Origin of the sequence: Streptomyces sp. NPDC021020, assembly GCF_044333285.1 — a bacterium.
Taxonomy (GTDB): domain Bacteria; phylum Actinomycetota; class Actinomycetes; order Streptomycetales; family Streptomycetaceae; genus Actinacidiphila.
The window spans coordinates 616,290-731,632 of record NZ_JBIRQQ010000005.1; the positions used below are offsets into that span (position 1 = coordinate 616,290).

93 protein-coding genes and 4 pseudogenes (1 of these 97 only partly in view) are annotated in these 115,343 nt (G+C 71.5%); 45 read left to right on the forward strand and 52 right to left on the reverse strand.

Annotated features, from left to right (window positions below):
* Window positions 1–510 precede the first annotated feature (510 nt).
* Window positions 511–1,704, forward strand: coding sequence for an ROK family protein (locus tag ACH4SL_RS18030; RefSeq protein WP_398446675.1), 1,194 nt, complete (start codon window positions 511–513; stop codon window positions 1,702–1,704).
* Here the strand turns inward: ACH4SL_RS18030 and ACH4SL_RS18035 are convergent.
* The gene (locus ACH4SL_RS18035; protein ID WP_398446677.1) at window positions 1,649–2,920 is read right to left on the reverse strand and encodes an Ig-like domain-containing protein; all 1,272 of its coding nucleotides are present in this window, start codon (window positions 2,918–2,920) and stop codon (window positions 1,649–1,651) included. The genes ACH4SL_RS18030 and ACH4SL_RS18035 overlap by 56 nt on opposite strands.
* 419 nt (window positions 2,921–3,339) lie before the next feature.
* Between ACH4SL_RS18035 and ACH4SL_RS18040 the strand changes: the two genes are divergently transcribed.
* Window positions 3,340–3,618: a hypothetical protein gene (locus ACH4SL_RS18040; protein ID WP_398446439.1), complete on the forward strand. Its 279-nt coding sequence runs from the start codon at window positions 3,340–3,342 to the stop codon at window positions 3,616–3,618.
* Between the two features lie 16 nt (window positions 3,619–3,634).
* Here the strand turns inward: ACH4SL_RS18040 and hutH are convergent, their stop codons facing one another.
* Complete coding sequence (gene hutH, locus ACH4SL_RS18045; protein ID WP_398446441.1) at window positions 3,635–5,185, reverse strand: histidine ammonia-lyase; 1,551 nt, start codon at window positions 5,183–5,185, stop codon at window positions 3,635–3,637.
* Window positions 5,186–5,278: 93 nt separating this feature from the next.
* Window positions 5,279–6,259: a phosphatase PAP2 family protein gene (locus tag ACH4SL_RS18050; protein WP_398446443.1), complete on the reverse strand. Its 981-nt coding sequence runs from the start codon at window positions 6,257–6,259 to the stop codon at window positions 5,279–5,281.
* A 416-nt stretch (window positions 6,260–6,675) separates the two neighbouring features.
* On the opposite strand from ACH4SL_RS18050, the gene ACH4SL_RS18055 reads away from it, so the two are divergent.
* From ACH4SL_RS18055 to ACH4SL_RS18065, 3 genes are all read left to right on the forward strand, one after another.
* Entirely contained in the window at window positions 6,676–8,712 is a 2,037-nt protein-coding gene (locus ACH4SL_RS18055) for a glycosyl hydrolase family 28-related protein (RefSeq protein WP_398446445.1), read from the forward strand.
* A gap of 266 nt (window positions 8,713–8,978) precedes the next feature.
* Entirely contained in the window at window positions 8,979–11,579 is a 2,601-nt protein-coding gene (locus ACH4SL_RS18060; RefSeq protein ID WP_398446447.1) for a YfhO family protein, read from the forward strand.
* Complete coding sequence (locus ACH4SL_RS18065; protein ID WP_398446449.1) at window positions 11,576–12,739, forward strand: cystathionine gamma-synthase; 1,164 nt, start codon at window positions 11,576–11,578, stop codon at window positions 12,737–12,739. Before ACH4SL_RS18060 ends, ACH4SL_RS18065 begins: the two co-directional genes overlap by 4 nt.
* A 3-nt stretch (window positions 12,740–12,742) precedes the next feature.
* On the opposite strand, the gene ACH4SL_RS18070 is transcribed toward ACH4SL_RS18065, so the two are convergent.
* The 3 genes from ACH4SL_RS18070 to ACH4SL_RS18080 all read right to left on the reverse strand — a co-directional run bounded on the left by ACH4SL_RS18070 (window position 12,743) and on the right by ACH4SL_RS18080 (window position 14,299).
* On the reverse strand, window positions 12,743–13,069 hold the full coding sequence (locus ACH4SL_RS18070) for a hypothetical protein (RefSeq protein WP_398446451.1): 327 nt from the start codon (window positions 13,067–13,069) through the stop codon (window positions 12,743–12,745).
* A complete protein-coding gene (locus ACH4SL_RS18075; RefSeq protein ID WP_398446453.1) occupies window positions 13,066–13,617 on the reverse strand; it encodes a sigma factor-like helix-turn-helix DNA-binding protein in 552 nt (183 codons plus the stop codon). Before ACH4SL_RS18075 ends, ACH4SL_RS18070 begins: the two co-directional genes overlap by 4 nt.
* A 157-nt stretch (window positions 13,618–13,774) precedes the next feature.
* A complete protein-coding gene (locus tag ACH4SL_RS18080; RefSeq protein ID WP_398446455.1) occupies window positions 13,775–14,299 on the reverse strand; it encodes a MarR family winged helix-turn-helix transcriptional regulator in 525 nt (174 codons plus the stop codon).
* Between the two features lie 283 nt (window positions 14,300–14,582).
* Here ACH4SL_RS18080 and ilvA point away from each other — a divergent pair, with 283 nt between their 5' ends.
* From ilvA to ACH4SL_RS18095, 3 genes are all read left to right on the forward strand, one after another.
* Complete coding sequence (gene ilvA / locus ACH4SL_RS18085; protein ID WP_398446457.1) at window positions 14,583–15,812, forward strand: threonine ammonia-lyase; 1,230 nt, start codon at window positions 14,583–14,585, stop codon at window positions 15,810–15,812.
* A 245-nt stretch (window positions 15,813–16,057) separates the two neighbouring features.
* Window positions 16,058–17,092: an ATP-binding cassette domain-containing protein gene (locus tag ACH4SL_RS18090; RefSeq protein ID WP_398446459.1), complete on the forward strand. Its 1,035-nt coding sequence runs from the start codon at window positions 16,058–16,060 to the stop codon at window positions 17,090–17,092.
* Window positions 17,093–17,115: 23 nt separating this feature from the next.
* Entirely contained in the window at window positions 17,116–17,943 is an 828-nt protein-coding gene (locus tag ACH4SL_RS18095) for an ABC transporter permease (protein WP_398446679.1), read from the forward strand.
* A 74-nt stretch (window positions 17,944–18,017) separates the two neighbouring features.
* On the opposite strand, the gene greA is transcribed toward ACH4SL_RS18095, so the two are convergent.
* Window positions 18,018–18,515 (reverse strand): transcription elongation factor GreA, encoded by a 498-nt coding sequence (gene greA / locus ACH4SL_RS18100; RefSeq protein WP_398446461.1) that lies wholly within the window; start codon window positions 18,513–18,515, stop codon window positions 18,018–18,020.
* A 202-nt stretch (window positions 18,516–18,717) separates the two neighbouring features.
* Window positions 18,718–19,152: a DUF4307 domain-containing protein gene (locus ACH4SL_RS18105; RefSeq protein ID WP_398446463.1), complete on the reverse strand. Its 435-nt coding sequence runs from the start codon at window positions 19,150–19,152 to the stop codon at window positions 18,718–18,720.
* 124 nt (window positions 19,153–19,276) lie between these two features.
* Here ACH4SL_RS18105 and mca point away from each other — a divergent pair, with 124 nt between their 5' ends.
* Together mca and ACH4SL_RS18115 are read left to right on the forward strand one after the other, a co-directional pair.
* On the forward strand, window positions 19,277–20,149 hold the full coding sequence (gene mca / locus ACH4SL_RS18110) for a mycothiol conjugate amidase Mca (protein WP_398446466.1): 873 nt from the start codon (window positions 19,277–19,279) through the stop codon (window positions 20,147–20,149).
* 15 nt (window positions 20,150–20,164) lie between these two features.
* The gene (locus ACH4SL_RS18115) at window positions 20,165–20,407 is read left to right on the forward strand and encodes a hypothetical protein (RefSeq protein WP_398446468.1); all 243 of its coding nucleotides are present in this window, start codon (window positions 20,165–20,167) and stop codon (window positions 20,405–20,407) included.
* A 233-nt stretch (window positions 20,408–20,640) separates the two neighbouring features.
* Here the strand turns inward: ACH4SL_RS18115 and ACH4SL_RS18120 are convergent, their stop codons facing one another.
* The 4 genes and pseudogenes from ACH4SL_RS18120 to ACH4SL_RS18135 form a co-directional block, all read right to left on the reverse strand.
* Window positions 20,641–23,979: a tetratricopeptide repeat protein gene (locus ACH4SL_RS18120; RefSeq protein WP_398446470.1), complete on the reverse strand. Its 3,339-nt coding sequence runs from the start codon at window positions 23,977–23,979 to the stop codon at window positions 20,641–20,643.
* Window positions 23,980–24,537: 558 nt separating this feature from the next.
* Window positions 24,538–25,824, reverse strand: a complete 1,287-nt coding sequence (locus tag ACH4SL_RS18125) for an RNA polymerase sigma factor (RefSeq protein ID WP_398446472.1) — start codon at window positions 25,822–25,824, stop codon at window positions 24,538–24,540.
* Between the two features lie 59 nt (window positions 25,825–25,883).
* Window positions 25,884–26,231: a YciI family protein gene (locus ACH4SL_RS18130; RefSeq protein WP_398446681.1), complete on the reverse strand. Its 348-nt coding sequence runs from the start codon at window positions 26,229–26,231 to the stop codon at window positions 25,884–25,886.
* A 140-nt stretch (window positions 26,232–26,371) separates the two neighbouring features.
* Window positions 26,372–26,641: pseudogene (locus ACH4SL_RS18135) on the reverse strand (Uma2 family endonuclease); the annotation flags it as partial.
* 214 nt (window positions 26,642–26,855) lie between these two features.
* Here ACH4SL_RS18135 and ACH4SL_RS18140 point away from each other — a divergent pair.
* The 6 genes and pseudogenes from ACH4SL_RS18140 (at window position 26,856) to ACH4SL_RS18165 (ending at window position 33,060) form a co-directional block, all read left to right on the forward strand.
* Window positions 26,856–27,401: a Uma2 family endonuclease gene (locus ACH4SL_RS18140; protein ID WP_398446474.1), complete on the forward strand. Its 546-nt coding sequence runs from the start codon at window positions 26,856–26,858 to the stop codon at window positions 27,399–27,401.
* Window positions 27,402–27,662: 261 nt separating this feature from the next.
* Entirely contained in the window at window positions 27,663–28,937 is a 1,275-nt protein-coding gene (locus tag ACH4SL_RS18145) for a DUF3696 domain-containing protein (RefSeq protein ID WP_398446476.1), read from the forward strand.
* Complete coding sequence (locus tag ACH4SL_RS18150; RefSeq protein ID WP_398446478.1) at window positions 28,927–29,952, forward strand: hypothetical protein; 1,026 nt, start codon at window positions 28,927–28,929, stop codon at window positions 29,950–29,952. The genes ACH4SL_RS18145 and ACH4SL_RS18150 overlap by 11 nt, the downstream gene beginning before the upstream one ends.
* Before the next feature lie 2 nt (window positions 29,953–29,954).
* Window positions 29,955–31,628: a DUF262 domain-containing protein gene (locus ACH4SL_RS18155; RefSeq protein WP_398446480.1), complete on the forward strand. Its 1,674-nt coding sequence runs from the start codon at window positions 29,955–29,957 to the stop codon at window positions 31,626–31,628.
* Window positions 31,629–31,850: 222 nt separating this feature from the next.
* Window positions 31,851–32,005, forward strand: a pseudogene (locus ACH4SL_RS18160) (DUF255 domain-containing protein); the annotation flags it as partial.
* A gap of 287 nt (window positions 32,006–32,292) precedes the next feature.
* Window positions 32,293–33,060 (forward strand): transposase, encoded by a 768-nt coding sequence (locus tag ACH4SL_RS18165; RefSeq protein WP_398446482.1) that lies wholly within the window; start codon window positions 32,293–32,295, stop codon window positions 33,058–33,060.
* Here ACH4SL_RS18165 and ACH4SL_RS18170 read toward each other — a convergent pair.
* The 3 genes and pseudogenes from ACH4SL_RS18170 to ACH4SL_RS18180 all read right to left on the reverse strand — a co-directional run bounded on the left by ACH4SL_RS18170 (window position 33,050) and on the right by ACH4SL_RS18180 (window position 37,742).
* Window positions 33,050–33,331: a hypothetical protein gene (locus ACH4SL_RS18170; protein WP_398446484.1), complete on the reverse strand. Its 282-nt coding sequence runs from the start codon at window positions 33,329–33,331 to the stop codon at window positions 33,050–33,052. The two genes, ACH4SL_RS18165 and ACH4SL_RS18170, sit on opposite strands and share 11 nt — an antisense overlap.
* 1,349 nt (window positions 33,332–34,680) lie before the next feature.
* Entirely contained in the window at window positions 34,681–36,462 is a 1,782-nt protein-coding gene (locus ACH4SL_RS18175) for a hypothetical protein (RefSeq protein ID WP_398446486.1), read from the reverse strand.
* A 703-nt stretch (window positions 36,463–37,165) separates the two neighbouring features.
* Window positions 37,166–37,742: pseudogene (locus tag ACH4SL_RS18180) on the reverse strand (Uma2 family endonuclease).
* A 121-nt stretch (window positions 37,743–37,863) separates the two neighbouring features.
* Between ACH4SL_RS18180 and ACH4SL_RS18185 the strand changes: the two are divergent.
* Window positions 37,864–39,894 (forward strand): thioredoxin domain-containing protein, encoded by a 2,031-nt coding sequence (locus ACH4SL_RS18185; protein WP_398446488.1) that lies wholly within the window; start codon window positions 37,864–37,866, stop codon window positions 39,892–39,894.
* 45 nt (window positions 39,895–39,939) lie between these two features.
* Here ACH4SL_RS18185 and ACH4SL_RS18190 read toward each other — a convergent pair whose 3' ends face one another.
* The 4 genes from ACH4SL_RS18190 to ACH4SL_RS18205 all read right to left on the reverse strand — a co-directional run bounded on the left by ACH4SL_RS18190 (window position 39,940) and on the right by ACH4SL_RS18205 (window position 44,030).
* Window positions 39,940–40,605: a zinc ribbon domain-containing protein gene (locus tag ACH4SL_RS18190; protein ID WP_398446490.1), complete on the reverse strand. Its 666-nt coding sequence runs from the start codon at window positions 40,603–40,605 to the stop codon at window positions 39,940–39,942.
* Between the two features lie 216 nt (window positions 40,606–40,821).
* Complete coding sequence (locus ACH4SL_RS18195; RefSeq protein WP_398446492.1) at window positions 40,822–41,466, reverse strand: TetR/AcrR family transcriptional regulator; 645 nt, start codon at window positions 41,464–41,466, stop codon at window positions 40,822–40,824.
* A gap of 4 nt (window positions 41,467–41,470) precedes the next feature.
* A complete protein-coding gene (locus ACH4SL_RS18200; RefSeq protein ID WP_398446494.1) occupies window positions 41,471–43,165 on the reverse strand; it encodes an MFS transporter in 1,695 nt (564 codons plus the stop codon).
* Window positions 43,166–43,331: 166 nt separating this feature from the next.
* Window positions 43,332–44,030: a hemolysin III family protein gene (locus ACH4SL_RS18205; protein WP_398446496.1), complete on the reverse strand. Its 699-nt coding sequence runs from the start codon at window positions 44,028–44,030 to the stop codon at window positions 43,332–43,334.
* 282 nt (window positions 44,031–44,312) lie between these two features.
* Here ACH4SL_RS18205 and ACH4SL_RS18210 point away from each other — a divergent pair, with 282 nt between their 5' ends.
* Entirely contained in the window at window positions 44,313–46,163 is a 1,851-nt protein-coding gene (locus ACH4SL_RS18210) for a phosphoenolpyruvate carboxykinase (GTP) (protein WP_398446683.1), read from the forward strand.
* Between the two features lie 167 nt (window positions 46,164–46,330).
* Here ACH4SL_RS18210 and ACH4SL_RS18215 read toward each other — a convergent pair whose 3' ends face one another.
* The 3 genes from ACH4SL_RS18215 to ACH4SL_RS18225 form a co-directional block, all read right to left on the reverse strand.
* On the reverse strand, window positions 46,331–47,542 hold the full coding sequence (locus ACH4SL_RS18215; protein ID WP_398446498.1) for a pyridoxal phosphate-dependent aminotransferase: 1,212 nt from the start codon (window positions 47,540–47,542) through the stop codon (window positions 46,331–46,333).
* Between the two features lie 21 nt (window positions 47,543–47,563).
* On the reverse strand, window positions 47,564–49,183 hold the full coding sequence (locus ACH4SL_RS18220; protein ID WP_398446500.1) for an amidohydrolase family protein: 1,620 nt from the start codon (window positions 49,181–49,183) through the stop codon (window positions 47,564–47,566).
* A gap of 388 nt (window positions 49,184–49,571) precedes the next feature.
* Window positions 49,572–50,858 carry an alanine racemase gene (locus tag ACH4SL_RS18225; RefSeq protein WP_398446502.1) on the reverse strand — a complete coding sequence of 429 codons (1,287 nt, stop codon included), beginning with the start codon at window positions 50,856–50,858 and terminating at the stop codon, window positions 49,572–49,574.
* Window positions 50,859–50,889: 31 nt separating this feature from the next.
* On the opposite strand from ACH4SL_RS18225, the gene ACH4SL_RS18230 reads away from it, so the two are divergent.
* The 3 genes from ACH4SL_RS18230 to ACH4SL_RS18240 are packed head-to-tail and all read left to right on the forward strand — an operon-like array spanning window position 50,890 to window position 53,230.
* The gene (locus ACH4SL_RS18230; protein WP_398446504.1) at window positions 50,890–52,029 is read left to right on the forward strand and encodes a sugar kinase; all 1,140 of its coding nucleotides are present in this window, start codon (window positions 50,890–50,892) and stop codon (window positions 52,027–52,029) included.
* A complete protein-coding gene (locus tag ACH4SL_RS18235) occupies window positions 52,026–52,808 on the forward strand; it encodes an IclR family transcriptional regulator (protein WP_398446506.1) in 783 nt (260 codons plus the stop codon). The genes ACH4SL_RS18230 and ACH4SL_RS18235 overlap by 4 nt, the downstream gene beginning before the upstream one ends.
* Window positions 52,808–53,230, forward strand: a complete 423-nt coding sequence (locus ACH4SL_RS18240) for a RidA family protein (protein ID WP_398446508.1) — start codon at window positions 52,808–52,810, stop codon at window positions 53,228–53,230. The genes ACH4SL_RS18235 and ACH4SL_RS18240 overlap by 1 nt, the downstream gene beginning before the upstream one ends.
* A gap of 54 nt (window positions 53,231–53,284) precedes the next feature.
* Here the strand turns inward: ACH4SL_RS18240 and ACH4SL_RS18245 are convergent, their stop codons facing one another.
* The gene (locus tag ACH4SL_RS18245; protein ID WP_398446510.1) at window positions 53,285–54,847 is read right to left on the reverse strand and encodes a chitinase; all 1,563 of its coding nucleotides are present in this window, start codon (window positions 54,845–54,847) and stop codon (window positions 53,285–53,287) included.
* Between the two features lie 244 nt (window positions 54,848–55,091).
* Here ACH4SL_RS18245 and ACH4SL_RS18250 point away from each other — a divergent pair, with 244 nt between their 5' ends.
* The 11 genes from ACH4SL_RS18250 (at window position 55,092) to ACH4SL_RS18300 (ending at window position 64,756) form a co-directional block, all read left to right on the forward strand.
* Window positions 55,092–55,940, forward strand: a complete 849-nt coding sequence (locus tag ACH4SL_RS18250; protein ID WP_398446512.1) for a hypothetical protein — start codon at window positions 55,092–55,094, stop codon at window positions 55,938–55,940.
* A gap of 12 nt (window positions 55,941–55,952) precedes the next feature.
* Window positions 55,953–56,684, forward strand: coding sequence for a Flp pilus assembly protein CpaB (gene cpaB, locus ACH4SL_RS18255; protein ID WP_398446514.1), 732 nt, complete (start codon window positions 55,953–55,955; stop codon window positions 56,682–56,684).
* Window positions 56,681–58,303 (forward strand): CpaE family protein, encoded by a 1,623-nt coding sequence (locus tag ACH4SL_RS18260; protein ID WP_398446516.1) that lies wholly within the window; start codon window positions 56,681–56,683, stop codon window positions 58,301–58,303. The genes cpaB and ACH4SL_RS18260 overlap by 4 nt, the downstream gene beginning before the upstream one ends.
* Before the next feature lie 230 nt (window positions 58,304–58,533).
* Window positions 58,534–58,950, forward strand: coding sequence for a TadE/TadG family type IV pilus assembly protein (locus ACH4SL_RS18265; RefSeq protein ID WP_398446518.1), 417 nt, complete (start codon window positions 58,534–58,536; stop codon window positions 58,948–58,950).
* Window positions 58,947–60,281: a CpaF family protein gene (locus tag ACH4SL_RS18270; RefSeq protein ID WP_398446520.1), complete on the forward strand. Its 1,335-nt coding sequence runs from the start codon at window positions 58,947–58,949 to the stop codon at window positions 60,279–60,281. The genes ACH4SL_RS18265 and ACH4SL_RS18270 overlap by 4 nt, the downstream gene beginning before the upstream one ends.
* Complete coding sequence (locus ACH4SL_RS18275) at window positions 60,278–61,375, forward strand: type II secretion system F family protein (RefSeq protein ID WP_398446522.1); 1,098 nt, start codon at window positions 60,278–60,280, stop codon at window positions 61,373–61,375. The genes ACH4SL_RS18270 and ACH4SL_RS18275 overlap by 4 nt, the downstream gene beginning before the upstream one ends.
* The gene (locus ACH4SL_RS18280; protein WP_398446524.1) at window positions 61,372–62,292 is read left to right on the forward strand and encodes a DUF5936 domain-containing protein; all 921 of its coding nucleotides are present in this window, start codon (window positions 61,372–61,374) and stop codon (window positions 62,290–62,292) included. Before ACH4SL_RS18275 ends, ACH4SL_RS18280 begins: the two co-directional genes overlap by 4 nt.
* A 318-nt stretch (window positions 62,293–62,610) precedes the next feature.
* A complete protein-coding gene (locus ACH4SL_RS18285) occupies window positions 62,611–62,862 on the forward strand; it encodes a hypothetical protein (protein ID WP_398446526.1) in 252 nt (83 codons plus the stop codon).
* A 26-nt stretch (window positions 62,863–62,888) separates the two neighbouring features.
* A complete protein-coding gene (locus ACH4SL_RS18290; protein ID WP_398446528.1) occupies window positions 62,889–63,449 on the forward strand; it encodes a pilus assembly protein TadG-related protein in 561 nt (186 codons plus the stop codon).
* 30 nt (window positions 63,450–63,479) lie between these two features.
* Complete coding sequence (locus tag ACH4SL_RS18295) at window positions 63,480–64,067, forward strand: hypothetical protein (RefSeq protein WP_398446530.1); 588 nt, start codon at window positions 63,480–63,482, stop codon at window positions 64,065–64,067.
* A gap of 5 nt (window positions 64,068–64,072) precedes the next feature.
* On the forward strand, window positions 64,073–64,756 hold the full coding sequence (locus ACH4SL_RS18300; protein WP_398446532.1) for an OmpA family protein: 684 nt from the start codon (window positions 64,073–64,075) through the stop codon (window positions 64,754–64,756).
* Window positions 64,757–64,899: 143 nt separating this feature from the next.
* Here the strand turns inward: ACH4SL_RS18300 and ACH4SL_RS18305 are convergent, their stop codons facing one another.
* Window positions 64,900–65,658, reverse strand: a complete 759-nt coding sequence (locus tag ACH4SL_RS18305) for a GNAT family N-acetyltransferase (protein ID WP_398446534.1) — start codon at window positions 65,656–65,658, stop codon at window positions 64,900–64,902.
* Between the two features lie 70 nt (window positions 65,659–65,728).
* Entirely contained in the window at window positions 65,729–66,139 is a 411-nt protein-coding gene (locus ACH4SL_RS18310) for a DUF192 domain-containing protein (RefSeq protein WP_398446536.1), read from the reverse strand.
* Window positions 66,140–66,242: 103 nt separating this feature from the next.
* Between ACH4SL_RS18310 and ACH4SL_RS18315 the strand changes: the two genes are divergently transcribed.
* Window positions 66,243–66,971: a prepilin peptidase gene (locus ACH4SL_RS18315; RefSeq protein WP_398446538.1), complete on the forward strand. Its 729-nt coding sequence runs from the start codon at window positions 66,243–66,245 to the stop codon at window positions 66,969–66,971.
* Between the two features lie 80 nt (window positions 66,972–67,051).
* Here the strand turns inward: ACH4SL_RS18315 and mgrA are convergent, their stop codons facing one another.
* Window positions 67,052–68,080 (reverse strand): L-glyceraldehyde 3-phosphate reductase, encoded by a 1,029-nt coding sequence (gene mgrA / locus ACH4SL_RS18320; RefSeq protein WP_398446540.1) that lies wholly within the window; start codon window positions 68,078–68,080, stop codon window positions 67,052–67,054.
* 163 nt (window positions 68,081–68,243) lie between these two features.
* On the opposite strand from mgrA, the gene ACH4SL_RS18325 reads away from it, so the two are divergent.
* The 4 genes from ACH4SL_RS18325 to ACH4SL_RS18340 all read left to right on the forward strand — a co-directional run bounded on the left by ACH4SL_RS18325 (window position 68,244) and on the right by ACH4SL_RS18340 (window position 73,293).
* Window positions 68,244–69,005: an isoprenyl transferase gene (locus tag ACH4SL_RS18325; protein WP_398446542.1), complete on the forward strand. Its 762-nt coding sequence runs from the start codon at window positions 68,244–68,246 to the stop codon at window positions 69,003–69,005.
* 258 nt (window positions 69,006–69,263) lie between these two features.
* Window positions 69,264–70,583, forward strand: a complete 1,320-nt coding sequence (locus ACH4SL_RS18330; RefSeq protein ID WP_398446544.1) for a PhoH family protein — start codon at window positions 69,264–69,266, stop codon at window positions 70,581–70,583.
* 433 nt (window positions 70,584–71,016) lie between these two features.
* Complete coding sequence (locus tag ACH4SL_RS18335) at window positions 71,017–71,712, forward strand: transglycosylase SLT domain-containing protein (protein ID WP_398446546.1); 696 nt, start codon at window positions 71,017–71,019, stop codon at window positions 71,710–71,712.
* Window positions 71,713–71,877: 165 nt separating this feature from the next.
* The gene (locus ACH4SL_RS18340; protein ID WP_398446548.1) at window positions 71,878–73,293 is read left to right on the forward strand and encodes an AI-2E family transporter; all 1,416 of its coding nucleotides are present in this window, start codon (window positions 71,878–71,880) and stop codon (window positions 73,291–73,293) included.
* Window positions 73,294–73,333: 40 nt separating this feature from the next.
* Here the strand turns inward: ACH4SL_RS18340 and ACH4SL_RS18345 are convergent, their stop codons facing one another.
* The 12 genes and pseudogenes from ACH4SL_RS18345 to ACH4SL_RS18400 form a co-directional block, all read right to left on the reverse strand.
* Entirely contained in the window at window positions 73,334–75,793 is a 2,460-nt protein-coding gene (locus tag ACH4SL_RS18345; protein WP_398446551.1) for an FtsX-like permease family protein, read from the reverse strand.
* Complete coding sequence (locus ACH4SL_RS18350) at window positions 75,790–76,509, reverse strand: ABC transporter ATP-binding protein (protein ID WP_398446553.1); 720 nt, start codon at window positions 76,507–76,509, stop codon at window positions 75,790–75,792. The genes ACH4SL_RS18345 and ACH4SL_RS18350 overlap by 4 nt, the downstream gene beginning before the upstream one ends.
* Window positions 76,506–77,030 (reverse strand): PadR family transcriptional regulator, encoded by a 525-nt coding sequence (locus ACH4SL_RS18355; protein WP_398446556.1) that lies wholly within the window; start codon window positions 77,028–77,030, stop codon window positions 76,506–76,508. The genes ACH4SL_RS18350 and ACH4SL_RS18355 overlap by 4 nt, the downstream gene beginning before the upstream one ends.
* Window positions 77,031–77,108: 78 nt before the next feature.
* Window positions 77,109–77,432, reverse strand: a complete 324-nt coding sequence (locus ACH4SL_RS18360) for a hypothetical protein (RefSeq protein ID WP_398446558.1) — start codon at window positions 77,430–77,432, stop codon at window positions 77,109–77,111.
* A 13-nt stretch (window positions 77,433–77,445) separates the two neighbouring features.
* Window positions 77,446–78,420 carry an SPFH domain-containing protein gene (locus ACH4SL_RS18365; protein ID WP_398446560.1) on the reverse strand — a complete coding sequence of 325 codons (975 nt, stop codon included), beginning with the start codon at window positions 78,418–78,420 and terminating at the stop codon, window positions 77,446–77,448.
* 172 nt (window positions 78,421–78,592) lie between these two features.
* Window positions 78,593–80,044 carry a catalase gene (locus tag ACH4SL_RS18370; protein WP_398446562.1) on the reverse strand — a complete coding sequence of 484 codons (1,452 nt, stop codon included), beginning with the start codon at window positions 80,042–80,044 and terminating at the stop codon, window positions 78,593–78,595.
* 87 nt (window positions 80,045–80,131) lie between these two features.
* Window positions 80,132–82,231, reverse strand: a complete 2,100-nt coding sequence (locus ACH4SL_RS18375) for a SpoIIE family protein phosphatase (protein WP_398446564.1) — start codon at window positions 82,229–82,231, stop codon at window positions 80,132–80,134.
* Window positions 82,232–82,342: 111 nt separating this feature from the next.
* The gene (locus ACH4SL_RS18380) at window positions 82,343–83,062 is read right to left on the reverse strand and encodes a class I SAM-dependent DNA methyltransferase (RefSeq protein WP_398446685.1); all 720 of its coding nucleotides are present in this window, start codon (window positions 83,060–83,062) and stop codon (window positions 82,343–82,345) included.
* Window positions 83,063–83,571: 509 nt separating this feature from the next.
* Window positions 83,572–84,255: pseudogene (locus ACH4SL_RS18385) on the reverse strand (DUF402 domain-containing protein); the annotation flags it as partial.
* Between the two features lie 23 nt (window positions 84,256–84,278).
* Window positions 84,279–85,688 carry a class II fumarate hydratase gene (locus ACH4SL_RS18390; protein WP_398446566.1) on the reverse strand — a complete coding sequence of 470 codons (1,410 nt, stop codon included), beginning with the start codon at window positions 85,686–85,688 and terminating at the stop codon, window positions 84,279–84,281.
* A 154-nt stretch (window positions 85,689–85,842) separates the two neighbouring features.
* Window positions 85,843–86,736 carry a YhjD/YihY/BrkB family envelope integrity protein gene (locus ACH4SL_RS18395; protein WP_398446568.1) on the reverse strand — a complete coding sequence of 298 codons (894 nt, stop codon included), beginning with the start codon at window positions 86,734–86,736 and terminating at the stop codon, window positions 85,843–85,845.
* A gap of 138 nt (window positions 86,737–86,874) precedes the next feature.
* Window positions 86,875–88,530: a fumarate hydratase gene (locus tag ACH4SL_RS18400; RefSeq protein WP_398446570.1), complete on the reverse strand. Its 1,656-nt coding sequence runs from the start codon at window positions 88,528–88,530 to the stop codon at window positions 86,875–86,877.
* 261 nt (window positions 88,531–88,791) lie between these two features.
* Between ACH4SL_RS18400 and ACH4SL_RS18405 the strand changes: the two genes are divergently transcribed.
* Complete coding sequence (locus ACH4SL_RS18405) at window positions 88,792–89,502, forward strand: DUF1707 domain-containing protein (protein WP_398446688.1); 711 nt, start codon at window positions 88,792–88,794, stop codon at window positions 89,500–89,502.
* Between the two features lie 274 nt (window positions 89,503–89,776).
* The gene (locus tag ACH4SL_RS18410) at window positions 89,777–90,130 is read left to right on the forward strand and encodes a WhiB family transcriptional regulator (RefSeq protein WP_031520390.1); all 354 of its coding nucleotides are present in this window, start codon (window positions 89,777–89,779) and stop codon (window positions 90,128–90,130) included.
* Between the two features lie 139 nt (window positions 90,131–90,269).
* Here ACH4SL_RS18410 and glpX read toward each other — a convergent pair whose 3' ends face one another.
* Complete coding sequence (glpX, locus tag ACH4SL_RS18415) at window positions 90,270–91,310, reverse strand: class II fructose-bisphosphatase (RefSeq protein WP_398446573.1); 1,041 nt, start codon at window positions 91,308–91,310, stop codon at window positions 90,270–90,272.
* A 196-nt stretch (window positions 91,311–91,506) separates the two neighbouring features.
* Between glpX and ACH4SL_RS18420 the strand changes: the two genes are divergently transcribed.
* Window positions 91,507–92,058, forward strand: a complete 552-nt coding sequence (locus tag ACH4SL_RS18420) for a DUF4245 domain-containing protein (RefSeq protein WP_398446575.1) — start codon at window positions 91,507–91,509, stop codon at window positions 92,056–92,058.
* 90 nt (window positions 92,059–92,148) lie between these two features.
* Here ACH4SL_RS18420 and ACH4SL_RS18425 read toward each other — a convergent pair whose 3' ends face one another.
* The 3 genes from ACH4SL_RS18425 to xseA form a co-directional block, all read right to left on the reverse strand.
* Window positions 92,149–92,742 carry a malonic semialdehyde reductase gene (locus tag ACH4SL_RS18425; protein ID WP_398446577.1) on the reverse strand — a complete coding sequence of 198 codons (594 nt, stop codon included), beginning with the start codon at window positions 92,740–92,742 and terminating at the stop codon, window positions 92,149–92,151.
* A 162-nt stretch (window positions 92,743–92,904) separates the two neighbouring features.
* Window positions 92,905–93,168 (reverse strand): exodeoxyribonuclease VII small subunit, encoded by a 264-nt coding sequence (locus ACH4SL_RS18430; RefSeq protein WP_398446579.1) that lies wholly within the window; start codon window positions 93,166–93,168, stop codon window positions 92,905–92,907.
* A gap of 71 nt (window positions 93,169–93,239) precedes the next feature.
* A complete protein-coding gene (xseA, locus tag ACH4SL_RS18435; protein WP_398446581.1) occupies window positions 93,240–94,454 on the reverse strand; it encodes an exodeoxyribonuclease VII large subunit in 1,215 nt (404 codons plus the stop codon).
* Between the two features lie 216 nt (window positions 94,455–94,670).
* Between xseA and ACH4SL_RS18440 the strand changes: the two genes are divergently transcribed.
* Window positions 94,671–95,651 (forward strand): 4-hydroxy-3-methylbut-2-enyl diphosphate reductase, encoded by a 981-nt coding sequence (locus ACH4SL_RS18440; RefSeq protein WP_398446583.1) that lies wholly within the window; start codon window positions 94,671–94,673, stop codon window positions 95,649–95,651.
* Window positions 95,652–95,759: 108 nt separating this feature from the next.
* Window positions 95,760–96,503 (forward strand): polyphosphate--glucose phosphotransferase, encoded by a 744-nt coding sequence (gene ppgK, locus ACH4SL_RS18445; protein ID WP_398446585.1) that lies wholly within the window; start codon window positions 95,760–95,762, stop codon window positions 96,501–96,503.
* Here ppgK and ACH4SL_RS18450 read toward each other — a convergent pair.
* Window positions 96,424–97,035 (reverse strand): DUF6542 domain-containing protein, encoded by a 612-nt coding sequence (locus ACH4SL_RS18450; protein WP_398446587.1) that lies wholly within the window; start codon window positions 97,033–97,035, stop codon window positions 96,424–96,426. The genes ppgK and ACH4SL_RS18450 overlap by 80 nt on opposite strands.
* Window positions 97,036–97,219: 184 nt before the next feature.
* Here ACH4SL_RS18450 and ychF point away from each other — a divergent pair, with 184 nt between their 5' ends.
* Window positions 97,220–98,308 carry a redox-regulated ATPase YchF gene (gene ychF, locus ACH4SL_RS18455; RefSeq protein WP_398446589.1) on the forward strand — a complete coding sequence of 363 codons (1,089 nt, stop codon included), beginning with the start codon at window positions 97,220–97,222 and terminating at the stop codon, window positions 98,306–98,308.
* An 84-nt stretch (window positions 98,309–98,392) separates the two neighbouring features.
* Here ychF and ACH4SL_RS18460 read toward each other — a convergent pair whose 3' ends face one another.
* The 7 genes from ACH4SL_RS18460 to ACH4SL_RS18490 form a co-directional block, all read right to left on the reverse strand.
* Window positions 98,393–99,250, reverse strand: coding sequence for a formylglycine-generating enzyme family protein (locus ACH4SL_RS18460; RefSeq protein ID WP_398446591.1), 858 nt, complete (start codon window positions 99,248–99,250; stop codon window positions 98,393–98,395).
* Window positions 99,251–99,327: 77 nt separating this feature from the next.
* Window positions 99,328–100,119, reverse strand: coding sequence for an aminotransferase class IV family protein (locus ACH4SL_RS18465; protein ID WP_398446593.1), 792 nt, complete (start codon window positions 100,117–100,119; stop codon window positions 99,328–99,330).
* 458 nt (window positions 100,120–100,577) lie between these two features.
* Window positions 100,578–101,342 (reverse strand): DUF4365 domain-containing protein, encoded by a 765-nt coding sequence (locus ACH4SL_RS18470; protein ID WP_398446596.1) that lies wholly within the window; start codon window positions 101,340–101,342, stop codon window positions 100,578–100,580.
* Window positions 101,343–101,526: 184 nt separating this feature from the next.
* Entirely contained in the window at window positions 101,527–102,276 is a 750-nt protein-coding gene (locus ACH4SL_RS18475; RefSeq protein WP_398446598.1) for a transposase family protein, read from the reverse strand.
* 230 nt (window positions 102,277–102,506) lie between these two features.
* Entirely contained in the window at window positions 102,507–103,172 is a 666-nt protein-coding gene (locus ACH4SL_RS18480; RefSeq protein ID WP_398446600.1) for a hypothetical protein, read from the reverse strand.
* Window positions 103,173–103,207: 35 nt separating this feature from the next.
* Window positions 103,208–104,140, reverse strand: coding sequence for a hypothetical protein (locus ACH4SL_RS18485; protein WP_398446602.1), 933 nt, complete (start codon window positions 104,138–104,140; stop codon window positions 103,208–103,210).
* Complete coding sequence (locus ACH4SL_RS18490; RefSeq protein WP_398446604.1) at window positions 104,137–105,891, reverse strand: hypothetical protein; 1,755 nt, start codon at window positions 105,889–105,891, stop codon at window positions 104,137–104,139. The genes ACH4SL_RS18485 and ACH4SL_RS18490 overlap by 4 nt, the downstream gene beginning before the upstream one ends.
* A gap of 85 nt (window positions 105,892–105,976) precedes the next feature.
* Between ACH4SL_RS18490 and ACH4SL_RS18495 the strand changes: the two genes are divergently transcribed.
* Complete coding sequence (locus ACH4SL_RS18495) at window positions 105,977–106,699, forward strand: NUDIX hydrolase (RefSeq protein ID WP_398446606.1); 723 nt, start codon at window positions 105,977–105,979, stop codon at window positions 106,697–106,699.
* On the opposite strand, the gene ACH4SL_RS18500 is transcribed toward ACH4SL_RS18495, so the two are convergent.
* Window positions 106,670–107,203, reverse strand: a complete 534-nt coding sequence (locus ACH4SL_RS18500) for a CPCC family cysteine-rich protein (protein WP_398446608.1) — start codon at window positions 107,201–107,203, stop codon at window positions 106,670–106,672. The genes ACH4SL_RS18495 and ACH4SL_RS18500 overlap by 30 nt on opposite strands.
* A 170-nt stretch (window positions 107,204–107,373) precedes the next feature.
* Window positions 107,374–112,128: a LamG-like jellyroll fold domain-containing protein gene (locus ACH4SL_RS18505; protein ID WP_398446610.1), complete on the reverse strand. Its 4,755-nt coding sequence runs from the start codon at window positions 112,126–112,128 to the stop codon at window positions 107,374–107,376.
* Between the two features lie 684 nt (window positions 112,129–112,812).
* Here ACH4SL_RS18505 and ACH4SL_RS18510 point away from each other — a divergent pair.
* On the forward strand, window positions 112,813–115,343 hold the 5' portion of the coding sequence (locus tag ACH4SL_RS18510; RefSeq protein WP_398446612.1) for an RHS repeat-associated core domain-containing protein. 3,913 nt of this gene lie beyond the right edge of the window; 2,531 of the gene's 6,444 nt are visible here — the first part of the coding sequence; it begins with the start codon at window positions 112,813–112,815; its stop codon lies off the right edge, out of view.

Below are 115,343 nucleotides of genomic sequence, written 5' to 3' on the forward strand. Positions count from 1 at the left end.
CCGATCTTCCGCCGGTGGGTGGTTGCGCGCGCAGTTCCCCGCGCCCCTGGGTGATTGCCGCCTGGCGTGGCATGGTGCCTTTCCCCCGGTGGGGGCTGAGCGCGCAGTTCCCCGCGCCCCTGCGGGGCGCTTGCCCGGCGTGGCAGCGAACCCGTCGGGGGCTCGCTTCTGCCGCGCAGGGCACACACCAGGGGCGCGGGGAACTGCGCGACAAGCCACGTACCGGCCGTAAGGTCCCGGGGGGAGAGCAAGGGGCAGCCCGGAGGGCTGAGGGTCGGCCCCGAAGGGGCTTGCGTCTGCCGCGCAGGGCACAAATCAGGGGCGCGGGGAACTGCGCGCGCAACCCTCCGCCGGGGGAAGATCCCGTCACAAGGGAAGGGGCAGCCCGGAGGGCTGGAGGGGAGACGGAAAGAGCACGGGTCCGCTCGGGCCCGTGCGTAGAGCTGAGGACCTCCGGAGGAGACCGTGGGGAAAGGGACCGGCGCGCAGGCTGGGCTGCGGCGGCGGAACATGGCGCTGGTCATGCGGGCGCTCGCCGCGGGCGAGAACGTGACGAGGGCCGCGGTCGCCGCGGAGGTCGGGCTGACGCGGGCCACCGTGTCGACGCTCGTCGACGAGCTGCTGGCCGCCGGGCTCCTCGAAGAGCAGGGCGCGCAGCGGCCGGGCACGGTCGGCCGCCCCGGCACCGTGCTGGCGCTCACCGAGACGGGCCCCGCGGGCATCGGCGCGGAGATCGGCGTGGACCACCTCGCCGCGTGCGCGGTGGACCTGCGCGGCCGGGTGCGGGCCCGCGCGGAGCGGCCCGCGGCCAACCGGGGCCGCCCCGCCGAGGCCGTGCTCGGGGAACTGGCCGAGCTGACCGGCGAGGTGATCCGTAAGAGCACGGAGGCCGGGCTGACGGCCGTACGGACGACCGTCGCCGTACCGGGGCTCATCGGGCCCGACCACCGCACCGTCCTGCGGGCGCCCAACCTCGGGTGGGAGGACGTACCGCTGGACGCGGCCTTCCCCGAGACGTCCACCGCCGTGGAGAACGAGGCCAACCTCGGCGCCCTCGCCGAGCTGTGGCTCGGCGGCCACGACGGCGGCCTCGCGGACTTCGTGCACGTCTCCGCCGAGATCGGCATCGGTGCCGCCCTGGTCGTGGAGGGCCGGCTCTTCCGCGGGGCGCGCGGCTTCGCGGGCGAGCTGGGGCACATGCCGGTGCGCCCGGAGGGGCCTCCGTGCTCGTGCGGGGCGACGGGCTGCCTGGAGACGTACGCGGGCGAGGAGGCGCTGCTGCGCGCCGCGGGGGTGACCGCGGGCCGCGGCCCGGCGCTGAAGGCCGCGGCAGTCGCGGGCGACCCGGCGGCGCTGCGGGCGCTGGAAGAGGCGGGCGCCGCCCTGGGCATAGCCCTGAGCGGCGCGGTGAATCTGCTGGACCCGCAGGCCGTGGTGGTCGGCGGCCCGCTCGCGGACCTCGCGCCCTGGCTGCTGCCGGGGGTGCGGCGCGAGCTGGCCGCGCGCGTCACGGACCGCCGGTGGCGGGCGCAGGACGTGGTGATCTCCCGCCTCGGCCGCGACGGCGTACTGCGCGGGGCCGCCTACAGCTCGGTGCGTACCGTGCTGGACGACCCCGCGACGTGGATCCGTACGGAGACGGAGCGGGCTACTTCAGAGCCGAGCCCGCCACCCACTGGCTCCATGTCATGTTCCAGCCGTTGAGACCGTTGCTGGGCTGGATGACCTTGTCCGGCGAGTTGACGACCGTCACGACGTCGCCGACCAGCGAGTTGTCGTAGAACCAGGCGGCGTTCGTGGTGGGGTCGCCGCCGCCCTTGACGTCCTCGATGCCGATGCAGCCGTGGCTGGTGTTGACGTTGCCGAAGACGGACGGGTCGCCCCAGTAGTTGCCGTGGATGAACGTCCCGGAGTCGCTGAGCCGCATGGCGTGCGGCACGTCCGGGATGTCGTACTCGCCCTTGCCGTCGTCGTCGGTGAAGCCGACGGTCGCCCCGTTCATCCGGGTCGTCTCGTGCTTCTCCTCGATGACCATCTGGCCGTCGTAGGTGGTGTGGTCCTCGCTGCCGGCCGAGATCGGGATGGTGCGGACGACCTGGCCGTCGCGCACGACGGTCATCATGTGCGTCTGGGTGTCGACGGTGGAGACCTGCGAGCGGCCGATGTCGAAGCCGATCGTCTTGTGCTGCGTGCCGTGGACGCCGGGGGCGCCCTCGACGCCCTTCCAGTTCATCGTCACGGTCACGTGCGTGCCGGCGACCCAGTAGTTCTGCGGGCGCAGGTCCAGCCGCTTGCTGTTGAACCAGTGGCCGACCACGGTCTGGTGGCTCGTGGAACCCACGGTGACGGCGCGCTGCACGCCGGCCTGGTCGGCCTTGGATATCGCGTGGTCGAAGTTGATCGACACCGGCATGCCGACGCCGACGGTCGAGCCGTCCTCGGGCGTGAAGTAGCCGGTGAAGGTCGACGGCTTCGCGGCGGCGGTCGCGAAGGTCGCGGTCGCCGCGGTGGGCGTGCCCTGTGCGTCGCTCGCGGCGGCGGAGACGGTGTACTGGGTGCTGTGCGCGAGCGAGCCGCTCTGCGTCCACGTCTTCTTGTCCGCGGACAGCTTGCCGGCCACCGCCTTGCCCCCGGACTTGGCCTTCATCGTGACCTTGCTCAGGGTGCCGCCGCTGACGGTCACCTTCACCGCGCCGCCGCCGACCTTCGCGCCGGTCGAGCCGTTCTTCGGGGTGATGGTGATCTTCGCGGCCGAGGCGTGCTTGGCCGCCGCCGCGTCCTCGGTGGCCTGGCTCGTCGCCGAGGGGGAGGACGACGGGGTCGGGGCGGACGACGTCGCCGACGCCGAGGGGGAGGCCTTCCCGTCCGCGTGGCTCCCGCCGCCGCTGTTGCACGCGGTGAGGGCGACGGCGCCGCCCATCAGCACGGCGACCGCCGCCAGGGTGCGGCGGGTGGTGATCTTGCGGTGCTTGGCAGGGGCCTCGGTCGGGGCGGATCCGTTCTCGGGCGGCGTCACGCAGCTCTCCAATGCGGCAGTAGTCCCCCGCGGCCGGTGGGGCCTGCGGGCTTCTTCCGACCATGGAAACAGCCACGCCGGGGCAAATCACCCTTTCTTTCCGATATTGTGTTCCATCCCACGCCCGCGGTGACGGTGTGTGCTGATACGTACACGGAGCGCCTGCGGCACGGCGGTGGCGGGTGTAGGCCGACGGGGCGGGGCCCCGGGGGTGTGCCGGGGGGCGGCTTCCCAAGGGGTGGCGGAGGTCACTACGATCGGTGGCCACGGTCACGTCGTCGCAACCCCTGGGGGTTCCCATGGCCTCGCCCCGCCCTTATGTGGTGGCAGCCGCCGGCGCCGTCCTTGCCGCGCTGTACTTCGTCCCCACCGCGAGCGCCAGCACCGAGCACGCCGCCTCCGCCGCCCGTCCGGCCGCGCACGCGGGCGCCGCCGATGTGCAGAAGGCGGACGACGGCGACCTCGCCGACACCGGCGCCTTCAACACCAAGCCGTATCTGATCGGCGGCGCCGTCTTCCTGGTCGTCGGGGCGGGCCTGCTCGTCGAGTCGACCCGCCGCGCCCGCCAGGCCGAGGAGTCGGAGCCCGACACCACGCCCTGACGGCCTTCCCCCGCGGCTACGCCAGCGGGCCCGTGACCTGCTCGGCCGCGCTCACCAGGGCGCCGGACCGTACGAACACGTACGCCGCCTCCAGGTCGGGGGCGAGGAAGCGGTCCCGGCCCGGGCCCGCCACCCCGGCCTCGCGCGCCGCCGCCAGCACCGCCGCCGTCGCGGGGGCGGGGGAGCCGCCGCCGAACGTCCTGATCTCCAGCGCCCGGGTCGCCGCGACCAGCTCCACCGCCAGGACCCGCGCGAGCGCGTCCACCGCCGTGCGCAGCTTGCGCGCCGCCGACCAGCCCATCGAGACGTGGTCCTCCTGCATCGCCGAGGACGGGATCGAATCCACCGACGCGGGCACCGCGAGCCGCTTCAGCTCGCTGACCAGCGCGGCCTGCGTGTACTGCGCGATCATCAGCCCCGAGTCCACGCCCGGGTCGTCCGCCAGGAAGGGCGGCAGGCCGTGCGAGCGGTTCTTGTCCAGCAGCCGGTCGGTGCGCCGCTCCGCGATCGAGGCGAGGTCGGCGGCGGCGATCGCGAGGAAGTCCAGGACGTAGCCGACGGGGGCGCCGTGGAAGTTCCCGTTCGACTCGATCCGGCCGTCCTCGGTGATGACCGGGTTGTCGACGGCCGCGGCCAGCTCGCGGTCCGCGACCGTACGGGCGTGCGCGAGGGTGTCCCGGCCCGCGCCCGCGACCTGCGGGGCACAGCGCACGGAGTACGCGTCCTGCACGCGCGGGGCGTCGTCCTGGTGGTGCCCCGTCAGGCCCGAGCCCGCCAGGACCTTCCGCATGTTCGCCGCGCTCGCGCCCTGGCCCGGGTGCGGGCGGATCGCGTGCAGGTCGGGCGCGAGCACCTTCTCCGTACCGAGCAGGGCTTCGAGGGTCAGGGCCGCGGTGACGTCCGCGGAGGTGAAGAGGCGGGCGAGGTCGTCGCAGGCCATGACCAGCATGCCGAGCATGCCGTCCGTGCCGTTGATGAGGGCCAGGCCCTCCTTCTCGCGCAGCTCGACCGGGTCGATGCCGTGCGCCGCCAGCAGCTCGCCCGCCGGGCGGACCTCGCCGTCCGGGCCCTCCGCCTCGCCCTCGCCCATCAGCACCTGGGCGCAGTGCGCGAGCGGCGCGAGGTCGCCGGAGCAGCCGAGACTGCCGTACTCGTGGACGACGGGGGTGATGCCCGCGTTCAGCAGCGCGGCCATCGTCTGCGCGACCACCGGCCGCACACCGGTGCGGCCCGACGCGAGCGTCTTGAGCCGCAGGAACATCAGCGCGCGGACGACCTCCCGCTCGACCCGCGGGCCCATCCCCGCGGCGTGCGACCGCACCAGCGAACGCTGGAGCTGCGCGCGCAGCTCGGGGCTGATGTGGCGGACGGCGAGGGCGCCGAAGCCGGTGGACACGCCGTACACCGGCTCCGGCTTCGCCGCGAGCGCGTCCACGACGCGGCGGGCCGCGGCCATCGCCTCGACGGCGCTCTCCGCGAGGCGGACCTGTGCGTTGCCGCGTGCGACGGCCAGCACGTCTTCGGGGCTTGCCCCGGCGGGGCCGATGAGCACGGTGTGCATATTCATATTCATGCACCCTAGGCACTGAATCCCGCTCTGTCACGGGAGGGCTCAGCGCTGCCGCGCCGGGCAACCCCAGGGGCGCGGGGAACTGCGCGCTCAGCCATCCACCGGCCGGTGGTCCGGATCGGACCGAACTGCCCCTTCGGGCCGGTGACTACCCGCGCCCCGGTGGGGGCTGGGCGCGCAGTTCCCCGCGCCCCTAAAAACGCTCACCGCCCTGCGCAGCAGAAGACGCTCGCCCCGCGGCGCAGCCGCACCCTGGCGGGGTGCCGCCCCCCTGCGCAAGGGCCAGGTCCAGTCGCGGAGGGGGCGCGGGGAGGAGGGTTCGGGCATCGGGCCCGGGATGAGGGCGAGGGCCAGGGCCAGGAGGAGCGCCCCGACGGCGCAGTCGAGCCAGTAGTGGTTGGCCGTGCCAACCACGACAAGCATGGTCAGCAGCGGATGCAGCAGCCACAGCCAGCGCCAGCGGGAGCGGTGGGAGGCGATGAGGCCGACCGCGATCGCCAGGGCCCAGCCGACGTGGAGCGAGGGCATCGCGGCGAACTGGTTCGCCATCGAGTGCGTCTCGGGCTTGCCGTAGACCGCGGGGCCGTACACCGCCGCGGTGTCGATCATGCCGTCGCCGGGCAGCAGGCGCGGCGGCGCGAGCGGGAAGAGCAGATGCCCCAGCAGGGCCAGCATCGTCTGGATGACGATCGCCCGGCGGATCCACAGGTAGTGCGCCCGCCGGCGCACGAACATGTAGCCCAAAAAGAGGAGCATCGCCGGGAAGTGCACCGTGGCGTAGAGGTAGTTGGCGATGTGCACGAGCGATTCGCTGTGCAGCAGCAGTTGCTGCACGGAGCGCTCGCTCGGCAGGTGCACCGCGCGCTCGAACGACCACACGTGGTCGGCGTGGTGGAAGGCCTCCTCGGTGTGGCCGTTGGCGACCTTCCGCCCGTACTTGTAGACGGCCTGGACGGCGACGAGCAGCGCCAGCTCCGGCAGGAGCCGGGGGAGCCGGTCCGGGAGCGGGATGCGGGGTGGTCGGTGGAGGAGCCTCCGGCTGCCGTACGCCGCCGATGTCGCGCTCCCCATACCCATTTCTCAGCCCCTGTCGTCCGCCGCTGCTGACTCCGGTGCCGTACCGTCCCCGTCGCCTGCCCCGCAGAGCCGACGCCAGTCCGACTGCTCCGGACATCCTCGCAAAGCGGTGGCGAAATGTCCGTGAGGTTAATCCCACACCAATCCGGCTCAACCCTCTCGGGTCGCCCGCGTCCGGGCGCCGCCCCTCCCGTACGGCGACCCCCACCCGTCCCACCCGCCGCCGCAACGCTCCGAGCGCAGGCCGCAAGAATCGCGCAATCTCGTGAAGTTGTTCGGCACAGACGCGAAATACCGCGCGCACGCACCTTGTGCGGTCGGTCCGGAGCGTCCTAAATTCACCCTCACCGCCGCCGCCCGCGCGGGGCGGGGACCCCCACGTGAGCTGTCCCGAGAGAATCGAGCTGTCGATGGCGAGATGGTCAACAGGCCCGCGGCGAAGAGCCGTTGTGACGGTCGCGGCGGTCACCGCGACCGCCGCGGCGTTCGGCGTGCTGGGCGCCGGAGCGGCGGCCGCCAAGGCGCCGGCCAAGGCCCAGGGCAAGGCCGTGGTCACCCGGGCGGCGCTGGACCCGGCGCTGACCGCCGGGCGCGGCGCGAGCGTCGGCTTCGCCGAGCAGGAGGCCGAGAACGCGGTCACGAACGGCACCGTCATCGGCCCGGGCCGGGACGCGTACACGCTGCCCGCGGAGGCGTCGGGCCGCAGCGCGGTGACGCTCCAGCCGGGGCAGTACGTCGAGTTCACGCTGCCGAGCGCGGCCAACGCGATCAACGTGCGCTACAGCATCCCGGACGCCCCCAAGGGCGGCGGGCTCACCTCGCCGCTGAAGGTCGGCGTCGGCGGCACGACGAAGACGATGACGCTGACCTCGCAGTACGCCTGGCTCTACAACCTCTACCCGTTCTCGAACGACCCGGCCGCCGACATCCTGCACCCGGACTACTGGGTCACCGAGTGCTCCTGCGTCCCGCAGGACACCACCCCGGCGCCGGTCTTCGCCAAGCCCTACCGGCCCAACCACTTCTACGACGAGCAGCGGCTGCTGCTGGGCCGTACGTACAAGGCCGGCGAGAAGGTGCGCCTGTCCGTGCCCGCGGGCGCGGCGGCCACCACCGTCGACCTGCTGGACTCGCAGCTCGTCGCGGCGCCCAAGATCGACCTGATCGCCGCCAACGTGCTGCTCTTCGGCGCCGACCCGACCGGGCGGCGGGATTCGGCGGGCGCGATCGAGAAGGCCGTCGCCTTCGCCCAGAAGGCCCACCTCAAGGTCTACATCCCGCCGGGCACCTACCAGGTCAGCCGGCACATCGTCGTCGACCACGTCACGATCGAGGGCGCGGGCAGCTGGTACACGATCCTCAAGGGCCACCAGGTGGACCTCGCCACGCCCGCCCCCGACGGATCCGTGCACACCGGGGTCGGCTTCTACGGCAAGGACGCGGCGCAGGGCGGCAGTTCGGACGTCCACCTGTCCGGCTTCGCGATCGAGGGCGACGTCCGCGAGCGCATCGACACCGACCAGGTCAACGGCATCGGCGGCGCGCTCAGCAACTCCACGATCGACGGCCTCTACATCCAGCACACCAAGGTCGGCATGTGGTTCGACGGGCCGATGAGCAATCTCAAGATCACGAACAACGTGATCGTCGACCAGATCGCCGACGGCATCAACTTCCACACCGGCGTGACGCGTTCGGTCATCTCGAACAACTTCCTGCGCAACACCGGTGACGACGCGCTCGCGCTGTGGTCGGACAAGGTCGAGGACGCCAACAACACCATCGACCACAACACCGTGCAGACCCCCGTCCTCGCCAACGGCATCGCCCTGTACGGCGGTACGGACAACACCGTCTCGGCGAACCTGATCGCGGACCCCATCCGCGAGGGCAGCGCGATCCAGGTCGGCTCCCGCTTCGGCGCCGAGCCCTTCACCGGCAGCCTGAAGATCGCCGACAACACCACCGTGCGCGCGGGCACGTACGAGCTGAACTGGAACATCGGGCTCGGCGCGATCTGGTTCTACGCGCTGGAGAAGAACATCGACGCCGACATCCAGGTGACCGGCGACCACTTCCTCGACAGCACCTACAACGCGATCATGCTGGTCGCCGACTTCCCGGTGAAGGACCTCTACTCGATCACCAACGTCCACTTCAAGGACATCCAGGTCGACGGCACCGGCACCTCCGTGCTCAGTGCCCGGTCCGCGGGCGGCGCGACCTTCCAGAACGTCGACGCCCGCAACGTCGGGGCCGTGGGCATCAACAACTGCGGCTCGTTCAACTTCACCCCGGCCGGCTCCGAATTCACCGTGACCGACCTCGGCGGCAACGACGGCGGCGGCACCACCGGCCCGTGGCTCGCCCCGTGGGAGCTGCCCAACACCATCACCTGCAACGACCGCCCGGACGTCGTGGCCCCGCCGGCGCCGTCCGCGTGGTGACGCACCCGCTCCCGTAACGCACACCGGCCGCCGGCCGCCCGGGTCCCTGACACCCGGGCGGCCGGCGGTCGCGCGTACCCCGGCGTTCCGGGCGACTTCCGGCGTTCACCCGGCCGCGCCCTCGGGTTCGCCTCGCGGTCGGGGCGGTGTCGCCGGGCCGGTGTGGGATGGCTGGTCGCACCCTCGCGCGGCTCGTCGCACCCTCGCGGCGACAGGACCCGCGGGCCGGACGCACCAGGCGCAGCGCACCACAACCCGGAGGACCCGTGTCCGCAGCCGAGGCCGTATCGGCCCAGGAGAATCCCGCAGGCCCGGCAGTCCGCCCGCCGCAGGCCCCACGCGGGCGGCTGCGCGCGTGGGCCCGGGGCAGCACCGCGCTGCGCGCGGGCGCCGGGGCCGCGGTGCTGGCCTGCGTGCTCTTCTGCCTCGGCGGCGCGCTCGCCGGCAGCTACCCGCTCGGCTCGCACACCCGCAACGTCGTCGACCTCGGCAACCAGTACCTGCCCTACCACGTGTACTGGCGCAAGGTGCTGACCGGCGGAGCCGACGGCGACCTCTTCGTCAACTGGAACTCAGGCTTCGGCACGAACTTCCTCGGCGACATCGGCACCTACCTGAGCAGCCCCTTCGACCTCATGGTGGTGCTCTTCCCGGCCGACCGCCCGGAGCTGGCGCTCTACGTCATCACCGTCGCCAAGGTCACCGCGGCCGGGGCCGCGATGGCGGTGCTGCTGCTGCGGCTGCGCCGCGGGCCCTGGCCGCTCGCCGCACTGCTGGGGGCCGCGTACGCGCTGTCCGGGTGGACGCTCGACAACGGCGCGGTCGTCCCGATGTGGCTCGACGGGCTGTTCGCCTTCCCGATGCTGTGCCTGGTCGGCGAGTGGGCGCGCACCGCCCGCCGCCCGGTGATCGCCCCGCTCGTCGTGGCGCTCGCCTGGATCTCGAACTTCTACACCGCCTACATGGCCACCCTCGGCGCGGCGATCGTGCTGCTGGTGCGCCTCTTCACCGCCGAGGGCAGCGAGACCGCCCGCAAGCGCCTCGTCACGCTGCTGCACGCGGCCCGCGGCATGCTCATCGGCGTGGGGCTCGCCGCCCCGCTGGTGCTGGTGATCTACAAGGCAACCAAGGTCGCCGACCCCACCCCGAAGGTGACCTTCGCGCCCGCCGCCTGGGCCGACATCGCCGCCCGCTTCCTGCCCGCGACCACCAGCACCGCGACCCCCGCCCTCTACATCGGCACCCCCGCGCTCGTCCTCGCGCTGACCCTGCCCTTCAACCGGGCCGTCGCCGTACGCGTACGGGCCTGGTGGTCGGCTGCCGCGGTGCTCGTCACGCTGTCGCTCAACTGGGAGCCCACGCATCTGGTCTGGCACGCCGGGGCCTCGCCCAACGGGGTGCCCTACCGGCAGACCTTCGTGCTGTGCGGGCTGCTGCTGATCGCCGGGTGGCTGTCGGCCGCCGACGGGCTGCCCGCGCTGCCCGCGCTGCTGGGCGGTACCGCCCTGGTGCTGCTGATCGCGTTCGCCGGGCACGGCCGGCAGGCCGACGACCGCTGGACCTACCGCCTCTTCGCGCTCGCCCTGGTCCTGGGCCTGGCCGCCGCCGCGGCGCTGCTGCTCCGGCAGCGGTACGGGTGGGGTGCGCGGGCGCTGCCGGCCGCTGCCGCGGTGCTGCTGCTGCTCGCGCAGGGCGGGGAATCCGCGGTGTCCGCGGGCCGCGTCGTCAAGGACCAGCTGAAGGAGGTGTCCTGGACGCCGCGGCTCGGCCCGGCCCAGCAGGACATGGCCGCCGCGGTCGCCGCCAAGGACGACTGGCCGCGCTCGCGCACCGACCCCGGCGACGTGCCCGGCGGCAACGACGAGCTGGTGGTCGGCGGCCAGGGCGCGGAGTATTACAGCAGCCTCACCTCCGACATCACCTCCTGGACGCTGTCCGAACTGGGCTTCGGCTACTACGCCAAGGGCCGCCACCCGGTGACGCTCGACAACCCCGTCACCGACGCGATCTTCTCCATCGGCACCCGTATGCACTCCACCCCCACCGCGAAGCCCAGCAGCACCGCACTGCCGCGCGCCACCACGACGTCCACCACCACCCCCGTCCCGCCGCTGGTCACCGTCCGGCCGGACCTCGACCTCGCCCGTACGGCCCCGCGGTGGACCGGCTCCGCCTTCAGCAACCAGGAGCTGCTGCTCGGCGCCACCGTCTACGACCAGCCGCACGTCACCCGTACGGACACCGGCACCGGCAAGGCGCTGCTCACCGCGACCTGCGCGCCCGGCTCCGCGGTCTACTTCTGGGCCCCGCAGTACAAGGGCACCGCGGCGCTCGGCGGCGCCGCGCCGGTCGGCGTGGACGGCCACCTGCCCGCCGTACGCGCCCCGATGGTGCCCGTCGGAAATGTCCCCGCCTCCGGCCGCGCCGAGGTCGCGCTGAGCTTCTTCGGCCATCTGCGGCTCCCGGAGCAGCCCCTCGGCTGCCTGGACCGCGGCCGCCTCACCGCCGCCGTGCAGCACCTGACGGCCACCGGCGCGACCGCCGTGCACATCGACGGCCACCACTTCTCGGCCACCCTCCCCGCGGGCAGCACCGGCACCGCGCTGGTCGCCGTACCTCGCATCGAGGGCTGGAGCTGCTCGGCCGGCGGCGCCCCGGCCAAGCCCGCGCGCAAATACCTCGGCCTCGTCGCGGTGCCGCTGGACGGCAAGGCCACCACGCTGGCCTGCGACTTCACCCCGCCCGGCCTCAAGCTCGGCGGCGCGGCGGGCGGCGCGGCACTCGTCGCGCTCATCGCGACAGGCATGTGGTACCGGCGGGTGAACCGCCGTGGCGGGGCGGCCGGGGCACTACCCTCGGCGGCATGAGCGATCAGCACACCGATCAGCACGGCGGCCAGTTCGAGACCCTCGCCATCCACGCCGGGCAGCCCGCGGACGCGGCCACCGGCGCCGTCGTCACCCCCATCTACCAGGTGTCGACGTACAAGCAGGACGGCGTCGGGGGCCTGCGCGGCGGCTACGAGTACAGCCGGTCGGCGAACCCGACCAGGACCGCGCTCGAAGCCAACCTCGCGGCCCTCGAAGGCGGCCGCCGCGGCCTCGCCTTCGCCTCCGGTCTCGCGGCCGAGGACTGCCTGCTGCGTACGGTCCTCTCGCCCGGCGACCACGTCGTGATCCCCAACGACGCCTACGGCGGCACCTTCCGGCTCTTCTCCCGGGTCGTGGAGCGCTGGGGCGTGTCCTGGTCGGTCGCCGACACCTCCGACGTCCAGGCGGTACGCGCTGCGCTGCGCCCGGAGACCAAGGTCATCTGGGTCGAGACGCCGTCCAACCCGCTGCTGGGCATCTCCGACATCGCCGCGCTCGCCGGGGTCGCCCGGCAGGCGGGCGTGCGGCTGGTGGTCGACAACACCTTCGCGAGCCCGTACCTGCAGCAGCCGCTGGCGCTCGGCGCGGACGTCGTCGTGCACTCCACGACCAAGTACATGGGCGGCCACTCCGACGTCGTCGGCGGCGCCCTGGTCACCTCCGACGCCACGCTCGGCGACGAACTCGCCTACCACCAGAACGCGATGGGCGCGGTGGCCGGGCCCTTCGACGCCTGGCTCGTCATGCGCGGCATCAAGACGCTCGCGGTGCGCATGGACCGGCACAGCGCCAACGCCACCCGGGTCGCCGAACTGCTGACGGCCCATCCGAAGGTCACCCACGTCCTCTACCCGGGCCTGCCCGAGCACCCGGGCCACGAGACCGCGGCCAAGCAGATGCGGGCCTTCGGCGGCATGGTGTCCTTCCGCGTCGCGGGCGGCGAGGAGGCGGCGGTCGAGGTGTGCAACCGGGCGAAGCTCTTCACGCTCGGCGAGTCGCTGGGCGGTGTCGAGTCGCTCATCGAGCACCCGGGCCGGATGACGCACGCCTCGGCGGCGGGCTCCGCGCTCGAAGTGCCCGCGGACCTGGTACGGCTGTCGGTCGGCATCGAGTCCGCCGACGACCTGCTGGCCGACCTCACGCAGGCGCTGGGCTGAAGTTCAGAGCGAGTGGGGTAGTTGGGGCAGGCGGGGTAACAGCGGCGGTGGGAGCCGCGCCGTGACCGCCTGCCCCCACCAGGTGCCGTCGCCGGTGCCGCCGCCCCCGCTGCCCGCGTCGTCCGGCCAGTACAGGACCGCGAGCACGATCCCGGCCACCACCGCGGCCGCCAGCAGCACCCACAGCACGCGGGCCAGCACCCGGCGGCGGCGGACCGTACGCCGTCCCCGCGCGGTCGCGTGGGCGACCAGGCCCGCGGGCACGATCGGGTGCGGGGTGTCGAGCAGCCTGCGCACCTCGTCGTCGCGCCGGTTGCGCGCCGGGCTCACCGGGCCGCTCCGTGGACCTCGCGGCGCGGGCGCGCACCGCCCGGGGGGCTGTCCGGGGGGCCGTTCCCGGAGCTGCCCGGGCCGCCGCCCGCGCGGGCCTCGGCGACGCTGGCGGGCGGCGGGCCCGGCGGGCGGCTGCGCAGGGTGGCGGCGGCGCGGGCGCAGATCGCCCGGACACGGTCGGTGGGCAGCTCCAGCTGCGCGGCCGTCTGCTCCTCGGCGACGCCCTCGAAGTAGCGCATCGTGACGACCATCCGCTCCTGCGGGGTCAGCCGCTCCAGCACCCCGCCGCGCGGCCTGCGCCAGAACGGGCGGGACGCGAAGCGCCGCACCAGCTCGGCCCGTGCCTGGTCGTAGGGATCCTCGGAGCGCATCCGCAGCCAGTCCGCGTAGGTGCGGGCCAAGGTCGCGCCGAGCAGCCGCTCGGCCTGCCCGCGGTCGCCGGTGAGCAGGGTCGCGGTGTGCAGCAGCCGTCCTGCCGCCCCGGCGGTGAACGCCGCGAATTCGGCGTCCCGTCGGGTCTCCGCAGCCGCCCGGCGCTTGCCCACGCGGCCATGGGACGGCAACCGGGTGTTCCGGGTCAAGACCTTTGCCTGTCCCCCTTGCGCCGGATGCGACCGGACGCGCGCCCGGCTCGCACCCGGCGCCCGGCCACGCCCGTCCGGCCTCACGGGCCCCGCGAATCCCGCACGCGGCCCGCCCGGCTCACGCCCCGGCGGCCCCGCTCGCCGCGCCCTGCTCCGCCGGCTCGTCGTCACCGCGGGTGAGCCCGGCGTGCCAGTCGGCGAGCCCGGCGTTGAAGCGGATGAGCAGCGCGGTGAACAGCTCCCGTTCCTGGTCCGTCCAGCCCTCGGTGACCTGGGCCATCAGCCGGCGGCGCGAGTCGCGTACGTCGTCCAGCCGGGCGCGGCCGCGCGGGGAGACGGCGAGCACCACGGCCCGCCCGTCGTCGGGGTGCGACGTGCGCTTGACCAGGCCGGTGTCGACCAGCGGGGCCACCTGCCGGGTCACCGTCGAGGAGTCGATGCCCATGGACTCCGCGAGCGCCTTGACACCCATCGGGCCCTCCCGGTCGAGCCGGTTGAGCAGCAGATAGGCGGCGCGGTCCATGGAGTTGCGGGCCTTGCCTACGCCGCCGAGCCGGGTCTGCTCGGCGCGGCGCGCGAAGAGGGCCACCTGGTGCTGGAGGCGCTCCAGGAGTTCGGTCGAGGTCTCCGTCGGTTTGGACATGACCTTGAAGCTCGCGTTCTGTCGATTCAACAAGAGGGAGGGGATGGTGCGCGGTGGTGCGGAGGTGGTGCCGGGGTGGTGCGGGGTGGTTGTGGCGGATAAGAGGCTCGGAGGGGCGGGAAGTTGGGAAGAAGAGTACGCGGCCGGACCGCCCCAGTTACCCCGCACGCACAAACCGCAACCGGGTCCTGACCCTGCCGTGCGGCCCGCGGCGCACCCCTGCCCCCGGGCGTGTCCCCCCACCCTGCGCGCTGCGCACCGGCCCTGCTGCGAGACTGGTCGTATGGAACGACCGGTTTCCGCCGCGCCCCACCCGATCACCCTCGACGACGTGCGTGGCGCCCACAAGATGCTCTCCGGCGTGGCCCGGATGACCGCGCTGGAAAGCAGCCGGCATCTGTCGTCCGTCATCGGCTCGCCCGTCCACCTCAAGTGCGAGAACCTCCAGCGCACCGGCTCCTTCAAGATCCGCGGCGCGTACGTGCGGATCGCCGGGCTGCGCCCCGAGGAGCGCGCGGCCGGCGTGGTCGCGGCCAGCGCCGGCAACCACGCGCAGGGCGTCGCGCTCGCCGCCTCGCTGCTCGGGGTGCGCTCGACGGTCTTCATGCCGGTCGGCGCCCCGCTGCCGAAGGTCGCCGCGACCCGCGACTACGGCGCCGAGGTGCGGCTGCACGGCACGGTCGTCGACGAGACGCTGCGGGCCGCGATCCGCTACGCCGAGGAGACCGGCGCGGTCTTCATCCACCCCTTCGACCACCCGGACATCATCGCCGGGCAGGGCACGGTGGGCCTGGAGATCCTGGAGCAGTGCCCCGAGGTGCGCACGATCGTGGTGGGCATCGGCGGCGGCGGCCTCGCGGCGGGTGTCGCGGTCGCGGTCAAGGCGCTGCGGCCGGACGTGCGGATCGTCGGCGTGCAGGCGGCGGGCGCCGCGGCGTACCCGCCCTCGCTCCAGGCGGGCCGCCCGGTCGCGCTCGGCCAGGTCGCCACGATGGCCGACGGCATCATGGTCGGCCGTCCGGGCGACGTACCGTTCGCGCTGATCAGGGAGCTGGTCGACGACGTCGTCACGGTGTCGGAGGACGAGCTGTCGTCGGCGCTGCTGCTGTGCCTGGAACGCGCCAAGCTGGTCGTCGAGCCCGCCGGGGCGAGCCCGGTCGCGGCGCTGCTGGCCGCGCCGGACGCGTACGAGGGCCCGGTCGTCGCGGTGCTGTCGGGCGGCAACGTCGACCCGCTGCTGCTCCAGCGCATCCTGCGGCACGGCATGTCGGCGGCGGGCCGCTACCTGTCGCTGCGGCTGCGGCTGACCGACCGTCCGGGGGCGCTCGCAACGCTTCTGGGGGTGTTGTCAGTGGTGGACGCTAACGTGCTCGACGTCAGTCATGTGCGGACCGACCCGCGGCTCGGGCTCACCGAGGCGGAGGTCGAACTGCACCTGGAGACCAAGGGTCCCGAGCACTGCGCCGCGGTCGGCGCGGCGCTGGAGGACGCCGGGTACGTGGTGATCGCCTGACCCCGCGACGGTCCGTCGGCGGACGTGTACGTGCCAGGGTTGACGCGATATATCGCGTCTGACATTCTCGCGGTGTATCGCGAAAATGCCGCCCCGGTCGTCCGCGGGCGGCACCGGTGCGTCCGATACCTCCGGTCGCCCCGGGGTCGATGAGTTTCGGCCGGCCGACCGGTCGTACAGACGTACGCACCGAACAGACGCACCAAGCACACGCACCAAGCACACGCCAGTGACGGGAGCGAAAAATGCCGGGCGCCATCCATGCCGAGGGTCTGGTCAAGACCTTCGGTGATGTCAGGGCACTGGGGGGAGTGGATCTTGACGTGCCGGAAGGCACGGTCCTCGGTTTGCTCGGGCCCAACGGGGCGGGGAAGACCACCGCCGTCCGCGTCCTGACCACCCTTCTGCAGCCGGACAGCGGCACCGCGACCGTTGCCGGTATCGACGTGGTCAAGCACCCCAACGAGGTCCGCCGCCACATCGGCCTGTCGGGCCAGTTCGCCGCGGTCGACGAATTCCTCACCGGCCGGGAGAACCTCCAGATGGTCGGCGAGCTCTACCAGCTCTCCGCCAAGGCCGCCCGGCGGCGGGCCGACGAGCTGCTGGAGCGCTTCAACCTCGCCGACGCCGCCAACCGCATCTCCAAGACCTACTCCGGCGGTATGCGCCGCCGGCTGGACCTGGCCGCCGCCCTCGTGGTCAGCCCGCCGGTGATGTTCATGGACGAGCCGAGCACCGGCCTCGACCCGCGCAACCGCCAGCAGTTGTGGGAGGTCATGGAGGACCTGGTCGCGGGCGGCACCACCATGCTGCTCACCACGCAGTACCTGGAGGAGGCCGACCACCTGGCCCACGACATCTGCGTCATCGACCACGGCAAGGTCATCGCCCGCGGCACCTCCGACCAGCTCAAGGCGCAGACCGGCGGCGAGCGCGTCGAGGTCGTCGTGCACGACCGCGAGCGCATCGAGGACGCCGCCCGGGCCCTGCGCCAGCACGGCAAGGGCGACGCCAAGATCGAGCAGCACACCCGCAAGATCACCGTCCCGATCACCGGCGGCGCCAAGCTGCTCGCCGAGGTCATCCGCGACCTGGACGCGCAGGGCATCGAGATCGACGACATCGGCCTGCGCCGCCCGACCCTCGACGACGTCTTCATCTCGCTGACCGGCCACGCCGCCGAGGCGCCCGAGAACGGCGAGGACGGCGAGGACGGGGAGTCCGGGAACGGCTCCGAGGGCGGCGCCTCCGGCAGCACCGTGAAGGAGGGCGCCAAGTGAGCGCCGCGACCGAGACCCCCCAGATGACCCTCGCGCCCCGCCCGCGCGGCGGCATCGTGCAGTCCGCGCACGATTCGCTCGTGGTGGCCAAGCGCAACCTGCTGCGGATGATGCGCATCCCCGAGGTCGTGATCTTCGGCCTCGTCCAGCCGATCATGTTCGTGGTGCTGTTCAGCTACGTCTTCGGCGGCTCCGTCGCCGTCGGCGGCTCCCTCAGCCCCACCGGCTACCGCAACTTCCTCATGGCCGGCATCTTCGCGCAGACCGTCACCTTCGCCACCGCGGGCGCCGGCGCCGGTATCGCCGACGACATGAGCAAGGGCCTCATCGACCGCTTCCGCTCGCTGCCGATGTCCCGCGGCGCGGTCCTCACCGGCCGCACCCTCGCGGACTCGGTGCAGACCGCGCTCACCGTGGTCGTCCTCGCGTGCGTCGGCCTGCTGGTCGGCTGGCGCATCCACAACGGGGTGGGGCGGATGTTCGGCGCCTTCGCGCTGCTGCTGCTCCTGGGCTACGCGTTCTCCTGGATCGGCGCGCTCATCGGCCTGTCCGTGCGCAGCCCGGAGGCGGCCACCTCCGGCGGCCTGATCTGGCTCTTCCCGGTCACCTTCGTGTCCAACGCCTTCGTGGACTCCTCGCAGATGCCCGGCTGGCTGCAGCCGGTCGCCGACTGGAATCCGTTCAGCGCGACCGTCCAGGCCTGCCGCGTGCTCTTCGGCAACCCGGGCGTGAGCCAGTCCGGCGCCTGGCCGATGGAGCACCCGGTGTGGGCGTCGCTGATCTGGTCGGTGGTCATCATCGCGGTCTTCCGCACCTGGGCGGTCCACAAGTACCGCTCCGCGACCGCGTAACGCCCCACGGACACGCTCCACGGACATGCGAAAGCCCCCGGCGGCCCGGCCGCCGGGGGCTCTTGCGTGCTCCGTCAGCCCTGGTAGGGCTTGACCTCCAGGACCTTCACCGACGCCGACTTCCCGTTCGGCAGCTCGTACGTGGCGTCCTCGCCCGCCCGCTTGCCCGCCACGCCCCGGCCCAGCGGCGACTGCGGCGAATACGTCTCCAGGTCGCTGGAGATGCCCTCGCGCGAGCCCAGCAGGAAGGTCAGGGTGTCGTCGGGGTCGCCGTCGAAGGCGATCGTGACCACCATGCCCGGGGAGACGACACCGTCGTCCGCCGGGGCCTCGCCGACCTTGGCCGTCTCCAGGATCTGGTTGAGCTGCCGGATGCGCAGCTCCAGCTTGCCCTGGTCCTCGCGCGCCGCGTGGTAACCGGCGTTCTCCTTGAGATCGCCTTCCTGGCGGGCTTCCTCGATCTTGGCGACGATCTCGGCGCGCGCCGGACCAGACAGATGGGCCAGCTCGGCCTTGAGCTGGTCGTACGCCGCCTGAGTCAGCCAGGTGACGTTGTCGCTGGTCTGGGTCACAGAGTGCTCCTCGTCGGTACAGTCGTGAAGAATTGCATTGCCACCGGTAGCCGGGACGAAACCACGAGCCTAACAATTACCGGCGACGGACGGGAGCGGATAAGTCCGCAGAACACGTCAGAAAGACGTCAGCCGGGCGGCCCCCGTCCAGGGCCCTCCGGCGGGGGGCGGCAGGCCCTGGCTCAGCTGCCCTCAGGTGCCCTCAGCTGCCGGAAGGGCTGTTGCAGCCGAGCAGCTCGCCGGTCTCGCCGCGGCCGGTGGTACGTACCGTGACCACGGTGTCCACGTCCTTGGTGTGCTGGTCGACGCGGACGTCCTTGCGGCCGACCTCGTTGTGGTCGGCGTCCACCGAGCGCAGCGTGCACACGGTGACGGCGTCCTTGCCCTTGTGGACCTCCAGGTGGATCTGCACCTCCTGGTCGGACACCGCCTCGAAGGCCACCACCTGCGCGCTGACCTTGTCGCCCGACAGCGTGTCGTAGCCGTACCAGCCGACACCGGCCGCGACGAGCACACCCGCCACGATCGCGGCGATCCGCAGCTTGCGGTCGGCCCGCGCGTCCGCGCCGGGGCCGTAGCGTCCCGCGGGCGGGGTCGGGGTCGGGGTACCGGTCGTACCGGCCTGTACAGCCGTCATGATCGTCACTCCCGTTCACCGGTCCGCGGAATTATTTGTTTCCCCGCTCGGTCACTATAGGAGGCGTGCCCTCTCCGCCGACCGAGGGGGTTCAACGGATCACCGGACTTTGAGGACAGCAGCCTTGACTGAGCAGCTTCGACTGATGGCCGTACACGCTCACCCCGACGACGAGTCGAGCAAGGGTGCCGCCACGATGGCCAAGTACGTGTCCGAAGGGGTGGACGTGCTGGTGGCCACCTGCACCGGGGGCGAGCGCGGCTCGGTGCTCAATCCCAAGCTCCAGGGCGACCCCTACATCGAGGAGCACATCCACGAGGTGCGGGCCCGCGAGATGGACCTGGCCCGCGAGATCCTCGGCGTCCAGCAGGCCTGGCTCGGCTTCGTCGACTCCGGCCTGCCCGAGGGCGACCCGCTGCCGCCGCTGCCCGAGGGCTGCTTCGGCCTCATGGACGTCGACGAGGCGGCCGGCGCGCTGGTGAAGCTGATCCGCGAATTCCGCCCGCACGTCATCACCACGTACGACGAGAACGGCGGCTACCCGCACCCCGACCACATCATGACCCACAAGATCACCATGGTCGCGTTCGACGCCGCCGGGGACCCCGAGCGCTACCCCGAGGCAGGGGAGCCCTGGACGCCGCTCAAGCTCTACTACAACCAGGGCTTCAACAAGCCCCGCACCCTCGCCCTGCACGAGGCCCTGGAGGCGCGCGGGCTGGAATCCCCCTACGGCGAGTGGCTCAAGCGCTGGGAGGAGTTCGCCCGCCCCGAGCGCAACATCTCCACCCACGTGCCGTGCGCGGAGTTCTTCGACATCCGCGACAAGGCGCTGCTCGCGCACGCCACCCAGATCGACCCCGACGGCGGCTGGTTCCGCGTCCCGATGGACCTCCAGCAGGAGGTCTGGCCCTACGAGGACTACGAGCTCGCGAAGTCCCGCGTGGACGTCTCCCTCCCCGAGGACGACCTCTTTGCGGGAGTCCGGAAGGCCTAGGCGACAATGGGAGGCGTGATTGCATCCCAGGCCTCCCACGCCGTCTCCGGCCACCCCCTGGTCCACCTCGCCGAGGTGAACCAGGACAAGGTGACGCCGGGGCTCCTCGGATTCGTGATCTTCGCTGCGATTGCCGCGGGGTTGTGGTTCCTCATGAAGAACATGGGCAAGCAGATGAAGAAGATCGACTTCGAGGAGCAAGCGCCTCCGGCGGTTGACCGCACGAAGACCCCGGCCCCCAGGACCCCCGGGTCCTGACCCCCGTCGGGGGGTGCCCTTGCGCAGGGCGGTGAGCCAGGGGCGCGGGGAACTGCGCGCTCAGCCATCCACCGGCCGGTGGTCCGGTACGCACCGTACTGCCCCTTCGGGCCGGTGACGACGTGCACCACGGTGGTGGGCTGGTCGCGCAGTTCCCCGCGCCCCTAAAAACGCTCGCCCGGCGCGGCAGGGGAGCGCCCCTGAAAGCGTGCCCAGCGCGGCATGTGTGACGGCTACGCCGGGATGGCCATGATCATGCGGGCCGCGCGGCCGGGGGTCATGGTGAGGCGCCACGCCTCCCAGGGGTCCCCGGGCGCGACGGACCCGCGTTCCAGCAGGAGCGCGTACGTCGCGACGTAGCCGTCCAGGTCCAGGTCCCGCCCCTGGTACGCCTCGCGCGCAGCGAGCCCGCGCAGATCGGCCAGCGCCTGCCGCGTACCCTCCGGGGAGAGCAGCGGGAGGACGGTCGCGCGCAGGAACACCGCCCAGTCCTGCCCGCGCCGGTCGCCGAGCGAGGCGAAGAGCCCCTGCGCCTCCTCCAGCAGGGTCAGCGCCTCGACGAGCCGCTCGTTGCCCGCGTCGATGACCGCCAGCTCCACGCAGCACCAGGCCTCGCCGTGCTCGACGCCGATCCGGCGGAAATCCTGCCGGGCGTCCTGGAGGAGCTGCCGTGCGAAGCCGCTGTTGCGCAGGTTCCCGGTACGGGCGGCGCGCTGGTCGCGGGTGACGCGGGCGGAGTTGTGCCGGGCGCACGCCAGCCCGTACACGTCCCGCATCCGGGAGAACATCGTCCGCGAGCGCTCCAGGGTGCGCAGCGCCGCGTCCGTTTTGCCGTTCTCCTCCAGCGCCAGGCCCAGGTAGTACAGCGACCAGGCCTCGCCGCGGGCGTCCTCGCTCGCCCGGTGCCGCTGGACCGCCGCGTCGAGGTCGGCGGACGCCTCGCGCGCCTCGCCGCGCAGCAGCCGGGCGCGGGCCAGCTGGGTCGTCGTCCAGGCGGTGCCGCGCGGGTCGCGGGCCTGCGCGTACGCCTGCCCCGCGGCGCGCAGCTCGCGCTCGCCCCGGTCCAGGTGGCCCAGCAGCAGGTAGACCTGCCCGAGCTGGAGGTGCGCCCACGCCTGGCCCTGCACGCTCTCGTTGGCGCGGTGCAGCTCCAGCGACTCGTGCAGCAGCTCCAGGGCGCCCGCGAGCTGCCCCATGTCGCGCAGCACCGCGGCCAGCGCGTGCATCGTCCAGGCCCGGTCCTCCTCCAGCTCCGGGGTCTGCTGGATCGCCAGCGCCTCGCGCAGCTTCACCTCGGCCTCGCGCAGGTTGCCCTGGTGGTGCAGGGTGATGCCGAGGCTGTCCAGCGCGCGGGCGGCGCCCGCCGGGTGCTGTGCCTCGAAGTACAGGTCCACCACCGTGGTCAGCGTCGACTTGGCGCGGTCCAGCTCGCCGAGCTGCCGGGCCGCGATCCCCGTACGCCACTGCACCGAGCGCACCAGCACCGAGCGGTCCTCGTCCTGGCCGTCGCGCGACGTCCTGGCCTGCTGCGCCTGCGCCAGCTCGCTGATCTCGCCCAGCCGGTAGAGGTCGCCGCGCAGCAGGCAGTAGTCGCACAGCGCCCCCAGCAGCGACTGCACGGCCGCCCGGTCCACGCCCTCGGTCTCGCGCAGCGCCGCCGTGATGAAGCTGGACTCCTCGTCCAGCCAGCGCAGCGCCGGTTCCAGCGACGCGAAGCCGTGCTGCCCGAAGCGCCCGGCCCGGGTCGAGGTCTTGCCCTCCACCAGCCGCACCACCGTGTTGGCCAGATCGGCGTACGAGATGATCAGCCGCTCGTGCGCGGCCGCCCGCTCCGCCGGGTCCTCCTCGTCCAGCAGCCGCGCCAGCGCGAAGGCCCGCACCAGGTCGTGCGGGCGGTAGCGGTTGCCGCGCACATGGTCCACCAGCCCGGCCGCCGCCAGCTCGGCGAGCCGCCGGCCCGCCTCCTGGTCGTCGGTGGCCAGCAGCGCGGCCGCCGCCGCGGCGCCGAAGCTGGAACGGCCGGCCAGCGCGAGCCGCCGCAGGAGGCGGCGGTTGGGCTCGGGCTGGTCGTGGTAGCGCAGCGCCAGTATCCGGTCCACCGCGGGCTGCGGGCCGAACATCTCGATGTCGGCGGCGAGCCGGTCGTAGCCCCGGTGGTCGGCGAGCGCGGCGCCCGCGATCCGCAGCGCCAGCGGCAGGCCCGCGCACAGCGCGCCGATCCGCTCGGCCTGCGCGGCGCCCGGCGCCTCCAGCCCCGCGGTCTCGGCCAGCCGGCTCAGCAGCGCGTGCGTGCCCGCGGGCGGCAGCGGCCCCACCACCCGGTGGTGGACCCGCGCCTCCGGCAGGTCCAGCGCCAGCGGCTCGCGCGCGGTCACCAGCACCAGGCTCTCCGAACGCTCCGGCACCAGCGCCTGGACCTGCGCGGCGTCGGTGGCGTCGTCCAGCACGATCACGACCGGCACGCCGGTCAGATGCTGCTGGTACGTCTCGGTCAGCCGCCGCAGGTGCTGCTGGTTGTCCTGCCGGTCCTGGCGGTCCTGCTTGTCCCGGAAGAGCAGCTGCTCGCGCGGCGCGCCCAGCCGGTTGAGCAGGTGCAGCAGCGCGTCGCGCGTCGGCAGGGCGGTACGCGACTCGTCCGCGCCCCGCAGGTCCACGACGCACGCGCCGCGGAACTGGTCCTTCAACTGCCGCGCCGCGCGCACCGCCAGCGACGTACGGCCGCTCCCCGGGTCGCCGTGCAGCACCACGACGGTGGGCTGCACCGCGACCTGGGCGCGGGCGTGCTGGACGGCGCGCGTGATGAACGCGAGGTCCTCCTCGCGCCCCGCGAACGGCCCCTCCACGACGGGAAGCTGCCCGAACGACTGGTCCAGCACGGCCCGGGTGCGGGCCGCCGCACTGCGGTCCGTGCCGGTGCCGCCGGGGCGGCGCCCCTTGGGCAGGTCGGCGGCGGTGCGCACGAGCTGGACGAGGGGGGTGGCTTTCTTCGCGGCGGGGGGTGCGGGGGGCTGCTCCGCGGGGGCGGGGGCCTTTGCCTTCGGCGCCGCTTCCGCTTCCACCTCCGCCTCCGCCTCCGCTTCGAGGAAGGGGCGGACGCCGCGGCGCTCCAGGGCCGCGAGCCACAGCAGCCGCAGCTGCTCCGCGCCGCCGGGCGCGGTGCGCTCGTCGGCGCTCGCCGCGCGCCGGGCCGCCCGGCCGCGGGCCGCCGCCGTGCCGAGCGCCGCGACGCCCGCGGCCCCGACCGCCGCGCCCGTCGCCAGGGCGGCGCCCACGGAGAGGCCCTGCCCGACGTCCACGCCGAACGCGGTCAGCGCGGCCACGCCGGTGGCCACGCCCCCCGCCGTCCGCCCGCCCGCGCCTCCCGCGCCGCGCGGCGCCGGGACCGCGGCCAACGCCCGCTGGTAGGCGCCGTACTCACCCGCCGCGGCGGCCGCGATCTCCTCGATCCGCTCCCGCGCAGCGCGCACCCGCGGCGCGGTGTCCGCGGCGCCCAGCTCCGCCGCCACCCGCGCCAGCAGCCGCTCGGCCGCGGCCCGATCCGTCTCCCGCAGCGCGATACGTGACTCCGGCACAGCATCCTCCCCCGGATGGTTGGTCGAATCCGTTTCGTGCCCGCGCACGGTACGCGTCAAGCGCGCGGCCGGGCCCCTAGTTCGTCCCAAGTCTGTTACGCGGTAACGCCCCGGGGTGCAGGGTTCGGTTTGTTGCGCGACCTGGCCGCCGGTGGGGGCTGGTCGCGCAGTTCCTCGCGCCCCTTCGCGGCGGCCCGGTGGGTGGGGTCGGGTGCCGGCACGGGGCACCTCCTCGGAATGCGCGTCTGGCCTCATGCCGTAGGTGGCGGGTCCTGCGTGCGCATTCCTGCGGGGGCACCCCGCACCGTCCCCCTCCCGGCGTCTCGTCGGCGGCTGCCTGCCGGTGGGGTGAATGTCCGAAGGACTGCTGCTCGCCCCCGACGGCGTGCAACCCCCACAGGGGGACCGCAACTTTTGCTCCTACCTGCACGGGTGGTGGGGGTGGGGAACACCCCGCGCCGCCAGGCGCGGGAAACCCCCGCGGCGGGAAAGCCGCCGACGTAGGCCAAGGGGCGCGGGGCCTGCCCCGAGAAGCCCCTGCGGCGAGCCGAGAGCCCCCTACCTCTCCCCGGAGGGAAGCGCGGCGGCCCGCCGCAGCAAGAGGGCCCGCTCGGCGGAGTTACGAGTAAGAGCAGCAGCCCTCACAAATTCGGCGCGGGCAGCGCCCACGCGGCCGAGCCGCGCGAGAAGATCCCCCCGCACACTCGGAAGCAGGTGGTAACCGTCCAGCGCCCCGCCGGAGGCGACCTCATCGGCGATGGAAAGCCCCGCGGCGGGCCCTTCCGCCATGCCGACCGCGACCGCCCGGTTGAGCTCGACGACGGGCGAGGGCGCGACAGCGCCCAGCGCGCGGTAGAGGTCGGCGATGCGGACCCAGTCCGTGTCCTCGGCCCTGACCGCCTGGGCGTGGCACGCGGCGATGGCGGCCTGGAGCGCGTACGGCCCGGGCGCGGCACCGCGGGCGCGGGCGGCGGCGTCGGCGCGGGCGAGCGCGGCGAAGCCGCGGTGGATCAGGAGCCGGTCCCACCGCCTGCGGTCCTGGTCGAGGAGGGTGACGGGTGTGCCGTCGGGCGCGGTGCGGGCGGCGGACCGGGAGGCCTGCACCTCCAGGAGCGCGGCGAGGGCGTGGACCTCGGGCTCGGCGGGGAGCAGCCCCTGGAGTACGCGGGCCAGCCGCAGCGCGTCCTCGCAGAGCGCGGGGCGCATCCAGTCGTCCCCGGCGGTCGCGGAGTAGCCCTCGTTGAAGATGAGGTAGACGACCTCCAGCACGGACGCGAGCCGCTCCGCGAGCTCGGCCCCGTACGGCACCTCGAAGGGCACCCGCTCCTTGGCGAGGGTGCGCTTGGCGCGGACGATGCGCTGGGCGACGGTGGCCTCGGGGACGAGGAAGGCGCGGGCGATCTCGTCGGTGGTGAGCCCGCCGAGCAGCCGCAGGGTGAGGGCGAGGCGGGCCTCGCGGGAGAGGACGGGGTGGCAGGCGACGAAGACGAGCCGCAGCAGGTCGTCCTCGATGGGCTCGTCGGCGGGCTGCTCGAAGACGGCCGCGCCCTGGGCGGTCTCCAGCTCGTGGCCGAGCAGCCGCAGCTTGCGGGCGAAGGTCTCGTTGCGGCGGACGAGGTCGATGCCGCGGCGCTTGGCGGTGGTCATGAGCCAGGCGCCGGGGTTGCGCGGTACGCCCTCGTGCGGCCACTGCTCCAGGGCGGCGACCAGCGCGTCCTGCGCGAGTTCCTCGGCGACGCCTATGTCGTGGACGAGCCGGGTGAGCCCGGCGACCAGCCGCGGCGACTCGATGCGCCAGACGGCCTCGACCGCGCGCCGCGCTTGCTGGTCCCCGGCTGCCGTCATGACCCCCCATGACAGCAGCCGCGGGGCGCCGGCGCAAAGCCGACGCCCCGCGCAGGCCGTTACTCGGGCTCCTCCACGAGCCGCACCTCGGCCTCGATCTCCCACTCCTCGCCGTGGACGGCGAGGAAGCGCGAGGCCCACGAGGTGGCCTCCTCCAGCGACTTGGCCTGGATGATCGCGTACCCCCCGATGACCTCCTTGGCCTCGCTGAACGGCCCGTCCAACACCGTCTGCTTCCCCTTGACCTGCCGAATCACCGACCCCGGCTCACTGGCCCGCAGCCCCCCGGTATCCAGCATGACCCCCGCCTTGGCCATGTCCTCCAGCAGCTTCCCCATCTCCTCCATCAACTCCGCACTGGGCCCCTCACTGGGCGCCTTGGCGGGGTCGAGCCGCAGCAACATCATGTAACGCACGGTGTTCTCCCTGAGTCCGCCGGCCTTCCGGCCGGGAGGCCGCTCTCCCGCGCCCTCACCCCTGCGTCGAACGACCGCCGCCCGATTCGACACGGCGGCAGAATCTTTTCGGGGCCGTGCGTCGACCCAGGTCAGCCCAGGTTCGTGAGATCGATGTCCACGGCGAAGGGAACGGTCGCCTTCACCGCTCCGGTGAAGACCTCGCCCTCCCGGTAGGCGCCGCTCGCCTGGTCCAGCAGGTAGGTGTACACGAGCGGCACCGCGCCCGCGGACTGCTCGATCCGCCAGTAGAAGGGGACGCCCGCGCGGGCGTACTGCTGGAGCTTGACCACCCGGTCGGTGGTCTCCGAGCCGGGGGAGACGACCTCGACCAGCAGCAGCACGTGCTCCGGCCGGGTCGGCGCCCCGGCGGAGGAGGACTGCGCGCTCGGCGGAGTCGCGGATCAGGGCGGCAGACCTGGCGAATGCGGTGCGGGCAGCGGATATGCCGATGCCTGGAGTCCACACCGCGCTGCCACTGCCCAAAAACACGACGCCGCCAGTCGTCACTCTCGTTGCAGACGCAGTACGGGATCGTGGCCCCTTATCCTGGGAGACGACAGGAAGGAACCGTTGATGAGCGTCGACGCGGTCATGCACACCGAGTTCCCCGCTGGGCACGTGGTCTTCTTCGGTACGGAGGGGAAGGTGGTCATGACTCCGCAGAGCTTTGAGCACTCCAGCACGATCAAGTCGATGCAGATCGACTCGCTCTCGCTCGGCCGGCATGCGAAGACCGCCTCCGACGTGTACCTGGACTTCCCGGCTGACGAGAACTCGGCCCCGGACTTCGCGATCCTGCGGGAGGACGCTCAGCGGCAGGGCAAGCGCTACGGCTTCGAGGACGTGCTGCTGATCGCCGAGGTGGTGTCGGTTTCCTCCGCCCGCAAGGACTACGACGACTGCACTGCGAAGTACGGCCGCTACGGCATCCCAGTCTACGTGGTGGTGGACCCGTACGCCGCGGAGGTCGTCGTCCACACCCGGCCGACCGGCTCCGGCTACATCGCAGCGCACACGCACAAGTACGGCTCGGGCAAGCTGCCCATCGAGCTGGCCGACGGGCGGACCTACACCCTCGACCTGGACGAGCTGCCCCGGCCCGAGGCGGACGCCCGCTGATCGCACCGGCCGGTTCACGAGGGTATGCCGAACCGTCTCGTGGACGCGATCTCGCTCGCACGCGCGTGGCCGTGAGCGAGGTGTGTTCGCTGCTGGAGTGGCACGGCCACATCGTGCAGGAGATCGACGGCGCGAACGACCACTGAGCCGTTGGGTATCTCCGGGATGTGAAGACTCGGGCACAGAGCTTCCACCGTCTGAGAGTATTGCCGGAGCGGTGTGCACCGAGGTCGCGCGGCCTCGCCAGACAGGATTGACTGAATGGGAGCCCAGGTGTCGTTGGAATGGTTCTCGCTGGAGAACTACCGCTGCTTCAAAGAGCGGCAGCAGGTGGAGCTCGGAAAAATCACCGTGGTGCTGGGACAGAATAACTCCGGTAAGAGCGCGGTAGTGCGAGCGCTCCCGCTCCTGTCCACCGGTATCCGCGGCGATTCCCCGTCTCCTCTGGACTTGGACGCCCTCCACGGCTTCACTCCCTCGTTCACCGATCTGATCCATGGCTCGTCGCCCCATGGGCGCATTCACATAGGGGCATCGTTCGGCATCGACAGCGGAACAGTTCTCAGCGCTACCGCCGAAGTCCAGAACATCGCCAACCAGGGAATTCAGCTGGTTTCCTCGTTGGAGATCTCCTCCGGCTCGGAGACCACGAACCTCACCTGGATCCCCAGTAGCGATGCTTATTCTTCAGAGAAGCGAGAGTATCTCGTCGACGGGCGGGAGGAAAGCGTTGGGTTTCGCGGCCTGCTGCCCGATTCGACGGACTGGGCGGATTCTGTCGGCGGCGTTCACGGAGTCACCAGGAGGATTCGAAAAGAGTTTGACGAGATCCGGTACCTGGGTCCGTTCAGGAAGAGTCCAGAGCGTTTCTTCCGATCGCCGGCCAGAGCGTCGGGAAGTGTCGGCTATCGGGGCGAGCGGGCGCTGGGCATGCTCGCCACGGACGAGATGCACGGGCGTGGTCGGATCGGTCGTGAGTTCAATGCCCTGCTGGCAAAAATCCTGCCCGGGTGGCGCCTCGAAGTGACCGATGTCGGCTCGGGAATGTACGTCCCCAAGCTGCGTTCCCTGCGCGACACCGATCTGGTTGTCCACATCGATGACGTGGGCACCGGAGTGGTCCAGTTCCTCCCGATCGTGGTCCAGCGCGCCATGGACCGGGTGGAGCCGCCCGCGAAACCCGTGATCGAAATTGTGGAGGAGCCCGAGCTCCACCTCCATCCGTCGGCGCACGCCGCGATCGCCGATCTCTACGTCGACGCCGTGCGCCAGTCGCAAGTGCGATTCCTGGTGGAAACACATAGTGAGAACTTCCTCCTCAGGCTACGCCGGCGGATTGCGGAGCGGAAACTGACGCCGGAGGACGTGAAGATCTACTTCGTTGAGCAGGCCGAGGGATCCGCTTCCTTGCGAAAGATCGAAGTAGACACCCTGGGCAACCTCGACTACTGGCCGAGAGGAGTCTTCTCGGAGGACTTCGATGAAGTTCGCGCCATCGCGGACGCGCAGGCTGAACGGACCGACGATGCGCGTTGAGATTCCGGTCGATCTGTTGAAGGATCACCAGGGTGACGAGAACGCGGAGCTCATACTGAAGCTGATCGCGTTCTTCCGGGAGGCACGACACGAGTGGGTGATTTCCCCGCGTGATGTGGACGCCGTCCATGCCTTCTTCCTGCGGCACGTCCCGACTTTGGCTCAGATCTACCTGCTGCTCGCACAGAAGGCGAGCATGGCCCAGGCATGGGCTCCGCATGGCGGTACTGCGGGCATGGTCAGAGTGGCTGGCGAGACGCTGGCGGATGACATCCGCGACCTGGAGCGGCCGGCCGTGCTGGTGGTGGAGAACGCGATCTACGACTGGCAGATGATCGAGGCGCTCGCACGCCTGATGGGCTGCCAGGAGGTCGTCGACGCCAAGGAGGGCAGTCGCCTCGGCGTTTTCAACGGAGGCGGCAAGGACGGCGCGACCTGGCACGCCGTCGACCAGGCTGCGAAGTTCTCCAGGACCAAGCGCGTGGTCCTGATCATCGACAGCGACAGCTTCCACCCGGCTGACCGGACCGGTAACCATGAGAAGGCCGATGCTGCGGCCCGCAAAGGCGTTCATTCCCACGTCCTTAGCTTCCGGGAGATGGAGAATTACATTCCCAACCGGGTTCTCGCGCGACAGCCAAAGAAAGCCGTCGGGATGTCTTCTATGGCCAAGCGCCTGGAGTCCCTCAAAACACTCTCATCCGACCAGCGCGCCCACTTCGACATGAAGCATGGATTCAAGGGTAAGTCGCAGAAGAGCGCTGACCGAAAAGGGCGCCACTCCGGGCAGGCGGGGACGACTTACTTCGTCCCACTGCGCCACGGTGGTCTGTATGACGGAGTGGCGGAGCAGGATCTCATCGCCCTCCAGGAGGGCTTCGGCACGGATTTGCCGGGCCTGTTTCTGCAAGAGGTGATGCGCGGCGGAATATCGGGTCGGGACCTGGATGCGCTGGGTTCCGGTGTGACACAGGAACTGCGATCAATGTTCGAAAAGATTCGAGGCGTGATCTAAGCATGGGAGACATTGAGATGGTCAAGGATATCTCAGTGGTGCCGGAGGTCCACTTCTTGGAGGAGGTGCTGGAGCGGATTTCCCGGGGCGAGCTGCGGGTGCCGAAGTTCCAGCGCCCATTCCTGTGGCGCCCCGACCAGATGCTGCAGCTCTTCGACAGTATGGAGCGCGGCTATCCGATGGGAAGCCTGCTCATCTGGGAGACCACCATGCCGCTCGCGAGCCTCGACGTTATTGGTGGGCGCAGCATCCCGCCGGCGCCGGAGGGAGCGAAAGTCGCCTATGTGCTAGATGGACATCAGCGGCTCTCGACGCTCTTCGGGGTCCTCCACCGCTCGGCCGACGCCCCGCAGTCAGCGCAGCAAGAGGACTGGATGTGGTGGGTCTACCGGCCGCTCGGCCGGTCGGACCACGATGGCGTGCGCTACCGCCACTGGAAGAGCGGCGAGGCGACGCCCGGAAATTTCCTCCCCATGAGATCCGTGCTTGGGACCCTGGACTTTCTCGAATACGCGCGAAAGCTGTCCGATGTCTCAGACTCCCGGGAAGAGGCGGACAGCCTCACCAACGAGAGCGAGCGCATCGCGAAGCGGGTGAAGAACTACAAGGTCTCCGTGGTGAAAATGGAGGGTGGCACTCTCCGGCAGGCTATTGAGGTCTTCTCCAGGATCAACAGCAGCGGCCAGAAGATGCGCCCTGACCAGATGGTCTCCGCCCTGACCTACGAAGTCACCGGGCCGGAGACGCTCAGCGACAAGATGGAGGAAATTAAGGAGCGTGTCGCTGCCTCGGGATTCGGGGAGATCCCGATCATGACGATCTTCCAGACGGTCCTCGCGCTCTCCGGTGAGGAGGATGTGCAGCGGGACACCTCCTGGGAGACGATGGCCCGCAAGGTGCAGGACCAGCTCACTACCGCAGTGGAGGACGCCGACCGGATCCTGCAGGAGGTAGTCGAGTTTCTTCGGGACGAGGTCCGGGTTCCGCTGGCCCGCCTGGTTCCCTACAACATTCAGATCATGCTGCTCGCTGTCTTCTTCCACTTCTCCGGAAACGCGGACGCAGAGCAGCGGGACAAACTCCGGAACTGGTTCTGGACCACGTCGCTGGCGGGCACATTCGCCGGGGCCACCACCACTCAGGTCCGTAATTCCATCCAGCAGATGAAGGCATTTGCTCAGGGAAAGAGCGGGCTCAGCTTCTCAGGCGAGCGGGCTCGCGCCTTTCCCGCGCGCTTCGACCTGCGCAGCGCACGGGTGCGTGCCTACCTCCTCTGGGACCTGCAGACGTTCCCGGAGCGGAAGAACCTCGATGGCAGTATCGCCAACGTGCTGGAACAGTTGGCGACGGCACACACCGAGACCTACCGGCACATCATCACCCAGAGCGGGGTACCAGGGGCGTCCAGTCCCGCCAACCGGATCGTCATGACGACGCCGCCCGGTGTGTCGATCAGGCAGGCGCTTATCAGGCTCGCGGAGGAAGGACGGACCGACATCCTGGACTCACACGGAGTCAGTCTCGCATCCATCGAGCATCTCAAGGTCGACGACTACACCAGCTTCATCATTACGCACCAGCGTGAGGTGGCTGCGCGGGAGAGGCAGTTTATCGAGAGCCTGGGAATCGAGTCGGCTGACAAGGAGGTTGGGGAAGCCGATATCGACACCGAGTGACGAGCGCCGAGTCCAGGTGCGTACAGCCTCGAGGGCATGATATGGCTTGCTGCTATGGATTCGCCGACCACGCACGATGTCGTTGCGCACCGTGTCTCCACTATGGCTCTAGGAATCCGATCCTCATGCCGGGCAACGGCGTAGTGGGTCCCCATCGGTTGAGCGAGTGGCTGCATGCGGGTTCAGCCGTCGGGGGTGGGTCTCTGTGAGAGGCTGAGGCACATGAACTGGTTGGCTGGTGTGACCTCGCCCTACCTGTTGCAGCATGCCGACAACTCGGTGGACTGGTGGCCGTGGGGGGCGGAGGTGTTCGGGGAGGCGCGGCGGCGGGGGTGCCGGTGCTGCTGAGTGTGGGGTATTCGGCGTGTCACTGGTGCCAGTGCACTTGTTGAACTCCGTGGAGAAGTGGACGAGCGTCAGGGCGATCCTGGAGCCGGACGACCGGGGCAATCCCACCTCGCGACAGGTCGGCATGAGAGGACCTGCCCGCCCGTCAACCTCATTTATTTCTGAGTAGGGAGTGGTGGGCATGGAACCGTGATCGCAGGTTCACCGAGATTAGCCGCACAAGCCTCTTCGTACCGGGGGTGGTCTCGCCTGGACACGCTGTTCGTACCTAAAGGTTGTCCCGTAACTGCCGCCTCGCATCCGCGTTGGTCATGGCATGGATGGGGTGATCTCGGCGAGCGATCCGATGTGGATCGAGCTGTTCTCGGGGTTGAGCGAGTCGCAGTTCCGCAAACTGGTTGCGCTGGTCCGACGTCGTGGCGGTGACGTCCAGCGCGGGCGGCCTTGGCGGCTCTGCTTGGCGGACCGGGTGCTGCTGGTCGCCACCTACTGGCGGACCAACCTGACGTTGCGGCAGGTCGCGCCACTGTTCGGGATCTCGAAGTCCGCTGCGGACCGGGTGCTGGACCACCTCGCACCACTGCTAGCGATCTCGCCCGCCCGCCGGCCGCGGCAGGACACCGTACTGATCGTGGACGGCACCCTGGTCCCCACCCGCGACCGGACGATCGCGGCCTCCAGCAAGAACTACCGGTACTCGACCAATCAGCAGGTGGTGATCGACGCCAACAGCCGGCTGGTCGTCGCCGTCGGACTGCCTCTGCCGGGCAACCGCAACGACTGCCGGGCCTTCACCGAGTCCGGTGTCGACCGCGCCTGCCGGGACGCGCCGGTCCTGGCGGACGGTGGCTACCAGGGGACCGGCGCCCTGATTCCGCACCGGCGGCGTCGCGGACAGGAGCACCTCACGCCCGAGCAGGAAGCCGACAACGCTGTCCACTGCAGGGCCCGGGCCCGGGTCGAGCACGTCTTCTCACGAATGAAGAACTGGAAAATCCTGCGCGACTGCCGCCTGCGCGGAGCCGGCGTGCACCACGCGATGCTGGGCGTCGCACGGCTCCACAACCTTGCGCTCAGCGGATGAGCTGGTCCCGCCGCACCGTGAACTCCTCAAGGCCGTCGGGCGTCGTGACGCCATGCACTGAGGTGGAGACGGTGACAAACTCGTCATCCCCCGCCAGGCCGTCGCCCTCGGCGACCGCGCAGGCAACGGTGACCTCCACCGGATACGACGTGTCCGGGCCGAGCTCGCCCATCGCCGCGAAGATCGGGGCCTTGTCGAACAGCGACCGGCGCCGTCCCGCCGCATCCGTGAACTGAACCTCGACCACCCCGGGCCACGGCTCATCGTCCACCCAGCGGACCGCCTCACATCGCAACTCAAGCACGAACGCCCCCACACCCGAACAAGGTCATCAACGAGCGCCAGTATGCCGCGAGACACCGGGCCCTGGTTACGGGACAACCTTTAGGAGTGCTAGTGCGTTGTTGCTCGATCTAGCCTGGCCCCGCAGGGTAAAAGGGTGGGAGTAAGGTGCCGAAGGTGCCTGAAGAGTCGGCGCGTTGGGCGCATAGCCGTGAATGCTGGTTTGGGAACGCCAAGAGGTCAGCCGCTGGGCTGACATGGCGGACAGAACGAGTACGGCGAACCCATGATCAGCTGGCAGCGCGGCAGCACATTGGCTCATGGGGTGCTTCAAATCCACAGAGTGGTGGCACCGACCGGTCGAGCAGAGGATCTTTCCTGACACTGAGGTTCCTTGGCGCTGCTACATCTGACGTTGCGCCTGTCACTTCAATTTCTCATCAATGTAGTTGAGCGGAAGGGGAGCGCAGGGGCGATCGCGTCGAACTGCGCGTGGGGTGGCTGCCCACGTCGGCAACTGCTTGGGCAAAGGCACGGAAGGTCAAGACCCGCTCGGGGGCGCCAAGGCCGCGCAGTGCGCACAAGAACCCGACCAGAAGGGTCAGGGGGTAGATGGCGCGCTGGAGGGTGAGTGCACCAGCACAGATCGCAGTGGACAGAAGCGCCACGGTCACGGTGAGAATCCTTTCAGAGCGACGGCGCACCACCAGGTGCGCTGACCTCATACAAGGCTGCGCGGTAGCCGAACTCCGAGGCACCTTGCGTGCCAAGGCGCGCGAAGTGCCTGGTCGGGCCGATAGTGTCCGGACTTCCGGTCCGGATCGTCGACCGGGAGTTACCTTCACGCCTCGCGTCCATATCTGAGTCGAAGGAAGAGCAGCGGCTGCTCGAAGGGATCGGCTCTCCTCTCGAAGCGAGGCGGGCGGCCGCCCTTGCCGCCGCGCCGGAGCCGGTCGCGGATCTGGTCAGCCCGCTCAAGAACATGTGCGGGATGCCTTGGTCCCGTAGCCAGGTCCGGATGGCTCTGGAAGGTGTAGCCCTTGGCACTTCAGCTGCGTCCAAGGGCGCCTCTCGCCTCGGTTGCCGCGGTGAACTGAACCGCATGAAGTCGTGTGTGTTCTGGCCCGTGACGCCGAGGAAGGTCAACGGCCCAGCGCACCGGAAGCCAGGTACCTGGCGGTCGATCCCCCGGAAAGCGGCCGAGCGCTAGGCCGTGGAGATCCTCTTTCTATTCCCGGCGGCATGCTGGTGAGCGTCTACGAGGGTCGAGCTCACGGACGCCAGTCAGTCGGCATCGATAAAGATCAGCACGTGGTGACGCGATTTGGCGAGATAGCATCAATGTGTGAATCCTCGGGATGGATCGCGAGGTGACGCGTTCCCGAACTCCTCGAACCATCCTTCTGGCCGCAGGTCTCCAATGCCCATACGTCGGTTGAGCGGGTTGTCGGGGTGCTCTAGTCCTTGCAGCATCGGGTCGTAGAGAAAAAGCACATCGTGGTCCTGGAAAAGCAGATCTGAACAAACATCCCAGTCGTAGTCGCCCTGCTGTTCGGGGAGTCCTTGTGTGAACTCAGCCACCAGATCTGGTTCATCGCATGTCATTGCCGACGCGCTCGCTAGGGCAAAGTGGAGCGCCAGTTCCTCCGCTGCGCAGCGTGGATGGGGAGAGCGGCCGAGAGTGATGTCCTCGTTTAGATCATCCAGAGCTCTTAGCACTCTGCGCCGCCAATGCCATGACTGGTTCCATGTGGAGGCCGGCAAGAGTGCAAAGAAGATCCCGAAGCTGTTCGGGGAGATCGGCTGGTCACCCAGCTCGGTCAACTCGTCGTGAGCCATATCGGCGAGGATCTCCAGGTTGCAGCTGAGGATGCGTGATGTGCGGGCCGTCATCTGCCACGGCTTTTCGTCCTCCTCATCCCATTCGACGTTCGGGTCCCAGGTTTCCGAACCCAGCTCGTTTCCCATTTCGGGCCGGTAGATTCCTGGTTCATTGAAAAATGCGACTGCAACTGCATCTCCGCCTTCTGCAGCGCGAACGTACCACTCATGAGCTTCGTCGTCTTGCTTATGCCGCTGGGCGATCACACCGCGGAGTCGCATGGCAAGAGCATCTCCCTGGCCGGCGGCCCTCTCGTAGCAGGCCGCTGCTTCGTCCCATCGCCCTTCAATTTCGTGGAGGGCGCCAAGGGTGCGGGCCTGCAACGGGGTTCCTGTCTCAGATACGCTCCGGTACCACGAAGGCCAGGTGTGTTCCGGACGTCTTTCGCGCTGCACGAACCCAAGGTCGTGCATTGCGACGTGGTTACCCCGGGCCGCCAGCGGGGAAAAGCAGCGCTCGGCGAGCACCAGACGACCGAAGCGGAAAGCAGACCGTCCAACAGGTAGCAGCTCGCTACCGCCATCCGCATGCGTGACCGCAGCTTCCCAAACCTCGTCGGGGATGGCCGTCGCTTCGACAGCACGGGAAATGGCGTCGACGAGGTAGTCGAATGGCCGCCAAGCCCCGGCAGCTTCCGTGGCAACCAGCATTCCTGCCACACCGAACTGGATCTGGGTTGCCCACACTAGAGCCTGCTCCGGGCTCTCAGCTTGGAGGCGTGAGGCATCCCCGGCACTGAGATAGCACGCGGACAGTTCCAGCAGGGTCTCGGCGGGCAAAGGGGTGGAGATGCCTGCCCGTGCAAGATCAATCGCTGCCTGAACCAAGGCAGCACCACGGGGATGACCTTTCGGCTGGCGTCGAGTCGTCAGGAATTCCTCGAGCAGCTTCGGTCCGGCTGCGAGGTATTCCGCGATGCCGTGAACGCCGTGGTGGTGGGATGCGTCAGCCAGGCGGCTGTCCGAGTTTGGGTGTGCCAGGTGCGCGTGGAGCCTACCCATTTCTGTATTGGACCACTGCCGGTCCAGTACGAGGGGCTCGATGAGGTTCAGGATCCGGGATCCAAGGCGGCGCACGGATGCTACGCCAGCGTCCACGCCACGCAACGCGCGCTCACTGTAATTGCCGTACACCTCAGAACGCATGGTGGCCACGACCACAACCCGTTGCTCTAGAAGCGCAGACAACATGCCTTGATCGAGGCTGCCGGGAAGGAGGAAGCGGTCGAGGTCGTCCAACCAGAGCACCCACCCCCGTCGGCCGGGCCTTGGTAGGGACACATGCGCTAGCACGGGGCTCAGGTCGCTGGCTGCAGGCGGGGCGATGATCCAGTGTTCGGGCAGTTCGCGTCGTACAGCCTCGAAGGCGCACCGCGATTTTCCGGCTGTGGACTCGCCGACCAACAAGACGAGGCCTCCGGTTTCCCTGGCTTCCACCAGTTGAGCCGAGACCGCGCTGTCCGCGTCCCGTGGCACATAGGCTGGTAGTGGAGTAGCGCCCTCGAGGCGACTTGTTCGGTGTACGCCCAGTTCCAGAGGATCGGACTCAACCACAGGGCGGATCGGGATCCGGCCTGCGCCGACTGTGATCTGGCGCGATTCCTCCAGCGCCGGACTGGGAGTCTTTGCTCGCGCCGCGCGCAGTAGGCGATCCCAAACTGCCGGGTCGGCCAGTGCGACAGGGAGGGCGATGTTGCGCTGCCGAGCCAAGCTGTCGACCGCCCGGAGAAACTCTCGGAAGAGCTTATTGGTTGGTGTGTGCTTCCCGCTTCGCCAATCGCTGATGCGCTGCACGGACAGGGAACTTCGCCCCAGGCGGTTCCTGCTCGCAGAGCAGATGGCGGCTGGCTTAGGGGAGCCAGCAGCAGCGAAAAGAGCCTCCAGGCGCTCCCGGAATTTACGCTTTCCCTTGTGTTCCGTCACGGGGAATCTTCCGGCGCTGTCAGACGGCGCCCAGGTCGACAGTGACGGGGAACGGAGCGGCAGTCTTGATCGCGCCGGTGAACATTTCGCCGTCCCGGTAGGCCTTGGTGGCGGGGTCGAGGATGTACGTATAGATACGTATAGACGAGCGGCACCGCGCCTGCGGACTGCTCGATCCGCCAGTAGAAGGGGACGCCCGCGCGGGCGTACTGCTGGAGCTTGACCAGCCGGTCGGTGGTCTCCTCGCTGGGGGAGACGACCTCGACCAGCAGCAGCACGTGCTCCGGCCGGGGCGGGGTGACGTCGATGGTGTTGGCCCGGTGGACGACGACGTCGGGGCGCCGGTTGATCAGCGGGACGTCCTGGAGGCGGACGTCGAAGTCGGTGTCCGCGTTCCACTCGGCGCCGCCCGCCGCGTCGAGGGCGTTGGCGAGGATACGGGCGAGGCGGTTGTGCCACTTGGACGCGCTCGGGTCCACGACGACGATTCCATCCACGACCTCGATACCGGCGCACTGCTCGGGCGACCAGGAGCCGTACTGCTCGGCGGTCACCAGCTCGTGCATCCATGCCGGCGTGGTCATCTCCGCGCTCACGGCGTACCTCCTCCGTCGCCGAGCGGGCACCATGCTCTCCGGATCAGCGTACGGGACATGGGGTTGCAACACCGGGCAGCAAGGGCGGCGCCCCGGGCGGGGCCCGTGAGAGGGTGGCCGCGTGAATCGACTCGGGGACGCCACATCGCCCTATCTGTTGCAGCATGCCGACAACCCGGTGGACTGGTGGCCGTGGGGGGCGGAGGCGTTTGGGGAGGCGCGGCGGCGGGGGGTGCCGGTGCTGCTGAGTGTGGGGTACAGCGCGTGTCACTGGTGTCATGTGATGGCGCACGAGTCGTTCGAGGACGAGGCGACCGCGGCGTATCTCAACGAGCACTTCGTGTCCGTCAAGGTCGACCGGGAGGAGCGGCCGGATGTCGACGCGGTGTACATGGAGGCGGTGCAGGCGGCCACCGGGCAGGGGGGGTGGCCGATGACGGTGTTTCTGACGGCGGAGGGGGAGCCGTTCTACTTCGGGACGTACTTTCCGCCGAGGGCGCGGCAGGGGATGCCGGCGTTCATGGAGGTGCTGCGCGGGGTGGTGGCCGCGTGGCGGGACCGGCGGGAGGAGGTCGCGGACGTGGCGGGACGGATCGTGCGGGACCTCGCCGACCGGGGGGCGGTGTACGAGGCGCGCGCGCTGCCCGGTGAGAAGGAGATGGGGGCCGCGCTGCTGGGGCTGACGCGGGAGTACGACGCGCGGCGGGGCGGGTTCGGCGGGGCGCCGAAATTCCCGCCGTCCATGGCGCTGGAGTTCCTGCTGCGGCACCACGCGCGCACCGGCGCGGAGGGCGCGCTCCAGATGGCGCGGGACACGTGCGAGGCGATGGCCCGCGGCGGCATCTACGACCAGCTCGGTGGCGGCTTCGCGCGCTACAGCGTGGACCGGGAGTGGGTTGTGCCCCATTTTGAGAAGATGCTGTACGACAACGCGCTGCTGGCGCGGGTCTACGCGCATCTGTGGCGGGCCACCGGCTCGGACCTCGCCCGGCGCGTCGCGCTGGAGACCGCGGACTTCATCGTCGGCGAACTCGCCACCGACGAGGGCGGCTTCGCCTCCGCGCTGGACGCCGACAGCGACGACGGCAGCGGGCGGCACACCGAAGGCGCCTACTACGTCTGGACGCCCGAGCAGCTCGCGGCCGAACTGGGCGAGGCGGACGGGAAGTTCGCCGCCGACTACTTCGGGGTCACCGACGAGGGCACCTTCGAGGAGGGCGCCTCCGTGCTGCAACTCCCGCAGGGCGGCGGGGTGGTGGACGCCGCCCGGGTCGCCTCCGTACGCGAGCGGCTGCTCGGCGCGCGGGCCCGGCGGGCGCGGCCGGGGCGGGACGACAAGGTGGTCGCCGCCTGGAACGGGCTGGCCATCGCCGCGCTCGCCGAGACGGGCGCCTACTTCGACCGCACCGACCTCGTGCAGGCGGCGGTGGACGCGGCCGACCTGCTGGTGCGCGTCCACATGGACGGCCGCGGCCGCCTCACCCGCACCTCGCGGGACGGCGTCGCGGGCGCCAACGACGGTGTGCTGGAGGACTACGCGGACGTCGCCGAGGGCTTCCTCGCGCTCGCCTCGGTGACCGGCGAGGGCGTCTGGCTCGACTTCGCCGGGCTGCTCCTGGACTCCGTCCTGCACCACTTCACCGGCGACGACGGCTCCCTCTACGACACCGCCGACGACGCCGAGACGCTCATCCGGCGCCCGCAGGACCCCACCGACAACGCGACGCCCTCGGGCTGGACCGCGGCGGCCGGGGCACTGCTGGCGTACGCCGCGCACACCGGCGCGGAGCCGCACCGCTCGGCCGCTGAGCGGGCGCTCGGCGTGGTCGGCGCGCTCGCGGGGCGAGCGCCGCGCTTCATCGGCTGGGGCCTGGCCGTCGCGGAGGCCGCGCTCGACGGGCCGCGCGAGGTCGCCGTCGTGGGCGACACCGGCGACCCGCTCACCGCCGAGCTGCACCGCACCGCGCTGCTCGCGGCGGCGCCGGGCGCGGTGGTGGCCGTCGGCGAGGAGGGCGCGGGGGAATTCCCGCTGCTGTACCGCCGTGCCACCCGCGGAGGGCGCGCCGCCGCGTACGTCTGCCGCAACTTCGTGTGCGACGCGCCCACGTCCGACCCGCGCACCCTCCGCAGCCAGCTCCGGCCGGGAGGGTAGCCCCGCGGGGGCCCAGCGGCGGGTGCCGCAGAGCCTCCCGGGGGCTCAGCGGCGGGTGCCGCAGTCGGGGCAGAAGGCGGAACCCGCGGGCAGTTGCGCGCTGCACGACGCGCAGGTGTCCTGCTGGGCCAGCCGGTGGCCGCAGTGCGGGCAGAAGGCCGAGCCGTGCGTCTCGCCCTGGCACTGCGGGCACACCAGTTGGCGCGGGGTGGAGACGTCGAAGGTCCCGCCGGCGTTCTGGCCGTCGGCGTAGGCGCGTTCGGCGACCATGTCGTTGAGGCCGCGGCGGCGGGCGGCGAGTGCCTCGGCGGCGGTGTCGGGCGCGCAGGTCAGGCAGATGCCCTGGTCGGCGTTCCAGCAGCGGTTGCACACGTAGTTGGTGCAGCGCGGGCAGCGGTTGAAGTGGCCCTGCGCGGTGTCGATGGCCTTCTTGAAGGCCGTGTCGCGCGAGCTGCCGTACCCGGCGCCGGCCAGGCCGTCCGCGGCGCTGGACACACCGGAGCCGGTACGGCCCAGCACCCCCCACGCGGCGTTGACGCCCTTGCCGACCCAACTGGCCATCCTGCCGCCGGTGTACGCCTCGAAGGGCGAACGCCAGGTGTCCTGGCAGCGGTTGCAGGAGAACTCGAACTGGAAACCCGCGCCCGTACCGTGCTCGACGCACAGGTCACGGTAGTTGTTGCTGAAGTAGATCTCCGCGGTCAACGCCACGCCTCCCCAGAGCGCTCGCCGGCCGGTACCCCACCGGCCGCCCCGGAGGGTGTCCTGACACCCTCCGTCCCCGGTGCCGGACCTCCCCGCGGTCCTTCCGGTCTGGCCCACCGATGCCCACCGATCAAGGCCGGTGCGGGCCGGTAACACTGTCGCACACCGCCCCGCCCGGGGGAGAAAGGGCGGGGCGAACGGGGTCGCGTGGGGCGGCAGTTGTCAATGGGTCCGCAGGTCCAGGCCGTGCCGCAGCATGGCCAGGGTGCGGTCGAGGAGCAGGACGAAGTCCTCGTCGCGGTCGTGCTCCACCCAGTACAGCGACGCCTCGTGCAGCGCGGCGAAGACGGCCGCGGCGAAGACCCGGACCTCCAGATCGTCCGCCCGCCGGCCGGTGCGCTCGGCGATGATGCCGCCGAGCAGCCGGCCGGTCGCGGACATGCTCTCGTGCGCGCGGGCGCGGATCGCGGGGACGTCCCGGACGAGTTCCTCGCGCCGGATCATCTCCTCGCGGCCCTCCGGATCCCGCATCGCCCGGCCGAGGACGGCGTGCATGACGTACCGCACGGACGCGAGCGGGCGCTCGTCGAGCGGGCGGGCGCGCAGGACCTCCGCCATCTCGTCGTCGTACTCGTCCGTCAGGACGATGTCCTCCTTGGTGGGGAAGTACCGGAAGACCGTGCTCGGCGAGACGTCCGCCTCCGCGGCGATCCGGTCCACCGGCGTGGCGTCGTAGCCGTGCTCCGCGAAGAGCCGGTGGGCCGCCCTGCGGATCGCCTGCCGGGTCGCCGCCTTCTTGCGTTCGCGCAGGCCGGCGGGCCGGGGCGGGGTGGTGGCGGGGGCGTCTTCGCAGGGGTAGGGCGGCATGTGCTCATTGTCGGGCATCCGCCCGCGGCTCGGCGAGCGGCCCGGCGGGGCTGCTGTCGGCGCCCTGCACATCGGCCGCGCCCTGCGCACCGGCCGTACCCGCCCCGGCCGCGCCCTGCGCAACGGGAGCCGGGCCCGCACCCGCCGCCCCGGAGGAGCCCCCCGCCGCCCTCGTCTCCGCCCGTCCCGGCCGCGGGTTCGGCAGGAAGGCCGCCAGCAGCAGCCCCGCCGCGAGCGCCGCCGCCCCGCACACGGCGAGCGCGACGTCCATCCCGTGCACGTACGCCGCGTCCGCCGACGCCGTGAGGGCCCCGTGCCCGGTACGTACGGCCACCGCGTGCGCGCCGACCAGCGACTCGCGGGCGGCGTGCGCGGCGTCCGGCGACAGGCCCGCGGTGTCGAGGCGGCCGCGGTAGGCGGCGGCCAGCACGCTGCCGAGGATCGCGACGCCCACGGCCGCGCCGGTCTGCCGCAGCGTCTGGAGCAGTCCGGACCCGCTGCCGGCGCGCTCGCGCGGGAGCGCGCCGAGCGCGCCGTTCATGGACGGGACGACGCTGAGCCCGAGCCCCACCCCGGCGACGGTCAGCCACACCGCGATCCGCCCGTAGCCGTCCCCCGCGGAGGTGGTGGCGCCGAGGAAGGCGCCCGCGGCCAGCGCCAGCATGCCCGCGGCGATCACCGGGCGCGGGCCCGCCTTCGCCACCAGCGCCGGGGCGAGCCGGGCGGCGACCATGAGCCCGCCCATCATCGGCAGCAGCCGCAGGCCCGTACCGAGCGCGTCGTGGCCGAGCGTGGTCTGGAGGTACGACGGCAGGACGAAGACCATGCCGGTGAGGATGAAGCTGACCAGCGTGGCGGCGACGGAATTCCACAGGAAGCCGCGCTGCCGCAGCAGGCTCATGTCCAGCATCGGCCGCGCCACCCGGCGCTCGCGCAGCACGAGCGCGGCCAGCAGCAGCGCCCCCGCGGCGAGCGAGGCGACGACCAGCGCGTCGCCCCAGCCGCGGCCGGGCGCCTCGATGATGCCGTAGACGAGCGCGCCGAGCCCCGCCGTGGCGCAGACGGTGCTGGTGACGCGCACCCGCGGGGCGGCCGGGTCGCGGGTCTCGGGCAGCAGCCACACGCACGCGACGATCGCGATCCCGACCAGCGGGATGTTGACCAGGAAGACCGAGCCCCACCAGAAGCTCTTGAGCAGCGCGCCGCCGATGATCGGCCCGAGCGGCATGCCGAAGGCGACCGCGGTGCTGGCGAGCGCCACCGCGCGGGGGCGCTCGGCGGGGCCGAACAGCCCGGGTATCACGGACAGGGCGAGCGGCATGACGAAGGCGCCGCCCAGGCCCATCACCGTACGGGCGGCGATGACCCCGCCGGGGCTGCCGACCAGCGAGCCCAGCACCGATCCGGCGAGGAAGACCGCGAGCCCGGCGATGAGCATCCGGCGCCGCCCGAAGCGGTCGCCGAGGAGCCCTGCGGGCAGCATCGCGGCGGCGAAGACGACGGTGTAGGAGTCGACGATCCACTGCATGTCGCCGGTGGTGGCGCCGATCTCGTCGGCCATCGTCGGCAGGGCGACGTTGAGGATCGTGGTGTCGAAGCTCAGCACGAGCATGCTCAGGCACAGCGCGACGAGCGCGAGCCAGCGCCGCGGGTCCGCGTGCGGCGGTGCCGAGGAGGAAGAGGGAGCGGAGGAAGACATGGCGAAGCTCTCCTGCGAGTGAGAATCAAATGACAGTGACTCTCAAAAAAGAGTAGCTCTCATGACGTGCGGGCGCCAAGCCGTTCCGGCCGCCTGTGTCCGGGCATGACGAAGGCCCGTACCCCCGAGGGGTACGGGCCTGTCGTGGAGAGGGGCGCTGTCGCGGCTACCCGTGCTGGTAGGCGACGAGCGAGATGCCGACGTAGTGGACGATGAACGCCGCGAGCGTGAAGGAGTGGAAGACCTCGTGGAAGCCGAACCAGCGCGGTGACGGGTTCGGCTTCTTGAAGCCGTAGACCGCCGCGCCCGTGCTGTAGAGGATGCCGCCGACGATCACGCAGACCATCACCGCGACGCCACCGGTGCGCAGGAAGTCCGGCAGGAAGAAGACCGCGACCCAGCCGAGTGCGATGTAGCACGGCGTGTACAGCCACCGCGGCGCGCCGACCCAGAAGACCCGGAAGGCTATACCCGCGAGCGCGCCCGCCCACACCAGCCACAGCAGCAGATGGGACGTCCCGCCCGGCAGCAGCAGTATCGCCAGCGGCGTGTAGGTGCCCGCGATGATCAGGAAGATGTTCGCATGGTCAAGTCGGCGCAAAATTCCGGAGACGCGTGGCCCCCAGTTCCCCCGGTGGTAGAGCGCGCTCACGCCGAACAGCGCGCACGCCGAGACGGTGAAGACGGCGCACGCGATACGCCCTCTGGTGCTCTGGGCGAAGGCGGTCAGCGCGACACCCGCGATGAGCACGGCCGGGAACATGCCGGCGTGCAACCACCCTCTGAGCATGGGTTTCACAGGTTTCGGCGGATCGAGTGCATCGACTTCGGCGGGCATTTCAGCAGTCTGATCGACGGCGCTCATGCCGTCAATGCTACCTACGCCACCGTAGGTTGCCCGCCGCACGCCCGCGTCGCGTGGGCCGTCCGGACGGTGTGATCGGCCGTTCGGGGAACCGTCACCGGGTGGTGTGCCTCACCTCCGGCGCCCTGGACAGACTCGACTGAGCGGGATCACACTCATATGAGTGCGGTCGGCACCGGATGAGCGCCCGCGACCCCGTGCAGGGGCGGGTACGCACGCGTCCGGGCCGCAGCCCCCATGGGGCCGAACCAACACCCTCACCTCTCACGCCGGTCTGTGCGGATCCGGCGGGACGGAGCGATCGTGGCGCGCGGCAACCGTGACAGTGCGACTCCCACCAACCATCAGGAACTGATCCGCTGGGTCGGCGACATCGCCGAGCTCACCCAGCCCGACGACGTCGTCTGGTGCGACGGCTCGCAGGCCGAGTACGACCTGCTCGCGGCGGAACTCGTCGCCAAGGGCACCTTCACCCGGCTCGACCCGACCCTGCGGCCGGACTCGTACCACGCGGCGTCCGACCCCTCGGACGTCGCCCGCGTCGAGGACCGTACGTTCATCTGCTCGCGGCGGGAGCAGGACGCGGGCCCCACCAACCACTGGAAGGACCCCGCCGAGATGCGCGAGGTCTTCACCGGGGACGGGGCCACCGGGGGACTCTTCCGCGGCGCGATGCGCGGCCGGACGATGTACGTCGTGCCCTTCTGCATGGGCCCGCTCGGCTCACCGCTGTCCGCGATGGGCGTCGAGATCACCGACTCCGCGTACGTCGCCGTCTCGATGCGCACCATGACGCGCATGGGCAGCGCCGTCCTGGAGCAGCTCGGCAGCGACGGCGCCTTCGTCAAGGCCGTCCACTCCGTCGGCGCCCCGCTCGCCCCCGGGCAGGCCGACGTGCCCTGGCCCTGCAACACCACCAAGTACATCTCGCACTTCCCCGAGGACCGCGAGATCTGGTCGTACGGCTCCGGCTACGGCGGCAACGCGCTGCTCGGCAAGAAGTGCTACGCGCTGCGCATCGCCTCGGTCATGGCCCGGGACGAGGGCTGGCTCGCCGAGCACATGCTCATCCTCAAGCTCACCCCGCCGCGCGGCGAGGCCCGCTACGTCGCCGCGGCCTTTCCGTCCGCGTGCGGCAAGACCAACCTGGCGATGCTGGAGCCCACCGTCTCCGGCTGGTCGGTCGAGACGATCGGCGACGACATCGCGTGGATGCGCTTCGGCGACGACGGCCGGCTCTACGCGATCAACCCCGAGGCCGGCTTCTTCGGCGTCGCCCCCGGCACCGGCGAGCACACCAACGCCAACGCCATGAAGACGATGTACGCCAACACCGTCTTCACCAACGTGGCCCGCACCGACGACGGCGACGTGTGGTGGGAGGGCATGACGGAGGAGCCCCCCGCCCACCTCACCGACTGGAAGGGCCAGGACTGGACGCCGGAGTCCGGCACGCCCGCCGCGCACCCCAACGCGCGCTTCACCGTCCCGGCGGGCCAGTGCCCGATCATCGCGCCCGAGTGGGAGGACCCGCGCGGCGTCCCGATCTCCGCGATCCTCTTCGGCGGCCGCCGCGCCAGCGCGGTGCCGCTCGTGACGGAGTCCTTCGACTGGCAGCACGGCGTCTTCCTCGGCGCGAACATCGCCAGCGAGAAGACCGCCGCGGCCGAGGGCAAGGTCGGCGAACTGCGCCGCGACCCGTTCGCGATGCTGCCCTTCTGCGGCTACAACATGGGCGACTACTTCGCGCACTGGCTGGAGGTGGGCCGCGCCCACGACCCGGCGAAGCTGCCGAGGATCTACTACGTGAACTGGTTCCGCAAGGACGCGGCCGGCCGCTTCGTGTGGCCCGGCTTCGGCGAGAACGCGCGCGTGCTGAAGTGGGTCGTGGAGCGGCTGGACGGTACGGCGGAGGGGGTCCGCACCCCCATCGGCGTCCTCCCCGCGCCCGGATCCCTCGACGTCGAGGGGCTCGGCCTGTCGCCCGCGGACCTGGAGCTGCTGCTCTCGGTGGACCCCGCCACCTGGCGGGAGGAGGCCGCGCTGATCCCCGAGCACCTGGAGACGTTCGGCACCCGTACGCCGCCCGAGCTCTGGGCGGAGTACGACGCGCTGGTCGCGCGCCTGGCGTAGGGCCCGAGCAATCAGGGGCGCGGGGAACTGCGCGAGCAACCACCCACCGGCCGGTGGTCCGGATCGGACCGTACTGCCCCTTCGGGTCGGTGACGACCCGCGCCCCGGTGGGGGCTGAGCGCGCAGTTCCCCGCGCCCCTAAAAACGCTCACCCCGCGTGGCAGCGCTTAAGGCTGCGAGTAGCCGTCCAGGAACCGGCCGATACGGCCAATTGCCTCGGTCAGGTCCTCCGCGCGGGGGAGGGTGACGATGCGGAAGTGGTCGGGCTCCATCCAGTTGAAGCCCGTGCCGTGGACGATCATGATCTTCTCGGCGCGCAGCAGGTCCAGGACCATCTGGCGGTCGTCCTTGATCTTGTAGACCTGCGGGTCCAGGCGCGGGAAGGCGTAGAGCGCGCCCTTCGGCTTGACGCACGTCACGCCGGGGATCGCGGTCAGGGCCTCGTACGTCGCGTCGCGCTGCGCGAGCAGCCGGCCGCCGGGGAGGACGAGGGAGTTGATCGACTGGTGGCCGCCGAGCGCGGTCGCGATCGCGTGCTGCGCGGGCATGTTCGCGCACAGCCGCATGTTCGCCAGGATCGTCAGGCCCTCGATGTAGCTTGCGGCGTGCGACTTCGGCCCGCACACCGCGAGCCAGCCGCTGCGGTAGCCCGCCACCCGGTAGGCCTTGGACAGGCCGTTGAAGGTGAGCGTCAGCAGGTCGGGGGCGATCGCGGCGGTCGGGGTGTGGGTGGCGTCGTCGTAGAGGATCTTGTCGTAGATCTCGTCGGAGCAGACCACCAGCCGGTGCCGGCGCGCGATGTCGGTGAGGCCGCGCAGCAGCTCGTCGTCGTAGACCGCGCCGGTCGGGTTGTTCGGGTTGATGATGACGATCGCCTTGGTGCGGTCGGTCACCTTGCGCTCGATGTCGGCGAGGTCCGGCATCCAGTCGGCCTGCTCGTCGCAGCGGTAGTGGACGGCGGTGCCGCCCGCGAGTGAGACCGAGGCCGTCCACAGCGGGTAGTCCGGCGCCGGGACCAGCACCTCGTCGCCGTCGTCGAGCAGCGCCTGCATCGACATCTGGATCAGCTCGGACGCGCCGTTGCCGAGGTAGACGTCCTCGACGTCGAGCGGGATGCCCTTGGTCTGGTAGTGCTGCATCACCGCGCGGCGCGCGCTCAGCAGCCCCTTGGCGTCCCCGTAGCCGTGCGCGTCCTTCAGCGACCGGAGCATGTCCTCCAGGATCTCGGGGGGACACTCGAAACCGAAGGGGGCCGGGTTGCCCGTGTTCAGCTTGAGGATGCGGTGACCGGCAGCCTCAAGCCGCATCGCCTCCTCAAGAACCGGGCCCCGGATCTCGTAACAGACATTTGCGAGCTTCGTCGACTGGATCACCTGCATGCCGGTCACCTTACGGCGGTGTTACGCGGGCCGCGCGGTGTTTTTCGCCACCCGGGCGACCCCCGGACGGCCCGTGCCGCGCACCGAACGGCCTGCGAGGACGTCCGTGCGGCGGCCGTCCTCGATCACGAAGCGGCCGTCGATCAGGACGTACGGGATGCCGGTCGGCGGCTGGCGCGGGTGGTCGTACGTGGCGCCCGCCGCGACCGTCTCCGGGTCGAAGAGCACCAGGTCGGCGCGGTAGCCCTCGCGGACCAGGCCGCGGTCCGGGAGCCGCAGCCGCGCCGCCGGGCGGCCGGTGAGGTGGGCCACACACTCTTCCAGCCCCAGCACGCCCAGCTCGCGCACGTAGTGGCCGAGGTAGTGCGGGAAGGTGCCGTACGCGCGCGGGTGCGGCTTCGCGCCGTGCAGGATGCCGTCCGAGCCGCCGGTGTGGGCGGGGTGGCGCATCACGGTGCGGACGTTCCGCTCGTCGCCGACGTGCTGCAGGATCGTCGTCCCCAGCCGGTCGGCCAGCAGCAGCGCGCGGGCCGCGGGCCAGCCGTCCAGCCGGGTCCCGACGCGGTACGCGAGCGCGGGGTCGGCGGTGCCGGACACCTCGACCGTCGACCAGTCGACCGGCACCCCGTGGCAGCCGTCGGAGCCGTCGACCTCCAGGGCGTGCCGGATCCGCTCCGCGGTCGGCTCGTCGCGCAGCCGGGCGAGCGTGGCGTCCGGGCCGCCGACCGCCGCCCAGCTCGGCAGCAGCGCGGCGAGCGTCGTGCAGCCCGCGGTGTAGGGGTAGGTGTCCAGCGTCACGTCGGCGCCGTCCGCGGCCGCCGCGTCCAGCAGGGCCAGCAGGTCGGCCGCGCGGCCGGCGTTCTCGCCGAAGTTCATCGTCGCGTGCGCCAGGTGCAGGGGACAGCGCGTCTCCCGGGCGAGGGCGAGCATCTCCTCGTACGCGCGCAGGGCGCCCGCGCCGTAGGAGCGGTGGTGCGGGCAGAAGTAGCCGCCGTGGGCGGCGACCACCCGGCACAGCTCGGCCAGCTCGGCGTCCCGCGCGTACATCCCCGGGGTGTACGTCAGGCCCGCCGACATGCCGACGGCGCCCTGTTCCATTCCCTCCGCCACCAGGCGCTTCATTTCTTCCAGCTCGCCGGACGTGGCCGGACGGTCCTCCCAGCCGACCGCCATCATCCGCACGGTGCCCTGCGGGACGAGATAGGCGGCGTTGACGGCGACGCCCGCGTCCAGACGGTCGAGGTATCCGCCGACCGTACGCCAGTCGAACGTCACGTCCGAGCCGTCGCCGTTCCACCCCGCGATGAGGGTGCGCAGCGTGTCGAGGGTGCGGTCGTCGGCGGGCGCGTACGACAGGCCGTCCTGGCCGAGGACTTCGAGGGTGACGCCTTGCGCCGCTTTCGCCTCGTGGGCCGGGTCGGTGAGGAGGGCGAGGTCGCTGTGGGCGTGCATGTCGATGAAGCCGGGGGCGAGGGCGAGGCCGCTCGCGTCGAGGGTTCTCCTGGCGGAGAGCTTCGCGCTCCTGGCGCCCGGGGGGCGGATGGCTTCGATACGGCCTTCGGTGATGCCGACGTCGGCGGTGCGGGCGGCGCGTGTGCCGGTGCCGTCGATGAGGCGCGCTCCGCGTACGAGCAGGTCCATGGTCCAGACCATACGGTGCGCTTGCGCTGGGCTGGGCGGGGGGCCGCTCCGTCCTGCGCGGTGCGGTTCGCTGTGCGACCTTGCGCCGGTGGGTGGTTGCTCGCGCCGTTCCCCGCGCCCCTTCGCGGCGGCCCGGCGGTGGGGTCGGGTGCCGGCACGGGGCACCTCCTCGGAATGCGCGTTTGCCCTCTTTCGGTGTTGGTGAGGTACGGGGAAGCGCATTCCTGCGGGGGCACCCCGCACCGTCCCCCTCCGGGTTGTACGGCGGGCTCGCCGCCGACGGTGGTTGAGCCCCACAGGGGGACCGTCAGACGACGTCTTACCTGCACGGGTGGTGCGGGTGGGCAAACCCCGCGCCGTCAGGCGCGGGCCCCCGAGGGATGAGGCCCTAGAAAAACGTACGGACGTATTCCGTGACCGTGCCGTCCGTCGTGGCGACGGGGATGAGGGGCCACTTGTCGAAGGTCGTGCAGGGGTGGGAGAGCCCGAGGCTCACGAGGTCGCCGACCTGGAGGGGGTCGGAGGGGGGGACGTCGAGCCAGAGGTGCTGGTCGGAGATGCCGGTGACGCGGAGGGAGGAGGGGGCGGGGCGGAGCCCCGAGGGGGAGCGGACGGTCAGGGGGGTGGGGAGGCCGAGGTCGTAGGGCGCGTCGCGCTTGCCCGCGTTGAGGAAGGCCTGCGTGGGGGAGGGGCGGGAGACGACCTGCGCCCAGAGGCGGAAGGCGGGTTCGAGGTGGCCGGGCACCCGGGTGAAGGGGGTGATGCGGGCGTAGTGCTGGTCGTCGTGGGTGACGTACGCCCCGGAGCGGAGCAGCGGGAGGGCGGGCCGGGAGAAGGCGGGGAGGTCGGCGAAGACCTCGGCGACCGCGTCGAACCAGGCGGAGCCCCCCGCGCTGACGATGATGCGCTCGGCGTCGGCGAAGGCCCCGGCGGCGTCGAGGGCGGCGGCGAGGGCGGTGAGGCGGCGCAGCCACGCGCGGACGCGGTCGGGGTCGGGGGAGGGGACCTCGCCCTCGTAGCCGGCGACGCCGACGAGCCGCAGGTGGGGGGCGGCGGCTGCGGCCGAGGCGACGGCGGCGGCCTCCGCCTCGGTGCGGACGCCGGTGCGCGCGCCGTCGCCCGCGCCGAGTTCGACGACGACGTCGACGGGGCGGCGGGCGCCCGCGGCGGCGAGGGCGGTGTTCATGAGGGCCACGCCGTGGGGGGAGTCGACGTAACAGACGAAGGTGAAGCCGGGGTCGGCGTCGAGTTCGGCGGCGAGGTGGCGGAGGGCCGCGGGGTCGACCAGTTCGTTGGCGAGGAAGACCCGGGGGATGCCGAACGCGCGGGCCACGCGCAGCTGGTGGGGCACGGCCACAGTGATGCCCCAGGCGCCGTGGTCGAGCTGGCGGGCGAAGAGGCGGGGGGCCATGGACGTCTTGCCGTGCGGGGCGAAGGCGAGGCCGTGGTCGGTCGTCCAGCGTTCGAGGGCGGCGAGGTTGTGGTCGAGGGCCTCGGCGGACAGGACCAGCAGGGGGGTGCTGAAGCCGCCGTCGGTGAGGGTGCGCCGCTGGTCGGTGAGTTCGCCGACGGTGAGCCCGTCCGCGTCGGGCGGCAGCCCCTTGAAGCGGTGGTCGATCCGCTCGTCGCGCAGCGCGGCGACCCGTTCGGCGACTGTTGCGGCAGCGGCGTCCATGCACCCTCCGTACCCCGCACGGCGTTGCGTCATGTGCAACGGCCATTGCGTATCGTGTTTCGAGCTGTCTAACATCCGGTCCTGCGCCTGGTCAACGGCGGCAGATCCGTACCCGGACCCAGGGGAAGTGAACGTGAGCGTGACGCCGAGTCTCGACGTCGTATGCCTGGGCGAGTCCATGGTCACCTTCGTGCCCAGCAGCGGCGGGCCGCTCGCGGACGTCGCGTCCTTCGCGCGCACCATCGGCGGCGCGGAGTCCAACGTCGCCTGCACGCTGGCCCGCGCCGGGCACAGCGCGCGGTGGGTCAGCCGGGTCGGCAGCGACGGCTTCGGCGACCATCTCGTCGAGACGATCGCGGGCGCGGGGGTGGACGTCGGCGCGGTGCAGCGCGATCCGCACCGGCCCACGGGCATCTACTTCCGCACGGCGGGCGAGCGCGCCACGACGCTGGACGCCGCCCCCGGGCGCGCCGAGGTCGTCTACTACCGCAAGGGCTCGGCGGCCTCCGCGCTGTCGCCCGCGCTGGTGCAGCGGCGCGACGTGTGGGCCGGGCGCGTCCTGCACCTGACCGGCATCACCTGCGCCCTGTCGGCCACCTGCCGGGCGCTGATGCGGCGGCTCACGCACCGCGAACCGGGCCGCCCGCTGGTCTCCTTCGACGTCAACCACCGCCCCGCGCTGTGGCACGGCGCCGACCCGTGGCTGCTCGCCGAACTGGCCAGGGGGTGCGACCTGGTGTTCGTCGGCGAGGACGAGGCGCAGGCCGCGTGGGGCCTGCCGGACGCCGACGCGGTACGGGCCGCGCTGCCGGAACCGGCGACCGTCGTGGTCAAGCAGGGCGCGGGCGGCGCCACGGCCTTCAGCGGCGGGACGCGCGTGCACGTACCCGCCCCGGTCGTGGACGTCGTCGCGCACGTCGGCGCGGGTGACGCCTTCGCCGCCGGCTTCCTGTCGGCGACGCTGCGCGGGCTGCCGCTGCGCGACCGGCTGCGGCACGGCCACCTGCTCGCCGCCGCGGCCCTCACCGTGCCCGGCGACCTGGCCGTACCGCCGTCGCGCGAGCAGGTGGACGCCCTCGCCGCCCTCGACGACAGCGCATGGGGCAGACTGCGACTCGGCCCCGGCTGGACGGACCGGGCCGACGACCTGCTGGAGGAGGTGGCGCGGTGAGCCAGACCGTCGACCGGGCGCTGACCATCCTGCCGCTGCTCGCCGAGGGACCGGCGAGCCTGGAGCAGGTCGCCACCCGGCTCGACGTGCACAAGTCCACCGCGCTGCGGCTGCTGCGCACGCTGCACGAGCACGGCATGGTCTACCGCCAGCAGGACCAGCGCTACCGGCTCGGCGCCCGGCTCTTCGCGCTCGCCCAGCAGGCCGTCGAATCCCTCGACATCCGCGGCATCGCCCATCCGCACCTGGCCGCCCTCAACGCGCAGACCGGCCACACCGTGCACCTCGCCGTCTACGAGCAGGGCGAGGTCGTCTACATCGACAAGGTCGAGAGCCGCTACCCGGTGCGGATGTACTCGCGCATCGGGCGGCCGGTCGCCATCACCGTCGCCGCCGTCGCCAAACTGCTGCTCGCCGACCTGCCCGAGCCCGAGCGCCGGGACATCGCGGAACACCTCGACTACCCGCGCTACACGCCGCGTTCGACCCCGGACGCCGGTGCCTTCCTCGCCGAGCTGGCCCGGGTGCGCGAGCAGGGCTGGGCGAGCGACCTGGGCGGCCACGAGGAGTCCATCAACTGCGTCGGCGCCCCCGTCCGCGGGCCGGACGGGCGGGTGTGCGCGGCCATGTCCGTCTCCGCGCCCAACGTCGTGGTCGGCGCGGAGGAGTTGCTGCGGCTGCGGCCGCTGATCCTGCGCACCGCCGAGGCCGTCGGGGCGGAGCTGTCCGGCGTCACGCCGTCCCCACCACCCACCGCACCCCTGAAAGGCGCCACCTGATGAGCGAAGTGCCCGAGCCCCACGTGAAGACGGCGATCACGCCGCCGACGCACACCGTCCCGCCGGCGCGGTTCTCGCACGGCGTGCGCAAGGGCAACATCCTCCAGGTCGCGGGCCAGGTCGGCTTCCTGCCCGCGCAGGAGGGCCGCCCGCCGACCCCGGCGGGCCCCGACCTGCGCGCCCAGGTCCTCCAGACCCTCGCCAACGTCCAGGCCGTCCTGGAGGCGGGCGGCGCCTCCTGGGAGGACGCGGTCATGGTCCGGGTCTACCTGACGGACACGGCCCACTTCGCCGAGTTCAACGCCCTGTACGACGGCTACTTCGCCGCCCTGTCCGAACCGCCCGCCGCCCGTACGACGGTCTACGTCGGCCTCCCGGCGGGCCTGCTGGTCGAGATCGACGCACTGGCCGTGCTGGGCTGAGCGATCTGCAGGGGCGCGTGGGAGTACCCCCACGCGCCCCTCAGGTCTCCCGGACTACGGCAGTGCGTGGACGTGCGGCCCGACGCCGTTGGACCAGGTGTTCCCAGCGGAAGCGTCCCAGTTCGTGGACCAGGTCATCGCGCCGCCGATGGCCGGCCACGTGGTGGACGGCTTGAACGTGCCGCAGCCCGTGCCCTTCGCGAGGCAGTCGAGCGCGTTGTTGACGACGCTCGGGCTCACGTAGCCCGAGCTCGCCGCGCTGGTGGACGCCGGGGTGCCGACGCCGACCTGCGACGGGGAAAGGCCCGCCTGGATCGCGGTGCAGGCGAGGGTGGTGATGAAGTCCACCGAGCCCTGGCTGTACACGCCGCCGTCGCAGCCGTTCATCGAACCGCTGTTGTAGTACTGCGTGTTGACGATCGTCAGGATGTCCTTGATCTTCAGCGCGGTGGCCAGGTAGTCACTGCCCGCCGAGAGCATGTCGATCGTCTGCGGCGCCATCGTGATGATCAGGCCCGAGCCCGCCTTGGCGCTCAGCGCGCGCAGCGCCTGCGGCATGTAGGTGGAGTCGATGCCGTTCTCCAGGTCGATGTCGACGCCGTTGAAGCCGTACGTCTGCATCAGCGAGTACACGCTGTTGGCGAAGTTGGTCGCCGAGGCCGAGTCCCGCACGGAGATCGTGCCGTTCTGGCCGCCGACCGAGACGATGACCTTCTTGCCCGCGGCCTGCTTGGCGGCGATGTCGGCCTTGAACTGCGCCGCGCTGTAGCCGAGCGACGGGTCGAGGGTGAAGGACACCGCGCCGGGCGTGCCGGTCGCGTCGGCGAAGGCCACGGCGATGATGTCGTACTGGCTCTGCACCTGCGCGATGGTCTGGACGGTCGCGCCGTTGTTGAAGTTCTGCCAGTAGCCGGTCACCAGGTGCTTGGGCAGATTGCCGGCCGGAGGCGTGGTGGGCGGCGTCGTCGGCGGGGTGGTGGGCGGGGTCGTCGGGGGAGTGGTCGGGGGCGTCGTGGGCGGGGTCGTCGGCGCGGTGGTCGGCGGTGTGGTCGGCGGGGTGGTGGCGCCGGCCGGGCCGGTGAGGCTGAAGTCGTCGGCGTAGTAGGCGGGTTGGCCGTACCAGCCGTGTACGTAGACCGTCACCGACTTGGTGTTGGCGCCGGTGGTGAAGGTGGTGCTGAGCTGCTGGTAGGAGGACGCGCCCGGGGTCCAGGTGGACGGGTCGGTGCCGCCGGTGCCGGTCGCGCCGATGTAGACGTAGCTGCCCTGGACGTACGCGCTGAGCGTGTACGCGGAGTTGGGCTGGACGCTCACCGTCTGCGAGCACTGCGCGTTGTCGGACCCGGCCGGGGTGCCCTTGAGGGCGCCGGCCCCGGCGTGCACCGGGCTGCTGACGGCCGCGCCGGAGCCCGCGGTGCACGTCCAGCCGGAAAGGCCGCTCTCGAAGCCGGAGTTGGCGACCAGGTTGGTGGTCGCGGCGCTGGCGCTGCCGTTGACGGCGAAGGCCGCGGCCGCGCCGACCACGGTCGCCGCGCTCAGCACGGCGACGGTGCGCTGCCTGGCGGACGTTCTGCGAAGGGCACGGCCCGCGTTGTTCGCGTGCGATGCACGTTCCACGACTGCCTCCTGGGGGCAAGGAGTTGGGGGGTAGTGGGAGTGCGAAGGGAGAGAACCCGGGGTGGTCCCGGTAAGGGAGAAAGTTGGTCCAGACCAATTGGGTTGTCAAGACCTCTTGCCGACAGCCGCAGTTCGCCTGCCCGATCCGCAACTTTGCGCACCCAACTCGCTACCCATCGATAAGCTGACGACCGTAAAACGCCAGGCCGAGCAGGCTGTTCAGGCGGAAAGGGGGAGGTTCCGGATGCCGAGTGTCATCACGGTCACGTCCGACGACCTCGCGCTGCCGCTGGAGCAGCACATCGCCCACGTCGCCGCCGCGCTCGACGCCCACGGCCACGTCGTCGCGCTCGCGCCCGCCGAGGCCGACGACGCCGCCCGCCGCCGGCTGCACACCGTCCGCTCCGCCCTGGAGGCCGACCGGCTGGCCATCGTGCCGCTCGCCCTGCCGCCGCTGGCCCGCGTCCTGCTGAGCGAGCAGCTGCGCCAGCTCACCGGCACCGACCTCGGGCCCGGCGTGCTGGCCGGCGCCGCCCGGCTGCTGTCGTACTACCTGCACTCCGGCGCGCTGCTCGGCTCCGTCGCCAAGCTCGACCGGGTGCCGGTCGGCGTCGGCAGCCACGTCAAGTCCCTCGTCCCCGGGCGGCACTTCGCCGTACTCGCGCACCCCGAGCCGTACGTCGGCGAGGCCGACCCGGCCGCCGTACCGCCAGGGCCCGGCTACATGACGCAGCTCGCGCTCGCCGGCAAGGGCCTCGACCCCGGCTGGATCACCGGGCCGCTGGCCTCGGCATGGCGCGCGCAGCACGTCCGCGAGGTGCCCCTGCCGCCGGACTCCGCCCGCTGGTGGGGCACCGGCAAGCTCGTCGAGTTCACCGCCTACATCGCCGACGTCGGCATGCTCTACCAGCTCGTCACCTCCGTGCGGCGCGACACCTGCACCTGGTGCGGGCTCGAAGTCATCGGCGACCAGTGCCTGTTCTGCGCCACCCGGCTGGGCGACCGGCACGGCCCGGCCAAGCACGCCGCGGACCCGCGCGGGCGGGCCGTGGAAACCCCGCGCCGCCCCCAACTCGAACCCCACAAGCGATAGGTGCGACCGCACATGAACTCACGTCAGCGCCGTGGCGTCGTCCTGCTGGTGGTCTCCGCCGTCTGCGCGGTCGCCGCCTTCGCCGGAGTGCTCACGGTGGTCAACGACGCGCGCTCCGAGGTCGGTTCGAAGGTCACCGCGTACGAACTGACCGCCGACGTACCCGCCTACCAGCAGCTCGACGCCTCCGACGTGCGCCAGGTCCAGGTGCCCTCGCGCTGGCTGCCGGACACCGCGGTCCGCGACCTCGCGCAGGTCAACGGCAAGATCGCCGCGGTCGCGCTCGCCAAGGGCTCGCTGCTGCAGACCGACATGGTCGCGCCGCGGCCCCAACTCGAGCCCGGCCAGATGGAGATCGCCATCATGATCGACGCCGAGACGGGCGTCGCCGGCAAGATCACCCCGGGCGCGCGGGTCAACATCTTCGCCACCTTCGCCGGCAAGACCGACACCGCGCCCGACGTCTCGCGCATCATCGTCGCCGGCGCCCAGGTCGTCGACGTCGGCGAGATCAAGGCCTTCGACAAGGACGCCGAATCGCAGCGGCAGTCCACCGAGGGCGTCCCCATCACCTTCGCCCTCGACGCCGAGGACGCCCAACGCGTCGCCTACGCCGAGTCGTTCGCCGAACACGTCCGGCTCGCCCTGGTCGCGCCCGGCGACACCGCCGCCCCGCCCGCCGACTCCCGCAACTACACCCTGGCCGGTGACACCGCCGGTGGCGGGGGAGGTGCCCGCCCGTGACCATCCGCATCGTCGCCGGTACCTCCGACCAGGACGCCGCCCGCGCCCTGCTCGGCCTGCTCGCCCAGCTCCCGGGCGCCGAACCGGCCCCCGCGCTGCCCGACTCCGGCTCGCTGCTCGACCTGCTCGCGCGCGCCGCCGAGGCGGGCCTCGACGAGCTGCCCGAGGTCGTCATCGTCCACGAGACGATCGGCCCGATGCCCGCCCTGGACCTGGTCCGCGACATCGCGCTGCGCTTCCCCGCGGTCGGCGTCGTCCTGCTCACCCCCGACACCGGCCCCGCCGCGCTCGCCGCCGCGATGAACTCCGGAGCCCGCGGTGTCGTCGGACTCCCCCTCGCCTACGACGAGTTGGGCGCCCGCGTGGAGGCCGCCGCGACCTGGGCCGGCGGCGTACGGCGGCATCTCGGCCCGCAGCGCGGCGCCGCGCTGCCCGCCGTCGCGGGCGGCACGGTGGTGGCCGTCGCGGGCGCCAAGGGCGGCGTCGGCACGACCGTCACCGCCGTCCACGTCGCCCTCGCCGCGCTCGCCTCCGGCCACTCCACCGCGCTGGTCGACCTCGACCTCCAGGGCGGCGACGTCGCCTCCTACCTCGACGTGCAGTTCCGCCGCTCCGTCGCCGACCTCGCCGGCATCACCGACGTCTCCTCGCGCGTCCTCCAGGACGCCATGTACGTCCACGAGTCGGGCCTCGCGCTGCTCCTCGCCCCCGCCGACGGCGAGCGCGGCGAGGAGGTCACCGACCGCGCCGCCCGCCTCGTCCTCACCGCGCTGCGGCAGCGCTACGAGGTCGTCGTCGTCGACTGCGGCACCCAGATCACCAGCGCGAACGCGGTCGCCGTCGAGGTCGCCGACACCGCGGTGCTCGTCACCACCCCCGACGTCGTCGCCGTCCGCGCCGCCAAGCGCATGGTGCGGCTGTGGGACCGGCTGCAGATCCGCAAGCCCCAGGACACGGTCGCCGTCGTCAACCGGCACACCCGCGCCACCGAGATCCAGCCCACCCTCGTCGCCCGCATCACCGGCACCCGCATCGCCGCGTCCGTGATCCCCGCCGCCTTCCGCGAACTCCAGCCCGTCATCGACGCGGGCCGCCTCCACGACCTCGACGCCCGCTCCACCGTCAAGGCCGGCATCTGGTCGCTGGCCGGCGAGATCGGCGTCGTCACCGGCGCGGTGCTGCCCGCTCCGCGGGGCAAGAAGTCCCGCCGCGAACGGCGTGACGCCGCCTCGGGGAAGGGGGAGCCGGGCGATCGGGGCGACCGGGGCCAGGTGACTCTGGAGACGCTCGGGATGACGCCGATCATCCTCGTCACCCTCATCCTGGTGTGGCAGGCGGTCCTCGCGGGCTACACCTTCACCCTCGCGGGCAACGCGGCGGACGAGGCGGCGCGTGCCGCCGCGGTCGCCGCGGACCCGCGGGCCGCGGCGCAGGAGGCTGCCGAGTCCGACCTGCCGGGGGCGTGGGTCGACTCCATGCAGGTCAAGGCCACCCCCGAGGACGGCACCGTCTCGGTGACCGTCACCCTGAAGGTCCCCGTCCTCTTCCCGGGTGCGATCGACTTCCCGGCGAAGATCCACGGCCACGCGCGCATCCCCCGCGAACGGCCCGCGGGATGAGGTCCCCGCGGCCCGTGAGGGCAACCACGCGTCTGCGCCGGGGGGCGCCTGCTCCAGGTTGCGCCTGCCGCGCCGGGTACTTCAGGGGCGCGGGGAACTGCGCGCTCAGCCCACCACCGGCCGGTGGTCCGGTACGGACCGAACTGCCCCTTTCGGTCGGTGGCGGAGTGCGGCGCCGTCTGCGCTGGGCGCGCAGTTCCCCGCGCCCCCAAACGCTCGCCCGGCGCGGCATGCGCACCCTCGCCCCGCGCGGCATGCGCACCCTCGCCGGGCGCGGCCGGCGGGCGGGGGAGCGCGGAGTGGCCTCGCTCGAATACCTCGGGATGCTCCCGTTCCTGCTGCTCATCGCCCTCGCGGGGATCCAGCTCGGCCTCGTCGCCTACTGCGGCGAACAGGCGGGGACGGCGGCCCGCGCGGCAGCGCGTACCGCCGCGCTGCCGCCGCCGGAGGGGGGGACGGGGGCCGGGACCGACGCCGGGACTGCGGCCGTCAGCGACTGGCTGACGGCCCGGATCGACTGGGGGGCGACCCGCGACTCGTACACCGCCACCGCGAAGGTCAGCGTGCCCTCCGTGCTGCCCGGGCTGCATCTGTTCGGGCCCGTGTCGCGGTCGGCGACCATGCCGAGGGAGGACACCGCCCCATGAGCCTGCGCGCACGCCTCGCCGCCGACGAGCCCGCCCCGCAGACGCAGGAGAGCCATCTCGTCGCGGTCTACCGGGCCAAGCTGCTCCAGGAGATCGACCTCGCCGAGATGTCGACGCTCGCGCCGGCCGAGCGCCGGGCGCGGCTGGAGCGCGTGCTCGGGCACATCATCAGCCGCGAGGGCCCGGTGCAGTCCACCGCCGAGCGCGCCGCGCTGATCCGCCGGGTCGTCGACGAGGCGCTGGGCCTCGGCATCCTGGAGCCGCTGCTGGAGGACGCGTCGATCACCGAGATCATGGTGAACGGCCCCGACCGCATCTACGTCGAGCGCGGCGGCCGCATCGAGCAGGTCGCCGCCCGCTTCTCGTCCCCCGAGCAGCTGCTCCAGACCATCGAGCGCATCGTGTCGACCGTCAACCGCCGGGTGGACGAGTCGAATCCGATGGTCGACGCGCGCCTGCCGTCCGGCGAGCGCGTCAACGTCATCATCCCGCCGCTCGCGCTGACCGGGCCCACGCTCACCATCCGCCGCTTCCCGCGCGCGTACACGCTCAAGGAACTCATCGGGCTCGGCACGCTCGACGAGCACATGCTGCTGCTGCTCTCCTCGCTGGTACGAGCGAAGTGCAACATCATCGTGAGCGGCGGTACGGGCTCGGGCAAGACCACGCTGCTGAACGCCCTTTCGGGGCTCATCCCGGACGGCGAGCGGATCATCACCGTCGAGGACGCCGCCGAACTCCAGCTCCAGCAGGAGCACGTGATCCGGCTGGAGTCGCGCCCGCCGAACGTCGAGGGCGAAGGCCGCGTCACCATCCGGGACCTGGTGCGCAACAGCCTGCGCATGCGCCCCGACCGGATCATCGTCGGCGAGGTCCGCGGCGGCGAGACGCTGGACATGCTGCAGGCCATGTCCACCGGCCACGACGGCTCGTTGGCCACCGTGCACGCCAACTCCGCGGAGGACGCGGTGCTGCGGCTCCAGACACTGGCGTCGATGAGCGAGGTCAAGATCCCCTACGAGGCGCTGCGCGACCAGATCAACAGCGCGGTCGACGTCATCGTGCAGCTGAACCGGCACATCGACGGCACGCGCCGCATCGCCGAGATCGCCATGCTCTCCTCGCGCGGCCGGGACGTCTTCCGGCTCACCTCCGCGACCCGCTTCCGCGCCGAGCCGCTCGGCGTCGACCGCATCGTCCGCGGCTGGTACGAACACCGGCCCGTGCCCCGGGAGATGAGCGAGCGGCTCTACCTCGCCGGCGAACACGTGCCCGCCGCCTTCGGGGTGGGCGAGAGCGAACTCGAACTTGACAGCCGGGAGGCCAAATGAGCGCGTTCCAGGCCCTCGTGGCGTCCGCGGCCACCGGGCCGGCGCAACCGTACGGCGCTTTACGGGACGGTGCCCGGTCGCACGTCGCGGCCGCCCTTCCGCGGCACGGCGCCCTCTCGCAACTCGCCGCGGGCGGGCGCAACTTCGCCGCGGGCCCCTACCCGCTGCTGGTGCTGGGCGTCACCCTGCTCGCCCTGGTGCTCGCCGTGTGGGGCGTGCACGCGTGGCGCGGGGGCCGCGCCGACCGCGCCGCGCTCGTCGAACGGCTCGCCGCCGAGCTGGGCGCCGCGGGCGAGGCGCGCGGCTCGACCGTGCCCTTCGCGCGCCTCGACCGCCGGGTGCGCCGCTACGCGTGGGGCCGCAGGCTCGCCGGGCAGCTCGCCGCGACCGGCACCGACCTCACGCCGGGGCAGTTCACGGCCGCGTCGATCGGCGTCGTGGCCGGGGCGTGGGTCGCGGCGTGGGTGGTCTTCGCGCCGTTCTTCGGGCCGATCGCCGCGCTCGTCGCGGGCTGGACCGCGTACTCCTTCCTGGCCTGGCGCCGCCGGGTGCGCACCGAGCGCTTCATCGCCCAACTCCCGGATCTGGCCCGCGTCCTGGCCAACGCCACCCAGGCCGGGCTGGCGCTGCGCACCGCCGTGTCGATGGCCGCCGAGGAGCTGGACGCGCCCGCGGGCGAGGAGTTGCGGCAGGTCGCCGACGCGATGGCGCTCGGCCACTCCGTCGAGGACGCGCTCGGCGAACTGCAACAACGGCTGCCGAGCCGCGAGTTGGTCGTCCTGGTCTCCACCCTCGTGCTCTCCAGCCGGGCGGGCGGCTCGGTCGTCGAGTCGCTGCGCAACCTGACCGTCACCCTGGAGGAGCGCAAGGAGACCCGGCGCGAGATCCGTACCCAGATGTCCCAGGTCACCGTCACCGCCTACGCCGTCCCGGTCATCGGCCTCGGCTCGCTCTTCCTGCTCGACCGCGTCATGCCCGGCTCGCTGAGTGCCATGACCGGCTCGAACATCGGCCGGATCTGCGTCCTGATCTCGCTCGGCCTGTACGTCGTCGGCTTCGCCCTGATCCGCCGGATGTCGAGGATCGACATATGAGCACCAGCACCATGACCCTCGCCGGCCTCGGGCTGGCCCTCGCGCTGGCCGCCTGCGCGGTCGGCGTCGTCCACGCGGTGGGCCTGCTGCGCTCCGACGCCAAGCTCCCCGACGACCTCGCGCTCGCCCTGGAGGTCGGCAGCACCCGCACCACCCGCACCGGCAACGCCGTCGACCGGCTCGGCATCCGCTGGGCCCCGCTGGTGATGCGGCTCATGGGCCCGGCCCGCGTCGCGAAGATGCGCGCCCGCATCGAACACGCGGGCCACCCCCACGGGTTGACCGTCGAGCGGTACGCCGCCCGGCGCGCGGTCCACGGCTTCCTCGGCGGCCTCACCGCCCTGCTGCTCGTCACCCGCGGCAGCTGGTTCCTGGCCCTGCTGCTGCTCGCCTACGGCTGGTTCTGGGCCGACCTCGGCCTCTGGCTCGCCATCCGCCGCCGCCGCGACGACATCGAGCGCACCCTGCCCGACTTCCTCGACGTCCTCGCCGTCGTCGTCAGCGCGGGCCTCGGCTTCCGCCAGGCGCTGGAACGCGTCAACGCCGTCTACGACGGCCCCTGGTCCGACGAGATCCGCATCACCCTGCGCCAGATGGACGTCGGCGTCAGCCGCCGCGACGCCTTCGACCAGCTCCGCAAGCGCAACCGCAGCGACCAGGTCGGCCAGTTCGTCACCGCCCTCCAGCAGGGCGAGGAACTCGGCGCGCCCATCGCCCGCACCCTGCTCCAGATCGCGACCGACATGCGCCGCACCGAGGCCCAGAACGCCCGCCGCCGGGCCGCCCGCATGGTCCCCCGCGCCACCGGCGTGATCACCGTGCTCCTCGTGCCCGCGACGATGATCCTGCTGATCTCCGGCACCCTCATCGGCTCGCAGATCCACTTCGGCGACATCTTCGGCGGCGGCGGTGAGTGAGATGGCGCGGGCGGCGGCCGAATCGGTGTTCATGCTGCGACGGGCGGTGAGCAACCGGCATGCTGTAGGTGCCACTTGTCCGCCGGGTCACCCGGTGGGCGTTTGGCGCACGACCGGCTGCGAATGCCCGAGGTTCGGGTGTACCTTTGCATTCGCAACCATATTTGCACCTGCAATCCGGATTGACCCGCTGCGGACGACGACCGACCACCAGCGAGAGGCGGTGCACCGTGACCACCACCCCCGACCCCGACGGGCACCCCACGGCCACCGCCGCACGTACCACCAGCCAGGTGACAAAGGATGGGGCGAACAATCATGACCAGGTGGGCACTCCAGCGCTACACCACCGCCGAGATCTGGCTCCGCACCCGCACGGACCGCGCGACCGAGCACCTCTCGGCCCGCCTGACCGCCCGCTCGGACCGCGGCCAGACGTCGTTCGAGTACCTGGGGATCGCGGTGGTGATCGCGGTGATCATCGGGGTGTTGGCCGGGACGACGGACATCGGCGACAAGATCAAGAGCGGTATCACCAAGACGATCAACAAGATCACGAACGGCAAGTAGGACTGCGTGGTGACCGTGGGCAGACCGTGGGCATCTACATCGTCGCCATGGCGGCGCTGTTCTTCCTCGCCTTCGCCTATTTCGCCGTGGGTCAGGCGTCCGTGACGCGTGGTCAGGCGCAGACCGCGGCGGACGCCGCGGCCTTGGCGGCAGCCAGGGCCGACCGGGACGCGCTGCGGGACGACTTCCTGCAGGCGGTGACCGCCGGTGACGTCGACGCGCTGACCGGCCTGCTCGCGAATCTCGGGCAGCACGATGCCGCAGCCTGCGCGGCGGCGGCCGGATACGCCGACCGCAACGGCGCCGAGATCCCGCCGGGCGGCTGCGTGCCCGCCGACGACGGGGACGGCTACACCGTCACCGTCCGCTCGCGCGACGCGGTCGGCAAGTCCGCCGTGGACGGCACGGAGGAGATCCACGCGAAGGCCACGGCGACCGCCGTGGTCGAACCGCGCTGCGTGGTGGGCCCGAAGGAGGGCCAGGTGCTCGGCTTCACGTGCGATCACCGCGATGTGACGATCGATCCGACGTCCGCCGGCTTCCGGCTGGACCTGTCCACCTTCTACACAGTCCATCTGAGCCAGTAACGCCCGGCCGAATGTGAGGATGCGCGAACGATGGGATACGGACGCAGGGCACTGATCGCGGCGGCCGTGGCCGGCACGCTCGCCGTCGGCCTGTCCGGGTGCGGGGGCGGGGGCGGGGGGAAGCAGGACGACGGAAAGCCGTCCGCCTCTGCTGGAGGGTCGAAGAAGTCCCCTTCCCCCGCCGGCTCGGACTCGGGCTCGGACTCGCCCAGCGACGCGCCGGTCCTCGCCCAGATCAAGGGCGCGCAGGACATCGCCGTCACCATCAACTCGGCGGTCCGGGATCCGGGCGGCTTCGTCACCGTCCAGGGCACCCTCACCAACAACGGCAGCGACACGTTCGACGCGGACGCCTGGCGTGGCAACGAGGTGGCGCTGGCCCCGTCCGGTGCGTCCGCGGCGGGGGCGGTCCTCATCGACGAGGCAGGCAAGAAACGCTATTACGTGCTCCGCGACACCGATGGAAAATGTCTGTGCACGATGGGTCTCACCGGCGTCGAGCCGAAGGAGTCCCGCCCGTTCTTCGCGCAGTTCCCGGCCCCGCCGGCGGCCACGACCGAGGTGGAGTTCGAACTCCCCACCATGCCCCCCGCCAAAATCACCATCTCCGAGGGGTGATCCGTATGAAACCCGCGGCGGCAGCCGCAAGCATCACGCTCAGCGTCGTCCTGCTGGCCGGCGGCACCGCCGTGGCCCTCGCACCGGCCGCGTCCGCGGCCACCGCCGACACCGGGACGCCCACCGCTCCGCCCGCGCCGCCGGGGGACGGGGGCGCGAGTCCGGGGGCGGGTGGGGGGATCGACGCGGGTTCGCCGAACCTCCGGCTGCCCGAGGGGTCGAAGCTCGCACCGGCGAAGGTGCTGGACATCGTGTCGGTGTCGGACGAGTCCTCGGTTGCCGCGGACCAGCCGGAGCAGCGCGAGGAGACGTCGAACGCGACGGTCACCTACGCGCTCCAGTCGGAGGTCGCCTTCGCCAAGAACAGTGCGAAGCTCTCGGCCGCGGCGACGTCCCGTATCCAGGCGATCGCCGCGGACATCAACACGCGGCACGTCACGTCACCCATCCGTGTCTTCGGATTCACCGACGACCTGGGGAGCAGCGAGCACGGCGTGACGCTGTCGCGACAGCGCGCACAGGCCGTCTACCAGGTGCTGGCCGCGGCGCTGAACAGCGCCGGTGACTCGTCCCACACCTTTCAGGTCCGCGGCTACGGCGAGGACTATCCCATAGCGGACAATTCCACCGAAAGCGGCCGCCAGCAGAACCGCCGAGTGGAAATCACCTTCACTCCTCCTGCCGCGTAACGTGCGGGATGCGGGCCGAGACGCGGTACGGTGTAACTCCCCCCCTCGGGCCGGTTCGCTCTCCCCCCCTGCGAACCGGCCCGTTTCTCTGCCCGCGGCCCCGCTGCCGCTCCCGCCCCGCCCCCCAGCCGAGGGCCGCCCCCTCAGCCGAAGGCCGCCGCCCGCAGCGGGCGGTACGCGAGGCCCAGGGAGCGGTAGAGGCGCAGCGCCGCGGTGTTCTCGTCGTCGACGACGAGTGCGGCCGTGCCGTACGCGGCCAGCGCCTCGGCCAGCACGAACGCGCACACCCGGCGGCCCAGCCCGCGCCCGCGCGCGGCCGGAGCGGTGGCGACGCCCGCGAGCAGGCCCACGGTGGGGGCGCACCACGCGAGCGCCGCGACGGCCAGCGGCTCGCCGGAGTCCTCCGCCGGGACCCCCGCCCAGCGGTCGGCGGCGCCGGGGCGGCCGGGGTAGGCGTAGGAGTCGGGGAAGGCCCGGTCGAGCAGCGCGGTGACGGCGGGCGCGGCGGTGGGCGGCAGCCAGTGCGCGGAGCCGTCCGGCGGGACGGCGGGGGAGCCCGAGCGGTGCATCCAGCCGAAGCCGGAGGTGGGGCGCAGGGCGGGCTCGGCGTGCACGAGGGCGTCGACGAGGCCCCGGTCGCCGAACAGGCGGTAGCCGCGGCCGATCTCCGCGACGACGTCCTGCGCGAGGGGTATCGCCTCCGCGGGCGGCCCGGTCACCACGAGCCGGTCGTGCATCGACAGCCCGGGCGCGGCGACCGCGACGGCCGCTCCCCGCCGGAACACCCGCGCGGTCTCGCGGTCGCGTGCCGCCCAGCGGCACAGCTCGTCGTCGGAGGGAAGCGGGTCGTACGGGGCGATCTCGTCTGTGACGGCCGTTCCGGCGGCCGGTCCGATGTGCATTCTGCATGCCTATCAGCCGGGCGGGGGAACGCGCACGACGGTTTGCCGCAACGTGAGGAAGCGGTAACCGTCAGTGTCGCTGATCGTCAGTCCGCCCCGCGGCCCCGGCATCCGCTGCCGGCCCCTCTCCGACCTCCACCACCTCCACCCGCACCCCGCGCCGCACGCCCCACCGGGCGAAGGCGCCCGCCTCCGCCTCCAGGACGTGCCGGCCCAGCAGCCGCGGGCGGCCGACGCGGCCGGGCGGCATCGTGCGGACGGCGAGCACCCGCAGCCGGCGGTCCAGGTAGGCGACGTCGATCGCGAAGCGCATCCGCACCGTGTGCACGCTCGACGCCGGGGTGAGCAGCAGCGCGCCCTCGATGCCGTCGGCGCCGAGCAGGCCGCGGGTGCGGGCGCGGTAGGAGGCGGCGACGCGCAGCGGCACGTCGGCCTGCGGGGTGCGCAGGATGGCGGCGCCGTCGCGCCAACGCCGGTGCATGGGCCCTCCCTCGGACCGCCTCCCGCCCCGGGCCCCGTCCTTCGGGGAAGGCCGCCCTGTCCCCCGTTCTGCGGGGAGGGCCGGGCGTGTACGGTCGGCGTTCGTGCATGTCTATCCGATCGTGGCCGCGGCCGTATGGGGAATAGCCAGCGGGCTGCTGCTGCCGCGGGCGGCGCACCGGCTCGCGGTGCCGTCAGGGGAGCCGTGGGCCGCCGGCTGCAGGGCCGGGCACCCGCTGCCCGCCGGGCCGCGCGGCTGGGTGGGGCCCGCCCACTGCGCCGGGTGCGAAGGGCCCGGGCGGGTGTCCGCCGCGGGTCTGGTCCCGGCGGTGCTGGGCGGCGCGCTGTGCGCGGGGATCGCGGCGGTGGCCGGGGCGCACCCGGAGCTGGCGGTGTGGCTGCTGCTGGTGCCCGCCGGGCTGGCGCTGGCGCTGGTGGACCTGCGGGTCTTCCGGCTCCCCGACGTCCTGACGCTGCCCGCGCTGGGCGGTACGGCGGTGCTGCTGGGCGGCGCGGCGCTGCTGCCCTCGCACGACGGGTCGTGGACCCGGGCGCTGCTGGGCGGCGCCGCGCTCGGCGTCCTCTATATGGTGCTCTTCCTCATCAACCCGGCGGGCATGGGCTTCGGCGACGTCAAGCTCGCCCCCACGCTGGGCCTGGCCCTCGGCTGGTACGGCTGGACGGCCGTCGTCCGAGGCACGCTCGCGGCCTTCCTGCTGGGCGCGGTGGTGGGCGTGGCCCTCCTGGCCACGGGCCGCGCGCATCGCAAGACCCCGATCCCCTTCGGCCCCTTCATGCTCGCCGGCGCCGCAGTGGCGCTGCTCCTGACCTGACGCCCGCGGGGCACGGACAGCCCCCGCGGCACGGACAGGCCCCGCGGGGCACCCCCAGGGGCACCCCGCGGGCCCGGGCGTCAGCCCCAGAGGTTGACGCCCGCGGGCTCGACGGCGTGGCGGTCGATCTCCGCCAGCTCCTCTGCGGTGAGCGGCGCCGCGCCGACCGCGGCGACGTTCGCCTCCAGCTGGGCCACCGACGACGCGCCGATCAGCGCGGACGTGACCCGCGGGTCGCGCAGCACCCACGACAGCGCGAGCTGCGCGAGCGACTGGCCGCGGCCGGACGCGACCTCGTCGAGCGCCCGCAGCCGCGCGATCGTCTCGTCGTTGACGAGCGCCGGGTCGAGCGACTTGCCCTGCGCCGCACGCGAGCCCTCCGGGATGCCGCCGAGGTAGCGGTCGGTGAGCAGGCCCTGGGCGAGCGGCACGAAGCCGATGCAGCCCATGCCCTCGTCCGCCAGGACGTCGAGCAGGCCGTCCGTCTCGATCCACCGGTTGATCATCGAGTACGACGGCTGGTGGATGAGCGCGGGCACCCCCATGCCGCGCAGGATCCGCGCGGCCTCCCGGGTCTGCTCGGGGCCGTACGACGAGATGCCGACGTACAGCGCCTTGCCCTGCTGGACGGCGGACGCGAGCGCGCCCATCGTCTCCTCCAGCGGGGTCTCCGGGTCGAAGCGGTGGGAGTAGAAGATGTCGACGTAGTCCAGGCCCATCCGGCCCAGCGACTGGTCGAGCGAGGCGAGCAGGTACTTGCGCGAGCCCCATTCGCCGTACGGGCCGGGCCACATGTCGTAGCCGGCCTTGGTGGAGATGACCAGCTCGTCGCGGTAGGGGCGGAAATCCTGGGCGAAGAGCGTGCCGAAGTTGGCCTCGGCGGCGCCGTAGGGCGGCCCGTAGTTGTTGGCGAGGTCGAAGTGCGAGACGCCGAGGTCGAAGGCGCGGCGCAGGATCGCGCGCTGCGAGTCGAGGGTGCGGTCGTCGCCGAAGTTGTGCCACAGGCCGAGCGAGATCGCGGGCAGCTTGAGCCCGCTGCGGCCGGTCCTGCGGTACTCCATGTCGGCGTAGCGCTCGTCGGCGGCGCGGTAGAGGTTTCTGATGTTCACAGGTTCTCCTTATCACGACCGGTTTAACCGCTTACTACACGGTGTCCCCTGGTCGTACGTGCCGTGCGGGGGCCGCGGCCGCGCCGCCACCCGGTTCGTCCGGACGGCCTTTCGGGCAGTACCCTGGCGCCCGGCGACGATGCGCAGGAGGGGCTGGTACGCGATGAAGCTGCGCGACCTGGTGTACGGGCTGTACTCCCGCAGGGTGGAGCGCCGGCTCGACGTCGAGCAGGCCCCCAAGCACATCGGTGTGATCCTCGACGGCAACCGGCGCTGGGCGAAGGCGGCCGGCGGCACCGCGGAGCAGGGCCACCAGGCCGGTGCGGACAAGATCGCCGAGATGCTGGGCTGGTGCGAGGAGACCGGTGTCGAGGTGGTCACGCTGTGGCTGCTGTCCACCGACAACTTCGACCGCCCGCAGGAGCAGCTGGTCCCGCTGCTGGGCATCATCGAGGACTGCGTCGCGGGCCTGGCGGCGACCGGCCGCTGGCGGGTGCACCACGTGGGCACGATGGACCTGCTGCCGGACCGTACGGCCGCGGTGCTCAAGGAGGCCGAGCAGGACACCCACGGCATCGACGGCCTGCTGGTCAACGTCGCCGTCGGCTACGGCGGCCGGCAGGAGATCGCCGACGCGGTCCGCTCGCTGCTGTACGAGCACGCGAGCCGCGGCACCACGATCGAGGACCTCGCCGAGATCCTGGACGTCGAGCACATCTCGGACCACCTCTACACCCGCGGCCAGCCGGATCCCGACCTGGTGATCCGCACCTCGGGCGAGCAGCGGCTGTCCGGTTTCATGCTCTGGCAGAGCGCGCACTCCGAGTACTACTTCTGCGAGGTCTTCTGGCCCGCGTTCCGCAAGGTGGACTTCCTGCGGGCGCTGCGCGACTATGCGGCGCGGCATCGCCGCTACGGTGCGTAACCGGCGAGCGCCGCTGCGCTGACCTGGACAAAAAGGGCTGTTGCGGTCGGGACGTGCGGAGTTACCGTGACTTCTGTCGCGACCGTCCCGGCGCCGCGGCGCCGAGGAGCGGACCGTGACCGGATCATGACCGTCGGATGACTGTCATATGCATCCGCATGGGTACCGGAATTCCAGGGCATACCACTGGCAGACCGGCATCCGGCCCACGGCTGCCGGATTGCAGCCTCACCTCTCCCCGAGGGGGTTCGTCCACACGTGGTGACCAGCAAGAATCGCCGTGTTCACGACCGGCGCACGTACGTACTCGACACCAGCGTGCTGCTCGCAGACCCCAATGCCTTCACCCGCTTCGACGAGCACGAGGTCGTGCTCCCCGTCGTCGTGGTGACGGAGTTGGAGGCCAAGCGCCACCACCCCGAGCTGGGGTATTTCGCCCGCCAGGCCCTGCGGTATCTCGACGAGCTGCGGATCCGCCACGGACGGCTGGACGCGCCGCTCCCGATCGGCGACTTCGGCGGCACGCTCCGCGTCGAGCTGAACCACTCCGACCCCGGGGTCCTCCCCGCGGGTTTCCGGCTCGGCGACAACGACTCGCGGATCCTCGCCGTCGCCCGCAACCTCCAGGCCGAGGGGTACGACGTCACCGTCGTCTCCAAGGACCTGCCGCTGCGGGTCAAGGCGTCCTCCGTCGGCCTGCTGGCCGAGGAGTACCGCGCGGAGCTGGCGATCACCTCCGGGTGGACGGGCATGGCCGAGCTGGTGGTGGGTGCCGAGGACGTGGACGCGCTGTTCGCGCAGGAGTCGATCGTGCTCCCGGAGGCGGCCGAACTGCCCGTGCACACCGGCCTGGTGCTCCAGTCCGACCGCGGCAAGGCGCTGGGCCGGGTCACCGCCGAAGGGCGTGTGAAGCTCGTGCGCGGCGACCGGGAGGCGTTCGGCATCCACGGCCGCAGCGCCGAGCAGCGCGTCGCGCTGGATCTGCTGCTGGACCCGGAGATCGGCATCGTCTCGATGGGCGGCCGGGCCGGCACGGGCAAGTCCGCGCTCGCGCTGTGCGCGGGCCTGGAGGCCGTGCTGGAGCGCCGCCAGCACCGCAAGGTGATGGTCTTCCGGCCGCTGTACGCGGTGGGCGGCCAGGAGCTGGGCTATCTGCCGGGCACCGAGGCCGAGAAGATGAGCCCGTGGGCGCAGGCGGTCTTCGACACGCTGTCCGCGGTCAGCTCCAAGGAGGTCATCGAGGAGGTGGTGGCCCGCGGCATGCTGGAGGTGCTGCCGCTCACCCACATCCGCGGCCGCTCGCTGCACGACGCGTTCGTGATCGTCGACGAGGCGCAGTCGCTGGAGCGCAACGTGCTGCTGACGGTGCTCTCCCGTATCGGCTCCGGCTCGCGGGTCGTCCTGACCCACGACGTGGCGCAGCGCGACAACCTGCGGGTGGGGCGCTACGACGGCGTGGTGGCCGTGGTCGAGAAGCTCAAGGGGCACCCGCTGTTCGCCCATGTGACGCTCTCGCGTTCCGAACGGTCCCCCATTGCCGCCCTCGTGACGGAGATGCTGGAGGACGGCGTCGGCTGAGCCGCCGCGGTGGAACGGGGGCCGGTAGGGCCGTTGGTCCCGTTCGGTCCGCATCTGAGGGGAAGTGAAGCTGCTGCGTCCCGGAACGAGGGGCGCAGCAGCTTAGCGTTTCACCGCTTCGGCGTCCGAGAATCGGCGCACATTAGCCGATGTGAGCTTTGCCACTCAACCGGAAATTGCCGCGCGGCGTCTGCGTACGGCAGGGTGTGAGGCTGTCAGGCCCCGCTCATGGCACGCCCTTACCCCTCGGGGAACGGGTCAGCACCACCGGACAAGTCAACATCGACCGCCATGAGCCGCCCGAGCACCACGCGAATCCGCTTCGGACTTCGCACCGGGCCAGACCCCCGTGACCGACCCGGCCCGTACGGCGGACCGGATGAGGGGGCAGCGCCAGGGGCACGATTTCGTCCGTGCGGTCACCAAGCGGGCGATGCCGGAAGGAAACCGTGTGAGCCGGATCTCGGTCCGGGGATTCGCGGTGGCGTCAGCCACTGCGGTCACCACTGTGGGCGCCGTTGTGGGCGTCGCGTCGGGCGCCGACCAGGGCGGGTCCAACGAACCCGTCGAGGCAGCCGGGACGACGACCCTCCTTGCTGACATCCCGGCTGGACAGCAGGTCCAGCAGGCGTCGTTGACTGAGCAGGTGCAGGCCCAGTCGGACGCCGCCGACGCGCACGCGCGGCAGGGAGCGGAGCAGGCAGCCCGCGTTCAGGCGGCCAAGGACGCTGCGGCCAAGAAGAAGATCGCGGACGCGGCTGCGGAGAAGGAGCGGCTGAAGAAGCTCGCCGCAGGCAAGGGCAACCCCGACGCCAGCTTCCCGACCCAGGCGACGTACACCATCGCCGAGGTCCAGGCGATGGCCAAGCAGATCGTCGGGAGCGGCCAGTACGCCTGCTTCTCCAACATCGTGTCGCACGAGAGCGGCTGGCGCTACACGGCCCAGAACCCCTCGTCGAGCGCCTACGGTCTCGTCCAGGCGCTGCCCGGCTCCAAGATGGCCTCCGCGGGCGCCGACTGGCGCACCAACCCGGCCACCCAGATCAAGTGGGGCCTGAACTACATGAACTCGCGCTACGGCAGCCCGTGCGAGGCCTGGTCCTTCTGGCAGGTCAACCACTTCTACTAGGCCGCCGCGCCGCAGCGTACGGAATTGCGCGGAACCCCCGGGCCGTTACGGTCCCGGGGGTTCCGCGCGTCCGGGTGCGGGTCTGTCGCAAAGGCAACCCCAAGGGCAGGTAACGTCGTCCTGCACAGCGGGTCCACAACGACGTGTCGAGGGGGGCGGGGAGCGATGGCCGAGAAGCGCAACTGGAGTACCGCGCTCGCAGCCGGGCTGGCGGGACTCGCCGGCCGGCTGGAGGAGCGGCACGCCAGGGTGACCGCCCGCGAGGCCGAACACGATGCCGCACTCTCCGCCCCGGAGCCCGACCCGACTCCGGCCGCCGGCGCGGGTCCGGAAGGAGCGTCGGCCGGCCCGGAGGCCGCCTCCGCCGCCGAGCCCGCCGCAGCGAGACCCGCGGCCGCCGCGATCCCCGTCCAGCGCGCCCCCGCGGCCGCGCCGGGCGATCCGGCGGCGGTGGTGCCGTGGAGCATGCGGGTCGCCGCCGAGATCGGCTGGCGGCTGCTGATCCTGGCCGGCACGGTGTGGGTGCTGATGCGGGTCATCGGCGCGGTGCGCCTGGTGGTCCTCGCCTTCGCGGCCGCGCTGCTCATCACCGCGCTGCTCCAGCCCTTCGTGGCCCGGCTCAAGCGGCTCGGCGTGCCGCGCGGGCTGGCCACGGCCATGGTCTTCATCGGCGGCTTCATCATCATGGGCCTGGTCGGCTGGTTCGTCGTCTGGCAGGTGATGGACAACGTCGACAACCTGTCCAGCAGCCTTCAGGACGGTATCGCCGAGGGCAAGAAGTGGCTGCTCAACAGCCCCTTCCATGTCACCGACGACCAGATCAACAACATAGCGAAGAACCTGAGCGACGCGATCGGCTCCAACTCCAAGGCGCTCACCGACGCCGGGCTCGAAGGCGTCACCGTCATCGTCGACCTGCTCACCGGCATGCTGCTGGCGATGTTCAGCACGCTCTTCCTGCTCTACGACGGGCCCAACATCTGGAAGTGGGTGCTGCGGCTCTTCCCGGAGGCCGCGCGCGACGGGCTCGCCGGCGCCGGTCCGCGCGCCTGGCGGACGCTGACGCTGTACGTACGGGGCACGGTCATAGTCGCGCTGATCGACGCGATCTGCATCGGCATCGGCATCTTCTTCCTCGGTGTGCCGATGGCCGTGCCGCTCGCGGTGGTCATCTTCCTGTGCTCCTTCGTGCCGCTCGTCGGCGCGGTCGCCTCGGGCTTCATCGCCGTGGTCGTCGCCCTGGTGACGGAGGGCCCGTTCATAGCGCTCATGGTGCTCGCGGTCGTGCTCGCCGTGCAGCAGATCGAGGGCCACATCCTGCAGCCCTTCATCCTGGGCCGCGCGGTCCGCGTCCACCCCCTCGCGGTCGTCCTCTCCGTCGCGGCGGGTTCGCTCGTCGCGGGCATCGGCGGCGCTGTCGTGGCCGTCCCCCTCGTCGCCGTCAGCAACACCGTGGTGGGCTACCTCCGCGCGTACGCCCGCGACCGCGCCGCCGTCCCCGTCGCCGCTCCCGTCGAGGCCGCGCCTCCCGCCCCGGTCGAGCCCGAGCCAACCCCGGAGCCCGCCCCGGACCCCGCGTAGGGCCTGTGCCCCGGGGGCACCGCCCTACGCAGGAGGCGGGTTACTCCACGCGGAGGCCGTCCGGCCGCATCAGCCGCCAGAGGAGGGGGAGGCTCAGGAGGGTCACCCCCAGGACCACGGCGGCGCCGATCGCGGACATCGAGGCCACGCCCGCCCAGTCCATCCGGGTGGGCCGGGCGACCATCGCCAGCAGCGCGGCGCCGAGGCCGATCCCGCCGGCCACGGCGAGGGTCAGGCCGATGACGACCGGCACCGCGGTCTGCCACAGCACCGACCAGGCCAGCGCCGACCGCTTCGTGCCGAAGGCGACGAGCACCGCCAGCAGCTTCTTCCGCTCCCGCAACTGCTCCAGCATGCTCACCAGCAGGCTCGCCCCGATGAGGACGAGGGTGAGGGTCGCACCGGCGAACAGGCCCCGGCGCAGCTGGGTGTAGGCGCTCTTGGCGGTGGTGTCGCGGATGTCGCCGGCGTAGGCGTTGAGTCCGAAGCCCGCGGTGGTGTTGCGGACGTACTCGACCGCGTCCGGCGTCCGGTCGTCGAGGTTGACGAACATCTCCGCGTACGTCGTGGACAGCTGCGCCTCGTCGATGACGCCGGGGACGGTGAAGATGCCCCACATCTCGCCGCCCAGCGGGTCGGTGCGGGAGGCGACGGTGCGGGCGTCGGCCGGGATCGTCCACAGCCGCGGGCTGCCGGTGTAGGTGTCGGACTGGTCGGTGTTGAGGTCGACGCGCGCGCCGGCCTTGATGTAGTCGGCGGAGGTGTGGGTCATGTCGGCGGGCGGCGGCACCAGGTAGACGCTGTGCGGCCCGCAGTCCTTGCCGATCGCCGCGAAGTTGCGCAGGCTCGCACAGTCGGCGACGGTCAGCGACACGGTGTCCGCGTTGAGCGCGTCCCCGCTGAGCTTGTACGCCTCGGGCCGGTTGACGCTGGCGCTGGTGTAGCCGACGGCGTCGCGGACGCCCTTGGTGGCGGCGAGCTGCCGGAGGTCCTGCGCGGTGGTGCGGGGGCCCGCGCCCCAGTCGTCGACCTCCACCTGCGCGCGGGTGGTGTCGGCGCCGGTGTCGGAGACGAAGTCGCTGTCCACGGCGTGGAAGAGCATCTGCAGCGCGATGGCGCCGGCCACCGCGACCGTCACCCCGCTGACCATGCGTCCGGCCGAACCGCTGCTCAACTGGAGCCGCCGGGTGGCCAGTTGCCAGGAGACCGGGCCGCCGCGCAGCCGTCCGACGGCCGTCTCGACGAGCCACGGCAGCACCGCGGTCACCCCGACGAGCAGCATCACCGCGCCGGTCGCGACCTGGTATTCGTTGATCGACGCGTTGCCCTTGACCTTCCCGAACATCGGGGCGAGCAGCGCGAGTCCGACCGCCGGGATGGCGATCCGCCACCACACCCGGCGCCGCCGCCCGAGCCCGCCGCGGAAGACGCCGAGCGGTTCGATGGCGGTGCGCCGCAGGCTGAGCAGCGTGATGCCGACCGCCGCGGCCGGCACGGCGAGGACGATGAGCGCCGTCAGCACCGGGTTCGGTGCGAGGTCGGAGGGGAAGGCGGAGATGTCCCGGATGGTGATGTACTGCGCCAACTGCCGGGCGCCCAGGAAGAATCCGATGCCCACCAGCACCCCGAGGAGCGTCCCGAGCAGCGCTTCGCCCGCCGCGATGCGCCGGGTGGCGTGGATGTCGGCGCCGACCAGCCGCAGCGCGGCGAGCCGCCGGTCGCGGCGCTCGCCGCCGAGCCGGGTCGCGGTGGCGACGAAGACCCCGACCGGCAGCAGCAGCACGACCACCACCATGATCAGCAGCAGCGTGAAGACCGGCCCCAGCACCTCGGAGTTGCTGTGGGCGCCGTAGCGGGTCATACGGTCGGCGTTGCCTGTCCGCCCGTCCGCGTCGCGGACCACGAGCTTGTCGCTGCCCGCGTAGTAGTACAGCTCGGCGGGCCCCATGAGCCCGGCCTTGCCGATGGTGCCGGTGATCTTGTACGGCAGGCGCTCGCGCAGGATCGGCTCGTGCGCCAGCAGCTTCTTCAGCGCGGGGGAGACGGTCATCTCGCCCGGCCGCGGTATCGCCGTGAGGCCCGGCGGGGTCGGGGCGTGCGGGCCCTCCGGCTCGACGAGCACACCGGTGACCTGGTCGCCGCGGAAGGTGGTGTTCTGGTCGGCGAGCAGGAAGCTGCTGTCGCTGGGCTTGAGGTTCTCGCCGAAGGAGATGGTGTCGCGGGCGACGCGGCGCTGGTCGCGGGTGTGCATCATCGCCGGGACGGCCGCCGCGAGCAGCAGCAGCGCCACGCCGAGCCCGACGCCGACCGCGGTCAGCACGGTGCGGGTCCAGCCCTCGCGCCCGCCGCCCGCGGCGAACCGCGCGCCGAGCAGCAGGTCGTGCGCCCAGCCGCGCAGGCCGGCGCGCGGCCGGTCGGCGGAGCCGGCGGGGTCCTGCGGGGAGCGGGCGGTGGCGTCGAAGCCGGCGAAGGGCTCGCGGGGTCCTGGGGAGGCGCTCATGACACCCGGTCCAGGTCGCGCGACTTGCCGTCCCGTACGACGATCTCCCGGTCGGAGTACGCGGCCACCCGCGCCTCGTGCGTGACCAGGACGACGGCGGCGCCGGTGTCGTGCGCGGCCGCGGTCAGCAGCCGCATGACGCGCTCGCCGTTGAGGGAGTCCAGCGCGCCGGTCGGCTCGTCGGCGAAGACCACCCGGGGCCCGCCGACCAGCGCGCGGGCCACGGCGACCCGCTGCCCCTGGCCGCCGGAGATCTCACCGGGGCGGTGGCCCGCAACGTCCTCGACCTCCAGCCGCTCCAGCCAGCGGGCGGCCTCGGCCTCGGCGTCCTTGCGGCGCCGCCCGCCGAGCCGCAGCGGGATCGCGACGTTCTCCAGGCAGGTCAGTTCGGGCACCAGCTGCCCGAACTGGAAGACGAAGCCGAAGTCCGTACGCCGCAGGGCGCTGCGGGCGCCGTCCGACAGGGACGACAGCGCCTGCCCGCGGTAGCGGACCTCGCCGGAGTCGGGCCGGACGATGCCGGCCAGGCAGTGCAGCAGCGTCGACTTGCCCGAGCCGGACGGGCCCATGACGGCGACGACCTCGCCCGCCCGTACCGACACGTCCGCGCCGTCCAGCGCGGGTGTGCGGCCGTAGCTCTTGCACAGGTCGCGGGCCAGGAGCAGCGGCTCGGCGGCCGCCTGGGCGTCGTCGCCCGTGGTGGGGGAGTACGTCACCGGGTCACCTCCGCGGCGAGTTCGTCGAGCCGCGCGGCGGTCAGTTCCAGCCAGCGCAGGTCGGCTTCCAGATGGAAGAGGGCGTGGTCGCAGATGAGCTGGTCGGCGAGGTCGCCGCTGCTCTTGCGCCGGGTCAGCTCGCGCATCAGGCGCAGGTGTTCGGCGCGCTGGGTGTCCAGCAGGTCGGCGGCGGGCCGGCCGGTGAGCAGGGCCAGGACGACCTTGGTGTAGAGGGTCGTCTGGAGGTACGGCTCGGGCTTCTCGGGCTGCGCGAGCCAGGTGGCGACATCGGTTATCCCGGCGTCGGTGATGGCGTACCGCTTGCGCTCGGGCCCGCCGCCGGGCTCGATGCCGTCGACCTCGACGAGCCCGTTGCGCAGCAGCCGGGCCATGGTCGAGTAGACCTGGCCGTACGCGAGGGGGCGGTCGTGTCCGAAGCGTTCGTCGAAGGTGCGCTTGAGGTCGTAACCGTGGCGCGGGCCGGACTCCAGAAGTCCGAGCAGGGCATGGCCGATTGACATGCGAGGCACACTACACCATGCGTATACATCGTGTGTATACGCAGAGGGGATAACTGCCCTGAGGTGAAGACCTGCTGGTCAGGAGGGTGTGGGTGGTGGTTCGTCGGGGGAGGCGGCCCGGGGCGGGCGGCCGCGGCGCGGTATCGGCCGGGCCCCCGTCGGCAGCCGCCCGGCCTCGCCCAGCGCGCGCCGCAGCAGGAACTCGATCTGCGCGTTGGTGCTGCGCAGCTCGGCCGCCGCCCAGGCCGCGACGGCGTCGTGGACGGCCGGGTCCAGCCGCAGCAGCACCTGCTTGCGGGCCCGCCGGGCGGCCGCCCCCGTACCGGCCGCCGCCGTCCCGGTGTCGGCGGCCGCCGGGGCTCCGGCCCCGGTGGCCGCCTCCGTCTCGCCGGGCTCGGTCACCTTCGGTGCTCCGTCACTGGTAGAGGGTCCCGGTGTTGAGCACCGGCTGGGCCGCGCGGTCGCCGCACAGCACCACCAGCAGGTTGCTCACCATGCTCGCCTTGCGCTCCTCGTCGAGCTCCACGATGCCCTGCTCGGTGATCCGGGCGAGGGCCGACTCGACCATACCGACCGCGCCGTCCACGATGGTCTGCCGCGCGGCGACGATGGCGCCCGCCTGCTGGCGCTGGAGCATCGCCGAGGCGATCTCCGGCGCGTACGCCAGATGGGTGAAGCGCGACTCGATGATCTTCACACCCGCCGACCCGACCCGTACGGCGATCTCCTGCGAGAGCTGCTCGGTGATCTGCTCGGCGTTGCCGCGCAGCGAGAGCGAGTCGCCGTCGTGGGCGTCGTAGGGGTAGTTGGTGGCGATGTGCCGGACCGCGGTGTCGGTCTGGATGCCGACGAAGCGGACGAAGTTGTCGACGGCGAAGACCGCCTGCGCCGTGTCCTCGACCTGCCACACCACGACGGCCGCGAGCTCGATCGGGTTGCCGTAGGCGTCGTTGACCTTCAGCACGGCCGTCTCGTGGTTGCGCAGCCGGGTGGAGATCTTCCGGCGCCGGGTGAAGGGGTTCACCCAGCGCAGCCCGTCCTGCCGGATGGTGCCCTGGTAGCGCCCGAAGAGCTGGGTCACCCGCGCCTCGCCCGGCGCGACCTGGGTGAGGCCGAAGAGCGTGACGAGCGCGCACAGCACGATCAGCACACCGACCAGGATGACCGCGGTGGCCCCCGCGCTCGGCTCCTTGTTGGCGCTGGTGCCGCCGAGCGCGATGAGCGCGACGCCGCCCGCGATGACGACGAGCGCGAGGAGCATGAACGGCAGCCCCGACATGCCGAGCGCCCGCCGTTCGGTGAAGCGCGGCGCCGGCAGCAGCGGCGGGGCGCCGGGTACGGGTGCGGTGGGTGTGTCGGCGCCGGTGGCCGAGGGCTTGTGCTCTGACATCGGATTCCCCCTGTGGTCCCGAGGTGGTGCCCGGCCGTCTCGCGGCCGGTGGTCTAGCAAAGTGATATCACAATTACGAAGCCGGGCCCACCCCCCCCGGGACGCGGTGCAGCCCCGAAGCACGGGGCGTCAGCACGTGTCCTCGGGGCTGCGGTCCTGCGGGGGAGCGGCGTCAGGCGGCCTTGAACGCCGCCGCGATCCGGTCGCCGATCTGCCGGTCGACGCTGCGCCAGTACGCGAACGCGCGCTCCAGCACCGGCGCGCTCACCCCGTCGCCGAGGTGCCCGGTCACGTTGCCGACCAGCCGGTCGCGCGCCGCGTCGTCCATGACCTCGCGCACCAGCGTGCCGGGCTGCCCGAAGTCGTCGTCCTCGCGGTGCAGCGTGTACGCCTCCCGCACCATGTCGCCCGCCGCCTGCCACCCGGCGATGTCGCCGTACGCCGCGGCGGAGGCGGCCGGACCGCCGTACGAGTTCGGCGCGTACGGGGCGCCCACCCGGTTCGGCTCGAAGCGCATCGGGCCGTCCTTGGCGTAGGAGTGCACGGGCACGTGCGGGCGGTTCGGCGGGAGCTGCGCGTAGTTGGGGCCGATCCGGTAGCGGTGCGTGTCGGGGTACGAGAAGAGCCGCCCCAGCAGCATCTTGTCCGGCGACGGGCCGACGCCCGGCACCATGTTCGACGGCTCGAAGGCGGCCTGCTCGATGTGGACGAAGTAGTCCTCCGGGTTCTCGTCCAGCGTCATCCGGCCGACCTCGATGAGCGGGTAGTCGCCCTGCGGCCACACCTTCGTCAGGTCGAACGGGTTGAAGCGGTAGTCCGCCGCGTCCTCGAACGGCATGACCTGCACCTTCAACGTCCACGACGGGTGGTCGCCGCGCGCGATGGCCTCCCACAGGTCCTGCCGGTGCGCGTCCGCGTTCTCCCCGGCGAGCGCGTCGGCGTCCGCTTGCGTGAGGAAGTCGATGCCCTGGTCGGTCTTGAAGTGGTATTTGATCCAGAACTTCTCGCCGGCGCCGTTGATCCACATGTACGTGTGCGAGCCGTAGCCGTTCATGTTCCGGTACGTCTTCGGGATGCCCCGGTCGCCCATAAGCCAGGTGACCTGGTGCGCGGACTCCGGCGACAGCGTCCAGAAGTCCCACTGCATGTCGTTGTCGCGCAGCCCGTTGTCGGGGCGGCGCTTCTGGCTGCGGATGAAGTCCTGGAACTTGATCGTGTCGCGGACGAAGAAGACCGGGGTGTTGTTGCCGACCAGGTCGTAGTTGCCGTGCTCGGTGTAGAACTTCAGCGCGAAGCCGCGCGGGTCGCGCCAGCTGTCCGGGCTGCCCTGCTCACCGGCGACCGTCGAGAACCGGGCCAGCATGCGCGTCTCGCGCCCCGGCTGGAAGAGGTCGGCCTTGGTGTACTGGCTGACGTCGTTGGTGACCCGGAAGCGGCCGTACGCGCCGCTGCCCTTCGCGTGCACGACCCGCTCGGGCACCCGCTCGCGGTTGAACTGCGCCATCTTCTCGATGGCGTAGTGGTCCTGGAGCAGGATCGGCCCGTCGGGGCCGATCGTGAGGGAGTGCTCGTCGCTCTCGACGGGAATGCCGGCGTTGTTCGTGGTGGGGGGTACGTTCGTCATACTTCCTCGCCGCGGATGAGGGTGGGGTTGCCCTCACCGTCGCACCCTCCCGCCGCCCCGGCACTCCGAGCGCACCCGTCCGCGCGCCTACAGCGGCAGCTCGAACCACACCACCTTGCCCGCGCCCAGCCGGGTCGCGCCCCACCGCTGGGCCATCCGGTTGACGAGGTAGAGGCCGCGGCCGCCCTCCTCCTCCGGGGCGGCGTGCCGCATCCGGGGCAGCAGCGGGGCGTCGTCGCCGACCTCGCAGCGCAGCACGTCGGTGCGCAGCAGCCGCAGCGTGATCGGACGCTCGGCGTACCGCACCGCGTTGGTGACGATCTCGCTCACCAGCAGCTCGGCCGCCTCCAGCTGGTCCTCCAGGTCCCAGCGGCGCAGCGCCTGGCGGACCAGGCGGCGGGCCCGGCCGGGGGTCTGCGGCTGCGGCTCCAGGAACCAGTACGCGACGTCGCTCGGCGCGATCCCGTCGAAGCGGGCGGCGAGCAGCGCGATGTCGTCGTCCCGGTCGCCGGGCCCGAGGATCTCCAGCACCTCGTCGCACAGCGGCTCCAGCGGCGGCGGCGAGACGACGGACGCGGCGTCGTGCAGCCGCTCGCGCAGCAGCTCGATACCGCCCCACACGTCCCGGGAGCGCGACTCGACCAGCCCGTCGGTGTAGAGCAGCAGCGTGGCGCCCGCGGGCGCGGGCAGTTCGACGGCCTCGAAGGGCACCCCGCCGACGCCGATGGGCGCGCCCGGCGGGACGCGCAGCACCTCGGCGAGCCCGTCGGCGTGCAGCAGCACCGGCGGCGGATGGCCCGCGTTCGCCACGATCAGGCGGTGCGCGATCGGGTCGTAGACGGCGTAGACACAGGTCGCCATGCGGTCCTGGCCGAGCCGCTGGGCCTGCTCGTCGAGGTGGTAGAGCACCTCCTGCGGCGCCAGGTCCAGGCCCGCCAGGGTCTGCACGGTGGTACGCAGCTGGCCCATGATGGCCGCCGAGGTCATGGAGTGGCCCATGACGTCGCCGACGACGAGCGCGACCCGGCTGCCGGGCAGCGGGATCGCGTCGTACCAGTCGCCGCCGACCCGGGCGGACTCGGCCGCGGGCAGGTAGCGGCTGGCGAGCTGCACCCCGGTGGGCTGCGGCAGCGAGTCGGGCAGCATCTCGCGCTGGAGCGCGTCGGCGATGTACGCCTCGCGCCCGTACAGCACGGCCTTGTCGACGCCGAGCGCGGTGTGCGTGGCGAGCTGCGCGGCCACCAGCAGGTCGTCGGTCTCGAACGGGCTGCGCTCGGCCCGCCGCAGCAGCACCGCCGCGCCGATCACCCGGCGGCGGCCGCGCAGCGGCGCGAGCAGCGCGCGGCGGCCGGTGGGCAGCGCGGACGGGTCGTCCTGCGGGACGCCGAGCAGCTCGGCGAGCGCGTCGGCGGCGCGCAGCGAGTCGGCGAAGACCGGCCGCACCCCGCGCAGCACCTCGGCGAGCGGCCCGTCGAGCAGCACGCCGATGGAGTCCCCGGCGCCGTAGGAGGAATCCGTCGCCGGCACCAGCGACGGCAGCAGCGGGGAGGCGCCGACCGGCTGGTCGTCGTCCGGCTCTGCGGGGCCTTCGAGGCCGCCGTCCGAGCGGCGCAGCCGCAGCCGCAGCGGCCCCGACGGCCGTTCGTCGCCGACCGGCAGCGGCTCGCGCAGGTAGACCAGGATCGCGTCGGCGAAGGCCGGCACCGCCGAGCGGCACAGGCCCAGCAGGATCTCGTCGAGGTCGACACCGCGGGCGATCCGCCGGGTGGCGGCGCCCACGTAGCGCAGCCGGTCGGCCTCGGGCCCGGTCTGCGCGGGCATCGGGATGCGCATTCCGCCCGACTCCTCGTCCACGGGGTGGCCGGCCGCTTCGACGGGGGTGCCGCGCGGCGGGGTGCTCACGAAGGCGTTCAGCGACTCCTCGCCGCCCCGCGGCTCGTCGCCGGGGTCGCCCGCCTCCGCGTCCTTGCCGGGCCGGCCGTGGCCGCGGTGCCGCGCGGCGTCCGGCGGCACCGGGCGCGGGCGGGCGGGGGCCTCGGCCGCCGGGTCGCCGCAGGAGCCGGTGCGCGGTTCGGTGCGCGGCTCCGCCGCCTCGTCAGCCGGCTTCTCGGGCAGGCTGTAGCCGCCGCGCGGGTCCGGCGCAGGCGCGGCGGGGGGCCGGGGCGGGCGGGGCGGGTCCGTGGTCACGCGAGTCTTTCCATCCGTCTGGGCGCCACGCGAGGGCCGCGGCGGGCTGGGGGGTGATCGGTACGGCGTTCCTGCCTGCGTGTGTGGGACGTCCGGGGCGCGGCCGCGGTTTCACGCCCGCCGGCAGCAGAGGTAGATCTGCCGCTCGGGCGGTACGTCCGTGCTGGCCGGCGCGTACGCGTACGCATCCTCCTTGATCACCTCGAAGCCCGCATCCGTGACGATCTCCCGCAGGTCGTCCTGCAGGTAGCCGGACACCCGGATGGTGTGGCCGAGGAAGGGGATGGGCACGTCGTCGACATCGGCCTCGACCATGGACAGCGCCAGCAGGCCCCCGGGCACGAGCAGCTCGCGGGCCGCGCCCAGCGTCCCCGGGATCTCCGAGCGGCGCAGCATCAGCAGCGAGAAGAAGGCGGCGATCCCGTCGAAGCTGCCGGGCTCCAGCGGCGGGCCGGGCGGCAGATGGGCGATGTCGGCCTGGAAGAAGTCGCCCTCCGGCACGTTCTCCCGGGCCAGCGCGAGCATTCCGGTGGACAGGTCCACCCCGGTGACGCGGTGGCCCGCGCGCACCAGCTGGCGCGCGGTCGGCACACCGGTGCCGCAGCCGAGGTCCAGCACCCGGGAGCCGGGCGGCAGCGTGTCGGCCAGCCACTCGCCGGCCGTCAGCTGGCTCTGCTTGGTCGGGAAGGCCTGGTCGTAGCGGTCGCCGATCGCGTCGAAGGCCGCGGCCTGCTCGCCGCGGCCCCACGGGCGGTCGTCGGCCGGTACGCCGTCCGGACCCTCCCCGTCGTCGAAGCCGTCGAGCGCCGCGAGTCCTTCGAGGGCGTCCAGCCCGTCGAGCCCGCCGCCCGTCCCCTGCGCGCCGTCGGAACCGCCCGCTTCCGGGCCGGCAGGCTCCGCCGGGGTGCTGTGCGTGCCGCGCGCGTGCCCGTCCGGCACGGCGCGCTCCTCGCCGCTTCCCACTGCTCAGGGCCTCCCTGACTGCTGTTCCGATGGTGCCGGGCCGCCCGGGGCGGAGCCCCGGAACGTATACGGAGCCCGGCGTCCACCGGGCGTACTGGTGACGCGGCGTCAAACTCTAGGCTGAGATCGGCGTTTCTGCGATGCTCCGGAGAACGATCCTACGGTTGCCGCTCGGGGGCGCAACAAGGGGTTCACACCGATCGTCTCGCCCGCCGGACGGGAAGCCCCCGACCGGCGGGAACGCCGGGCCCGCCGGTCCCGCCCGCCGCGCCGGGGCCGCCGGGCGCGTCCGGCGTACCGGACGGACCAGGCGTACCGGACGCGTCCCCGCCGCCCTGCCCGGTGTCCGCCCCGTCGTCCCGCCCCGCGCCCTCGTCCGGCTCGCGGGCCCAGTCGGCGGGCAGCGCCGGGACGGGCCAGGACGGGTCGGGCCGCCAGTCGGGCCAGGGGTCGCAGAAGGGCGGGCCCCACGCCCGGACCGCCTCGACCGCGCGCTGCCCGTCCCGCCGGACCTGCGCGGCCAGCGCGGGCGGCATGAGCCCGTCCGCCTGCGCCTGCGCGAACTCGTCCTCGTCCAGCCAGCGCCAGCCGCGGTCCTGGCGCACCGCGATGTCCAGGAAGTGGTCGACCGAGTCCACCCCGCCCGGCCAGCGGCGCAGCGGCTGTTCGAGGTTCACGTACCAGTTGCGGAAGCGCCAGCTCTCGTCCCAGAACAGCCACACCGACCACGGCTCACCCGGACGGGCGAGTTTCAGCACGCCGCTGCCCCACCACTTCTCCACCCGCGTGCTGCGCGGCTTGACGTAGCGGGTCGCGAGCGGCTCGCGGTGCACGGGCGTGCCGTCGGCGAGCACCGGGCGCACCACCGGGGTGCCGGGCGCCATCCACACCGCGAGCACGTCCGGGTCGTCGCGCACCACCGTGACCGGGCGCGCGATGTGGAAGCCGTCGTCCGCGCCGTTGCCCCGGTAGCGCCAGAGCACCTGGTCGCCGGGTGCCCAGCGGCCGCCGTTCGGGTCTCCTGCCGGGGCCGCCGCCCCGTTCTCGGTTCGGGCTGTCATGAACAGATCTTACGAACCACGCGTTACGGGCGTGTCATACGCAACACGTCCAGCGCGGTGTCGAGCTGTTCCTCCGTCAGCAGTCCGCGCTCGACGTAGCCGCCGTCCAGAACCGCCTGACGGATGGTGATGCGCTCGGCGAGCGCGCGCTTGGCCACCTTCGCCGCCTCCTCGTAGCCGATGTACCTGTTCAGCGGGGTGACGACGGAGGGCGACGACTCGGCGTACTCGCGGGCCCGCCCGGCGTCCGCGGTGATGCCGTCGATCGTGCGGTCGGCCAGCAGACGGCTGACGTTCGCCAGCAGCCGCACCGACTCCAGCACATTGCGGGCGATGACCGGCAGCATCACGTTCAGCTCGAAATTGCCCGCCGCGCCCGCGACCGTGACCGTCGTGTCGTTGCCGATCACCTGCGCGGCCACCATCAGCACCGCCTCCGGCACCACCGGGTTGACCTTGCCCGGCATGATCGACGAGCCCGGCTGCAGGTCGGGCAGCGCGATCTCGGCCAGGCCCGTACGCGGTCCCGAGGCCATCCAGCGCAGGTCGTTCGCGATCTTCGTCAGGCCCACCGCGATCGTCCGCAGCTGGCCCGAGGTCTCCACGACGCCGTCCCGTGCCCCTTGCGCCTCGAAGTGGTCGCGCGCCTCCGTCAGCGGCAGCCCGGTGGCCTGCGCGACCTCGGCGATCACCGCGGCCGCGAAGCCGGGCGGGGTGTTGATGCCGGTGCCGACCGCGGTGCCGCCGAGCGGCAGCTCCGCGAGCCGCGGCAGCGACGCCTCCAGCCGCTCGATCCCGTACCGCACCTGGGCGGCGTATCCGCCGAACTCCTGGCCCAGCGTCACGGGCGTGGCGTCCATCAGATGGGTGCGGCCGGACTTCACCACGTCCGCGAACTCCGCGGCCTTGCGCTCCAGCGACTCGGCCAGGTGGGTGAGCGCGGGGATCAGGTCGCCGGTCACCGCGGCGGTCGCGGCGATGTGCAGCGAGGACGGGAAGACGTCGTTGGACGACTGGCTGGCGTTGACGTGGTCGTTGGGGTGCACCGGGCGGCCCAGCCGCTCGGTCGCCAGCGTCGCGATGACCTCGTTGGCGTTCATGTTCGACGAGGTGCCCGAGCCGGTCTGGAAGACGTCCACCGGGAAGTGCGCGTCCCAGCGGCCCTCGGCGACCTCGCCGGCCGCCGCCGTGACGGCCTCGGCCATGTCCTCGTCCAGCACCCCGAGCGCCGCGTTGGCCTGCGCCGCGGCCGCCTTGATCCGGGCCAGCGCCGCGATGTGCGCGCGCTCCAGGGGGCGGCCGGAGACGGGGAAGTTCTCCACCGCCCGCTGCGTCTGCGCCCGCCACTTCGCCGCCGCGGGCACCCGCACCTCGCCCATCGAGTCGTGCTCGACGCGGTAGTCCTCCGCGCTGTCCGTCCCGTGTCCGTCCATGGTTACTACAGTGCCCCGCTCCGGGCCTTTGTTCCCGCCGTGCCCGCCGCACGCACCGGGCGGCCGACGCGCGGGGCGCGGGGGCGCGCCGGGGGACGTACGCCGGTGGCGCGGGCCCGGCCGGGCGCGCCGGGGCATCCCGGCGGCGCCGGGCTCAGTCGATCGCGCCGCCCGCGCCGTCGGAGCGCCAGCGGACGCCGGGCACGGCCTCCTCGGGCTCCTCCAGCCAGCCCTCCTGCCGCGGCCGGGGGATCTCGGCGCCGCGCCGCAGGATCCGCACGTCCCGCAGATGGCGGCCCAGCAGGGCGCCGCCGAAGACCACGAAGCCCACGCCGACCAGCCATGTCACGACCGTCAGGACGGTGCCGACCGGGCCGTACGCGTCGCCGTTGCTGACCATCAGCTGCGCGAAGAACAGATGCGAGAAGATCCGCAGCCCGGCCAGCCCCAGCATCGTGAAGACCGCCCCGGGCAGCGCGGTGCGCACCCGCACCGCCCCGTAGAGCAGGAAGCTCTGCCCCCAGGCGAAGAAGACGACCCCGAGGACGAAGGTCGCCGCGATCCGGGCGCCGCGCTCGGCGAGGGTGCTGCCCATCGCCGCGGCGCTCTGCGACTCGCCGAAGAGATAGGCGGTCAGCACCACGAGCCACACCGTGCGCCGGTAGTCGCGGTGCCACGGCCCGGACGGCTGGTCCCAGATCTTCCGGTAGCCGGTCTCCACGCTGGCCACGAAGGACAGCCCGAAGTACGCCAGCGAGGCCAGGCTCCACGCGCTGGTCGCGCTCAGCACGGTGTTCGGCGCGGCGAAGAGGGTGCGCAGCCGGTGCGAGCCGTCGGGGTTGAGCCCCATGCCGTCCACCACCCACTGCGCGAAGCCCGGGCGGTTCTCCCACGGCGTCGCGGCGGCGACCACCACCAGCAGCGGCATGAGCGTCACGAAGCCGAGCGCGGCGAAGGCCATCGAACGGTGCATCAGCTCGATGTGCATCGCCTGCTTCGTCAACCGCCCGGCCGCGGACCGCCTCCACGCGTTCATCACACCGGCCATGGCACGTCATCCTCCCAGCGTCCTGCGCTGTGGATACCGGCCCGCCTCCCCCGAACGCAACTCGGCCGCCACCGCTACCCCTTACGCCCCGTTTCGCGGGGCGCGGATCACGCGGTGACGGCCGAACACCGGGCAGGGTCAGGAGCCCTGACGCACCGGAATGCTGGTGAAGGTCGGGGCGGGCGCGGGGTCGGTGAAGAAGTCGTTGCCCTTGTCGTCGACGACGACGAAGGCCGGGAAGTCCTCGACCTCGATCTTCCACACCGCTTCCATGCCGAGCTCGGCGTATTCCAGGACGTCGACCTTCTTGATGCAGTCCTGCGCGAGGCGGGCCGCGGGGCCGCCGATCGAGCCGAGGTAGAAGCCGCCGTGCGCGGCGCACGCGTCGGTGACCTGCTTCGAGCGGTTGCCCTTGGCGAGCATCACGAAGGAGCCGCCCGCCGCCTGGAACTGCTGGACGTACGCGTCCATGCGGCCGGCCGTGGTCGGGCCGAACGAGCCGGAGGCGTAGCCCTCGGGGGTCTTGGCGGGGCCCGCGTAGTAGACGGCGTGGTCGCGCAGGTACTGCGGCATCTCCTCGCCCGCGTCCAGCCGCTCCTTGATCTTGGCGTGCGCGATGTCGCGCGCGACGACCAGCGGGCCGGACAGCGACAGCCGGGTCTTGACCGGGTATTTGGTCAGCTCGGCGCGGATCTCGTCCATCGGCCGGTTGAGGTCGATACGGACGACGTTCTCGTCCAGGTGCTCGTCGGTGGTCTCGGGGAGGAAGCGCGCCGGGTCGGTCTCCAGCTGCTCCAGGAAGACGCCCTCTGCGGTGATCTTCGCGAGCGCCTGCCGGTCGGCCGAGCAGGACACCGCGATCGCGACCGGGCAGGACGCGCCGTGCCGCGGCAGCCGCACCACGCGCACGTCGTGGCAGAAGTACTTGCCGCCGAACTGCGCCCCGATGCCGATCCTCTGCGTCAGCTCGAAGACCTTCTGCTCCAGCTCCTTGTCGCGGAAGCCGTGCCCGGCCGGCGAGCCCTCGGCGGGCAGCTCGTCCAGGTAGTGCGCCGAGGCGTACTTGGCGGTCTTGAGCGCGAATTCCGCGCTGGTGCCGCCCACCACGATCGCCAGGTGGTACGGCGGGCAGGCCGCGGTGCCCAGCGAGCGGATCTTCTCCTCCAGGAAGCGCATCATCGAGGCCTCGTTGAGGACGGCCTTGGTCTCCTGGTAGAGGAAGGACTTGTTGGCGCTGCCGCCGCCCTTGGCCATGAAGAGGAACTTGTACGCGCCGCCGTCGGTCGCGTACAGCTCCACCTGGGCGGGGAGGTTGGAGCCGGTGTTCTTCTCGTCCCACATCGTCAGCGGCGCCATCTGCGAGTAGCGCAGGTTGAGCCTGGTGTAGGCGTCGTAGATGCCGCGCGAGAGGGCCTCCTCGTCGCCGCCCCCGGTCAGCACGTTCTGGCCGCGCTTGCCCATGACGATCGCGGTGCCGGTGTCCTGGCACATCGGGAGCACGCCGGCCGCCGCGATGTTGGCGTTCTTGAGCAGGTCGAGCGCCACGAAGCGGTCGTTGGGGCTGGCCTCGGTGTCGTCGAGGATGCGGCGCAGCTGGGCGAGGTGGGCGGGGCGCAGGTAGTGCGAGATGTCGTGCATCGCCTCGGCCGCGAGCCGGCGCAGCGCCTCGGGCTCGACCTGGAGGAAGGTGCGCCCGCCCGCCTCGACGGTGCTCACGCCCTCGCTGGTGACGAGGCGGTAAGGAGTGGTGTCCTCGCCGAGGGGGAGCAGATCCGTGTATTCGAAGTCGGGCATGTCGGGCATTCCTCACTCGGCTGCGTCGTCGCTGAAGCGCTTCCAGCATACGAGCGTCCCGGCCGCCCCCCGGCTGTGAGGTCCGGCTCACCCCGAGGCCCGAAGGCCCTTGCCGGCCACGTCCCCTAGGGGGCGGATGGGGGGCGGCTCCGGCTGTTCCCGGGGTGGTCGCGATCTATCGCGTCCTTGTACCGTGGGCGCGTGGACGAATCGCAGCTCCAGAAGCCCGGACAGCAGCCGGCGGAAGCCGCCGAGACCGCCGTGGTGCCCGCCGCCGCGGCACCCGCGGCCCCGGCCGCTCCGGCCCCGGTCGCTCCGGCTCCGGCCGCCCCGGTCGCCACCGCGGCCTCCGGCGCGGCGGGCCTGCGGGCGTCGGACGCCGACCGGGACCGCATCGCCGACATCCTGCGCGAGGCGCTCGCCGAGGGCCGGCTCGACTCCGCCGAGCACTCCGAGCGGCTGGACCACGTCTACGCCGCCAAGACCATGGGCGAACTGGAGCCCCTCGTCGCCGACCTGCCCGCGGGCGCGGCCGCCCACCCCGCCGCGGCCCCGACGGCCGCCTCGCGCGGCTACTCCGACGGCGGCGGCGAGAACCCCAACCTGGTCGGCATCCTCGGCGGCGCCGAGCGCAAGGGCCGCTGGCGCGTCGGGCACAAGATCACCGCGGTGGCGATCATGGGCGGCGTCGACATCGACCTGTCCGAGGCGACCTTCACCGCGCCCGAACTCGTCATCCACTGCACCGCCGTGATGGGCGGCGTCACCATCAAGCTGCCGGAGAACGTGACGCTGCGCGGCGGCGGCGTGATCGGCATCATGGGCGGCTCCGACATCAAGGCGTACGAGTCCCCCGACCCCGGCGCGCCCGTCGTGCGGGTGGACGGGGTGGCCTTCTGGGGCGGCGTCGAGGCGAAGGCCAAGCGCGGCAAGAAGGTCAAGGACTGGACGAAGAAGCAGCTCGGCGACTGAGGTGGCCGACGCGGCCGGACCGTCCCGCACCGTGACCGCGGCACCCGGGACGGATGGTGCGTGTGTACGCCAGGAATGCTGCGTGTTCACGCCAACTCCAGGTCAGCGGGGGTCCTCTGGCGCGCTCATGAGTGAACACGGTGCGCATGAAGTCGCGTACAGCGGGTAGGGGAACGGGACACGCAGCCGCGCTGCCGCTGTCGTACGCCGCGCACGGGGAGCAGTCGGCGGGCGGCAGGCGTGGCAGACCACGAGCCGTCGTCAGGAGTATCCCGTGCTTCAACCGATCGAGCCCGTCACGGAACCGACCACTCCACCAGGTCACCCGCGTGACCTGGGCGGGCCCTGGCACTCCGACGCGGCGTGCCGCAGCGACGAGGCCGGCCTGTTCTTCGCGCCCTCCAAGGAGCCGACCGCCGCGCGGCTGGCCAGGGAAGAGGCCGCGAAACGGGTCTGCGCCCGCTGCCCGGTCATGCTGGAGTGCCGCGAGCACGCGCTCGTCCAGCCCGAGCCGTACGGAGTGTGGGGCGGCATGACCGCGGCCGAGCGCCGGGTCGTCCTCGCCCGCAGACGCCGCCGCGAGGTCGAACTGCAGCGCCCGGCGCAGCAGATAGCCGTGGCGGGCTGAACGCCACGGCGCACGTCCTGCCCGGAGGGCCGGGCCGCGGGGCCGAAGCGGCCCGGTCCGGGCAGGAGGTGCGTGCGGCGGGCGTACGCGGGGGGCGTACGGGAGCGTTCGGCGACCGGCGCGGGCGGCCGGGATCCGCTCAGCGCGCCCGGTCGAAGTCGATCGTGCTGTACGCGCGCAGCTTGGACAGCTGGTGCACGGAGTCGATCTGCCGGATCGTGCCGGACTTCGAGCGCATCACCAGTGAGGACGTCGTCGCGGTCTCGCGCCGGTAGCGCACCCCGTTCAGCAGCTCGCCGTCCGTCACGCCGGTCGCCACGAAGAAGACGTTCTCGCCGCTGACCAGATCCGTCGTCGTGAGCACCCGGTCCAGGTCGTGCCCGGCGTCCAGCGCCCGGCGCCGCTCCGCGTCGTCCTTGGGCCACAGCCTGCCCTGGATCGTGCCGCCCAGGCACGTCACGGCGCAGGCCGCGATGATGCCCTCGGGTGTGCCGCCGATGCCCAGCAGTATGTCGACACCGGTCCCTTCCCGTACGGCCATGATCGCGCCCGCCACGTCGCCGTCGGCGATGAACTTGATACGGGCCCCGGTCTCGCGGATCTCCTTGACGAGGTCGTCGTGCCGCGGCCGGTCCAGCACGACCACCGTGACGTTCTCCGGCGCGCTGCCCTTGGCCTTCGCCACCCGGCGGATGTTCACCGACGGCGGCGCGGTGATGTCGACGAATTCCGCCGCCTCCGGGCCGACCACCAGCTTGTCCATGTAGAAGACCGCCGACGGGTCGAACATGGTGCCGCGGTCGGCGACCGCCAGCACCGCCACCGCGTTGGGCATGCCCTTGGCGGTCAGCGTCGTGCCGTCGACCGGGTCCACCGCGACGTCGCACTCCGCCCCGGTGCCGTCGCCGACCCGCTCGCCGTTGTAGAGCATCGGCGCCTCGTCCTTCTCGCCTTCGCCGATCACCACGACGCCGTTCATCGACACGGTGTGCACCAGGGTCCGCATCGCCCTGACGGCAGCGCCGTCCGCGCCGTTCTTGTCGCCGCGCCCGACCCACCGCCCGGCGGCCATCGCGGCGGCCTCGGTGACCCGGACCAGCTCCAGGGCGAGGTTTCTGTCGGGTGCCTCGGGTGCCACTTCCAGGGCGGGAGGCAGGTTCTGTCCGTTGTGCTCGGTCATCGCAGCGCACCTTTCTGTACGAGGACGGCCGGTGGTTGAGGGTGCCGCCAACCTACCTGCTGCCCGCGAATATGAGCAGGGCACCCGTCACATGAGCGCAAACGTGCCGTGGCCGGCCGGACACCCCGCGCACCGCCCCCGCCCGGCCGCGGACCCGGCGGTCCGGGCGCGTCGGGGCATGGGGGACGATAGGGGCGTGGCAGCAGACAAGCGTGGCAACAAGACGGTGAAGGACCTCCTCCTGTCCCTGGCGGTCCTCGCCGTCGTCGTCGCCGTGATCTACCTCTTCGTCCCGCACGACTCCAAGGCCTCGCCGGCCAAGTCGCTCAAGGTCGACTACACCGCCTCGCTGGAGCAGGCCCGGCGCTGGGCCCCCTACCCGGTGGCCGCCCCCGAGGGCCTCGGCAAGGACTGGACGCCCACCGGGGACACCTTCGACGCCACGGACCCGCACAAGGTGACCTGGCACCTCGGGTTCGTCAGCACTGACAAGGAGTACGTCGGCGTCGAGCAGAGCAACGCCGCCGCGGCCGCCTTCATCGCCGAGGTCACGCTCGACGGCAAGCGGCAGGGCACGGGCACGGTGAGCGCCGGCGGCGTGCAGTGGGAGCAGTGGAAGAGCAAGCGCTACACCGCGCTGGTGCACCAGGAGCAGGACCACACCACGGTGGTGCTCGGCACGGGCCCGCTCTCCCAGGTCACGTCGGTGGCCGCCCTCGTCAAGGAGAGCGGCGGCGCGCAGAAGTAGGGCCCTGGACATGGAGAAGCGCCGCCCGCGCGGGGGAACGCGGGCGGCGCTGCTTGCGGGGCCCCGTACGGCTACGGGGCCTCTCGCACGTCAGACGGTGGTGACGACCTGGTCGTACTCCAGGCGCGGGTTGCGCGGGAACCAGGCGTCCTCGCCCGGCTTGCCGATGTTGACCACGGCCAGCACCGAGTGCTCGCCGTCGGCGAAGAACTCCTTGTTGATGCCCTCGGCGTCGAAGCCGGTCATCGGGCCGGCCGCCAGGCCCGCCGCGCGCACGCCGATGATGAAGTAGCCCACCTGGAGCGAGGCGTTCAGCGCCGCGGAGGCCTCGCGCACCGGGCGCTCGGCGAAGAAGACGTCCTTGGCCTGCGGGAAGTGCGGCAGGACGGTCGGCAGCTCCTCGTGGAATTCGTTGTCCGCGGCCAGGATCGCCACCAGCGGCGCGGTGGAGGTCTTCGGCTGGTTGCCCTCGGACATGTTCGCCACCAGGCGCTCACGGGCCTCGGCGGAGCGGACCAGGACGACCCGCAGCGGCTGCTGGTTGAAGGCCGTCGGGGCGTACTTGACCAGGTCGTAGATCGCCTGGACCTGCTCGTCGGTCACCGGTTCGTCGGTGAAGGTGTTGGCGGTGCGGGCCTCGCGGAAGAGCAGGTCCTGGGCGGCGGGGTCGAGTACGAGCGTCATGGTTTACCTCTGGGGGGAGAGTCGTTCTGAGCAGTCGGTACGCGTGTCCCGTGGTGGGGACACCGGATCCAACATGCGTGAACACTCAACCATTCCGCGCTCAACTGTGACGCCGGTCACGCCTTCCGGGTACGTGACCAGGCCTTTTGCTCCCGGACGGGCTCATTCCGCGGCGGGCTCGTCCCCCTCGGTCTCCGCCGCGGCCTCCTCGGCGTCTTCCGCGGCGAGGGCGGCGTCCAGCCGCTTGCGGGCGCCCTCCAGCCAGCGCCGGCACACCCGCGCCAGCTCCTCGCCCCGCTCCCACAGCGCGAGCGACTCCTCCAGCGTGGCGCCGCCCGCCTCCAGCCGGCGCACGACATCGATCAGCTCGTCCCGGGCCTGCTCGTAGCCCAGCGCGGCGGTGGTGGTCTCCTGGTCAGCTCCCATGCGCCCAGCCTAGGGGCGCCCACGGACAGCCCCTGCCCGCGAAGAGCCCCTGCCCGCGAAGAGCCCCCGCCTCAGTCGTCCGCCGCCACCCGTACCGCGAACTCGCCCTCCGCCACCCGCGCCCGCAGCTCCTCGCCCGCCGCGACCTCCGCCGGGTCGCGGACCGCCGCGCCGTCCGCCCGCTGGAGCACCGCGTAGCCGCGGCGCAGCGTCGCCGCGGGGGAGAGGGCGACGACCCGCGCCAGGGTGTGGGAGAGGTCGGCGTCCGCGCGGTCCAGCGCGTGCCGCAGCGAGCGGCGGGCCCGCTCCAGCCGGTCGGCCACCTCGTCCGCCCGCCCGTCGATCATCAGCTCGGGCCGCGCCATCACCGGCCGGCTCAGCGCCGCCGCGAGCCCGCGCTCCTCGCGGTCCAGCAGCCCCCGCACCACCCGCAGCGCCCGGTCGCTCACCAGCCGCACCCGGGCCAGCTCCTCGCGCACGTCAGGCACGACGCGCTTGGCGGCGTCCGTCGGCGTGGAGGCCCGCAGGTCGGCGACCAGGTCCAGCAGCGGCGAGTCCGGCTCGTGCCCGATCGCCGAGACGACCGGCGTCGTGCACTCCGCGACCGCGCGCACCAGCTGCTCGTCGGAGAAGGGCAGCAGATCCTCGACGCTGCCGCCGCCGCGCGCCACCACGATGACGTCCACCTCCGGGTGCGCGTCCAGCTCCCGCACCGCCGCGACGACCCGCGGCACCGCGTTCGCACCCTGCACGGGCACGTTGCGCACCTCGAAGCGGACCGCGGGCCAGCGCAGCCGCGCGTTCTCCCGTACGTCCCGCTCGGCGGCCGACGCACGGCCGGTGACCAGGCCGACGAGCTGCGGCAGGAAGGGCAGCGGGCGCTTGCGGTCGGCCGCGAAGAGCCCTTCGCCGGCCAGCTGCCGCTTGAGCCGCTCCAGCCGGGCCAGCAGCTCGCCCACGCCCACCGGGCGGATCTCCACCGCGCGCAGCGACAGCGTGCCGCGCGGCCCGTACCACTCCGGCTTCGCGTGCAGCACGACCCGCGCGCCCTCCCCGACGACGTCCGCGACCTGGTCGAAGACGGCGCGGAAGCAGGTCACGGTGAGGGAGATGTCGTGCGAGGGGTCGCGCAGCGTCAGGAAGACCACGCCCGCGCCCGGCCGCCGGCTGAGCTGGGTGATCTGCCCCTCGACCCACACCGCGCCGAGCCGGTCGACCCACCCGCCGATCAGCCGCGACACCTCGCCGACCGGGATCGGCGCTTCCGCCGAGGTGCTGAGAGCCATCCCCCGACCTTAGCGCCGCCCTCCGACAGCCCCGCCCCGTCCGGGGCGCGCGGGTGCGTGGGCCCGCGGTGTACGGGTGCCCGGGCCTACGGCGTACCGGCGCACGGGCCACGGCGTACGGGTGCACGGCCCGCGGCGTACGGGAGCGCGGGCCGCCGCGCGCGAAACCCCGAGCGCCCACGTGCCCGCCAAGCGCACCCCCGTACGATGGTCGGCATGACGACCGAAGCCAGCCGCCGCGTCCTGCTCGCCGCCCCCCGCGGGTACTGCGCGGGCGTCGACCGGGCCGTGATCACCGTCGAGAAGGCGCTCGAGCAGTACGGCGCCCCCGTCTACGTGCGCAAGCAGATCGTGCACAACAAGTACGTCGTGCAGACGCTGGAGAAGAAGGGCGCGATCTTCGTCGACGAGACGGAGGAGGTGCCGGAGGGCTCCATCGTCATCTTCTCCGCGCACGGCGTCGCGCCGGTCGTCCACGAGGAGGCCGGGGCCCGCCGCCTCGCCACCATCGACGCGACCTGCCCGCTGGTGACCAAGGTGCACCGCGAGGCCGTCCGCTACGCCGACTCCGACTACGACATCCTCCTCATCGGACACGAGGGCCACGAGGAGGTCATCGGCACGATGGGCGAGGCGCCCGAGCGCACCCACCTCGTCGACGGCCCGGCGGACGTCGCGGGGCTCACCGTCCGCGACGAGAACAAGGTCGTGTGGCTCTCCCAGACGACGCTGTCCGTCGACGAGACGATGGAGACGGTCGACGCGCTCAAGGACCGCTTCCCCAACCTGCTCTCGCCGCCCAGCGACGACATCTGCTACGCCACGCAGAACCGCCAGGTCGCGATCAAGCAGATCGCCGCGGACGCCGACCTCGTGATCGTCGTCGGCTCGCGCAACTCCTCCAACTCGATCCGGCTCGTCGAGGTCGCCCTCCAGGCCGGCGCGGACGCCGCGTACCTGGTCGACTTCGCCGACGAGATCGACGCGGCCTGGCTGGAGGGCGTCCGCACCATCGGCGTCACCTCCGGCGCGTCCGTGCCCGAGATCCTGGTCGACGGGGTGCTGGAGTGGCTGGCCGCGCGCGGCTACGGCGACGTGGAGGTCGTCACCTCGACCGAGGAGCACATCCAGTTCTCGCTGCCCAAGGAACTCCGGCGGGATCTGCGTGCGGAGGCCGCGACCGGGGAAGCCTCGTAAGGACTGCGGGATTTTCCCGTACGGACAAGACCCGGTTTTCTGCTGTTCGCCTCCCGCGGGGGGAGCCACGAGAGGTGAGGTCCGCGGCCCGCCTCTAGCCTGGAGGTCATGAACGTGTTCGGTGTGGACATCGGCGGTACGGGCATCAAGGGCGCCCCCGTCGACCTCGACAAGGGCGACCTGGCCGACGCGCGGTACAAGGTGCCGACCCCGCATCCGGCCACGCCCGACGGCGTGATCGACGGCGTGGCGGACGTCGTGGCGCACTTCGGCTGGTCGGGGCCGCTCGGGGTGACCTTCCCCGGCGTGGTGGTGGACGGCGTGACGCGCACCGCCGCCAACGTCGACAAGGCCTGGATCGGTGTCGACGCCCGCGCGGCGCTCAGCGAGCGGCTCGGCCTGCCGGTCGTCGTCATGAACGACGCGGACGCCGCCGGCATAGCCGAGATGACCTTCGGCGCCGGCCGCGGCCGCGGGGGCACGGTCGTCGTGCTCACGCTCGGTACGGGCATCGGCAGCGCCGTCTTCGTCGACGGCCGCCTCGTCCCCAACACCGAGCTGGGCCACCTGGAGCTGCACGGCCACGACGCGGAGTCGCGCGCCTCGGTCAAGGCGCGCGAGGACGAGGACCTGAGCTGGGAGCACTGGGGCCACCGGCTGCGCAAGTACCTCGCGCACGTGGAGATGCTCTTCTCGCCGGATCTGTTCGTGCTGGGCGGCGGGGTGAGCCGCAAGGCCGAGAAGTTCCTGCCCTACCTGCACGGCCACGGGCTCAGCGCGGAGATCGTTCCCGCGGAGCTGCAGAACAACGCCGGGATCGTCGGCGCCGCGATGGCAGCCGCAAAGCTCTGACGGCGACGATCACCGCCGCCGCGACCGTGCCGGTGTAGAGCCAGCCCGTCATCAGGGCGAGCCCGGTGAAGAGCCCGAGCAGATGCCCGACGAAGCTCCCGTCGCCGCTGTCGGCGGTCAGCGCGATCCCGACGGCGAAGGCGATCGGTGCCGACACCGGGGCGGCGACCAGGTCGTACGGCCGCACGTACACCGCCGCGGTCACGCTCACCAGGACGAAGACGACGCCGAAGAAGACGCCGGGCCCGTCGAAGAGCAGGGCGTCCAGGGCGCCCGCGAGCACGGTGACGAGGGTGGTGAGCACGCCGGTGCCCAGGCCCGTGAGGCGCGGGCGGGGGCGGCGCAGGGCGCGCAGCCGGCGCAGGAGGGCGGCGGCCCTGGTCTTGCGGCCGCCGGGCCCGCGCGGTCTGCTGGCCCCGCCCGCCTTGCCGCCCGCCTTGCCGCCCGCGGGGGGTGCGGGAGCGGGCCGCGGGGCGACGGGCGCGTCGGCGCCGGCGCCGGGCCCTCCCGTACGCGCACTGTGTTGATCCACCTACTCAGCGTATTTGTATCCCGTCCGGAAATCCGGCAGCCTGCGGCGACATTCCCCCGCCTGGGCGCCGGTGTTCGAAGCGGGGGCCGGTCGCCCGGCCCGGGCCCCGTAGACTGGCGGCGCGCCCGTCCGGAGGGCGCGCGGCCCGCCACGGGGCCGCCGCGGAAGCAACGGGAAGTCGCCAGTGTCGCTCACCATCGGAATCGTCGGCCTGCCGAACGTCGGCAAGTCGACGCTCTTCAACGCCCTCACCAAGAACGACGTGCTCGCGGCCAACTACCCGTTCGCGACGATCGAGCCCAACGTCGGCGTCGTCGGCGTCCCCGACCCGCGCCTGGACAAGCTCGCCGAGGTGTTCGGCTCCGCCCGGGTGCTGCCCGCCACCGTCGACTTCGTCGACATCGCCGGCATCGTGCGCGGCGCCTCCGAGGGCGAGGGCCTGGGCAACAAGTTCCTGGCGAACATCCGCGAGTCCGACGCGATCTGCCAGGTCATCCGGGCCTTCAAGGACGAGAACGTCGTCCACGTCGACGGCAAGGTCTCGCCGAAGGACGACATCGAGACGATCAACACCGAGCTGATCCTCGCCGACCTCCAGACCATCGAGAAGGTCCTGCCGCGGCTCCAGAAGGAGTCCCGCATCAAGAAGGACGTCGCCCCGAAGGTCGCCGCGGTCGAAGAGGCCCAGGCCATCCTGGAGCGCGGCGACACCCTCTTCTCCCAGGGCATCCTCCAGGGCACCGAACGCGCCGCCCTCCTCCACGACCTGCACCTGCTCACCACCAAGCCCTTCCTCTACGTCTTCAACGTCGACGAGGACGAGCTGACCGACGACGCCTTCAAGGCCGAGCAGCGCGCCCTGGTCGCCCCGGCCGAGGCCATCTTCCTCAACGCCAAGCTCGAAGCGGATCTCGCCGAGCTCGACGAGGCCGACGCCCTCGAACTCCTCGAATCCGTCGGCGCCACCGAGCCCGGCCTCGCCACCCTCGCCCGCGTCGGCTTCGAAACCCTCGGCCTCCAGACCTACCTGACCGCCGGCCCCAAGGAATCCCGCGCCTGGACAATCAAGCGCGGCGCCACCGCCCCCGAAGCCGCCGGCGTCATCCACACCGACTTCCAAAAAGGCTTCATCAAGGCCGAGGTCATCTCCTTCACCGACCTCACCGAATCCGGCTCCGTATCCGAAGCCCGAGCCAAAGGCAAGGCCCGCATGGAGGGCAAGGACTACGTCATGCAGGACGGGGACGTGGTGGAGTTCCGCTTCAACGTCTAGTTGAGGTGGTTGTAGGCCGTCTGACCTGCGGCGGAGGGGGTGCGCGCTCACGCGGTCCGGCACGCCGGCGTCGCGGATGTCGTGCTACGCGAGCGCGGCGCAGCGGAAGCCGGTGTCGTTGTCCTGCATCGTGGCGCTGGCCACGTTCTCCCGTGACGGCGTGGCGCGCTCGAACGGGCTGCTGAACGCCGACCCCTTCAGCTGGTATCGGTCCGGCCCGTCGGCGCCCGGGGTGGAGCACCACTCCCAGACGTTGCCGCACAGGTCGTGCACTCCGTACGGGCTGACGCCGGACTGGTAGCGGGCGACGGGCGTCGTACCGCCGATACCCGACTCGGCGGTGTTGCACTTCGCGGCGGTGGGGTCGCCGCCCCAGGGATAGGCGCGCCCGTTCGGGCCGCGGGCCGCCTTCTCCCACTGCCGGGCGGTGGGGAGCGCCTTGCCCGCCCAGCGGGCGTAGGCGGCGGCGTCGTGCCACGTGACCCAGACGACGGGGTGGTCGCGAAGGGCGCCGGGGCAGCGCCCACCCGGCCAGTGCTGCGGGGGCCGGTGTTCAGTTGCGCCGACGAACCGCTCGTAGTCGAGGTTCGTCGTCGGGTAGACGTCGATGCGGTAGGCGTCCACCCAGATCGACCGGTCCTGCGGGCCGGAGAGGTAGATGCCCTCCTCGACGAGGACCATGATCTTGCCGTCGACCGGGTGCCTTATGGCGTGCGGATTGCGGCGCAGCAGCTCCTCGGTGCGCTCGTCCTGGCCCACGGCGGCCTGCTCGGTGAGGAACTGCGCGAACCGCCACTGGGCCTCCGGGGGTGACGTGGAGAGCAGGGTGTCCAGTGCGGCCTGGTTGTCGGGGTGGGGCTTGATCGACTCGCCTCGCCCCTCCCAGTTCACGAGCTGCCGGGAGCTGATGCCGACCTTGGCGGCGAAGTCCTTTCCGTTCATGCGCAGCGCCTGGCGCAGGAGTAAGACTTCCCGGCCGGTCCACCGTGCGACGCCCGTCGTCACGTCCGTGCCCGGCCTTACAGCGGTTCGCCGGGGATGGACAGATACGCGTCGCGGAGCGCGGCCAAGGTGGGGTTCTGCGTCGGCAGTTCGGTGTCGTCGATGGCCGACAGGGCACGGACACCGATTGAGGTGTTCGTGGCGAACGCGGCTGCCATGGCCTTGGCCTGGTCGAGGGTGACGGTGGCGGTGCGGTGCTCGATGCCGGTGGCGTGCTGCTGCAGCAGGGCCATGGTGACGCCGGGCAGTACGGGAGCCTGCGGCCACACCACGGCGCCGTTGCCGTCGACGAAGGCGGCGTTCCAGGTGCCGCCCTCGGACACGAGTCCGTCGCGGCCGACGAACAGCGCGTCCTCGGCCCCGGCGAGCTGGGCCGCGCGGCGGGCGTGCAGGGCGCCGAAGAGGCCGCAGTGCTTGACGTGGGGGAGGTCGCGCTCGTACTGCACACTCATGGCCCGCAGCGGCGCGGGAGGCAGCTTGCCGGCCGGGCGGACGGTGACCAGGACGCTCGGGTTCTCGGCGTCGGCGGGGTGGCCCATCTCGACGGCGGGGTCATAGATCGTGACGCGGACGACGCACGGCCCGGCCTGCCCGTCGAGGGCTTCGCGGACGTGGTCGCGGACGCGCCCCGTGTCGAGGTCGGCGCCGTAGACGATCCTGCAGTCCCGTGCGAGGCGTTCCATGTGCAGCGTCAGCCCGCGGATGGTGCGGTCGGCGTCGACGCGCATGGACGTGAAGTGTCCGTAGTTCGTCAGGGCCAGGGGCAGGACGTCATCGGCTGTTGCGGGCTTCTCGTCGAGCGTTGCCATGCCGCTCAGGATGTCAGGGTCCCTTGCCGGTACGGCACCCTGAACTGCATTACTGACGAGTCAACTTCACTGGGACTTCCTTCCCTCTTGCGCGCCGCAAGGTGTTCGCTTGTCACCGAGTGACCACGCTTGGTGACTGAACGGCCAGCCGCTCCGTGCGGCGAGCCGATGCGTCATACAGGAGAGTCTCGTGCCCCATACTGACCCATGAACAGGTCAGCTGCCCTGCCCTATAGGCGGTCTGACGCCATGACTGGTAATCGCGCCAATCGACTACCTTGTTGTGATGGGTTATGAAAAAATCGGCGGTCAACGCTCCCTTCGGGCGCTGCTCCTCTACCGTGCTCCCGTATGCAGGGCCGTATTGGCGCGAACGTGCCAATCAGTAGGGTGGGGGCCCGTGCAATCCTCAACTCTGGCTTACCTGCTGGTGAACTCCCGGGGCATGAGTTGCGACGTCAAACGGAGTTGTCGGTGATTGGTTGACGCCACCATCCGGTGGACTTGAAGCAGCTCATGAGCCAGTGTGCTTCCGCGTCATCCAGAATGATGTGACCGACCATTGGAATTGGCGAGAAGCGAAGCATCCATTCTTGGATGGGTATGGGTTCCCAATCGAGATCATGGTGGAGCAGTACAGAGTACGGGTCACCGCGACGTTGCCAGAAGACCATTGGTTCGAAGACCTCGTTCTCGAAGGGCTTCACGATATCGTCCGGAGCGAACTCGACGTCGGCCATGTCTGCCCATCGGCCGACTCCTTCGCGCTCTCGGGTAAGGCGCCATCGCATGGCCTGTTCAAAACCAGCCATATGTGCGTCATCTAGGACGGCCTCGGATTCCACAACGATTGATCTCAGGGGCTTCCGTAGCGCCTGGGCGCGTCGAAGTTGGCGAGTAGCGTTTGCCCAAAGGAGACCGCCGCGTTCTGGGTCGTGAACCACACAGAGGACGGGGAGATTGCCGTCGCGCCAGTTCTCCGTGTGATCGCCGACTTTGACTCGATGCCCTCTTCTGGTCCGCACAGAGGCTCCGCCCTTCACCTGTACGAGAAAGGCGTCCTCTGTGCGTTGTCCCTCGCGGACGAGGGTTACGTGCAGATCTTCGCCGTGGTCGTTGCTGCCATCGATCTCTTGCACGATGTGGCTATGGCGCTCCAGTAGTGCACGAACCTCATTCACCGCCGCGCGTCCGATACGTCGGCTTTCAGGCACCTTCGGCATCTGCCCCCCTCGCGTGTTTGCGAGGCCAGGCTAACGACAACCACCGACATCGGGCGTGGACCTGCTGCGTTGCACGAGTCCGACAGCCCCGGGACAACCGCGGTTGACCTGTCGGGCAAAGCGAACTCTTCAAACCGGACGGCTGCTCTGCAACCTCTCCCAGCAACTGCCTAACTGAGCTTCTTCAGCGTTGCCGCTCCAGAGTGAGGACGGCCTTGGCGATTGACGTCATGCGGTTGGGGCTGCACCGCGATCGGCGGAAGATCCGCCAGGACTTCAGCCGTGCGACGCCGCGCTCGACGGGTGCCCGTGCTGCGGCCAGGGCGCGGTTGAGGGTCTTCTCGGTGGGGGTGAGTTCCTGCAGGGGCTTGCGTTTGATGCCGGTGGTCAGCCAGGGGCCGGCGCCCTGGTAGGCGAGGTCGGCCAGGATGGGGACGCCTTGGCGTTCGCATGTGCGGATGATGCGGTGGGTGCGGGCGGCGGTCAGGTCGTGGGCTCGGCCCGGCAGTGCGGGTGAGAGCCACAGCAGTCGGCCTTCCGGGTCGGTGACGACTTGGACGTTCACGCCGTGTCGGCGGTGCTTGGCCGAGTAGTCGGCCCGACTGTCGCGGACCCGGTCGCACTCGGCGAGGGTGCCGTCGAGCAGGACGAACTCGGGATCCGTCTCGCGCAGGACCTTCAGCATGCCCGGCGCCCGCTCTGCGAGCAGGGTGATGACCGTGCTGGTGTAGGCGTGGGCGGTGGCCTCGCTGATCCCGAACCCGGCAGCGATCTTCGCCAGTGTGGTGTGCTCTCGTAGATAGACCAGTGCGACCATCGCGCGATGCGACGGGCGGAGCTTGCAGCGGCGGTCACCCTCGCGGGTGACGATGAGCATGGTGACCCACTCCACGAGCCCGTGGGGCAGGTCGAGTGCGGCAGGATAGATGACCAACGAGGCCTCCGAGCAGCGTGATTGAGACGTCAGACATCTCGATCAACAGCCCGGGGGCCTCGCCCGTTGCGGCTCACGGCCATCACCCGATCGGTGGCCACCTCGAAGAAGCTCACTGACCGCTGAACTGATCGCCCCAAGGTACGACGCCGCGCTACCAGCCGCGGTACCGCGCCACCCACGTACCTCGATGTCTCGACGTTCGTGCCCGGCCACTTCAGAGGATCACATCAGGGACGAGGCAACGGGTGGACGGGGGAGCTGTGGGTCCAGGCTGTGTCGAACTGCTGGAGGGCGATGGAGTAGAGCAGTCCGGGTGCCCGGACGTACAGGCAGGGGGAGTTCCTGCCGTGCGTGGAGCTGCTGTAAAAGGTCAGGAAGGCGGCTCGGTCTGTCGCGATCACGCGGCAGGTGTTGGGCAGGTTGAATTCGCGGAGTTCGACATTGCCTCGTGCGGACGTGACGTGGGTGAGGTAGTCCATGTTCGTCCGTACCTGGCCTCTGAGCAGGGTCCGGGTGTAGCCGGGATCGAACCGCTGCACGTCGTGTGAGCGCTGGTCGAGCCAGGAGTTCTGCCGGGCCTGGGAGTCGGGGAGCAGGACCTGGACGGAGTCGGGTGAGAACTCCCCGGTCCACACTGGGGAGAACGCCTCGCGGGTGAGCACGTTTCCGCGCCCCGCGAGGACCTTGATCCAGCGGGCGCGCTCAAGGTCGCGTGCGATGTCCCGCTCGGCGGACGCTTGGCGTCGGTAGACGCGGCGGAGGCCGGTGCCGGTGAACGACGAGCAGGCGGCGATCAGCCACCACAGTGGACGTGAGCCGCGGAGGAGGCCGAGCCCGAGGGCGATCGCGCTGGCTGCCAGTGAACTGACTATCCCCAGGAGGAAGGGGGTCATGCGAACCATCTCCTGTGACTGCGTGATGTCGCTCGTCAGGAAAGCGGTGAGCAGATGAACGGGATGAGCTCCCGCAGGACGTGCGCAGCGTTTCGGGCCGCGAGTTCGTGATACCCGTGGCCCTTGTTCTCGTCGGCGTTGTCGGACACGCCTCTGATGACGATCCAACCGGGGTTCTCCGCACCGCGGACGGAGTGCTCCTGCCAGTACTGGCTGAGCCCCCCGGCTTCCATGTCCACGGCCAGGACCTTTTCGTGGTAGGTCTTGAGGTAATGCCGGATCTCGCTGTCCCCGTCCGCGATGACGGCTTCGCCCGACCCGATCAGCCCCGGGTAGACATCGAATTCCTCCCTGGCGCGCGAGCGGAGCCGGCGGCGCAGGTGTGCCGGCATTCCGTTCTCCGCGAAGAAGGCGTTGACGGCGTGGACGACCGGGGCCGGTGCCTGGCGGTGCTCCCCGCGGTGCCGGACCTCACCGTGCGGGTTGATCTTGCGGTGCTCGTAGTAGACGACGTCGGTGGAGACGATGACGTTGCCGATGCGGGCGCGCTCGCTGTCGATGCCCCCGCCCACGCCGACCATGGCCCACAGCCGCGGCGCGTAGCGGTGGTGCAGGTTCTCCAGGGCGGCCATTGCCGAGCGCTGGCCCGGGCTCTGGCTCTGGGTGGCCACGATACTGACAGTCGAGTCCGGGCTGTCAAGGCTGCCCTGGTAGAAGTAGAGGCCGCCGGGTTCCCTGTGGCGCCGCAGGTCCAACTCGTCTACCACGGAGCGTAATTCTTCGCTGAGAATGGTGACCACCCCGATGTCCCATGTGGCTGTGGGCTCGGCCTCTCCCGAGCTGCCGCTCGCTGGGGTGTCGATGCGAGGAGGAACGGCCTCCCCGAAAACCCTGGCGTTTTCTCCGACAGCGTTGTTGCTGAAGTGGTTGCCGTTCCCCTTGCTGACAATGCCTCGGTTGTCGGTCACTGATTTCCTCCTCCGCTGGGTGCGCCGGAGCCCACGGGCTGATTCCCCGCGACGCCGACGTGGGCAGAGTCGCCCACCGCGTTGTTGTTGAAGCTGTTGTTGTCGCCGAAGTTGAAGATCCCGCTGTTGATGATCTTCATGGCCCGATTGGTGAACTCGGATATGTCCACGTCCTTGGTGGAGAGGAAGTCACTGGCGGCCCGGAGCAGCCTCCGCTCGATCGTCTTCATCTGTCCAAGGATCTCGCTCTTTTCCAGTTGCACCTTGGACCACGCCTGACTCGACGTCTCCCTGATGCTCACCCGGCTTCCTACCAGCAAGTTGCGTCTCGGCTCGCTGGTGAGGTCGCGAGGGAGCACGGCAGCCTTGCCCAGAGCGCCGAGGTGCCGGACGACCCGCCACGACTTCTGAATCTCCTTCGGCAGCGCTCGCAGTTCGCGGAACGCGGACCAGACCACGGCCATGGCGCCGTGCTGACCGAATTCCTCGGTCCGCTGGAAGGAGCGCGGCGTGTGGGCGAGAACGCAGGCCGCCATGGAGATACTCAAGGTCCTTCCTTGGACGTTGACGCGCAGCAGGACGGTCGCCACGTATTCCGACCCCGCCATGGGGGTCGTGACTTCGAGGAAGTGGTGCCGCCTGGTTCCCGGGGTGTTGATGACGTCCCGCAGCTCGGCCTCGTCCAAGGGCCGGGCGAGAAGGGACGGGTCCGCCGCCACATCGGTCTCGGCCACGTAGACGCGGTCGCGTACTTGGGTGGGAAGCCGGACTTCCTGGCTGTCGGTGTCGAGCAGTCGCACCGCTTCGCGCAGGTGGTCGACCAGCTCGTGCGCCTGGAAAGGCGGTTCCCGGTGTTCCAGGTCATGGAGCGATGCGCCGTCGTCGTCGCTCGGGCGCAGCAGCTGGATGCCCATCGGCGGGTTCCACTGGTAGATGAGTTCACCGGCCCCGATGAAGGGCGATGTGTCCCCGAAGAGGGTGAAGAAGGTCAGATCCTCCTCATCGTTGTCGTCGTCCTCGCTGTGGCGGGGCCGGCGGTAGACCGCGCAGGCGTGACGCTGCTGAAGGTCCGCCGCCCGCTGCCGACCGGACAGGCGTCCGGGCCGGAGATTCTGCGCCCGGTAGATGTGGTTGAGCATTAACTGCCTCGTGGCGCCTACTCCCAGGCACACAACCACCATGCCAGCGGCGACGGCCAGGGCCGCCAGCGCCTGGCTCGGATCGGAGACCGCGACGGCCGCGCCGGTCGCGGCGACCGAGAGCGCGACGACGCGGATCCGTCGGAACACGGGCGGCTTCTGGGTCTTCCTGTCGGGAAAGAGCAGACCGAGGAAGTCGCTGTTGATGATCGCGTGTTCCCACTCGCGGCGCTTCGACACCTTCTTCGGCTGCCGCTCCCGATCGGCTTCCCGCAGCACCCTCGTGACGCGCAGCAGCCAGAGCAGGGCGAGACCGCACCCGACGAGGACGGCGCACGGCAGGGCTCCGGTCAGGGCCGGGACGACTACCGCTCCCACGAGAGCCGAGCGGAGGACGGCGGACAGCGCCGCGGCCCGCCAGGCGTGGCGCATGACGGGGACGATGTCGAACCCGTAGGAGGGGGCGACCCTCCGGTACGGGGCAGTGCACACCTCGTCGATCACGAGGTCACGGAACCGCTCGTCGACGTATACGCCCGCGCATAAGTGGCGGGTTGCGGCGGTGGGTTCTCCGACCGATTCCTTGGCTGGCAGTGCATGTGCGGTGATCATGCTGTGCCCCTACCTCGCAGGGTTAAGGTCCATGAGACCATAAATGCTCGGCATCTTTAAGTCAACATGACCTTTAGGGAATCTGATGAACGACCGGATGGAGGGTTCCGCCGAGGTGGAGCCATCGTGGGTGACCGTGGACCTGGCGATCTTCACCGTCAGGAGCGATCGGTTGATGGTGCTCCTGATCGATCGCGGGCGGGAGCCGTACCTCGGCCGAGCCGCGCTGCCCGGCGGCTACGTCCGTAAAGGCGAGACCCTTCGTGCAGGGGCGCTGCGCGAGCTGCGGGAGGAGGCCGGGATCGACGGCAGCCAGCTCCACCTGGAGCAACTCGGCGCCTACGGGGATCCGCCACGCGACCCGAGAGGGCGCGTGGTCACCGTCGCCTACCTCGCCCTGGGGCCGGACCTTCCCGTGCCCGTGGGCGGCACCGACGCCGAACGCGCCTACTGGACTCCAGTAGCAGAACTCCTCGGCGCCACCGACCACTTGGCTTTTGACCACGCCGATATCCTCGCGGACGCCTTGGAGGAGGTCCGCAGGAAGCTCGAGTACACCGCCATCGCCACGGCCTTCTGCGGGGAGTCGTTCGCGTTGAGCGAGCTGCGTACGGTCTACGAGGTGATCTGGGGGCAACCCCTCGACCCGAGCAACTTCCGCCGCAAGGTACTCAACACCAAAGGCTTCGTGCGCCCCACCGGAGAACAGCGACTACCCCCCACCGGCCGCCCAGCCGCCCTCTACAACCGTGGGGACGCATGGCTGCTCAGCCCGCCGCTACTTCGGAGCGGTGGGCCCAGCGCATAGGTCCAGTGCGGGTTCGGTCCCGCGCCTGTGGCCAGCACACCGATCGGCTCCGGTTTTCCGCGAACCGGCCATTTGACGTTGATTCCCGCACGATGCGGGGTCGCCGTTCGAATCGCGTTCCGGGTCGATGGGGCGCCAGGCGTGGTCCAGCGGCTCGTCCTCGGCTGGCGGGCGGACGTACTTCCGTCCGTGCTGGTCGCAGGCGCCGAAGCTTTGGTAGTTGCGCTGTGCTTCGATGAGGGAGACCCGGTTCGCTCCGACAGCGGCGGTTGGCCAGCGGAACTGGACGTCGTCGTCCTCCCAGAAGCAGATGGGGCAGATCTCGAAGGAGCCGGGCATTGCGTCAAGGACGCGGTGCCCGCAGCAGGGGCAGGGGTAGCGCTCGCTCACCCCAGGAGCCTCGTTGAAGACCCGGCCGGCGCGCCACACATTTGCTCCCGCGGTCGTCCGACCGGTCCGCAGGACACCCGTAAACCCCCGTCGGAGGCCAACGCATGCCAACACCAGATTGCCTGGTCAGAGCCACGATCGGCGCTCCGCCGCAGGTCAGGTCCGGCCCGGATACGTTCCGGTTCAACGTGTAGCGGACGCGTCGGACGGCGCGTGGTGGTGCCGAGGGCCTGCCTCCGTGGACGGTTCTCGTCCGCGGAGGCAGGCCTGTTTGCGCTAGGTGGTCAGGCCGCGTCGTGGTAAAGGCTGTAGGCCTGCTGGTCGGTGAGGGCGCGGTCGTAGTGGCGGGCGTCGGCGACGGAGCCGGTGATGGGGTCGGTGAAGGTGCCGTTGGTGAGGGCTCGGCCGATGGTGAGGCTGTTGCGGGCGTCCCAGGGGGTGGTGGGGTAGGCGGTGGTGCTGGCGAGGGTGCCGTTGACGTAGAGGCGGATGGTGGGGTGGGTGGGGTCGGTGGTGGTGTCGTAGACGCCGGTGAGGTGGGTCCAGGTGTTGGCCGCGGGGGTGGGGATGGCGGGGTTGTCGGTGGACTTGGAGCGGATGAGGGTGGGGTTGGTGGTGTCGGCGGTGGACCGGGTGAAGGTCCAGGCGTGGAGGGTCGTGGAGTAGGAGAGGGCGAAGGCGTAGCTGTTGGTGGTGCCTTCGGACAGGACGGCCTGGTTCTTGCCGAGGTCGGTGACCTTGGCCCAGGCGGAGACGGTGAAGCTCGCGGTGGTGTCGATGTCCCAGCGGGAGGTGGTGATCGAGCCGGTGCCGTCGAGGGTGGCGGCGGGCATGGCGCGGCCGGTGGTGTCGGTGCTGGTGCCCCAGGTGACCCCGCTGGTGGCGGTGGCGTGGTTGACGTTGACGGCGTCGTGCGCGGTGGTGCCGCTGGTCTCGTCGAGCTTCCACTGGTTGGTGGGGCCGGCCTGCGGGGGTGTCCAGGTCACGGCGGTGGACTTGTCGCACGCGGCCAGCGTGAGCTGGGTGCGGTCGGTGGTGGAGGCGCCGGGGTCGGCCAGGCACAGTCCGGAGTGGGGGTTGCGGACCTGGCCGTCGGGCAGGAGCTGCCACTGCTGTGCGGGGGTGGCGTTGCAGGTGTAGAGCTCGACGGGGGAGCCGGCGCTGATGCCGCCGGAGACGACGTCCACGCAGACGTTGCCGTGGGCACCGGGGCGGATCGTCTCGTTGGGGTAGACCGTCCAGTTCTGGGACGGGCTGCCGTTGCAGGTGTAGATCTCGACGATGGTGCCGCTCGTCGGGGCGCCGCTGGGGTCGTCCGCGCACTTGCCCGCGACCTTCGACGTCAGCGGCCCGGAGGGCATGGCGGACGGCTGGGCCCAGCCGATGTCGGTGATCTGGGCGGGCGTGAGGGCGGTGTTCCAGGTCTGGACGTCGGAGACCTGGCCGTTGAAGTAGCTGCTGTGGGCGCCGTTGTAGAAATACTCGCCGATGTCGAAGGGGCCGGTGGCCTTCCAGGTGGTGGTGTGGGTGACGGTGCCCTGGAGGGCTCCGTCGATGTAGAGGGACATGGTGGAGGTGGCGGGGTTGTAGGTGGCTGTCACGTGGGACCAGACGCCGGCGATCGCGGAGTGCGGGTGCGATGTGGTGATGTCCCAGGCCGCTGTGGTGTTGTCGCCCTGCGGCATGGCGAAGCCCCAGACGCCGTCGGTGGGGTTGGTGTAAAGCTCGAAACCGGGGACGACGCTGCCTTCCTGCTCGACGACCCGGTTGCCGATGGCGTCGGGCTTGACCCAGGCGGAGACGGTGAAGGCCGTGTTGGTGGTGACGGCCTGTCCGGTGGCGGTGAGCACGCCGGTGCTGGTGCCGTCGAGGTCGACGTCCGGGCTGTGCAGGTCGTCGCTGTCGTTCCAGACGGCGCCGGTGCCGCCGCCGTGCAGGGCGAGGGTGCCGACGGTGTCGGCCGCGGTGTCCACCGTGCCGTCGCTGCTGTCCGAGAGCGGCCAGGCGTGGGCGGCGGGCGCGAGGGTGTGGGTGGGCTGGGAGGCGAGGCTGCTGTTGGTGAAGATGCGCGGGGTCACGGTCCCGGTGGAGCTGACAGTGCGCAGGTCCGGGGTGCCGTCGCCGTCGAGGTCAGTGGCCTGCAGGACGGGCAGCGCGGCGGCGGTGTAGCCGCTTGCGGCGATCTGGACGGGGGCGGCGGGGGAGCCGAGAGCGAGGTTTTCCAGGTCGGCGGGGGAGTAGTAGTAGAGGGCGCCGCTGGTGGTGTTGCGGGCGAACATGCCCGGCAGGCCGTCGGTGGTGAGGGCGGCGGTGATGGTCCAGCCGGTCCAGTCACCGGTACCAGTGGGGCTAGTGGCGGAGATCGGGAGGGCGTTGTCGATGCCGCCGAAGGCCCCCGGGAAGGGGAAGCCGGGTTCGTCCCAGAGCTGACCGTTGTCGATCAGCAGCAGATCGGGGTAGCCGGTCGCGGGTTCCCCGTTGAGAACGTGGTACAGGTTGCCGCCGGTGGTGACGCTGGTGGCGGTGTTTCCAGCTTGATCGACGAACACCGTGTAGTTGACGTTGATCTCGTCACCGCTGTAAGGACTCAGCGGTGATCCGTCGCCGTTGCCGTACAGGATGATGCCGTAGGCGGTGGAGGGGTTGTAGTCGAGGACGTCGTTGAATCCGGCTCCGGTGCCGAAATGCCCGGTGACGGCTTGGGTGCCGTCCCAGTCGGACGCCGAGCCGGTCAGGCTGGTGCCGGTGCCCTGCGTGCCGAGGTTGGTGGCGGCTGCTGTGATCTGGCCGGCGGAGGTGCCGTTGACGAGCCACAGGCCGCTGGGCAGGCCCGCCTGCTTGCCGACGACGGTGAGGTCGGGTGTGCCGTCGCCGTTCATGTCGCCGTCGGTGGCGGTGGCCGGGGGCGAGGCGTAGATCACGCAGTTGCCGCTGTCGCCGATGTTGCCGCCGGGCGAAAGGGCCGTCACGTAGAGCACGTTCGTGCCCCGGGTGGGGGTGATGCTGAGCGTGGTGTCCATGGTGTTGACGGGGGCCGCGCCGTTGAGCTGGTAGATGTAGCTGGCCGGTGCCGTGCCTGCGCTCGGGGAAAGGGTGAAGGTGGCCGGGACCCCGACCTGGTAGTTCGCCGTGCTGTCGGGGTCGCTGCACTGCAGCCCGGTGGAGTCGGTGACGACCGGCGCGCCGGGCCGGGAGTTGTCGAACTGGAACTTGCACGTCGAGGACGTCGCGGAGGTGTAGGTGCCGTCTGATGTGGTGACGTTCCAGGAGACGCCCAGCAGGGAGCCGCCTGCCGCGGATTCAAGCACGGACTTCTTGAGGATGTATGCGGCCGTCTTGCCCGAGAGGGCGGAGACGGTGGCCTTGGCGATCTGCGCGCCGCCGGTGGTCTTGGTGGCCGTGAACGTCGCGGTGAGGTTGCCGCCGTCGGGATCGGAGACCTTGGCGTAGAGCGTGACGTCGCCGTCACCGACTGTCTTTACAGCGCTGCAGCTCGTGGCGGGAGAGGTCGTCAGGCCCGACGGGGTGTTCGGCTTGTGGTCGTAGGTGGTCGAGATCGACAGGGTGGTGTGGTCGAACTTCTTCCACCCGTACTTGTCGTCCTCGTCGCTCGCGCGCAGGCCGAGGGTGATGCTGCTCGCGGTCTTGGCGTTGGCGATCGACTGCATGGCGGACTTGATGTCCCAGCCGATGGAGTGAGCGGGGCAGGCGGAGCCGTAGCCATAGGCCTCGGTCTGGGTGTCGAGCTCGGTCTGCCACGTCGGCCGGTGGTTCCAGGTGGTGTCCCCGGAGATCGCCCCGGTCTGCCACACCTCGACCGGTGTCTTGGTGGTGCACGAGGGCGCGTAGGTCTCGGTGGCGTAGAAGGTGGACGACACGATCGTCGCACCGTAGATCTGGCTGCTCACCGACAGCCGGGCGAAGGCCTCGGCCTTGTAGAACTCGTCGTCCGGCCAGCCCTGGTATCCGACGCGCAGCTCGCGGTCGGTGCCCCAGTAGCTGGTGTCGGGGTGGTGGGAGTCGACGTAGGTCCAGGCCTGTAGCTTGCCGCCGCTCGCGGAGTAGGACGGGTCGATGTAGACGGGGTAGACCGTCGAGTCGCCGGTCAGGACGTTGGCGTCCGTCGTGAGCCGGATAGCACCCGAGGCGTACTCGGCCTGGACGGACGCCACGTGGGCGTTCGTTCCGGGGGCCTGCTCGCTGGAGGTGGCTGGGTCGCCGGAACCCGACGCGGGCGAGTCCGTGCCGTCCTCACCTGCGAGAGCGGAACGGGCAGCGACGCCGGATTCGGTGGTGGCCGAGTCCCACATGAGGGGGGCCGGGGCGGAGAAGACGGTGGCGCCGGAGGTGTCCTTGGCCCTGATGTTGCCGGCTGTGTCGGCGGACAGGCTGAGATTGCGGGCGTTCGCCGGGAAGTTGAGGGTGGCCAGCGCCGGGTTGGCTGCCGCCTGGGCGTTCTTGACGACGAGGACTTCGGAGAACCCGCCCTGGGTGTCGGCGGTGACCTTGAGGTCGACGTCCGGGAAGACATCCGAGTAGGTGGCGCTCGGGCCGTCCAACGAAGGCGCCGGCAGGGATGTGATCGAGGTCGGTAGCGACAGCGACAGCGACCGACCGAAGTCCTTCATCTCGGCCAGCGGCCCACTGCCGCCACTGGACAGCGTGAGGGAGTCGGTGGTCAGAGCAGGAGCCACGGTTCCGTCCGAGCGACGGACCAGGGTGGCGTCGAGCGGCTTCCACGCGCCGTCGGCGTATTTACGCACCGGTGCCACGGACTCGGTGCGGGTGAACGTGCCGTCCGGGTTGGCGACTTCCTGGACGGTCGGACTGGTGGCCGCGTCCACGGTCACGGCCTTGCCGATCGCTTGTGCCTTGAGCGAGGCATGCGGCCCGTCCAGCGGGGCGGTTGACGATGAGTCGGACGAGGTCGGCGGCGGTGTGTCGGCACTCGCGGGCGAGTACCACCCGCTGAGGGACAACGCGCTGACCGTCGCCGCGAGGACGACGCCGAGCACGCGGCGTTGAGGACGTGGCTTCACGTGACAGTTCCCATGACTCGTTGAGACGCGGCCTGACCCTGATACGGGCAGGTCGGCCGGTTTACCGCATCAGTGGACAGCGAGTGAAGGCTCTGCGAACGAGAAGTGTGCGAAGAAATGCCCCACTGATCCATTATTGCGACGAGAATCGTATTCTGATCGTGACGATTCGAGGGTCGCTATGGGAGTGATGACTGATTTGCGCCCGCAGGGGTCGAGGTCGAGGGAATCTGATCGATGGCGTGGGCAATTACCGGAAAAACCCTCGCTCGCCTGGGTGTTTTGCTGCCTCGTTGTGGGGCGTTGGCCGATTACCAATGGGCGGAATGGTAAAAATATGGCCGGTTTGCACACTTCCTTCATGATGACTTTACGAAAACATTACATTTTCAAGTCGGATATTCCGGACATGAGGGGCTCGGCTTGAACCTCTTCGCTATGCGATAGTCATCGCCGTTTCACCGGTTCGTCGTGTGCCGGGGGTTGGTCATGCCTGCTTGCAGGTGGTTTGGACAGATGGGACCGGTGTCGTTCATGGGGCGGGTTGCGTGGTTCGGCCGCGGGTTTGAGCCTGTGCGGTCTCGGAGCAGATGGATCGGTGCCGCTGCGGCGCTCGCGGTCACCGTGTCCTTGGCGAGTGCGAGCCCGGCGGTGTCGTCTCCCGGCCGCGCCGGTCCGCCGCCCGTGCACGACGTCAAGCCGGTCTCGCACGTGACGAGCCTGAAGGCGAAGAAGGTCAAGGTCGCCGACGACACCAAGCGGGCCTTCCACGCCAAGCCTGTCCACTGGCCCGCAGCCGCCACCGCTACGGCCGATCTCGCCGTTCCGGCGGGCAAGGCGGCCTCGGGCGCGAAAGCCTCGGCGTCCGGAACGCCGGTGTGGGCGCGGGCCGTTGCGCCGAAGAAGGGCGCGTACAAGGGCCCGGGCAGCGTCGAGGTCACGGTGCTGCCGCACGGTGACGCGACGAAGCTCGGTGTCAACGGCGTCGTCTTCAGCGTCGCTTCGGCCCTGGGCGGGTCCGGGGACGTCCAAGTCGGCGTGGACGCGGGGTCGTTCGCCCCGGCCTATGGCGGCAACTACGCCTCCCGCCTCAAGCTCGTACGGCTCCCGGCGTGTGCGCTGACGACGCCGGACGTGGCGTCCTGCCGTACGCAGACACCGCTGCCGACCGCCCACGACGGCGCGGACACGGTGGCGACGACGCTGAGCCTGGCCGCAGTCCCGTCGTCGCAGCCGGCCGCGGCCACCGCGACGGTGCTGGCGGCGACCGCTTCCACGGACAGTGGTGCGGGGACGTATTCCGCGACGTCGTTGAAGCCTTCGGGATCGTGGTCGGCGGGTGGCTCGTCGGGTTCGTTCACTTACGGCTACCCGGTGTCGCTGCCGGGCCAGTCAGGGAGTCTGCAGCCCACGGCCGACCTCGGCTACGACTCCGGTGCGGTGGACGGCCAGACCGCCTCGACGCAGGCCCAGGCCTCGTGGGCGGGTGACGGCTGGAGCACCCCGGACTCCTTCATCGAGCAGACCTTCGCCTCCTGCGCCGACGATCCGGAGGGCACGGCCTCCCCGGTCGTGACCGGTGACGAGTGCTACGCGGGCCCGCTGCTGACGCTGTCGCTGAGCGGTTCCTCGACCTCGCTGGTCAAGGACGACAAGACCGGCGACTGGAAGCCCGCGGCCGACAACGGCGAGGTCGTCAAGCACGTCACCAACTCCGCCAACGGCACGGGGACGTACAACACGGACTACTGGACGCTCACCGAACGGGACGGCACCGTCTACCAGTTCGGCCGCAACCAGCTTCCCGGCTGGAGCTCCGGCAAGGCCACGACCAACTCCGTCGACAGCATGCCCGTGTACTCGGCGCACTCCGGAGACCCCTGCTACGACGCAGCGGGCTTCACCTCGTCCGTGTGCACGATGGCCTACCGCTGGCACCTGGACTACGTCACCGACACCCACGGTGACGCAATGGCGTACTACTACCACCAGGACACCAACTACTACGGCCAGGACAAGGGCGCGCACGACGTCCCGTACGTCCGCGACTCCTACCTGGCCCGGATCGACTACGGCTTCCGTGACGGCGGCGCCTACGGCACCGTGCCCGACCAGGTGGTCTTCACCACCGCGCCCCGCTGCACCCTCGCCACCTGCGACGCCCTGTCCAGCAGCACCGCGGCGTCCCAGTACCCGGACGTTCCCTTCGACCTGGTGTGCGCGCAGGGCAAGGACTGCGAGCAGCAGTCCCCCTCGTTCTTCTCCACCGTCCGTCTGGCGTCGATCACGACGAACCAGTACTCGGTCGCGGCTGGCAAGTTCCAGCCGGTCGACACCTACACCCTGCACGAGACGGAGCCGGCGACCGGCGACGGCACCTCGCCGACCCTGTGGCTGTCCTCGATCACCCACACCGGCAACCACGCCTCGCCCGGCGGCACCGCGACCGCGATCACCATGCCGGACGTGAAGTTCGCCGGTATCGACCTGCAGAACCGGGTCGACACCTCGGACTTTCCCGGCCTGTACCGCTACCGCATTTCGGCGGTCACCAACGAGATGGGCGGCGTCACCTCGGTCCACTACGGACTGCCGGAGGAGTGCACCGCCGCGTACGTGGCGAGCGCCTCGGCATCGAGCAACACCAAGTCCTGCTACCCGGTGGTGTGGACGCCGAAGGACTACGCCGCACCGATCACGGACTGGTTCGAGAAGTACGCCGTCACCCAGGTCTCGCAGATCGACAGCACCGGCGGCGCCATCGAGCAGGAAGCGTTCTACGACTACACCGGCGGCGCGGCCTGGCACCACGACGACAACGAGGTCGTCAAGCCCAAGTACCGCACCTGGGGCCAGTTCCGCGGCTACGGCACCGTCACCACCCGCACCGGCGACGGCTCCGACGACCCGCAGACCAAGTCGGTGGCCACGTACTACCGCGGCATGGACAGCGACTGGCTCTCAGCCTCCTCGACCCGTTCGGTGACGCTCACCGACTCCCAGGGTGGCCAGCACACCGACAGCGACCAGCTCGCCGGCAGCCCGCTGGAATCCACGGATTACCTCGGCGACGGCGGAGCCGTCACCAACTCCACCGTCAGCTCCTACTGGGTGTCCCCGGCGACCGCGACCCGCGCCCGTACCGGCATCCCGGACCTGACCGCGCACGCCGTACAGCCCGCCGAGTCCTGGACCCGCCAGGCCCTCACCGACGG

Bases quoted from the DNA above. Each gene is read 5' to 3' on its own strand.
- ACH4SL_RS18030 (WP_398446675.1), top strand. From the start codon at position 511: ATGGCGCTGGTCATGCGGGCGCTCGCCGCGGGCGAGAACGTGACGAGG.
- ACH4SL_RS18035 (WP_398446677.1), bottom strand. From the start codon at position 2,920: ATGGGCGGCGCCGTCGCCCTCACCGCGTGCAACAGCGGCGGCGGGAGC.
- hutH (WP_398446441.1), bottom strand. From the start codon at position 5,185: ATGAATATGCACACCGTGCTCATCGGCCCCGCCGGGGCAAGCCCCGAA.
- ACH4SL_RS18050 (WP_398446443.1), bottom strand. From the start codon at position 6,259: ATGGGGAGCGCGACATCGGCGGCGTACGGCAGCCGGAGGCTCCTCCAC.
- ACH4SL_RS18055 (WP_398446445.1), top strand. From the start codon at position 6,676: ATGGCGAGATGGTCAACAGGCCCGCGGCGAAGAGCCGTTGTGACGGTC.
- ACH4SL_RS18065 (WP_398446449.1), top strand. From the start codon at position 11,576: ATGAGCGATCAGCACACCGATCAGCACGGCGGCCAGTTCGAGACCCTC.
- ACH4SL_RS18080 (WP_398446455.1), bottom strand. From the start codon at position 14,299: ATGTCCAAACCGACGGAGACCTCGACCGAACTCCTGGAGCGCCTCCAG.
- ilvA (WP_398446457.1), top strand. From the start codon at position 14,583: ATGGAACGACCGGTTTCCGCCGCGCCCCACCCGATCACCCTCGACGAC.
- ACH4SL_RS18090 (WP_398446459.1), top strand. From the start codon at position 16,058: ATGCCGGGCGCCATCCATGCCGAGGGTCTGGTCAAGACCTTCGGTGAT.
- ACH4SL_RS18095 (WP_398446679.1), top strand. From the start codon at position 17,116: ATGACCCTCGCGCCCCGCCCGCGCGGCGGCATCGTGCAGTCCGCGCAC.
- ACH4SL_RS18105 (WP_398446463.1), bottom strand. From the start codon at position 19,152: ATGACGGCTGTACAGGCCGGTACGACCGGTACCCCGACCCCGACCCCG.
- ACH4SL_RS18125 (WP_398446472.1), bottom strand. From the start codon at position 25,824: ATGACGGCAGCCGGGGACCAGCAAGCGCGGCGCGCGGTCGAGGCCGTC.
- ACH4SL_RS18130 (WP_398446681.1), bottom strand. From the start codon at position 26,231: ATGATGTTGCTGCGGCTCGACCCCGCCAAGGCGCCCAGTGAGGGGCCC.
- ACH4SL_RS18140 (WP_398446474.1), top strand. From the start codon at position 26,856: ATGAGCGTCGACGCGGTCATGCACACCGAGTTCCCCGCTGGGCACGTG.
- ACH4SL_RS18145 (WP_398446476.1), top strand. From the start codon at position 27,663: ATGGGAGCCCAGGTGTCGTTGGAATGGTTCTCGCTGGAGAACTACCGC.
- ACH4SL_RS18150 (WP_398446478.1), top strand. From the start codon at position 28,927: ATGCGCGTTGAGATTCCGGTCGATCTGTTGAAGGATCACCAGGGTGAC.
- ACH4SL_RS18155 (WP_398446480.1), top strand. From the start codon at position 29,955: ATGGGAGACATTGAGATGGTCAAGGATATCTCAGTGGTGCCGGAGGTC.
- ACH4SL_RS18165 (WP_398446482.1), top strand. From the start codon at position 32,293: ATGGATGGGGTGATCTCGGCGAGCGATCCGATGTGGATCGAGCTGTTC.
- ACH4SL_RS18195 (WP_398446492.1), bottom strand. From the start codon at position 41,466: ATGCCGCCCTACCCCTGCGAAGACGCCCCCGCCACCACCCCGCCCCGG.
- ACH4SL_RS18200 (WP_398446494.1), bottom strand. From the start codon at position 43,165: ATGTCTTCCTCCGCTCCCTCTTCCTCCTCGGCACCGCCGCACGCGGAC.
- ACH4SL_RS18205 (WP_398446496.1), bottom strand. From the start codon at position 44,030: ATGAGCGCCGTCGATCAGACTGCTGAAATGCCCGCCGAAGTCGATGCA.
- ACH4SL_RS18215 (WP_398446498.1), bottom strand. From the start codon at position 47,542: ATGCAGGTGATCCAGTCGACGAAGCTCGCAAATGTCTGTTACGAGATC.
- ACH4SL_RS18220 (WP_398446500.1), bottom strand. From the start codon at position 49,183: ATGGACCTGCTCGTACGCGGAGCGCGCCTCATCGACGGCACCGGCACA.
- ACH4SL_RS18225 (WP_398446502.1), bottom strand. From the start codon at position 50,858: ATGGACGCCGCTGCCGCAACAGTCGCCGAACGGGTCGCCGCGCTGCGC.
- ACH4SL_RS18230 (WP_398446504.1), top strand. From the start codon at position 50,890: ATGTGCAACGGCCATTGCGTATCGTGTTTCGAGCTGTCTAACATCCGG.
- ACH4SL_RS18240 (WP_398446508.1), top strand. From the start codon at position 52,808: ATGAGCGAAGTGCCCGAGCCCCACGTGAAGACGGCGATCACGCCGCCG.
- ACH4SL_RS18250 (WP_398446512.1), top strand. From the start codon at position 55,092: ATGCCGAGTGTCATCACGGTCACGTCCGACGACCTCGCGCTGCCGCTG.
- cpaB (WP_398446514.1), top strand. From the start codon at position 55,953: ATGAACTCACGTCAGCGCCGTGGCGTCGTCCTGCTGGTGGTCTCCGCC.
- ACH4SL_RS18265 (WP_398446518.1), top strand. From the start codon at position 58,534: ATGCGCACCCTCGCCCCGCGCGGCATGCGCACCCTCGCCGGGCGCGGC.
- ACH4SL_RS18270 (WP_398446520.1), top strand. From the start codon at position 58,947: ATGAGCCTGCGCGCACGCCTCGCCGCCGACGAGCCCGCCCCGCAGACG.
- ACH4SL_RS18275 (WP_398446522.1), top strand. From the start codon at position 60,278: ATGAGCGCGTTCCAGGCCCTCGTGGCGTCCGCGGCCACCGGGCCGGCG.
- ACH4SL_RS18280 (WP_398446524.1), top strand. From the start codon at position 61,372: ATGAGCACCAGCACCATGACCCTCGCCGGCCTCGGGCTGGCCCTCGCG.
- ACH4SL_RS18285 (WP_398446526.1), top strand. From the start codon at position 62,611: ATGACCAGGTGGGCACTCCAGCGCTACACCACCGCCGAGATCTGGCTC.
- ACH4SL_RS18295 (WP_398446530.1), top strand. From the start codon at position 63,480: ATGGGATACGGACGCAGGGCACTGATCGCGGCGGCCGTGGCCGGCACG.
- ACH4SL_RS18300 (WP_398446532.1), top strand. From the start codon at position 64,073: ATGAAACCCGCGGCGGCAGCCGCAAGCATCACGCTCAGCGTCGTCCTG.
- ACH4SL_RS18305 (WP_398446534.1), bottom strand. From the start codon at position 65,658: ATGCACATCGGACCGGCCGCCGGAACGGCCGTCACAGACGAGATCGCC.
- ACH4SL_RS18310 (WP_398446536.1), bottom strand. From the start codon at position 66,139: ATGCACCGGCGTTGGCGCGACGGCGCCGCCATCCTGCGCACCCCGCAG.
- ACH4SL_RS18325 (WP_398446542.1), top strand. From the start codon at position 68,244: ATGAAGCTGCGCGACCTGGTGTACGGGCTGTACTCCCGCAGGGTGGAG.
- ACH4SL_RS18335 (WP_398446546.1), top strand. From the start codon at position 71,017: ATGCCGGAAGGAAACCGTGTGAGCCGGATCTCGGTCCGGGGATTCGCG.
- ACH4SL_RS18340 (WP_398446548.1), top strand. From the start codon at position 71,878: ATGGCCGAGAAGCGCAACTGGAGTACCGCGCTCGCAGCCGGGCTGGCG.
- ACH4SL_RS18345 (WP_398446551.1), bottom strand. From the start codon at position 75,793: ATGAGCGCCTCCCCAGGACCCCGCGAGCCCTTCGCCGGCTTCGACGCC.
- ACH4SL_RS18355 (WP_398446556.1), bottom strand. From the start codon at position 77,030: ATGTCAATCGGCCATGCCCTGCTCGGACTTCTGGAGTCCGGCCCGCGC.
- ACH4SL_RS18365 (WP_398446560.1), bottom strand. From the start codon at position 78,420: ATGTCAGAGCACAAGCCCTCGGCCACCGGCGCCGACACACCCACCGCA.
- ACH4SL_RS18370 (WP_398446562.1), bottom strand. From the start codon at position 80,044: ATGACGAACGTACCCCCCACCACGAACAACGCCGGCATTCCCGTCGAG.
- ACH4SL_RS18390 (WP_398446566.1), bottom strand. From the start codon at position 85,688: ATGGACGGACACGGGACGGACAGCGCGGAGGACTACCGCGTCGAGCAC.
- ACH4SL_RS18395 (WP_398446568.1), bottom strand. From the start codon at position 86,736: ATGGCCGGTGTGATGAACGCGTGGAGGCGGTCCGCGGCCGGGCGGTTG.
- ACH4SL_RS18400 (WP_398446570.1), bottom strand. From the start codon at position 88,530: ATGCCCGACTTCGAATACACGGATCTGCTCCCCCTCGGCGAGGACACC.
- glpX (WP_398446573.1), bottom strand. From the start codon at position 91,310: ATGACCGAGCACAACGGACAGAACCTGCCTCCCGCCCTGGAAGTGGCA.
- ACH4SL_RS18425 (WP_398446577.1), bottom strand. From the start codon at position 92,742: ATGACGCTCGTACTCGACCCCGCCGCCCAGGACCTGCTCTTCCGCGAG.
- ACH4SL_RS18430 (WP_398446579.1), bottom strand. From the start codon at position 93,168: ATGGGAGCTGACCAGGAGACCACCACCGCCGCGCTGGGCTACGAGCAG.
- xseA (WP_398446581.1), bottom strand. From the start codon at position 94,454: ATGGCTCTCAGCACCTCGGCGGAAGCGCCGATCCCGGTCGGCGAGGTG.
- ACH4SL_RS18440 (WP_398446583.1), top strand. From the start codon at position 94,671: ATGACGACCGAAGCCAGCCGCCGCGTCCTGCTCGCCGCCCCCCGCGGG.
- ppgK (WP_398446585.1), top strand. From the start codon at position 95,760: ATGAACGTGTTCGGTGTGGACATCGGCGGTACGGGCATCAAGGGCGCC.
- ACH4SL_RS18460 (WP_398446591.1), bottom strand. From the start codon at position 99,250: ATGAACGGAAAGGACTTCGCCGCCAAGGTCGGCATCAGCTCCCGGCAG.
- ACH4SL_RS18465 (WP_398446593.1), bottom strand. From the start codon at position 100,119: ATGGCAACGCTCGACGAGAAGCCCGCAACAGCCGATGACGTCCTGCCC.
- ACH4SL_RS18470 (WP_398446596.1), bottom strand. From the start codon at position 101,342: ATGCCGAAGGTGCCTGAAAGCCGACGTATCGGACGCGCGGCGGTGAAT.
- ACH4SL_RS18480 (WP_398446600.1), bottom strand. From the start codon at position 103,172: ATGACCCCCTTCCTCCTGGGGATAGTCAGTTCACTGGCAGCCAGCGCG.
- ACH4SL_RS18490 (WP_398446604.1), bottom strand. From the start codon at position 105,891: ATGATCACCGCACATGCACTGCCAGCCAAGGAATCGGTCGGAGAACCC.
- ACH4SL_RS18495 (WP_398446606.1), top strand. From the start codon at position 105,977: ATGAACGACCGGATGGAGGGTTCCGCCGAGGTGGAGCCATCGTGGGTG.